This window comes from Croceibacterium salegens, assembly GCF_009827435.1.
Classification (GTDB): domain Bacteria; phylum Pseudomonadota; class Alphaproteobacteria; order Sphingomonadales; family Sphingomonadaceae; genus Croceibacterium_B; species Croceibacterium_B salegens.
In genome coordinates, this window is the sequence record NZ_WTYM01000021.1 from 55539 (window position 1) to 166465 (window position 110927).

Here is a 110927-nt window from a genome sequence, read left to right on the forward strand (position 1 = left end):
AGGCAACGGTGCCTTATCGTCGGGCATCCCCTGCGCACGAAAATTTCCCCATGATTGCCGCACTGCAGGAGAATCTTGCGATTCCGCCCTTTTCGGCGCGCGAGCGATTGTCTAGTCCGGACAAGTCGAGCCTTGGCACGATTCTTGAAGAATGGTTGCCGGGACATTGTCGGATCGTCCGGCCCGCCTAACGGGTGGCGCCGGCTTTGCTCGCAGGGATCATGTGAAAAAGATCGAAGCCATCATCAAACCCTTCAAGCTCGACGAGGTGAAGGAGGCGCTGCACGAAGTGGGCGTGTCCGGCATAACCGTGACCGAGGCCAAGGGTTTCGGCCGGCAAAAGGGCCACACCGAACTCTATCGCGGCGCTGAATATGTCGTCGATTTCCTCCCCAAGGTGAAGCTCGAGGTCATCGTCTCCGACGGCCAGGCCGAGCGTGTGGTGGAAGCCATCGCCGGAGCCGCCCAGACCGGGCGCATCGGCGACGGCAAGATCTTCGTCAGCACCATCGATACAGCATTGCGGATCCGTACCGGAGAGAAGGACGACGCCGCGATTTAGCAAAACCCCGGGGAGCGGGTTCTCGCTGCCCGACAACACAAACGAAAAAAGATCTTCAAGGAAGGACAACCATGGCCAGTGCAAAGGACATCGTGAAGCGGATCAAGGACGAGGAAATCGAATGGGTCGATCTTCGCTTCACCGATCCGAAGGGCAAGTGGCAGCACCTCTCGATGTGCGCCGGCGTCATTGACGAAGACTCGCTCGAAGAAGGCCTGATGTTCGACGGTTCGTCGATCGAAGGCTGGAAGGCGATCAACGAGTCCGACATGATCCTCAAGCCGGACCTCGACGCGGTCTACATCGATCCGTTCTCGGCCACGCCGATGATGATCGTGTTCTGCGACATCGTCGAACCCTCGACCGGCGAAGGCTATGCGCGCGACCCGCGCACGACCGCCAAGCGCGCCGAGGCGTTCGTCAAGTCGGCCGGTTTCGGCGACACCGTCTACGTCGGCCCGGAAGCCGAGTTCTTCATGTTCGACGACGTGCGCTTCGAAGACGGATACGCCGGCTCGGGCTACCAGATCGACGACATCGAGTTGCCGACCAACACCGGCGCCGAGCTCGAAGGCGGCAACCTGGCGCACCGTCCGCGCGCCAAGGGCGGCTACTTCCCCGTCGCCCCGGTCGACAGCTGCATGGACATCCGCGGCGAGATGGTCTCGACCATGCTCGAAATGGGCCTGCCGTGCGACAAGCACCACCACGAGGTGGCCGCTGCGCAGCACGAGCTCGGCCTGACCTTCGGCACGCTGACCACCACCGCCGACCGCATGCAGATCTACAAGTACGTGGTGATGATGGTTGCCCAGGCCTACGGCAAGACCGCGACCTTCATGCCCAAGCCGATCATGAAGGACAACGGCTCGGGCATGCACACGCACATCTCGATCTGGGACGGCGGCAAGCCGCTGTTTGCCGGCAACGGCTATGCCGGCCTGTCGGACACCTGCCTGTACTTCATCGGCGGCGTCATCAAGCACGCCAAGGCGCTGAACGCCTTCACCAACCCGACCACCAACAGCTACAAGCGGCTGGTACCGGGCTACGAAGCGCCGGTGCTGCTGGCCTATTCGGCCCGCAACCGTTCGGCCTCGTGCCGCATTCCTTACGGCACGGGCGAGAAGGCAAAGCGCGTGGAATTCCGGTTCCCCGACGCGATGGCCAACCCCTACCTGTGCTACGCCTCGCTGCTCATGGCCGGCCTCGACGGGATCAAGAACAAGATCCACCCGGGCGAAGCCATGGACAAGAACCTCTACGACCTGCCGCCGGCCGAACTGGCCGAAGTGCCGACCGTCTGCGGTTCGTTGCGCGAAGCGCTCGACAGCCTGGCTGCCGATCACGACTTCCTGCTCGAAGGCGACGTCTTCACCAAGGACCAGATCGAAGCCTACATGGAACTGAAGTGGCCGGAAGTGCTGCGCTGGGAAACCTCGCCGAGCCCGGTCGAATTCGACATGTACTACTCGGCCTGAACCACTCGCGATCAGAGCCAACGAAAAGGGGCGTCCGGGAAACCGGGCGCCCTTTTTTCATCCCGGAGGTTTCGAATCCGCCCGCCCGGTCCCGCACCTCGCAGCCGAAGCGGACCGCCAGCCGAAATAGCGAAACCTTAACCCCTTGGAACCACTCATCGCATTGGTGGGAACTGTCATGCCCCGAATGCCGTTGCGGGCTTGCGAGGAGAGTTCAGGATGAAACATATCATCTCCGCCATGGCGGCGGTCGCGTTGCTGGCAGCCGGTGCAAACGCACAGCCCGGTAACGACAAGAACAACAGGGGCAAGCCCGAGCAAGGTCCGTCCCAAGGCTCATCGATGAAGGGCGGCGACAAACAGAAGGGTCCGTCGCGCGAGGGCGGACCGGCTGCGCAAGCCATGCGGTCCGACAAGGGTCCGCCTCACAAGGCCGCCGTGAATGCCGAGCAAGGGCCGCCGATGAAGGCCTCGCATCCGGAGGCCAAGCCGGTGAAGGTGGTCAAGGGTCCACCGGAAAAGCCCGGAAAGGAATTGAACGACCACAAGCAGGACAACTCTGGCGTCCGGGTGCTCGCCGACGGAAGGCATGTCTACGACCACCCCGAAGCGCTGCACAACTGGACCACCTACGACCGGCACGGACTGATCGCCGGGTGCCCGCCAGGCCTCGCCAAGAAGCACAACGGCTGCACTCCGCCGGGCCTCGCCAAGGCGAAGGAGCCGCGATACCGCTACACGACATTTCGGCCCGACTGGTGGGGCCTCGGCGGCCTGGCGCTGGGCGGCGGGCGATATCTCTATTCCGACGGCTACCTGTTGCGCCTCGACGGCGACCGCATCGGCGGATACATCCCGCTGCTTGGCGGAGCGCTGGCGATCGGCAATCCCTGGCCGAGCTATTACACCCCGCGTCCGGCGCCCGACTATTATGTCAGCTATTACGACCTCGGTCCGGCGAACGGCTATCGCTACGCCGACGATGTGTTCTACCGGGTCGATCCGACCACCGCCGCGATCACCTCGATCGCCGCGCTACTGACCGGTGACGACATCCAGGTCGGCCAGCCGATGCCGCGCGGTTACGACGTCTACAACGTTCCCTATCCCTATCGCTCGCAATACGTCGACGGGCCGAGCGCGCGCTATCGCTACAGCGATGGCTACGTCTACCAGATCGATCCCGAAACGCAGCTCGTCGCCGCAGCGATCGAACTGCTGGTCAGCTAAGGAATGAGCGCAATGGCCAAACGCCCGCTTGCCGCCCTCGCGGCGCTTTCGCTGCTTGCCCTTGGCGCCTGCGACTCATCCGACGCCAGCCCTTCCGGCGATGCCGCACCGACCAAGGACACGCTAGCCGAAGCGATTTCCGACGATTCCAGCCTCAGCACGATTTCGGGTGCGCTCAGCCAGACGGGGCTCGCCCAAGTGTTCGACGGCGTCGGCTCCTATACCCTGCTCGCGCCCAACAACGACGCCTTCGATGGCCTCGGCGATATCGGTGACGACTTGCGCGACCCGGCGCAGAAGGCGGCCATGGCGGCGATCCTGCGCGACCATGTCCTGCCCGGCTACATGACGCCGGCGGACATCGCGAGTGCGGTCGAGGCCAAGGGCGGTTCGGTCGACGTCGAGACCATGGGCAACCACAAGCTTACCTTCAGCAAGTCGGGAAAGACCATCAAGGTGACCGGCGAAGACGGCTCGAGCGCGCTGTTCACGGGCGATGCGGTCAGGGCCAGCAACGGCGTCGCCATCCCGCTCGACGGAGTGCTCAAGAAGTTCGACGGCGAGAGCTAGTAGTCCTTCGAAACCTCGACCGAGGCGCTCTCGCGTCCGAGCGAGGAGACTGTTCCAAGCAGGGCCAGCCAGCTTGTAATCCGGAACTCCACCTCGGTCGCGGTGTAGCCGCGCCCGTCGGTGATGATCTCGGCATAGAACTTGCGCCCGAAACGCTTCCCCAATGCCAGCGCCGTGCCGCGGTCGAGCGAGGGATCGGCCGGAACGATGCGCAGGCGGTCGAGACCGACTGCCTGGCGCAGCTTGTTGATCGGATCGATCCCGCTGCCACCTCGCAGGCTGGCCAGCGCCGCGCCGAGCTGCAGCGCATCGGTCGCGCTCAGGTTGCTGATCGAACCGCCGAACAGCAGGCGCGCGAGGATTTCTTCTTCGGGCAGCGAGGGCGAGGAACTGAAGGTGACTTCCGGCTGGGTCGCCCGGCCGCCGACGTTGACCGCCACGCTGGTCCCGTTGGCCTCGGTTTCGGCGACGAGGTCGATGCGCGGATCGGGCGGCACGTTTTCGTCGAAGTCGATGATGCCGCGGGTGATGTCGAAACGCGTTCCGGCGAAGGTGTAGAAGCCCTGCCGCGGAACGATCGTCGCGGTACCGCCAATGCGCGGGTCGGACGTCGTGCCGCGCAGGCGGATATTGGCGCGCCATTCGCTGTCGAGGCCCATTCCATCGACCTTTACCTGGTTCGGTGCCGACGCGTCGATCAGGAAGCGCCACGGCGCGCCCGGCGCGCGAGGGGGGGCGACATCGGCCGGCATGTTTATTTTGCGCGTCCTGATGTTCGGCAGTTCCTCGCTGGCCGCGGCGGCGCCAAGCCGCCAGCGCGCCTTGTTGACCTTGAGGCGGCCCGCAATCGTCCCGCCGACCCCGGTCGAAACGATGCGGATGGGGCCGGTGACCGTGGCGCCCATTGTCGGCAGGTCGAGGACCCGCGCGTTGCTCGCCGCCAGCCGCAAGTCGATCGACGGCCCCTGTCCCGGTCCGATGTTGGAGAGGTCGATGACGCCGCTGCCGGTGACTGTCCCACCGTTGGGGTCGTTCCCCGAGAGGCTGGTCAGTTGCAGCCGCGAGCCGGCGAAGCGTCCACGCGCCTTGACCTGCTTGAGGTCGGTGCCGGTCAGCGCGCTTTGCGCGCGCAGCGTGTCGCCGGCGATCGTGCCCGAGACGTCGGGATTGCGCAGTGTGCCGCGGGCATCCGCCGAAACGCGGATCGGGCCGTGGAGGTCGAGGAAGTCGAGCGCGGCGAGCCGCCACAGCGCATCGGCCGGACCGTCGTAGCGAAGCTGGGCCTGCAGGTTGCCGTCTTCGAGCCGGTCGAACAGCGGAGCGCCGGGGGCGCCCATGCTGATGCGGCCCTGCAGCCGGCCCTTGACCCCGCCATCGTCCTGCAGGACCGCGCGAGCCTGCAGCAGCGTCGGCGAAAGCCGGGCGACCAGCGCGAGGTCGATCGGGCGCGAGGTCAGGACGAGGCCCGAGCGGGTCAGGCCCCTGGCCATGACTCGCGCCTCGCCGGTCGGGTCGCCATTCGCACCGCCGGCCAGATCGACGATGCCCGAGATCGTGCCGCCAAGGCCGACATCGCCGCCGACGACGTCGATCAGCGACAGCGGCATCTTGTCGAGGCTGAACTTTCCGCTCGCCGGCCGGCCGCCGCCGAACCGGCCTTCGGCGATCGCCCGACCTTCTCCGAAGTCGAGCTGGGTCGGGCGCAGTTCCCAGCCGCCGTCGGGCAGCTTGGCAAGGATCGCCCGCCGCGGCATGGCAATCTTGCGCGACCCGTAACTGCCCTTTGCCGCCAACGCGACCTGGTCCGCGTTGGCGCTGCCCGTCAGCTGCAGGTCGAAGCCGCTGCCGCGCCGGCCGCTCAGCGCAGCGTCGAACTTGCCGACCCCGTCGACGACGTCGGCCTTGCCCGAGAAACGGCCGACGAACAGCTGGCCATAGCTGATCCCCTGCGCGCGCGCCTCGCCCGAGATCGTGGTCTTGCCCCCGCCCACGGTGCCCGTGGCGGTCAGGTTTGCCCGGCGAACGGTCAACGGAGTTGCCCCTCCGAAGCTGGCATCGTTCGCCACGAGCCTGACGTCGAAACCCTGCCCGCCCCCGCGCGGTGCAAGGTCGACCGTTCCATCGACTCCACCGTGTTCGAGGGTCAGCGAGCCGGTGGCCGCGCCATTGGCGATGGCGAGCTGTCCGGTCACGTCGGTGTCCGAAACGTGGAACCTGTCGACCGCGATGGTCACCGGCGCGCCCGCAGGCATGGCAATCCGCAAGGCGCCGTCGAACGGCCCGAGCAGCGACTGGCCGTTCGTGTCGATGTCGAAGCCGTCATCGTTCGGCGCAAGCGCCACGTGGACGTCCTTCAACCCGGCTGAAGGCAGCGGGCTGGCGAAGACGAGCGTGGCGCGGGGACCGTCGCCGGCAATTGCTGCCTGGAAGGTGAACTCGCCATAATCGGCCTGGCGTCCAGTGCCCGCCAGCGTGGTCCTTCCGCCCTCCACCCTGCCGTCGAGCGCCAGCGTCAGCTTGCTCGCCTGGAGGCGTGTCTTGGAGAATGCGATCGGCCGTCCCGCACCCAGCGTCACCCCGCCGCCGAAGCGGATGTTGTCGCCCGCGACGTTGGCGATCGTCGCGTTGCTGACTTTCGCCAGCCGCCCGGTGAAATTGGCCGTCAGCGTCCACGGCACGCCGGTGCCGGTCTTGAACAGGATCTTGGCGCCCGCATCCATCGTGCCGACGTTGTCGAGCGGCAGCCCGCGGATCTCGACCGGCCCGGCCAGTGCATAGACGCCGCGTGCGGTATCCCCGCGCAGGGTCAGTCTGACGTCGAGACCGGGGAAGACGAGGCGCAGGTTGTCCGAACCGAGGTCGCTGCCCTTGAGCGCAATATCGCCGCGCAGAGTTCCGCCGACGAGCCGCGGATCGATCACGCTGTTGCCGCTGGTGACGCGCGCCACCTTGGCGTCGAGGGGCAGGTCCAGCTTGCCGTCGGCGAAGCGCATCGTGCCGCGTTGCTCAAGACCGCTAAGTCTGGTGCCGGAAAAGTCGGCCGTCGCGACCGTCAGTTCGTGCGGCACCGTCAGCGTGCGGAACGGTCCGTCGAGCTGCGCCGACAGCCGCGCGCCTTCCAGCCGGGTGCCCTTGCCGAGCAAGGCCGGATCCCGCGCCGTCGCGGTCAGTTCCACACGGTCGAAGGCATTGTCGGCGAGGTCCACCGCGCCCTTGGCGCCGAAATCGATCCCGCCGCCGCGCACCACGGCCGCACCTGTCGCGACGCTGTCCTTGAGCGTTCCGACCACCGCCACGCGCGGGGCCGTGCCGAGCGCCCGCGCCCGCAGGCCCGAGACGTAACCGTCAGGACGGACGACACCCGCCACGGTATAACGGCCGCCGCGGTTCTCGACCTTGAGGTCGGCGAGCTGCACCTTGCCCTGCCGGCCGGTGAACTTGCCGTTCCACTGGGTCCAGGTACCGTCGCCCGCCAGCTTGAGGCGCAGGGTATCGGTGGCCCCGACGAGCGAGGCGAGCAGGCCGCCGGCCGGGGCGCGATAGTCGAGATCGAGGTCGAAGCGGTCGCCGTCCGGTTCGGCGTCGACCAGCAGCGCCAGCACATCGCCGCCGCCCAATTCGCCGTCGGCATCGAGCAGTACCTTGCCCTTGCGCACGTCCGCCTTGGCGCGGAAATCGATCGCCCGCTCCTCGCCCAGCAGGCCCTTGGCGACGTGCAGGTCGTCGACCAGCAGGCGGTCCACGCGAATGTCGAAATCCGGCAGGATCGGCGCGTTCGGATCACCGGGCTTGAGATCGGGCCGGGCGTAGAGCGTCCCCTCGTGGAGTGCGAGGTTGCGCACATCGAGCCCGGTGAAAGGGAACTTGTACGGCCGCCAGTTGAGCTCGATTTCGGGCACCGAAAGGAACAGCGTGCCGTCGGCATCGCGGAACTTCACGTCGTAGAAGGTCGCGTTCCACAGCACCGATCCGCCGACGCGCCCGACGGTAACGCTCAGCCCGCTGGCGGGCGCGTACTTGGCGATCCGGTCGACGATGAATTGCCGCCCGGGCGGTGTGTGCAGGAATACGACGACCGCAGCGAAGAGCAGGACAAGGACAAGCAGGACGCGCGCTGCCCAGCGCCCGGCGCGCCGCGCGGCCAGCCAAGCACCGCTGCCGGTTTCGGGGGCGTCGTCGTCAGCCATCAGAAGGCCTGGCCCAGTCCGACATAAACGCCAAAATTCGCATCGTTCGGCCCCGGATTGAGCGGGACGCCGAAATCGACCCGGATCGGGCCGAAGCCCGTATTGTATCGGATGCCGATACCCGCGCCGATCTTGATATTGGCGAAGTCCGGTGTCGCGCCCGATGCCACAGTGCCAGCATCGACGAACGGGACTATGCCGAGCGCGCCGCCGAGCATGCCGGTCTTGATCCGCGCTTCTAGCGAGAATTCGGCCAGCGAGCGTCCGCCGACCGGATCGCCGACCGAGCTTTGCGGTCCGATCTTCTGGTAGCCGTAGCCGCGAACGGACCCGCCGCCACCGCCATAGAGCCGCCGCGACGGGGCGATCTCATCGACCGTCGCACCGGGAATGCTGGCAATTCGCGCGCGGCCGGCGACGACGATCTTGTCGCTCATCGGCAGGTAGTACGAAGCGTCGAACTGGCTGCGCACATAGAAGGCATCGACGCCGTTGGTCCGCGCCACTTCGGGCGAGATTCGCGCGGAGAGACGGAAGCCCCTGGTCGGATCAAGCAGGTTGTCGCTGGTGTCCCACTGGATGTAGCCGGGCAACGCGGCGATCAGGTAGGTCTGCCATACCCCGCGCTTGCCGACCTTCTTCGCGGTCCGTTCCCGCGTGGCGACAAGCTCGAGCCCGCCCGACCAGCTTATCTCCTTCTGGAACAGCAGCGTGCTCAGCCGTTCGAAGGTACCGACCAGCGAGGCCGTCTCCGCATCGTAGGCGGCGTAGTCGACCGTGGTGGCATAGGCGTCGATCGTCAGGACCTGGTCGCGGCCGAGGAAGTTGTTGCGCCGGAAGGTCACCCCGGCGAGCTGTTCCTGCGTGCCGGCGATGCCGCGGACCTTGAGCGCCCCCTCGGGCGGGAACAGGTTGCGATGCTCCCAGCTACCCGCGAGCTTGAAACCTTCACCCGTGCCGTAGCCGATCGAGCCTTTCACCGTGCGCAGCTTGGCCTCGGTCATCTCGACCTGCATGTCGACCACGCCCGGTTCGTCGCCGACCGGCGGGGAGATCTCGACCGGCTTGAGCGTCGTGGTGCTGACGAGCCCGGTCGCCTGGATCGCCCGGCGCAGGTCGAGTTCGTCGCTGCGCTTGTAGAGGTCGCCGGGCTCGAAGCGGGCGATTTCGGCGAGGTGCCTCCCCGAGAGGAACTTGGGCAGGTTGCTGGTAACCGTGCCGAAAACGTACTTACCGTTCGGCGTGACCTTCAGCGTCAGGTCGCCTTCCTGCCGGTCGTGATCGACTAGCAGCTCGAGATCGTCGATGGCCGCGAAGGGATAGCCGGCCTCGCCAAGCGCAGAGTCGAGCGCGGCCTGGCCGGTCGCGATTTCAAAGGAATTGAGCGGGTCGCCGCCGTGCATACCGAAGGCATCGAGCATCTCGCCATAGTCGGCGCCGGTCATAGCGAGGTCGCCGAAGTCGAGCGCCCCCAGCGCATAGCGTGTGCCGGGGAGTACGAGGAAACGCACCGAGGGTTGTGCGGGATTGGCCGCGCCCTCGGCGCCTTCGGCGGCCTCACCGCCGATGGAGCGGATGACCTGCGCATCGTAGTAGCCGTAGAGCCGCAGCAGCCGTTCCAGCAGCGCCTCGTCCTCGCGCGATTGCGCCGCCAGCTGCGCGGCATTGTCGCCGGCATTGTCCGCCTCGATGGTCGAAAGCTCCTGGAAGCGCCGCGACAGGTCGTCGCGCTCGGGGAGCAGCGAGCTATCGGTCGGGAAGACGATTGTCAGCGCACGCGACACATTCACGGTGTCGCCTTCGTTCCTCGATGCGGGGGCCGCGTCCTCTTCGGCGAAAGTGATGTCCTGCTCGGGCGCCAGCGCCTCGACCGCCGGAAGTTCGAGGTCGTCGGGCCACGGAACGTCGAGCTGCGACATTTCGTCCAGCGCGGTATCGATCGCCATGTCGTCTTCGACCGGAACTGCGTCAGGCGCACCCTGTTTGGCCCAGTCCTCGGGATTGTCGACGGCGCTGTCGGGAATCAGGTCCTCTAGTTCGGGGGCGGTCGTACTATCCTGCGCGGCGGCCGGCTGGGCAATCAGCGCAGCGCTCGCGGCGAGCGCCGCCAGCAGCCGCCGAAGAAAAGCGCCGTCAGGCGATCTTGTACTGGTGGTGGCCGCCGGGAGCGCCGTCTTTCGATCCGCCTTCGACCGAGGGAACGGCGCTGCGGGGCCGCACGGCGGCGGCAATGAGCGCGGCCTGCTCCTCTTCGGAGAAACGCTGCCAGCCACCGGGTCCGAGTTTTTCGAGCGGACGATAACGCACCTTGTATTGCATACGCTGGGAACCCTCGACCCAGTAGCCGAGGTAAACATAGGGCAAACCTTCCCGCCCTGCTCGCCTAATGTGATCGAGGATGATGTAGTTCCCAAGCCCCGTGCGGAATTCATGATCGGGATCGTAGAAGCTGTAAATCATTGAGAGGCCGTCACCTTGCCGATCGGTCAGGCAGGCGCCGACGAGGCGCCCTGGCTTTCCGCCGACCGAAGGTTCGCGGTATTCGATGACGCAGCTCGAAACCGAGGTGTGCTCGACCATGTCGGCATAGTCGACCTCGTCCATGGCCGCCATGCCGCCGCCGGGATGGCGCGCGCCGAGGTACTTCTGCAGCAGCTCGAACTGTTCGGCGGTCGCCCAGGGGCGGCACTCGGTCGCGACCATGTCCTTGTTGCGCTTGGTGTTGCGCTTCTGGGTGCCCGAGGGTGCGAATTCGCCGGCCACGACCCGCACCGAAATGCACGCCCGGCAGTCGGCACAGCTCGGGCGGTAGGCGACGGTCTGGCTGCGGCGGAAACCGATACGGCCGAGCGCGTCGTTCAGTTCCTCGGCATGCGGACCCTTCAACTCGGTGAACACCTTGCGCTCGGTCTTGCCCGGCAGATACGGGCAAGGCGCAGGGCTCGTCACGAAGAAGCGGGGGAAACGTACCGGGGCCGTCACGGTGCTAGGCGGTCCTCTCCAAGCCAAAACAGGTCCAGTTGCGCGAAACCCACGTATGCGCGCAGGACTCGCTGCTTAGAAGAGTATTAACCGCAATTTTCCCCTGTTGTAGGGTTAATTTTCACAACTGCGGCAAGAACGGGCCAATCCGACCCATAATTGGTCAATTCAGCTCGACTTGGCTAACCGCGTAACCCTTGGCGCGCAGCGCGGCGACCAGCTTTTCGAGCTGCTGGCGGTCGCGCGCCTCGCATTCGATGTCGGTCACCAGGCCCTTGGCCGGCAGGTCGGTGAAGATCCGCTGGTGGTAGATCTCAAGGATGTTGACGCTGTGCGCGTCGAACTCGTGCATCACCTTGTAGAGCGCGCCGGGGCGATCCTGCAGGGTGATCCTGAGGCGCGCGAGGCGGCCGTCGCGAGCAAGGTCGCGCAACAGGACGTTGGCCAGCAGCCGGGTGTCGATGTTGCCGCCGCACAGCACCAGCCCGACCTTCTTGCCGGCGAAGCGCTCGCGATGCGCCAGCACCGCGGCCAGCCCTGCGGCGCCCGCACCTTCAACGACCGTCTTTTCGATCTGCAGCAGCAGCGAGACGGCCTTTTCCAGCTCAGGTTCGCTGACCAGCACGATATCGTCGACCAACGCCTCGATGATCTGCGCGGTGAACTCGCCCGGTTCCTTGACCGCAATGCCCTCAGCCAGGGTGTCGCCGCCACAGGGCAGGGTGGCATGCTTGATCCTGTCGTACATCGACGGATAGAGCGCGGCCTGCACGCCGAGGACTTCGATCGCCGGGTTCTTCGCCCGGGCGACCGTCGCCATGCCGGAGATCAGCCCGCCGCCGCCGATCGGCACGACGAGGGTGTCGAGCTCGGGCGCATCGGCGAGCATTTCGAGCGCCACAGTGCCCTGCCCCGCCGCGACGTTGGGATCGTCGAACGGATGCACGAAGGTCAGCCCGAGCTGCTTTTCCATGCTGCGGGCATAGGCATAGGCCTCGTCGAAGGTTTCGCCTTCGAGCAGGACCTTTCCGCCCACTGCCTCGGTCTGCATGACCTTCACCACCGGGGTGGTCTTGGGCATGACGATGGTGACCGGAACGCCGAGGCGCGTGCCGTGATAGCTCAGGCCCTGCGAGTGGTTGCCGGCGCTTGCGGCGATGACGCCGCGCTTGCGCTGCTCCTCGTCCATCAGCAGCAAGGCGTTGAGCGCGCCCCGCTCCTTGTAGGCCGCGGTGAACTGCAGGTTCTCGAACTTGAGCCAAATCTGTGCGCCGGATATCGCCGACAACGTCTTGCTGTACAGCGTCGGGGTGCGCACGACGGCATCGGCGATCCGCCCCGCGGCGACTTCGACATCGGCCAGTGTCAGCGCGGCCAGCGCGGCATTCGGGGCGTGATCTGCTTCGCTCATCGGAGGCGGGCCGTAATGCAAAACGCCCGGCAAGGGAAACCCGAAACCCACAACGATTGCTTTGCTCCGGACAAGGCGGCAGGGATGCACACATGACTACAGCCAAGCGCATCGCATTCCTCGGTCTCGGCGTGATGGGCGCGCCGATGGCCGGTCACCTCGCCCGCCGCGGCCACCGCGTCACCGCCTACAATCGCTCTGCCGACCGCGCCGCGACGTGGCTGGAGAAGTATTCGGCCGAGGGCCTCGATGTCGCTACCGCGCCGAGCCCGGCCGAGGCGGCTGCCGGACAGGACCTCGTGATCACCTGCGTCGGCAACGACAACGATCTTGCCGAAGTGGTGCTGGGTGACGGCGGCGCGCTGGTCGCCATGGTGCCGGGAGCACTTTTCATCGACCACACGACCGTTTCACCGGCCATCGCCCGAAACATTGCCAATCAAGCGGCCGAACGGAGAATTGAAGCGCTTGATTCGCCGGTTTCCGGCGGCCAGGCGGGGGCCGAGAACGGCAAGCTCGCGATCATGTGCGGCGGATCGGTTCGGGCGATGGACAGCGCCCGCCCGGTCATGGAAGCCTATGGCGCGAGGATCGTCCATATCGGCGAGGCCGGCGCCGGGCAGGCGTGTAAGGCGGTGAACCAGATCTGCATTGCCGGCGTGCTCGCGGGCCTGTCGGAAGGCGTTCGCTTCGCCCAAGGCGCCGGGCTCGACATGGAGCGGGTGCTGGAAGCGATTTCCGGCGGCGCGGCGCAGTCGTGGCAAATGGAGAACCGCTGGAAGACCATGGCCGCCGGCGAGTTCGACTTCGGCTTCGCGATAGACTGGATGCGCAAGGACCTGGCGATCGCGCTCGGCGAAGCGAAGGACCGCGGAATGTCGCTGCCGGTGACCGCGCTGGTCGACCAGTTATATGCCCGGGTGCAGGCTGCGGGAGGCGCGCGGCAGGACACCAGCGCCCTGATCCGCCACCTGCCGGAGGCCTGCGCATGATCCGCCGCACGCTGCTGGCGCTCGCCCTGCTGGCTCCCGCCCCCGCCCTCGCCGACACGCTGCTCGACAATGTCGACGGGATCTCCGTCGATCGCGAGGGCCGGGTCACGCGCTTCAGGGGGCTGGTGTTCGACGACAACGGCCGCATTACCCGCGTGCTCAAGTCCGGCGAGAAGGCGCCAAAGGTCGATTACCGCGAAGACGGCCGCGGCCGCGTCGTCATTCCCGGGCTGATCGATGCCCATGCCCACGTCATGAGCCTCGGCATTTCGCTGCTTACGCTCGACCTGTCGAACACCCGCACGCTGGCCGAAGCGCAGGCGAAGATCGCCGCTTACGCCGCCGAACATCCCGACCGGCCATGGATCATCGGACGCGGCTGGAACCAGGAAACCTGGGGATTGGGCCGCTTCCCGACGGCCGCCGAACTCGATGCCGCAGTGGCAGACAGGCCGGTCTGGCTCGAACGGGTCGACGGCCATGCCGGCTGGGCCAACTCGGCCGCCCTGAGAGAAGCGAACATTACGGCGAAGACAGCGGACCCGAGCGGCGGTCGGATCGAACGCCTGCCGGGCGGCAAGACCCCTGCCGGCGTTCTCGTCGACGGGGCGACGACCCTCATAGACTCGCTGATTCCGCCGCCGCGCCCGGAAGACCGCGACCTCGCGCTGGTCAAGGCGCAGGAACTGCTGGTCGGCAACGGGGTCACCGCGGTCGCCGACATGGGCACTAGCGCCGAGGACTGGATGACCTTCCGCCGGGCCGGCGACGAGGGGCGGCTGCGGATCCGCATCATGTCCTATGCCAGCGACGTGCCGACGATGCAGTTGATCGGCGGGCCGGGACCAACCGTATGGCTCTACGACGACCGGCTGCGGATGAACGGCATCAAGCTCTACCTCGACGGGGCGCTCGGCTCGCGCGGGGCATGGCTCAAGGCACCCTATGCGGACGATCCCGGCAACACCGGCCTGCAACTGCTCAACGGCACGCAGCTGCGCAACCTGATGAGCCGCGCGGCGATCGACAACTTCCAGGTCGCCGTGCACGCGATCGGCAATGCCGCCAATTCCGAAGTGCTCGATGCGATCGACGAACTGAGCGATACCTACGGTGGCGACCGGCGCTGGCGCATCGAGCATGCCCAGGTCGTCGATCCCGCCGACTTCGCCCGCATCGCCATACACGGCACGATCGCCTCGATGCAGCCGGTTCACCAGACCAGCGATCGGCTGATGGCCGAGGCCCGTCTCGGTCCGGACCGGCTGGCCGGAGCCTATGCCTGGCGGACGATGCAGGACAATGGCGTGTCGCTAGCCTTCGGTTCCGACGCCCCGGTCGAGGCGCCCGTGCCGCTCGAAGGCATTGCGGTGGCGATCAGCCGGACCGACGCCGACGGGGAGCCGTTCGGGGGATGGCGTCCGCAAGAAGCGGTAACGCGCGAGACGGCGCTGGCCGCCTACACCGCCGAGGCCGCCTACGCCGGCTTCGCCGATGGACGTTTCGGCCGGCTCGAAGTCGGCGAACGGGCCGATTTCCTGGTCCTCGACCGCGACCCGCTGCTGTCGAATCCGGATGAAATCCGGGCGACGAGGATCCTGCAGACATGGATCGGTGGAATGCGTGTATTCGGGGGCGATGCACCCGCCCGTGAAGACGAAGGGCGCAAGATCACGCGTTAAATTCGAACAGGTAGATATACTTATGAGGCGCTTCGCATATGCAGCGCAAAAATCTAAACCATTATCGATATTTGGCATGCGCCTGATATCGTGTTATCAGGCCCGGAGCAGGCTGCGCTGGGGTAGCTTGCTGCGATGTGTTTGAAAGGATGTTTATGTCTCTTATGCGAACCGCGGGCACTGCGATCGCAATCTCGGGCCTGTTGCTCGGATCGACCGTAGCCCAGGCGGCTGCACCGGCTCGCCAGTCCTCGGAAATTTCTGACAGCGAAGCCTTTGCTGGCACCGGTTTCGGCTGGGTTATCGCGGCCCTGATTGCAATCGGGATCATCCTCGTGATCGCCGGCGACGATTCGACGGACGCGCCGACCAGCCCGTAGGTTTTTCGGTTAGTTGACAGTGCGCGGCGGGCTTATTCCGCCGCTTCATCCGTTTCAGTGGCGGCGGCATCTTCGGATGCGGCCGCTTCTGCCCGTTCGCGTGCAGCCCTCTTCTCGTTGAAGCGCATCAGCAACAACGAACCTTCGAACAGGATCAGCAGGGGCGTCGCCAGCAGGAACTGCGAGACAACGTCAGGCGGCGTAATCACCGCTGCGACGATGAACACCCCGACGATCACATAGCGCCGCGCGCCCACCAGTTGTTGGCGCGTCACCAGCCCGGCCCGGTTGAGCAGCAACAGCAGCACCGGCAACAAGAAGCTGATGCCGAAGGCGAGGATGAAGCGCATCGCCAGGTCAAGGTATTCGCCCATCGCCGGCAGCGCTTCCTGCTGCAGTCCGGCGGTCGTGCCTTCGAAACCGAGGAACCACTTGAAGGCGGTCGGCATGACGACAAAGTAGGCGAGGCTCGCCCCCATCCCGAACAGGATCGGCGTGGCGACGAGAAACGGTAAGAAGGCCTTCTTCTCCCGCGCGTAGAGCCCCGGGGCGACAAACTGCCACAACTGATTGGCGATCACCGGAAAGCTTACGAAGAAGGCCGCGAACATCGCTACCTTTATGTTCACGAAGAACGCTTCGTAGAGCTTGGTGTAGATCAGCTTGCCCTCCCCTTCCGGAAAGGCTGCGGCGAGCGGCCTGACCAGCAGGGCGAAAATGTCGTCGGCGAAATAGAGACAGGCGAAGAAGGCGACGCCGAACGCCGCGACCGCCCGTACCAGCCGCGAGCGCAGCTCGATCAGGTGGTCGAGCAGCGGGGCCTGCGTCTCGTCGATATCGTGGATCTTGAACGCCATGTCCGCGGGTCAGTCCTGCTTGTCGGGCGGCGGTGCGGTGCGGGATTCAGCGCTGGAGCCCGCCGCCGGATCCGGTTGCGGCCGAGACGGCAGGGCGCCTGTCGGTTCCATTTCCGGCGGCGCGTCAGCCGGGTGCTCGGCCATGATCTTGGCGTTCTGCTCGGCCCATTTCTTTTCCATCTCTTCCATCTCAGCTTCGCGGATCATGGTTTCGAGACCGGCACGGAAATGGTTCGAGACACGCCGGATCTTGCCGATCCAGCGCCCCGCGGTGCGCATGGCCAGAGGCATGTCCTTCGGGCCGATGACCAGCACCGCGATTATGACGATGACCAGCAGTTCCTGCGCGTCGATACCGAACATGTGGGGGCGCTCCCGCCCGGAGTCAGTTGGCGGTCTTGTCCGACGTCGGCTGCTTTTCGGGGGCCTTGACGTCCTCGGCCGGTCCCTCAATCCGCTGCGCCGGCTTGGCCGGCTCCTCGTCGGTCATACCTTTCTTGAAGCTTTTGATGCCCTTGCCGAAGTCCCCCATCGTTTCAGAAATCCGCCCGCGCCCGAACAGGACGAGCACGACGAGCAGGATAATTACGATCTGGAATGGTCCGACGTTCACTGGAAAGTACTCCAAAAGCTTTGACCGCGGAGTCTAGGCGCTTTCCTCGTGGTTTTCCAGCACGGCATCGTCGCCGTCTTCCGTCTCTTCGAATGGTTCGTCGGCGGCCTCGGAATCGTCGTCGTCCAGCGAGGTCATGGCCTCGTAGGCATCGTCGACCGGGTCGAGCAGCCCGGCAGCCTTGAGCTCGTCGAGCCCGGGCAGGTCCTTGCGGCTTTCGAGCCCGAAGTGGCTGAGGAACTCGGGCGTGGTGGCGTAGATGACCGGGCGCCCCGGCACCTCGCGCCGCCCGGCGACGCGGACCCAGCCCGCCTCCATCAGCACGTCGAGCGTCCCGCTGCTGGTCTGCACTCCGCGGATCGCCTCGATCTCGGCGCGGCTGACGGGCTCGTGATAAGCGACGATCGCCAGCACCTCGGTCGCGGCGCGCGACAAGCGGCGGACCTGTTCCTTCTCGCGCCGCAGCAGGTGCGCCATGTCGGGCGCGGTCTGGAATTGCCATCGCTTGCCGCGCTCGACCAGCCGGATGCCGCGCTCGCTGTAATGTTGGGCCAGTTCGACCAGTGCCTCGCGCACGTCGGCGCCGCCGAGATGGGCCGAAAGCTGTTCGGCGGTCATCGGCTCTTCAGCCGCGAACAGCGTCGCCTCGACGCCGCGGACGAGTTCGTCGGGTTTCATGAAGCGAGCCTTCGAAGGTGTAGCGGTCCGAACGACTCCTGCTGCCGGATTTCGGCGCGCCCGAGCCGGGCCAGTTCGAGCGCCGCGACGAAGCTGGAGGCCAGCGCAGAGCGCCTCAGGCGCGGGTCCGAATGCTGCGGCAGGAACGAGCGCAGTTCCATCCAGTCGAGCGTTACGCCGAGCATGGCCGAGACCCGGTCGAGCGCGGAATCGAGCGTCATCACCGGCCGCTCGCGAACCATGTGCACCACCGGTTCGTTGCGCGCCTTCATCTGCCCGTAGGTCGAGACGAGCTGGTACCAGTCGCACTGCCAGGCGTTGACGCGGTCGACGCGCAGGCCCTCCGGCGCTCCGCGCAGGAACACGTCGCGCCCGACCCGGTCGCGCGCCATCAGCCGCGCCGCGGCCTCGCGCATCGCGCCGAGCCGTTGCAGGCGCAGTTGCAGGCGCAGCGCCAGTTCCTCGGGGCTTGGGTCTTCCTGCTCCTCCTTGGGCAGCAGCAGCGCCGACTTCAGGTAAGCGAGCCAGGCCGCCATCACGAGATAGTCGGCGGCGATCTCGAGCTTCAGCGCCTCGGCCCGCTCGATATAGGCGATGTACTGGTCGACCAGCGCGAGGATCGAGATCTCCCGCAGGTCTACTTTCTGACGTCGCGCAAGGTCGAGAAGCAGATCGAGCGGTCCTTCCCACCCGTCCAGCTCCAGATAAAGCGCTTCATCGACACTTGGAGCGGCACCAGGGCCCTCCCATTCGTCGTTCACGGAGTCGACTTCGACGCCGAGCATCAGGCCGTCCTCGGTCATGCCGGCACCCCTGCCGCCTCGAGCAAGGCGTCGCGCTTCGCCAGCAATTCGGCCTGGTCGCCCGCCGTTGCACTGTCGCCCGAAGCCTCGAGCGCGCGCTCGAACCGGAGCGTGGTTTCCTCGCTCATCGCCGGCAGTCGCTCGGTGATTCCGATCATGTCGTCCATCTTGCCCCAGCAGTTGAGCGCGACGTCGCACCCGGCAGCAATGGCCCGCTCGGCGCGCTCGGGTACCGAACCGCTCAGCGCCTGCATGTCGAGGTCGTCGGTCAGCAGCAGACCGGTGAAACCGATCCGCTTGCGGATGATCTCGCCGATGACGAATTCGGACAGCGTCGCCGGGTTCTCGGCATCCCATACCGTGTAAAGGACGTGCGCGGACATCCCGATCGGAGCGTCCGAAAGGCTGCGGAACGGCTCGATATCGGTATCCAGTTCTGCCTCGCTCGCCTCGACCCGCGGCAGTTCCTTGTGGCTGTCGCACATCGCCCGCCCATGGCCCGGCATGTGCTTGATGCAGCCGGTCACCCCCGCACGCGCCAGCCCGGCAAGGACCGCGCGGCCGAGCGCGGCGACCTGCAGCGGCTCGCTGCCCAGCGCACGGTCGCCGATGACATCGTGTGCGCCTGGCTGGCGCACGTCGAGCAGCGGCGTATAGTCGACTGTCACGCCGACTTCGGCGAGGTCGATAGCCAGCGCCTCGGCATTTGCCCGCGCCGCTTCGATCGCGCTGGCCGGCGCGACGTTCCACAGCTTCGCGAAGGTCTCGCCCGGCGGGAATCCCTGCCACACAGGCGGCTTCATCCGCGCGACACGGCCGCCTTCCTGGTCAATCGAGATGAAGCACCGATCGCGCCCGTGGATCGAGCGCAGGTCGTCGGTCAGCGCGCGCATCTGTTCGCGGCTCTCGCAGTTCCGGGCGAACAGGATGTAGCCCGCCGGATCGGCCTCCCTGAAGAAGGCGCGCTCGTCGGCGGTCAGCTCGGTGCCGGAAAAGCCGAAGATCGCAGGCGTCATAAGAGGATGAAGGTCGCAGGATTTACGGATGCGGGCAAGCACATGTGCGTTAGGGAGTGTGGACAGTAACCAAGGCAGCCACAGACGTTGCACGGCCCGGCGCACCGACTTATCGCACCGCCATGGGCATCACCGGCCAAACTCGTCTGACCGTCACGACCGGAAACATCGTCACCTTCGAAGTCGACGCGATCGTCAACGCCGCCAATTCGTCACTCCTTGGTGGCGGCGGGGTCGACGGCGCTATCCATCGTGCCGCTGGCCCCGACCTGGTGCACGAATGCCGCCTGCTCGGCGGATGCAAGACCGGACAAGCCAAGCTGACCAAAGGCTACCGGTTGCCGGCGCGCCATATCATTCACACCGTCGGGCCTGTCTGGCGGGGCGGCGAGAACGGCGAACCCGGGCAGCTGGCGAGCTGTTATCGCGCCTCGCTCGAGGTCGCTCGGGCGCACAACCTGCGCACCATCGCCTTTCCGGCCATTTCGACCGGGATTTACGGATACCCCCTCGCGATGGCTGCGGACGTCGCGGCGATGACGGTCATGCACGCGGTCGGACAGTATCCCGAAGCCTTCGACGAAATCACTTTCGTCTGCTTCAAGGACGACGCGAGCGATATTGTCCGCGGAGCGGTTTCGCGCGTCTATCTCGCCAGGGGATAGCCCATCTCAGCCAATGGCAGGTCGCGCAACTCTGCGAGCCGGGCGTTGCTCGGTGCGTAGTAGGCGGCGATTTCGTCGGCCACGCCTTGCGGCAGACGGAAGGGGCCGCCCGGCATCGCCTTGAGCAAGAACCGCACGATGTTGCGCAGCGCGTGGCCCCCGGGCGGGTCCATGTACCAGTCCTTGTTGGCCACCGACTGGCGGGTGAAGCGGTTAGCGAAGCGCAGGCCCTCCATGCCCGACTCGCTGTGCGAGACGTTGGCCCCGCGCTTGTCGAGCACGCCGGGCGGAAACCGGACGCCGAGATCGGCCTCGATCCGCTCGAACAGCGCCTGCGGCTCGCGCAACTGCTCGTAGGGATAGACGAACACGTTCTCGCGCCCGAAGGTCGCGTCGTAGAGGGCGATGAGGCGGTCGTATTCGAAGTGCTCCCACTCGAAGGCCGGGGCCTTGAACGGCGCCTTCAGCGCGCCGTGGACACGCTCGTAGGTGTGCAGGTACTTGTCGAGGCTGTAGGTCCCTCCGCCGGCGACATACTGGCTGTAGCTCGCCCGGATGGCGTCGGGCTGGCTGCGGATGAAGATGACGATCCGCGCATCGGGCAGCGCCGCATGGATGCGCCGCACCGCCTCGGGCGCCATCAACCCGTGGAGCCCGCCGTTGTGGATGTAGCCGGAGAGGTTTTCCTCGCTCAGCACGACCGGCTTGTCGCGGGTGTCGAGGGCCAGCACACGGCGCGCCTCGGCGGGATCGAAGTGCATGCCCGGCGGATCGAGCAGGGCCGCTTGCGTGACCTTGCGCGGGATCCAGTCGTGGCTGTCCAGCGAAGGCCAGATGGCCTTCTGGAACCATGTCGTCGCCGTCTTGTGGTAGCCGATGTGGACGATCGGCCGCTGCCCGCTGGTCATGCCCCTGTCCTAGCCGCGCCCGCGCCCACGGGCCAGCCGATCAGTTCTTGACCTGGCAATCCGCGCCGGAGGCCTTGAGGCTGCTGCAAAGCTGCTGCGCCGCACCAAGGTCGCCCGCAACCGCCTGCAGGCGGAAGATCGGGCTGCCGTCGACCGTCCCTTCGAGGACACGGTGACTCACGCCCGAAAGCGCCGAATGTTGCCCGGAAAGCGACTGCCAGCCCTGCTCGGCGCGCTCGCGGCTCGAATAGGCGCCGACCTGCACGCCGACACCGCCGTTCGCTGGCTGGTCGCGATCGATGCTCGGTTCGGGCACCACAGTGCTGCCTTCGCCGACGCGCGATTCGACCTGCTGGCCCTCGGCGACCGCGAAACTTGCATCGCCGGTTCCAGCGGCGGTAGCGCCGCCCGGATCGTCGGGCCGTTCCTTGTAGGGTTCTTCAGGTGCAGTGATCGTGCTGCCATCGGCAACCAGCGCCGGATCTGCCTGTCGGTTCAGCATCCACCAGCCAACGCTGATGATCGCCCCCAGCAGCGCAAGCGCAGCCACGACAAAAATGACCATCCGCCGCGTGTCGACTTCGCCCTCTTCGTACTGGTCGTCGGCTTCCAGCCAGGGCAGCCGATCATCTTCGTCGGCGAACGCCAGCTCTTCGACTTCGACCGCATCATCCAGGTCGTCCTGGTCGCCCACCCCGGTCATAACCTACAGCTCCTCGACTGCCTCAACCCCCAATACAGCAAGGCCGTTACGAATTACCTGCCCGATTTGCGCACCGAGGAAAAGCCTCGCCCCGGTGAGTTGCGGGTCCTGTGCCAGGATGATGCGCTTTGCCGGGTCGTCGTTCCCCATGTTCCAGAAGGCGTGGAACGCGGCCGCGAGGTCGTAGAGGTAGAAGGCGATGCGGTGCGGCTCGCGCGCCAGTGCCGCGGCCTCGACTGTGCGTGGGAACTGCGCCGCCAGCTTGACCAGCGCCAGTTCGTCATCGCCCAGCCGGTCGAGATGCTCGTCCGAAGGCGCCAGACCCTCCGCCGCAGCCTTCCGCAGCGTCGAGCGGATCCGCGCATGGGCATACTGGACGTAGAAGACGGGATTGTCCTTCGACGCTTCGACCACCTTGGCAAAGTCGAAGTCCATCTGCGCCTCGGGCTTGCGGGTCAGCATGGTGAAACGGACGACGTCCTTGCCGACCTCACCGACCATGTCGGCGATGGTCACGAAGTTGCCCGAACGCTTCGACATCTTGGCCGGCTCGCCGCCGCGCAGCAATTGAACCATTTGCACGAGCTTTACGTCGAACGGAATCGGCTTGCCTTCGCCCTCGGAAAGCGCGGCGACGGCCGCCTTGATGCGCTTGACGGTGCCGGCATGGTCGGCGCCCCAGACGTCGATCAGCTCGTCGGCCGTCGCGGCCTTCTGCATGTGATAGGCAAGGTCGGCGCCGAAATAGGTCCAGCTGCCATCCAATTTACGGATCGGTCGATCCTGGTCGTCGCCAAACCTGGTCGAACGGAACAGCGGCAGTTCGACCGGCTCCCAATCCTCGGGCGCCTTGCCCTTGGGCGCCTCGAGCATGCCGTCGAACACGAGGTCGTGTTCGCGTAGCCAGGCTTCCGCCGCCTCGGGCTTCTTTTCCGCCTGCAACTCGGCCTCGGACGAGAACACGTCATGCCGGATACCGAGCAGCGCGAGGTCGGAGCGGATCATGTCGAGCATGGCCGCGACCGCGCGCTCGCGGAACAAGTCGAGCCATTCGCTTTCGGGTGCGGAGGCGTACTTGTCGCCGAATTCGCTCGCCAGCGCCTGGCCGATCGGGACGAGGTAGTCGCCCGGATAGAAGCCCGGCGGTATCTCGCCGATGTCTTCGCCGAGCGCCTCGCGATAGCGCAAGTGGACCGAGCGGCCGAGCGTCTGGACCTGCGCCCCGGCGTCGTTGACGTAGTACTCGCGGGTCACGTCGTAGCCGGCGAATTCAAGCAGGCTGGCCAGTGCATCGCCGACCACCGCGCCGCGGCAGTGGCCCATGTGCATCGGCCCGGTCGGGTTGGCCGAGACGTATTCGACGTTGACCCGCCGACCCGCGCCGACGGTCGACCGCCCGAAGTCGTCGCCGAGCGCTGCAATCGCTTCGATCTCACCGCGCCAGGCATCTCCACCGAGCCGCAAGTTGATGAAGCCGGGCCCGGCAATTTCCGCGCTGGCGATGGCCGGATCGCGCGAAAGCTGGCCGACGATCGCTTCGGCAAGCGCGCGCGGATTCGTGCCGGCGGGCTTGGCCAGCACCATGGCCGCGTTGGTCGCGAGGTCGCCGTGAGAGGGATCGCGCGGCGGCTCGACGCTGACATCGGCGCGCGCCAGCCCGGCGGGCAGCGCGTCCTCGGCCTCCAGCGCAGTAAGCACCGCATCGATCTTGGCCGCAAAGGCGGCGTAAAGGGTTTGTGTATCGGACATTGTGCGCGCGCCGTTAGCCTGTTTGGCGCGCGCGGGAAAGGACTTGGACCCGGCCTAGCGCGTGACGTTGTAGCCGAGCTGGTCCTGCGTCAGCTGGAAACCGACCAGCAATTCGAAGCTGGCGCGCGAGACCGCGGCGCGGACCGCCGGATCGGCCAGCGGATCGACGGCAGCGTCGGCCTGTCCGGCCTTGCGCTTACGGGTGATCCGCTCGCGGATGTCGTCAGGAAGGGTCGCTTCGGCCTTGTCGATGAAAGCGCCGCCCGATCCGGTAGCGGAGGCGCGGGCCTGGCCGTCGGGGAATTCGAGCGTCACGGTGCCGATACGCTTGGAAACCACCGCATTGCCGCCGCGAATGACGCTGGCGAAGTACGGCAGTTGGACGGTGCGCGCGCCGCTGGTGTTACGGCGCTGGGCGAAGACGATGAAACTCGCCTGGGCGTAAATCCGCTCGCCCGACTCGTCACAGGTCGAGCGAACGTCGGTCATCGAGGCGGTCACGTCGATGGCGTCCGAGGTCACCGATCCGGCCGGCGAGAACAGCGTGACATCGCCGGTGTAATCCGGAATGCCGACCGCCGGGCAGGCGGTGCGCAGCGCGGTGATACCGACACCTTCATCGACGACGAGATCGCCTTGCGTCTTGCACCCGGCAAGGGTCGCGAGGGCCAGTCCGGCAAAGGCGGCGGTACGGATCTTCATGCACTGTCCTCGTCAGAATTTCGTAGGCGCCCTAGCCCTTTCGCCGCGGCGGCACAACGGCTAGAGGCCGCAAGATGAACGCCCCATTTCAAGAAGCCAATCCCTCAGCGCCCAAGTTGCCGCTTACCGTGCTGATCGCTGCGCCGCGCGGCTTTTGCGCTGGTGTCGACCGAGCGATCGAAATCGTCGAACGCGCGCTCTCGCGCTACGGCAGCCCGGTCTATGTCCGCCATGAAATCGTCCACAACAAGTTCGTGGTCGACGGGCTCAAGGCCAAGGGCGCGGTGTTCGTGGAGGAATTGGACGAAGTGCCCGACGGCGTGCCGGTGGTCTTCAGCGCGCACGGAGTACCGAAATCGGTTCCGGCCGAAGCGGAGGATCGCGGCCTCGAATACCTCGATGCGACCTGCCCGCTGGTCAGCAAGGTCCACCGCCAGGCCGAACGCCAGATCGAAGCCGGGCGGCACATCGTGTTCATAGGTCACAAAGGCCATCCCGAAGTGATCGGGACCTTTGGCCAGGTGCCCGAGGGCTCGATGACGCTCGTCGAGACGGTGGAAGACGTCGCTGCGCTCGACATCGCGCTTGAAACCCCGCTCGCCTTCCTGACCCAGACGACGCTGTCGGTGGACGACACGGCCAAGGTCGTCGAAGCGCTCTCCATCAAGTTCCCCAACATCGTCGGCCCGAAGGCGGAAGACATCTGCTACGCGACGTCGAACCGGCAGGCGGCGGTCAAGCAGATCGCCCCGGGCAGCGACCTCGTGCTGGTGATCGGCGCTCCCAATTCCTCAAATTCGCTCCGCCTCGTCGAGGTTGCCGAGCGTTGCGGCACCACGGCCCGGCTGATCCAGCGGGCTTCGGACATCGAGCCGGCCTGGCTCGAAGGGGTGGGGACGATCGGCGTTACCGCCGGGGCTTCGGCACCCGAAATGCTCGTCCGCGAAGTCGTCGACAAGCTCGACGAATGGCGCGAGGTGGAAGAGCACACGCTGGTCACGGCCGAAGAAAAGATGGTCTTCAAGCTGCCGCGCCAACTCGCCTGATGGCGGTCTACACGCATCTGTCGGCCGAGACCCTCGCCGCGCTGATTGCCGAATACGACGTAGGTGAGCTGCAGTCGGCCAAGGGCATTGCCGAGGGCGTCTCCAACTCCAACTGGCTGGTCGAAACTACCCGCGACCGGTTCATCCTGACGATGTACGAAGAGCGGGTCGATACGCGCCACCTGCCGTTCTACCTCGGTCTCCTCGACCACCTTGCCGCCAAGGGAGCGCCGGTGCCGCGCACGATCCACGATCGTGACGGAAACCTGTTTCGCACAGTCGAAGGCAAGGCCGTTGCGCTTATCGAGTTCCTGCCGGGCGTTTCGGTCGGCGCGCCGACGGTGGCACAGGCGGCCAGCGTCGGCCGGTCGCTCGCTGAGATTCACCTCGCCGTGGCCGATTTCCCGCAGCGGAGCGAACAGACCATGGGCCTCGCAAAGTGGGACCAACTGATCCACCAATGCGGCGAAGAGGCCCTCGCGGAAATCGACCCTTCGCTGGCCGACACCGTGTTCTCCGAGCTGTCGTGGCTTGCCGGAAACTGGCCGGGCGGACTGCCGCACGGAGTGGTCCATTGCGACCTGTTTCCCGATAACGTGCTGATGCTCGGCGACAAGGTCACCGGCCTGATCGACTTCTACTTCGCGGCGACGGATTTCTTCGCCTACGACCTCGCGGTGACGCACGCCGCCTGGTGCTTTGCCGACCATGGCCGGACCTTCCGCCCGCGCATCTCCTCCGCACTGCTCGAGGGCTACGAGGCGGTACGCCCGCTCGATCGCCACGAACGTGCAGAGCTGCCGGTCCTGTCGCGTGGCGCCTGCATGCGGTTTATCTCGAGCCGCGCCTACGACTGGCTCAATACACCCGTCGGCGCGTTGGTGACCCGCAAGGACCCGATGGATTTCGTGCGGCGGCTGGAGTTCTACCGGTCCGAGGCCACCAGGGTATTCAACAGCGATGCCGATTGAGGCACTGAGTCGGCGATGAAGTCAGTCGAAATTTTCACCGACGGGGCGTGCAAGGGCAACCCCGGCCCCGGAGGCTGGGGCGCGATCCTGCGGCGAGGCGCGCACGAGAAAGAACTGTCAGGCGGCGAAGCGGCGACCACCAACAACCGCATGGAGATGACCGCGGTGATCCGCGCGCTCGAAGCGCTGAAGGAGCCGTGCGATGTCAACCTGCATTCGGACAGCCGTTATGTCATCGACGGCATGACCCAGTGGATCGCCGGCTGGCAGCGCCGGGGCTGGATCAGCGCCAGCAAGAAGCCGGTGCTCAACGCCGACCTGTGGCAGGAAATGCTCGACGCCGCGGCGCCGCACCGGATCAGGTGGATCTGGGTGAAAGGCCACGCTGGCCACCCGGAGAACGAGCGGGCGGATCGCCTGGCCAGCGCTGCGGCGGAAGCTGTGGCGGGCTAACGCTCAGCTGACGGAATTGTCTTCGACCGCTGCATCGGGCCCGTTCGACTTGATCGAATCTATGGCGTTCTGCGCGTTCGCCTTGGTCGTGTAACCCTCGGTCGAGAAGATGACTTCCGAGTTGTACTTGAAGCGGACGCGAAATTCCCCGGCGTTGTCCGTGTAGATCTCGAACATGTGGGCCATGCGGATTCTCCTTCGATGCCTCGCTCGCACCTAGCCTATTGGCAGGGCGAAGATTGGCTAAGCGAACCGGCCAGGCCGATAGAGCGCTGCGTCGAGTCGTTCGGTCATGCCATCGGCCGGCAGTCCAAGCAGGAGCTGGGCTCCGAGTCGCGCGGCTGCGGGCGCTGTCTGGATTCCGAATCCGCCCTGGCCGGCGAACCAGAAGAACCCGGACACCTGCGGGTCGTAACCGTAAACCGGCAGCCGATCTGGCGCGAAGCTGCGCAAGCCTGCCCACTTGTGCTCGAGCGCCTCAACGCGCCAGTCGACCACGTCCTCGAAGCGGTCGATCGCCTCGGCGACGTCGAGTTCTTCGGGCGCGGCGTCGCACGGCTCGCTCGGCGTCTCGTCATGCGGGCTGAGCCAGAGCCGGCCGTTCTCGGGCTTGAAGTAGAAGCGGCCGCGGATGTCGAGCACGAGCGGCAAGTCGTCCGGCGGCGGCGGGGCCGTGCGGAGTTGAAGCACAGTGCGGCGTAGCGGCTGGATGCCGAGTGGGCGGGCACCGGCCATACGGGCGACCGGATCCGCCCACGCGCCGGCGGCATCGACCAGTACCCCGGCGCGCACCTCGCTGCCATCGGCCAGCGCGAGATGCCAGAGCTCGTTCGACCGCTCGGCTCTCTCAAGCCGGGCGGAACATTGCACCACGGCGTCGCGCGCGCGCGCGCGCGACAGGTAATGCTGGTGCAGCGCCGCAACGTCGATGTCGGCGCAGGCCTGTTCGCGGATGGCATGGTCCCAGCCGGGGCGGATGCCGGGCACGCATTGCTCGAGAAGGGTGCGATTGAAGCGCTCGATCGTAACGCCTGAACCGTCGAAACTGTCCATGAACGCATCGATTTCCGCACCATCTTCATTTCGTCCGACATAGAGCGCGCCGCGGTCGCGCAGCAGGCCGAGCTCGCGCAGGTAAGGGCCGGAAGTGAGCGTCAGGGGAACGACATCGGGGCCGCCGTAGCATTCCTCCCAGAACGCGGCCGAGCGTCCCGTGGCGTGGTAGCCCGGCTGGGCTTCGGATTCGAGAATCGCGACGCTGGCATGGGGCGCTAGTTCGGCGGCGATGCTGGCGCCGGCCATCCCGGCCCCGACAACCACGATGTCGAAGTGCCGCGTCATGTCGGCGAAACGGTGTCGAGGAATGCGTCGATAGCTGCAACGGCGCGGTCGCGCACGGGGTCGGCTTCCCGCAGCAACTCGTGATAGGCCTCGGGTCCGAACGATACCAGCTTGCCGTGGGGCAGGCGGGCGGCGATCCGGCGAATGGCGGGATAGCTGACGAGACGGTCATGTTCGGCTGCGATGAGCAGGGTCGGGGTCCGGACCGCCTCGATCACGCCCGGCCGCTGCAGGTAGAGGATCGAGCGCAGCGCGGCGCGCACCCAGCCCCAGCTTCCCGGACCCATGACCAGCTCTGGCCGGGCGGCTCGCCACCACGACTCATCGGCATACCGCTCCGTGTCATGAGTCAGCAGCAGGGCACGTCCGGTCGGCAATTCGCCGGGCTTCTCGCTCCACTTCCAGCCCGGTCGCCGCGGATCGCCGAGCCTGCACATGAGGTCGGCGAGGGCCAGCTTCAGGCGGGTCGGGAGAAAGTTGGGCAGGAAGCCGACCATAGGCGCGGACAGCACCAGTGCATCCGGCGCGACAGCGCCTTCGGCAACAGCGCGCAGCACAAGGTGGCCGCCCATCGAATGCCCGGCGAGGACGTGCGGACCGGCGTTCTCCCGGCTCCATTCCCGCCACAGGGCGGCGAGGTCGGTGGTCCATGTGGCGAAATCGTCGATATGCCCGGTGACCGGATCGGAGCCGAGCCGGCCCGATCCCGCCTGCCCGCGCCAGTCCGCGGCGGTGACCGCCCAGCCCTGCCGGTTCCAGTGGTCGAGCGTCTCGAGATACTTCTCGTAGGCATCGCCGCGGCCGGGCATGAACAGGATGCTGCCGCGCGCCTTGGCCGGGGCCGGCCAGTCGATACGGCGAAGTACGTAGCCGTCGGGCGTTTGCCATTTGCTCTCGCGGGCGGCTGGCGGAATTGCGCGGCGATCGAAATCCACGCTCTCCGCCTTGTTTCGTTGGCTAATGCCAGCCTCCTGCCCGTGGTTACTTTTTGGTAAGCCCTGATCGCTAGCACTGATGCTCGGGAATACATGGGGGCATCGGTGTTGGACGATCCGTTCAAATATGGACTGCTGGCAGGCTTGGCAATCGCACTGCTGATTGCCGCCTTCACCGACCTGCGCTCGCGCCAGATCGGCAACTGGCTCAATGCCGGCATCGCCCTGGCCGCTCCGCTGTTCTGGTGGGCGAGCGATCTTTCGCTGTGGCCCGATGTCGCACTCCAGGTCGGGGTTGCGCTGGCCGCCTTCGTCGTTCTTGCCGGACTCTTCGCCATGGGTGCGATGGGCGGCGGCGACGTCAAGCTTCTCGCCGCGCTGGCGCTTTGGATCGAGCCGACCTGGTTCCTGAAGCTGCTGGTGGTGATGGCGCTGCTCGGCGGGGTGCTGACCGTGTTCTTCGCGGCATGGCACATGATCCGCGGCAGCAAGGAACGTCTCGCTATTCCATACGGCGTGGCGATCGCATGTGCCGGCCTGTGGGTCATTTCGGCCCAATACTGGCCCGCGAATTCAACCGTGACCGGAGGTCTCGGGTGAACCTGATTTTAACCACTTACGACGTATTCGACGTCAATCTTAACACGATTTCCATCAAGGGGGCTTGACGCACCATGGACAGGAAGAAGCTGGTTCTGCTGCTCGGGGCGCTGATCATTGCGATCGGCACCGCCATGGCAGCCCGGAGCATGTTCGCTGGCGCGTCCGCGCCGCAAGCCGAGGCCGCGCCGGCCGAGCCGCAGGGGCCGAAGGTCCTTGTCTCGAAGCGCGCGCTGCCGGTCGGCACCATCATCACCGCCGACGCCATCGGCTACCAGCTGTGGCCGCAGGAACTGGTGCAGGACGCCTACTTCATCGACGGCGAAGCCGACATGAGCAAGCTGCTCGGCACCGTGGTGCGCCACCCGATCACGGCCGGTGAGCCGGTGACCCAGGGCTCGCTGGTGAGCCCGGGCGACCGTGGCTTCCTCGCTGCGGCGCTTGGCCCGGGCATGCGTGCCGTGACCGTTCCGGTGTCCGAAAAGACCGGCGTCGGCGGCTTCATCTTCCCGGGCGACCATGTCGACCTGATGCTGACGCAGACGATCAACGGTGTCGAAGGTCAGAGCCTCAACGCGGCGGAGACAATTCTCCACAACCTGCGTGTGCTCGCCACCGACCAGTCGACCGAGACCACCACCACCGAAGACGGCAAGACCATCGTCAAGGCCTTCCGCACGGTGACCCTCGAAGCCACGCCGAAGATCGCCGAGAAGATCGCGGTTGCCCAGACGATCGGTACGCTGAGCATGTCGCTCCGCTCAATCGCCGACAACCAGAGCGAACTCGACCTGGCGATTGCCAACGGCGACGTCGACGTGCCGGACGGCGTGTCGAAGGATGAGGAAGATCGCCTGCTGCGCACCGCGGTTGCTTCCAAGCAGGACGGCACCACCACCTTCGTGACCGGCGGCGACGTCTCGCGCTTCCAGCGCAAGTCGATGCCTGCCGTGACCGTGCCGCAGGTCGCTGCTCCGGGTTCGCCCCAGCCGGCCGGCGCGCCGGCCAGGCCGAACGGCCCGGTCGTCCGCGTGACGCGCGGTTCCGCTGCAACCACCGTCGAGTCCGTCGACAAGGGTGCGGGCCAGCTTAAGGATCGCCAGACGGCGGCCATGGGCTCAGCAGCCGGTACCGTCGGCGTCGGCGTGACGACGCTCAGGTGATCCGATGAGCAACGCAACCAATCTCAAGAGCAACGCTACCTGCGTGTTCCAATCGAGGGGCAAAACAATGAAGAGTCGCCTTCTCAAGTCTGCGCTGATCGCCGCGAGTGCGCTGGCGCCGCTGTCCGGCATCCCCGTCGTACCGGCCGAAGCACAGTCGATCGCCGCGCCGGCCCAGTCGATCGTCATCTCGATCGGCCGCGGCCAGCTGGTGACGGTGCCTGGCACCATGGCGGACGTCTTCGTCGCCAACGACGCGGTCGCCGACGTGCAGGTCAAGTCGCAGCGCCAGCTCTATGTCTTCGGCAAGTCCGGCGGCGAAACCACGGTCTATGCCAGCAACAGCGCCGGCGACATCGTCTGGTCGGCCAACGTCCGCGTCGGCTCGAACCTCGACAGCATCGACCAGATGCTGACGCTGGCGATGCCCGAAGCAAAGATCAGCGTCGCGACGATGGGCACCAACACCGTGCTGCTGACCGGCACGGTCGCCGCTCCTGAAGATGCAGCCGAGGCCGAACGCCTCGTCTCCGCCTTCGTCGGCGACACGACCAACGTCATCTCGCGCCTGAAGACGGCGACGCCGCTGCAGGTCAACCTGCGCGTCCGCTTCGCCGAAGTGAGCCGCTCGCTGGTTCGCTCGCTCGGCGTCAACCTGGCGACGGTAGATGCGACCAGCGGGTTCAAGTTTGGCGTCGGCCAGGGCCGCGGCAACTGGCTGCCGCAATGGACGCCGGGAGGCCCGCTGGGCGTCGGCGTCACCGAGGGACCCGACGGCGGCACGGTCGTCAACAACATCAGTCCGGGTACGACGTTTGGCGGCTTCGGACGCCTGCTCGGCCTCGACCTCGCCTCGGCGCTCGACCTTGCCGAGCGTGACGGCCTGGTGACCACACTGTCGCAGCCGAACCTGACCGCGCTGTCCGGCGAAACCGCCGAGTTCCTTGCCGGCGGCGAATTCCCGATACCGCTCAGCCAGGGCCTCGGCACGACGACCGTCGAGTACAAGAAATACGGTGTCAGCCTCGCCTACACCCCGACGGTGCTCAGCAACGGACGTATCTCGATCCGCGTGCGTCCGGAAGTGTCCGAGCTCTCGAGCCAGGGCGCGGTGACGCTCAACGGCTTCCAGATCCCGGCGCTGACCATCCGCCGCGCGGAAACGACCGTGGAACTCGGCTCCGGCCAGAGCTTCATGATCGCTGGGCTGCTGAACAACAACGCCCAGAACACGATCGACAAGGCGCCGGGCGTCGGCGACCTGCCGATCCTGGGCAACCTGTTCAGGTCGACCCAGTTCCAGAAGGGCCAGACCGAGCTGGTCATCGTTGTCACCCCGTACCTGGTGAACCCGGTCGACGACAGCGAGATCCACCTGCCGACCGACGGCTTCCGCGCGCCGGATGCCGGTCAGCAGTTCCTGCTCAACAAGGAAAACAACGGCGTGACCGGCGGCCAGCGTCCAATGCCGCGGGCCGCGGGCGAGCCCGCTCCGCCGCCGGCCGTCAGCGTCGACGACCAGGTGACGGCTCCGCGTCAGGCCGACGACGCCGATCGCCGCAACGAAGTGAAAGACGAAAAGCGTGCCGAGGCGGCCTCGCCCGGCTTCAGCTTCCAGTGAGAAAGGTGAAGACGATGTCTATCGCAACGAACAAGGCGCTGACGACCGCGCTCGCTCTCTCGCTGGGACTGGCGACCGGCGCCTGCGCCACCAACGGCGCGCCGAAGAACTACTCGCTCGACAGCGTCAACCAGCCGGTCATCGAACGCGCCAACTATGCGCTCGACCTGACTGCCAATTCGACCGGCCTGCCGGTGACCGAGCAGGGCCGCCTGATCGACTGGTTCGACTCGCTGGGCCTCGGCTACGGCGATCGGGTGTCGATCGACGACCCGATGTCGAGCGTCGCGGTTCATGATGCCGTCGCCAAGCTCGCCGGCCGCTACGGCCTACTGGTCAGCGCCGGGGCCCCGGTCACCGAGGGCTATGTCGATCCGGGCAAAGTCCGCGTGGTCGTCACGCGCAGCCACGCTGCCGTGCCGAACTGCCCCAACTGGGACGACAAGCTCGCCGATTATGGCGACAACGCCACGCACTCCGGCTTCGGCTGTGCCGTCAACGGCAACATCGCCGCGATGATCGCCGATCCCGAGCACCTGCTGCACGGGGCGTCTGGCACTGGCGAAACTGTCGTGATGAGCTCGAGCAAGGCCATCAAGACCTATCGTGAAGCCAAGCCGACCGGTGCGGACGGCCTGCCCGCAGTGTCCTCGCAGGAAGGGGGTAAGTAAGATGAATGCGCCTTGGAAACCCGGTGTTGCTGGCAACCGCGACCCCTTCGCCGCCTTCATCTGCGACGAATCCGCGCTGGACGTCCTGCGTCCGGTCGTGATCGAACTGGGCTGGGCGCCTGAAAAGTGCGCCAAGGGCGGCCTGCGCAATGCGGTGCAATCCCTGTCGATTGCCGCGAGCCCGGCGATCCTGATGGTCGACCTGTCGGAAAGCGGTGACCCGCTCAACGACATCAACGCCCTGGCCGAGGTCTGCGAACCCGGCACGGTGGTGATCGCGGTCGGCCAGGTCAACGATGTGCGCCTCTATCGCGACCTGCTCGCCAGCGGCATTCACGACTACCTGCTCAAACCGCTTTCGTCGGGGCAGGTGCGCGATTCGCTGAACCAGGCCCAGGCGGTGTTCGCCGCGCCGCGCGGCGGCGAGGGCGAGACCCACAAGCCGCACGTATCGACGGCCATCGTCGGCACGCGTGGCGGCGTCGGCGCCTCGACCCTCGCGACCTCGCTCGCCTGGCTGTTCAGCACCGATCACAAGCGCCCGACCGCGCTGCTCGACCTCGACGTCCACTTTGGCACCGGGGCGCTCAGCCTCGATCTCGAGCCGGGCCGCGGCCTGACCGACGCGATCGAGAGCCCGAGCCGCATCGACGGCCTGTTCATCGAACGCGCCATGATCCGAGCCAACGACAACCTCGCGATCCTGTCCGCCGAAGCGCCGATCAACTCGCCGCTGATGACCGACGGCAGTGCTTTCTTGCAGCTTGAGGAGGAGTTTCGCCAGGCTTTCGAGAGCACGGTCGTCGATCTCCCGCGCAACATGCTGATCAACTATCCACAGCTGCTGCAGGAAGTGAACGTCGTGACGCTGGTCACCGAGATGACCCTGGCTTCGGCCCGCGACACGATCCGCATCCTGTCGTGGCTCAAGACCAATGCTCCTTCGGTGGCGCCGATCGTCGTCGCCAACAAGGTGCAGGCCGGTGCTGCCGAGATCAGCAAGGCGGATTTCGAAGCCTCGATCGAACGCAAGATCGACTTCGTGATCCCCTACGACCAGAAGGCCGCGGTCAACGCCGCCAAGCTCGGCCAGACCTTCGTCGATGCCAACCGCTCGACCAAGGCCGGCTCGGTGATCCGCGACATCGGCAAGGCGATCCTCGGCAAGGGCGAGGAAAGCGCTGATAACGAAGAAGCGGCCAGCGGCAATTCGTCGCTGCTCGGCAAGTTCGATATCAAGTCGCTGCTGAGCAAGAAGCCCAAGGCAATGTCGCAGGTCGAACCGGCCGAATAAGGCCGGTTCACCACCCTGGGGCAAGCGAAAGGCGATAGCGAGTTATGAGCATCTTCCAGATTGTACTGGTGGCCGCCGGGATCATGGGACTGCTGATCATCGGCAGCATCGCGTTCACCGGCAAGTCGCCGGCCAAGGAGGCGCAGCGGCGTCTCCAGAGCGTACGCTATCGCCATTCGGAAAGCACCAACGCCAAGGTCGAATCGCAGCTCAAGAAGGCGATCGCCGCGCGCAAGCCGAAGATGCACCGGGTCGCCGGTTCGGGCTCGCGCTCGGAGGCCCTCGCCATGAGGCTCGAGCGGACCGGGCGCGGCTGGACGCTGACCCACTACATGTATGCCTCGGCCGGGCTCGCCGTGGTCGTGACGCTGGTCCTGTTCTTCAAGACCGGCGCGCCGCTGCTCGCGCTCGGCGTCGGCATCCTTGCCGGTGCCGGCTTGCCGCACATGGTCGTCAACTCGATGATCAAGCGCCGGCTCAACGCCTTCAACACCAAGTTCCCCGACGGCATCGAACTGCTCGTCCGCGGCCTGCGCTCGGGCCTTCCGGTGACCGAGACTCTCAACGTCGTCGCGCAGGAAATCCCGGGTCCGGTGGGCCAGGAATTCAAGGGCGTGGTCGAACGGATCAAGATCGGCCGGACGATGGAAGAGTCGCTGCAGGAAACCGCCGACCGCCTCGGGACGCCGGAGTTCCAGTTCTTCGTCATCACGCTGGCGATCCAGCGCGAGACCGGCGGTAACCTGGCCGAAACGCTGTCCAACCTCGCCGACGTGCTGCGCAAGCGCGCGCAGATGAAGCTCAAGATCCGCGCGATGAGCTCGGAATCGAAGGCTTCCGCCTACATCGTCGGCGCGCTGCCGTTCATCGTGTTCACACTGATCTACTGGATCAACCCGAGCTACATCGGCGGGTTCTTCACCGAAGATCGCCTGATCGTCGCCGGCCTCGGCGGCCTGGTGTGGATGAGCATCGGCGGCTTCATCATGGCCAAGATGGTCAGCTTCGAAATCTGAGCAGGGAGCTTACGACAACATGATTACTCCCGCTCAAGGCCCGACCCTCCTCGGCGTCGACGTCGTCCTCGTCGGCACGATCCTCGCCGGAATTGCGGCGGCGGCGATGATGTTCGCCGTCTACGCCGCGGTCACCGTCAAGGACCCGATGGCGAAGCGCGTGAAGTCGCTCAATGCGCGGCGCGAAGAGCTCAAGTCGGGCATCATCACGGCGAAGGCGAAGAAGCGCCAGAGCCTGGTCAAGCGCACCGAGACGACCGACAAGGTCAAGGACACCCTGCAGAACATGAAGGTCCTGCAGGACAGCCAGGTCAAGATCATCCAGCAGAAGATGGCCCAGGCCGGCTTCCGCAACAAGGAATTCGCGGTCGTCGTCATCTTCCTGCGCATGATCCTTCCGATCGTGCTGGGCTTCATCGGCGTCGTCGTGCTGTACTGGACCGACACCTTCCCCGACTGGGGCAGCTTCAAGCGCTTCGGCGCCTTCGCTGCGCTCGTCGTGGCGGGCTACAAGGGGCCCGAACTGTACCTCAAGAACAAGGCCGGCAAGCGCACCAACGAAGTGCGCAAGGGCCTGCCGGACGCACTCGACCTCCTGGTCATCTGCGCCGAGGCCGGTCTCACCGTCGACGCCGCGTTCAACCGCGTCGCCAAGGAACTGGGTCGCGCCTATCCGGAACTGGGTGACGAGTTCGCGCTGACCGCGATCGAGCTCTCGTTCCTCACCGAACGGCGCCAGGCGTTCGAGAACCTCGCCTACCGTGTCGACCTCGATGCGGTGCGCGGCGTGGTCACTACCATGATCCAGACCGAGCGCTACGGTACTCCGCTCGCTTCGGCGCTGCGCGTGCTTTCGGCCGAATTCCGTAACGAGCGCATGATGCGCGCCGAGGAAAAGGCCGCGCGCCTGCCGGCGATCATGACCGTGCCGCTGATCCTGTTCATCCTGCCGGTGCTGTTCATCGTCATTCTCGGCCCGGCGGCCTGCTCGATCAGCGACGCCTTCTCGGGTGGCGGCCCGGGCAAGAACTGACCTCCCGGTTCCTGCGGGCACCGCCACAAGAAAAGCCCCGCCGGCGCAAACCGGCGGGGCCTTTTTCATTCCGGAGGTGGGGCTGAGCTAGTCGGGCGCGCCGAGACCGTAATCGGCGCCGTCGAACGATTCGCTGTCGAGCTCCTCGGCTTCGGCAAGGACCCGGACGAGGAGCGAGCGGAAGGTGTCCACCTCATCCTCGCTGAACCGGGCGAACAGGTGGCGCTCCATGTCAAGCGCCAGCGGCATGATCTGGCTGTGCATCTCGACCCCTTCGGGGGTGAGTTTGAGCAGGTGCGAGCGGCCGTCGCTGGCATTGGGTTCGCGCACTACCAGCTGGCGTTCTTCGAGCACCTTGCAAGCGCGATTCACCGCCACCTTGTCCATCAAGGTCAACCGGGTCAGGTCGCGCTGGGTCAGGCCGCCGGCATCGCCGAGCACGGCCATCACGCGCCATTCCGGGATGCTGAGTCCGAAGCGGCTGCGGTATTCCTGCGAAATGCGGCCGCTGACCGCGTTCGAGGTGACCGAGAGGCGATAGGGCAGGAAATCGCTGAGGCGAGTAGATTGTTTCATAGAAAACCAGTTTCTCGCAAATTCCTCGGAATTTGCAAGCTTAGGAGAAGTTTACCCGCTGAAACTTGCGGATTATTGCGCCAGCATCCGCGCCATTATTGCATCGAGGCGGACTAGCCGCGCCGCCAGCCAGTGATCCCGCGGAGTGACGATGGCACTGTCGAGCGCGGTTTCGATCGCCACCGGTACGCGTTCCGGTGGCAGTGCGGTCGCTAGCGCTATGAGGGTCTGGCGCGCCAGCGCGGCGTTCTGCTTCATCACCGCGAGGATTTCGTCGACCTCGACCCCGGCTTCCTCGTCGCGCCAGGCGTCGTAGTCGGTGACCATGCCGAGAATGGCGTAGGGAAGCTCCGCCTCGCGGGCGAGCCGCGCTTCGGGCATCGCGGTCATGCCGATCACGTCGCCGCCCCAATCGCGAAACATCCGGCTTTCGGCGCGGGTCGAGAACTGCGGGCCTTCGATGGCGACATAAGTCCCGCCGCGATGGACCGGCGCTCCGGCCGCCTCGGCGGCGCGCGCGGCAAGATCGGACAGCCGGGCGCAAACCGGGTCGGCAAGGCTGACGTGCGCCACCAGCCCCTCGCCGAAAAAGCTGCGCTCGCGCCCCACCGTGCGGTCGATGAACTGGTCGCAGGCGACGAAAGTGCCTGGCGCCAACTCCTCGCGCAGCGAGCCGATGGCGCTGATCGCCAGCACGTCGGTCACCCCGCAGCGCTTCAGCGCGTCGATGTTGGCGCGGTAGTTGACCTCGCCCGGGGACAGCCTGTGCCCCTCGCCATGGCGAGCGATGAAGCTGAACTTGACGTCGCCGATCCGGCCTGTCGTCACCGGCGAGCTCGGCGTGCCGAAAGCGCTGCCCACCGAAATGACCTGCGAATCCTCGAGCGCGCCCGGCTCGTAAAGCCCGGACCCCCCGATGATGCCGATGTGCCAACCGGGCATGCGGCTAATCCCCATTTCGTTTCGTCATTGCGAGCGAAGCGAAGCAAGCCAGAGCGCAGCACGAAACCGCTCTGGATTGCTTCGTCGCTTCGCCCCTCGCAATGACGAGGACTGGAGAATGGTATTTGCCGCCGCTCACTTTGGCGCCATGCGGATACCGCCGTCGAGCCGGACGCTCTCGCCGTTGAAGTAGCCGGTTTCGAGCATGAACATCACCAGCCCGGCGTATTCTTCCGGGTGGCCGAGCCGCTTGGGAAACGGCACCGCGGCGGCCAGCGACTGTTGCGCCTTCTCGGGCAGACCGGCGAGCAACGGGGTGGCGAAAATGCCCGGCTGGATCGAGTTGATGCGGATGCCTTCCTGCATGAAGTCGCGCGCGATCGGCAGGGTCATGCCCTTCACCGCGGCCTTGCTGGCGGCATAGGCGACCTGCCCGATCTGGCCGTCGTCCGCGGCGACCGAGGAGGTGCAGACCATCGCCCCGCGCTCGCCGTCCTCGAGCCCGTCGAGCGTCATCATCCCCGCAGCCGACTTGGCGACGCACTGGAAGGTGCCGACGAGGTTGACCTTGATGGTCTTGAGGAAAAGATCGACCCTCAGGTGCGAAATTTCGCCGCTGTCGCGGTCGCGGCGCACGGTCTTGCCGATCGTGCCGATCCCGGCGCAGCACACCAACACCCGCTCCTGGCCATGCGCGGCGCGGGCCTTGGCGAAGCCGGCATCGACCGACGCTTCGTCCGACACGTCGACCTGACAAAAGGTCCCGCCGATTTCGCCCGCTACCATTTCCCCGCGCTCGGCGTTGAGGTCGAAGATTGCCACCCTGGCACCCTTGGCCGCCAGCGCCCGCGCGCTCGCTTCGCCGAGGCCCGATGCTCCTCCGGTAACGACGGCGGCAATGGTGTTGTCGATCTTCATGGGATGCGTCTCCTGTACCTTGCGCCGCCGCTTAGCGGCAAGCGGCAAGACCCGCCAGAGGGAGGCCGCAAAGTTGGCGGACACGACAGGCTCGATCGAGAGGAAGGCCCTCGCCAAACAGAAGCAGGCCGGCCTTTGGGGGGGGAGGCCGGCCTGCAACCGCCGAAGTTGTCGGCGATGCCGGAGCTGCGTCTTCGGCACCTCATGTCGGAGTTCGCGTCGCGCTTGGTGGTTTCCCGACGCGAGCGCCGTTCGGACGGGGGAGGCTTGCCGATTCCAGCGGTTCAAGGATGCACCTCGCGGTGATGGGAACAAGCTGTCCATTTGGGCAAACCAAGTCGGACTGGACAGAAAGCTCGTCCTTTACCGAAAGTCGTTAACCTGCCCGAAAGGACAGGTAGCGCGGCCATATGGCCCACGGTAGTCAAATCATGCGACCCGAAGGGCAAATACGGCGACCCTTTTTGCCCGTTACTAAGTGGCCTCCGCCTCGGCGGAGGCCCTTTTTTTGGCGGGTTTCCGCCAGATTGCTCAACCCTCCTCGCGCCCCTCTCCGTCACGGTCGCGCGGGTAGCGGTGGGCGAGGTCGAACGGCGGCAGCCATGACTCTCGGCGGTCGGTCCAGATTTCGTAGGTCGGAACGAAGCCGTCGGGCGCATCGAGCGTGCCGAGGTGGACTTCGACCTCGTCGCCGCTGATCGCGAAGACCGACGAGCCGCATTGAGGGCAGAAATGCCGCCCGTTCCAGTCGCGCGTCTCTCCGCAGATGGTCACTGCGCCCTCGGGAAAGATCGCCCCGGCATAGAACAGTGCGCCATGGTGCTTGCGGCAGTCCATGCAGTGGCACAGGCCGACGCGGTAGGGCTCGCCCACCGCCTCGATTCGCACGGCGCCGCACTGGCAGCCGCCGGTCGCCTTTTCCATCGCTTGCCTCCCGTCAGGCGACTTCGATCTTCAGTTCGCCGTCGCCCTCGTCGATCTTCAACGTGCTGCCGTCAGGCACCTCGCCGGCGAGGATCTTCTCTGCAAGCGGATCCTGCAGGTAGCGCTGCACGGCACGCTTCAGCGGCCGGGCACCATAGACCGGGTCGTACCCCACGCGGGCGAGCCATTTGCGCGCGCCCCCGGTCAGGTCGAGTTCGATCTTGCGGTCCCTGAGCAGCTTCTGCACCCGGGCGATCTGGATATCGACGATCGGACCCATGTTGTCCGCGCTGAGGCGGTGGAACAGGATGATCTCGTCGAGCCGGTTGAGGAACTCGGGCCGGAAGTGCCCGCGCACGACCTCCATCACCTGCAGCTCGACGCTCTCGACGTCCTGCCCCTCATCCAGGCTGGCCAGGTGCTGGCTGCCGAGGTTGCTGGTGAGGATGATCAGCGTGTTCGAGAAATCGACCACACGGCCTTGTCCGTCGGTCAGGCGCCCGTCGTCGAGCACCTGGAGCAGGACGTTGAAGACGTCGGGGTGGGCCTTTTCGACCTCGTCGAACAGCACGACCTGGTAGGGCCGGCGCCGCACCGCCTCGGTCAGCACGCCGCCTTCCTCGTAGCCGACGTAGCCCGGGGGCGCGCCGATCAGCCGGGCGACCGCGTGCTTCTCCATGAACTCGCTCATGTCGATGCGGACCATCGCGGAATCGTCGTCGAACAGGAACCCGGCGAGCGCCTTGGTCAGTTCGGTCTTGCCCACGCCGGTCGGACCGAGAAACAGGAACGAGCCGAGCGGCCGGTTCGGATCCTGCAGGCCCGCGCGGGCGCGGCGCACGGCCTTGGAGACGGCGGTGACCGCCTGCTCCTGCCCGATCACGCGCTTGCCGATCATCTGCTCCATCTGCAGCAGCTTCTCGCGCTCGCCTTCCATCATCTTGTCGACCGGAATGCCGGTCCACTTGCTGACCACGCCGGCGATGTCGTCCTCGGTCACTTCCTCGCGCAGGAGGGCGTTTTCCGAAGCGCCTTCGGCGGCAGCGAGCTGCTTTTCGAGTTCGGGAATCCTGCCGTACTGCAGCTCACCCGCCTTCGCGAGATCGCCTGTTCGCTGCGCCTGTTCCAGCTCGATTCGCGCTGCATCAAGCGCTTCTTTCACCTTCGCTTCGCCCGCGATCTTGTCGCGTTCGTTCTGCCAGCGGGTGGTCAGTTCGCCCGATTGCTGCTCGAGGTTGGCGAGCTCCTCGCGCAGCGCGGCAAGGCGATCCTTGCTCGCCTGATCCTTCTCCTTGCCGAGCGCCTGCTCCTCGATCTTGAGCTGGATGATGCGCCGGTCGAGGCCCTCGATTTCCTCGGGCTTGGACTCGACTTCCATGCGGATGCGGCTCGCCGCCTCGTCCATCAGGTCGATGGCCTTGTCAGGCAGGAAGCGGTCGGTGATGTAGCGATTGGAGAGCTGCGCGGCGGCGACAATCGCACCGTCGGTGATGCGCACGCCGTGGTGCAGCTCGTACTTTTCCTTGAGCCCGCGCAGGATACTGATCGTATCCTCCACGGTCGGCTCGGCAACGAACACCGGCTGGAAGCGGCGCTGCAGTGCGGCGTCCTTCTCGACGTACTTTTGGTACTCGTCGAGCGTGGTCGCGCCGATGCAGTGCAGCTCGCCGCGGGCCAGCGCGGGCTTGAGCAGGTTGCCGGCGTCCATCGAACCTTCGCTGGCGCCCGCCCCGATCAGGGTGTGCATCTCGTCGATGAACAGGATGATGTGGCCCTCGGCGCCCTTGACCTCGTCGAGCACGGCCTTGAGCCGCTCCTCGAACTCGCCGCGGTACTTCGCCCCGGCGATCAGCGCGCCCATGTCGAGCGCCATCAGCGCGCGGTCCTTGAGGGAGTCGGGCACGTCGCCGTTGGCGATGCGCAGCGCGAGGCCTTCGGCGATCGCGGTCTTGCCGGTGCCGGGCTCGCCGATCACGACCGGGTTGTTCTTGGTCCTGCGGGCGAGGATCTGGATAACGCGGCGGATTTCCTCGTCGCGGCCGATGACCGGGTCGAGCTTGCCGTCGCGCGCCGCCTGGGTGAGATCGCGGGCGTACTTCTTCATCGCGTCGTAGGCGTTCTCGGCGCTGGCGCTGTCGGCGGTGCGGCCGCCGCGCAGGTCGTTGATCGCGGTGTTGAGCGCCTCTGGCGTGGCGCCGGCGTTCTTGAGCGCCTGGCCCGCCGGGTTGGTCTTGACCATGGCCAGCGCGATCAGCAGCCGCTCGACGGTGACGTAGCTGTCGCCGGCCTTCTCGGCGATCTTCTCGGCCTGGTCGAGCAGGCGGACAGTGTCGTTGTCGAGGCCGGGTGTGGCCTGCGCGCCCGAGCCCGAGACCGCGGCGATCTTGGCCAGTGCGGCGTCGACGTCGGCGACAGCCTTCGCTGGGTCGCCCCCGGCGCGCTTGATCAGGCCCGCAGCCATGCCTTCCTTGTCCTCGAGCAACGCCTTGAGCAGATGCTCGGGGGTGATCCGCTGGTGGTTCATGCGGATCGCAACCGTCTGTGCCGACTGCAGGAAGCCCTTGGCCCGGTCGGTGAACTTTTCGAGATTCATGTAATGCCCCTCAATTCCTTTCCCGGCACAGATAGTGTGACATTTATGCAACTCAAGAGGTCGCGCGTCACCCGGTGTGTTAGCGGCATATAGGGGTCGATTTCACCCCTGACAGTGTTTCAGGTCAAATTTGCTCCGCCAATCCTGCATTTGGGCCATCGCGCCGTGCCACCCTCGTCCGGAACGGTATGCCGTTGGTCGAAAGGCTCACACCCCGCGCGCGCGCGTGCTAGGCATTCGGACAGCCGAATTCATTCGCTTACGGGACACTCGATGCGCCGCTTCTTCCAATCCGCAGCCCTCCTCCCCTTCGCCCTTGCGACCGCTGCCTATGCACAACCCGAGACAGCCGAACCCGCACCGCTGGCCGAGCTCGTCGAACAGGTCGACATCCCCTACCAGACCTTCACCCTCCCCAACGGCCTCACCGTGCTGGTCAACACCGACCGCAAGAGCCCGGTCGTCGGGGTCACGACTTACTACCGGGTCGGCTCGAAGAACGAGCCCAAGGGCAAGACCGGCTTCGCCCACCTCTACGAACACCTGTTCTTCGGCGGCAGCGAAAACGTCGAGAACTTCGACGTCCCGCTCGAAGGCGCCGGATCGACCAGTACGAACGGTTCGACTTGGTACGACCGCACCAACTACGTAGAGACCGTACCGACCGGCGCGCTCGACCTGGCGCTGTTCATGGAAAGCGATCGCATGGGCCACCTGCTCGGCGCGGTCACGCAGGACAAGCTCGATAAGCAGCGCGGCGTGGTGCAGAACGAGAAACGGCTCGGCGACAACCAGCCGTATGGTCTCGCCGAATACCTGACCGGCGACGCGCTGTTCCCGGTCGGCCATCCCTATCGCCACTCGACGATCGGTTCGATGGCCGACCTCGATGCCGCGACGCTGACCGACGTGCGCAAGTGGTTCACCGACAACTACGGGCCCAACAACGCTATCCTCGCGCTGTCGGGCGACATCGACGTCGCGACCGCCCGGCCGCTGGTCGAGAAGTGGTTCGGCGACATCCCGGCGGGCCCGAAGGTCGTGATGCCGGTTTCGCCGGTCGTGACGCTCGACGCGCCCAAGCGCGAAGTCATCGCCGATCAGGTCCCGGTGACGCGCATCTACAAGGTGTGGAGCGGGCCCGGCCTCAACGATCCCGCCTCCCCGGCACTCGCCGCTGGCATGAGCGTGCTCGGCGGGCTGTCGAGCTCGCGGCTCGACAACATCCTCGTGCGCGACGAGCAGCTGGCGGTCGAAGTCACCGCCTATGCCCTGCAATTCGAGGATGCGAGCTTCCTGCAGGCGCAGGTCGACGTGAAACCGGGTGTCGATCCGGCGGTGGCCGAAAAGCGTCTCGACGAAGTTATCGCCCAGCTGGTGAAAGACGGCCCAAGCGCCGACGAGCTGCTGCGCGCGGCGACCCGCTCGGTCTCCTCGCAGATCGGCGCGCTCGAAATGGTCGGCGGCATGTCGGGCAAGGGCGCGACGCTGGCCGAGGGGCTGCTCTATTCGGGCAATCCGGCGCAGTACAAGGCCGACCTCGAAGCGACTGCCCGGCTGACCCCGACCGGCGTGCAATCGGCGCTGCAGCAGTGGCTCGGCCGCCCGAGTTACACGCTGGTGGTCGAACCGGGCGAGCGCACGCTCGACGGCGCCACGCTCGGCGGATGGTCCGATGACGGCAACGAAGTCGCGCCGCCGCCCGATGCCAAGACCCCGGCCCCGGCAATTGCCGTGGGCGCACCGCGCAAGATGCCGCCGGTTGCCCCGGTCGCCGAACTGACCTTCCCCAAGGTCCAGCACGCGATGCTTTCGAACGGCATTCCGGTCACGCTCGCCACGCGCACGGCGATCCCCAAGGTCAGCGTCTCGCTCGACTTCGACGCCGGTTACGCCGCCGACGGCAGCGCCAGGGCCGGCACCCAGTCGCTGATGATGGACCTGCTCGAAGAGGGCACCACCAGCCGCAGCGCGGTCGACATCGCCGAGGAGCAGGAGCGGCTCGGTGCTTCGATCAACACCGGCACCTCGCTCGACAAGAGCAGCGTCACGATGACCGCGTTGACCGCCAACCTCGCTCCTTCGCTGGCGCTGATGGCCGACATCGCGCGCCACCCGAAGTTCGCCGACGAGGACGTCGCGCGCGTTCGCGACCAGCGCCTCGCCGAGATCCAGCAACAGCAGGCGGCGCCGACCAGCCTCGCCCAGCGCGCGCTGCGCCCGCTCGTCTACGGCACCGCGCACCCCTATGGCTCGGTCGGTTCGGCCGGCAAGTCGAGCGTGATCGAGGCCCTGACGCCCGGCATACTTTCCCAGGCGCACAACACATGGCTGCGCCCCGATCTCGCGCGCATCACCGTGGTCGGCAACATCACCATGGACATGCTCGTTCCGCTGCTCGAGCAGGCGTTCGGCACCTGGCAGGTGCCGTCAGCACCGGCCCCGGCCAAGAACCTCGACATTGCCGTCCCGGCCGCAAAGCAGCGCATGGTGGTGATCGACCGGCCCAACTCGCCGCAGTCGATGATCATGATGGCCCACGTACTGCCGATCACCGGCACGACGCCCGACATGGAATCGCTCGACCTCGCCAACCAGGTGATCGGCGACGGCTTCCTCTCGCGCCTCAACCTCGACCTGCGCGAGGAAAAGGGCTGGACCTACTACGCCTATTCCTCGTTGACCGAGAACGAGGGCCCCTCGATGGTCACCGCCTACAGCCCGGTGCAGACCGACAAGACGGGTGACGCCATCAAGGCCATGATCGCCAACATGAAGGCTTTCCCGGGGGAGAAGGGCGTCAACGAGGTCGAACTGCAGCGCGTGACCGACGGCAACATTCGCGGCCTGCCGAACTCGTTCCAGACCAACTCGCAGGTCCTTGGCGCGATCACCGGCAACCAGAACCTCGGCCGGCCCGACGACTACTATTCGCGGCTACCGGCGATCTACGGCGCGATCGACGCGCAGGCGATCGACGCGGCCGCGGCGAAGTACCTGCAGCCCGACAACATGATCATCGTCGTGGTCGGCGACCGCAAGCAGATCGACAGCCAGCTCGCCGGCCTCGGCATCCCGATCGAGTACCACGACGCCAGCGAGTTCTGAGCCAACCTGACATGGCGCACCCGGCGCCCGGCGCGAAACGCCGGTCGACCGGGGGCTATTCGGCGGCGCCTTGCTCCGCCTTCAAGTTGACCACTACGTCGCGATTGTAGCCCAGGACGCCCGGGACCGGAGGCATGCGACCGACCAGGACGCCGAAGAAGTTGTTGATCTTGCCGGCCGCATGCAGGTCCGCCGGCGCGCCGCCGAACGAAGTCAGTGACGCCGGCAATGTGTAATCCACCGGCTTGGACTGCCAGTCAGCAAGGCTCGGGTTAGCTTTCCTGTCGGCATCCGACAGTTCCTCCCAGGCCATCGCGGGGAAATCGCCAAGGTTGGTGACCTGGCCCGCCGCGACCTCGAACTTGACTGTACCCATGCAATAACAAGTGCCGGCAGCTGTCCCGTTCGGTGCGTAGAATACCGGGCCGTAGATCGTGTAAGTGCCCGGCTCGACCTCCTGCAGATAACTGAAATCGCTTTCGGATTTTGAGAAGACGAATTGCGGCCCGAGAACGACGACCATGCGCCTCTCGATGTTGCCGATGCTGAAGTTTTCCTCGGTCGGCTCGACCGGCTTCTCGGGCAGCTTCTTCTTGTTGGACCTCTGGGCGAAATCGTAATCACGCTTCCAGTTGGCGAGCTTCGAGGGATACCTCTTCTTCGCCTTGGCCAATTCCTCGCGCCAGTCGGCTTCGTAGGCTTCGACTTGCTCTTGATCCGGCGTCTTGATCAGCATCAGCATCGAACGGTTCGGACCGTGGACATAGATGTAGCCCTTGGCCGGATCTAGTTTCTGCTTCCCGCCGACAAGGTTCTTTTCCTCGACCGGCTTGCTGACGACTTGCGCCGCGGCATGTGCCGGGGTGCACAGCAGCGCAACGGCGGCAGCGAGTGCGGTGGTCCTTGCGATCATGGTTCCAGCACCTCCTGGTTCGGGGCGCTCGCCGAGGCGACGCGAGCCTGCATCAGCAGGTCGCGCTTGCGCTCTTCCGGGTCCGCCCTGTCGTTGCCCTCTTCGAAATTGAAGGACTGCCACAGGTCCTTCTCGAGGCCGTATCGATCGTATTCCTTGAAGTGCATGCAGGTGCGCATGTTGGTGCGCCGCTGCTTGCGTCGCTCGGCCGAACCGAAGATCGCGTCCATCATCGCCCCGGCAATCGCACCACCGATCACGCCCGCGGCCATCCCGTACTGCGCAGAGGCAGCGGCGATCGAACTGTCGCTGGCGCCGAGATAGATGTTCGCGCCGCTCGACAGGGCATCGCATTCGGTGATGTCGGCATAGGCCTCGTCGAACGAGCTGTTGGCGCGGTGGAAGAAGAAGTACTTGTCGTAGTCGGCGGCGATCTCGGGCGTTGCCTGGAAATCCAGGGCTGGCATCTGGACCGCGGCGATTTCTTCTTCGGTGAAATGCCGCATCGGCGGCTCGTTCTTGATGGCCTGTGCATTTGCCGCGCTGCCGATCGACAGCGCAAGCATGGCCAGGCATGCTCGACGCAAGTACAATTTCCCTCTCCCCCCGGAGTAATCCCGCGCGAGATATGCCAGCATCGGAAAAACCGGCAAGATGGAAAATAAGGGGGCCGGCTCTTCCCGCCCGACCCTATCCCAACTTCCCGCGCATCGCTTGGTAGGCCGCGGCGGCCACCGTGTTGGCGAGGTTGAGCGAGCGGATGACGCCGGTGCGCATCGGCAAGTGGAACTGGCGCCCGGGATAGCGCTGCCAGATCGCCTCAGGGATACCGGTCGTCTCCTTGCCGAAGACGAGGATCGCGTCGTCCGGGTAGTCCGGCTCGTAGAACGAAGTGGAGGCGTGCTCCTCGAAGAGGAACAGCTGGTCGGCGCGTGGCTGGCGCTCCTCGGCGAAGGCGTCCCAGCTCTTGAACTCGGCCAGCCGGACGTGCGGCCAGTAGTCGAGGCCAGAGCGCTTCACCCGCGCATCGGTGATGTGGAAGCCAATCGGGTGGATCAGCACGAGCTCGGCATCGAGCGCCACGCAGGTACGCCCCACCGCGCCGGTGTTGCCGGGGATTTCGGGCTCGACGAGGACAATGGTGAGCGGCATCCGCCGCTCAGCCCAGCTTCGCCTTCAGCACCTCGTTGACGACCTGCGGGTTGCCCTTGCCCTGCATGGCCTTCATCGTCTGGCCGACGAAGAAGCCGAACAGCTGCTGCTTGCCGCCCTTGTAGTCGGCGACCTTGTCGGCGTTGTCGGCAAGGACCTTGTCGACTGCCGCCTCGATCGCACCGCTGTCGCTTTCCTGCTTCAGCCCCTCGCGCTCGACGATCGTCCCGGCGCTGTCGCCGGTCTCTATCATGGTTTCGAGCACCTGCTTGGCGATGGAGCCGGAGATGGTGCCCTTGCCGACCAACGCCAGCAGTTCGGCGGCCTGCTCGTGGCTGACCGGCGAATCCGCCAGTTCGTGCCCGGCCTTGTTGAGCGCGCCGAAGAATTCGGAGATCAGCCAGTTGCTCGCCTGCTTGGCGACTTCGCCCTCGCTCTTGCCCTGCGCAGCAGCGGTCTCCGACAGCAGCGCCTCGAACCAGCGCGCGGTCTCGACCTCGGCGGTGAGCACGTGGGCGTTGTATTCGGGCACGCCGAGTTCGGCAATGTAGCGATTGCGCTTGGCGTCGGGCAGCTCGGGCAGGCTCGCCCTGCACTCCTCGACGAAGGCATCGTCGAGGACGAGCGGCAGCAGGTCCGGATCGGGGAAGTAGCGGTAATCGTGCGCGTCTTCCTTCGAGCGCATCGAGCGGGTTTCGTTCCGGTCGGGATCGTAGAGCCGAGTTTCCTGCACTACGGTGCCACCGTCCTCGATCAGGTCGACCTGGCGGAGCGCCTCGGCCTCGACCACGGCCATGACGAAGCGGACGGAGTTGACATTCTTCGTCTCGGTCCGCGTTCCGAATTCATCGCCCGGCTTGCGGACGCTGACGTTGACGTCAGCCCGCATCGAACCCTGGTCCATGTTGCCGTCGCACGAACCGACGTAGCGCACGATCTGGCGCAGCTTGGCGAGATAGGCCCCGGCCTCGGCCGGCGAGCGCATGTCGGGGCGGCTGACGATCTCCATCAGCGCCACGCCCGAACGGTTCAGGTCGACGAACGACATCGTCGGGTGCTGGTCGTGCATCAGCTTGCCCGCGTCCTGCTCGACGTGGATGCGCTCGATGCCGATGACCTTGTCCTCGGCGATGCCGGCCTTCTCGTCGGCCTCGATCAGCAGCGAGCCCTCGCCCACCAGAGGGTGGTAGAGCTGGCTGATCTGGTAGCCCTGGGGCAGGTCGGCGTAGAAGTAGTTCTTGCGGTCGAACCGGCTCCACTTGTTGATCTGCGCCTCGATGGCGAGACCTGTGCGAACCGCCTGGCGGATGCACTCGCGGTTGGGCACGGGCAGCATGCCGGGCATGGCGGCATCGACGAGGCTGACCTGCGCGTTCGGCTCCGCCCCGAAGGCGGTCGCCGCGCCGGAGAACAGCTTGGCGTTGGAGGTGACCTGCGCGTGGACCTCGAGGCCGATCACGACCTCCCATTCGCCCGTGGCGCCCTGGATGCGGTAAGTGCTTGTTGCGGTGCTGCTCATGGTAATTCCGGCGGTTCGTGCCGAGCGCTTATCGGCTTGGCGAGTGGCAATCAATCGCTACGCGCCGCGAAAGTGTCTCGATCCGTGCGATTGCGTTTCGCGCCGGCGCCTTGCTGGGCTAGCGTCGGGCGGGTTGCTCGCAAGATAGGTGTCCGGGGCGAAATCGAGAATGGCGAAAAGCGCGACCGACATCGCCAGGGCGGTCTACAAGGCGCGTCCGCTGCAGCTTGCGCTGCGCCAGGCCTATCGCCTGTCGGGCCGCGACCGCCGCATGATCGCCCGCTACCTGCGCGAAAACCCGGTGCGGCGGCTGCAGATCGGCGCGGGGAGGAACCGCCGCGCGGGATGGCTCAACACCAACTGGTGCCCGATACGCGTCGGCGAGGGCGACTACCTGTTCATGGACGCGACGCAGCGCTTCCCGCTACCCGATGCGAGCTTCGACTACATCTTCTCCGAGCACATGATCGAGCATGTCGACTATCCCGGCGGGCGCGCGATGCTGCGCGAATGCTTCCGCGTGCTGAAGCCGGGCGGAAGGATCCGCATCTCGACCCCCGACATCGCCTTCCTCGTCGGTCTGCTCGGTCCGGACCTCAGCGAGCTGCAGCGCGAATACATCCGGCAGGGCATCTACTGCCTGCCCGAAGGCGTGCCAGCGACGCCGGTGACGATGGTCAACAACTTCGTGCGCAACTGGGGCCACAGCTTCATTTACGACCCTGCAACGCTGCGCGGCCTGCTCGAAGAGGCCGGGTTCACCGAGATCGTGCCCTGCGAGGTGAACCGGAGCAGCGATCCCGAACTGGCCGGGATCGACAACTCGATGCGGATGGACGAGGGCTTCCTCGAACTCGAGACAATGATCTTCGAGGCGGTCAGGCCGGGCTGAACTGCGCGTCGGGCTTCCGGCCGACAGGGGTGATGCCCAGGGTGCGGCAACTAGTCGTCCTTCGTTTCACTTCCTCTTGCCGGACGCCGACCGGTCAGTCGGGGAAGCGCTACTTCCCGCTCGTCCTGTCGATCCGACTTTCGGTCATTTCGCTTCCGGTCGCCCTTGCTCAGCTTCAGCCAGATATCGCCGGCGAGTTCGACAAGTGCAGCAATTCCTTCCGCGACGTCGGCTGCGAGGCTCACCACCACTTCCCAGGCTGGGCGACAAACCCGGCGCGCTGTTCGATCGCCAGCCCGGCGTCGAGAACGCCCTGTTCGTCGAAGGCCTTGCCGATGATCTGCAGGCCGAGTGGCAACCCGTCCTTGTTGAGACCGCCCGGCACGCTCATCGCCGGCAGCCCGGCGAGGCTGGCGGGGACCGAGAAGACGTCGTTGAGGTACATCGCCAGCGGGTCGTCGATCTTCTCGCCGAGCGCGAAGCTGGCGGTCGGCGTGGTCGGGGCGAGGATCACGTCGCAGGTCTCGAACGCCGCCGCGAAGTCGCGCTGGATCAGCGTGCGGACCTTCATCGCCTGCGTGTAGTAGGCGTCGTAGAACCCGGCGCTGAGCACGTAAGTGCCGATCAGGATGCGGCGCTTGACCTCGTCACCGAACCCGGCGGCGCGGGTCGCGGCGTACATGTCCTGCAGGTTCGCGCCCTGTGGCAGGTCGCGCAACCCGTACCGCACGCCGTCGTAGCGGGCGAGGTTGCTCGAAGCCTCGGCAGGCGCGACGATGTAGTAGGCCGGCAGCGCATACTTGGTGTGCGGCAGGCTGATGTCGACCACTTCGGCCCCGGCGTCCTTGAGCCAGGCGATGCCCTGGTCCCACAGGCCGAGGATCTCGGCGTCGGTGCCGTCCATCCGGTATTCCTTCGGGATGCCGACGCGCTTGCCCTTGAGGTCCGCGTTCAGCGACCCGGCCCAGTCGGGCACCGGCATGTCGAGGCTGGTCGAATCCTTGGGGTCGAACCCGGCCATGGCGCCGAGCATGATCGCGCAGTCGGTGACGTCGCGCGCCATCGGCCCGGCCTGGTCGAGGCTCGAGGCGAAGGCGACGATGCCCCAGCGGGAGCAGCGCCCGTAGGTCGGCTTGATGCCGGAAATGCCGGTGAAGGCGGCAGGCTGGCGGATCGAGCCGCCGGTGTCGGTGCCGGTCGCCGCCGGGCAGAGCCGCGCCGCGACCGCCGCCGAGCTGCCGCCCGAGGAACCGCCCGGGGCGAGCGCGGCGTTTCCGCCATCGTTGCGCCGCCACGGGCTGATCACGTTGCCGTAGTACGAAGTCTCGTTCGACGAGCCCATCGCGAACTGGTCGAGGTTGAGCTTGCCGAGCATGCCCGCGCCCGCGTCCCACAGCTTCTGGCTGACGGTGCTCTCGTACTCGGGAATGAAGTGGTCGAGGATGTGGCTCGCCGCGGTGGTCTGCACGCCGCGCGTGGCGAACAGGTCCTTCATGCCGATCGGCACACCGGCCATCGCGCCGAGCGGCTTGCCCGCCGCGCGGTCGGCATCGACCTTGTCGGCCGCTTCGAGCGCCTTTTCGGGCGTCGCGACGATGAAGGCGTTGAGCGCGTCCTGCGCCGCTGCGACGTTGGCGTTGAACGCCTCGGCAACTTCGCGCGCGGTGAAGTCGCCACCGGCGACGCCCTCGCGGATCGCCTTGACGCCGAGCTGGGTGAGGTCGGTCATTACTCGATCACCTTCGGCACACCGAAGAAGCCGTGTTCGGCCGCCGGCGCATTGGCGAGGACCTTGTCGCGGATGCCGCCGCCGGTCAGCGGGTCGGCATCGATCACGTCGTCGCGCAGGCGCAGCGCCTGCGGGATCACCGCGGTCATCGGTTCGACGCCGCTGGTATCGACCTCGCCGAGCTGTTCGACCCAGGCGAGGATATTGTTGAACTCGGGCACCATGCGGTCGAGGGCAGCCTCGTCCACCTTGATGCGCGCCAGGCTGGCGATTTTCGCCACGGTTTCACGGTCTACCGACATGCGGGCGCGTTAGCCGCGCGGGGCGCGGGCTTCAAGCGCGCTTAATTGTCGCCGATGGCAGGTCCGACAACTTTGCCGTCGATGCGGATGACGCGGCCCTCGCCGACCTCGACCACCGAGTCCGGACCGAGCGTAGGCAGCTCGATGGCTCCGAGTTCCTCGGGCTCCAGCCCCGTACCCGGCTTGAGGTTCATCAGTGTGTACCCGCTGCCGCGCACGAGCGCGAGGCGCCGCCCGCCGCCGCTCGCCTCGCCAAGGTCGAGCACGACGCAGCGATCCTCGCAATCGTAGGGATGGGTGACGAGGTAATCGAGCACGCCTTCGCGAATCTCGGCATCGTCAGGCTGGACGCGCAGGTTGAAATCGGCCCGCGTCTTGTTCTTGCCCACGAACCCCGAATAGGCGCGTTCCTTCTGCGCCAATGCCGCCGCAGCGAGCTCCGCAACCTTGGCGTCCTTGTTCTTCGCCAGCCGCGCCAGCGCCTCGCGCCCGGCATCGCCGAAGTCCCAGCGCAGCGCGGTGTAGTCGAAGTCCTCCGGGCTCACATGCCCCCTGGCCAGCCGCTGCAACTGGTTGCCCGCGGCGATACGGCCGAAGTCGAGGATCGGCAGCGCGAGGATGAAGGCGAAGACGCAAATAACCGCGGCAAGGTGCAGGTTGGCCCGGCGCAACCGCTCGCCCCAGCCGCCCTTCCAGCCGCGCAGCAGCGCGACCAGCCAGGCAAGGCCGTAGGCGCAGGCGACGGCAATGGCGATCAGGCCCCAGATGCGCTCGGGACTGAGCCCGTGCTGCGAAATACGCGTGCCGAGCGAGATCGCGGCGAACACGGTCAGCGGCAGGATCGCAGCGGCAAGGGCGATGCTCGCCCAGCGCAGCACCGGGTTGCCGCTCATCTCTGTATCCGAGTCGCGCAGGATAGCGTTGGCCAGCACCCACGATCCGGCCGCGCAAGCGAGGAGTATCGGCGTCGCGCTCTGCGTCGCCTGCCACAGCACTTCCGGCCCCGAGACGATCATCGCCACGAGGAACAGCACGAGGCCGAGCGCCAAAGGCACGGCGAGGACCGAAAGCACGGTCATCACGACCGCTTGCAGTGTGCCGAGGATCTTCAGCTGCCCGCGCAGGATGCCGAGCGCCGCTCCAAAGGCCACGCCACTGAAGGTCCAGGCGAACCAGCCATCGTCCATAAGGTCGAACAGGAAGCGAATCTTGAGCAGTTCGAACAAGGCGGCAAGGACCAGCAGGACCAGCCACGATGCCCCGACGAAGACCATGCTGCCCCCTGCGCTCAGCGCATCGCTCCACACGTTATAGTGGACTGCCTGATAGGGCGTGGCGAAGCGCGTCCGGTGGAAGCCCGACTGGAACAGCGGCAGCGCGAGGCCGGTGGAGATTACCCCGGCGATGAAGCCGTATTGCGGCACCGCGTAATGGTCGCCTGCCGACACTGCGCGCCACGCGAGACCCGCCATGACGAGGCCGACGACGAGCGCGAAGACCAGCGGCTGCTTCCAATTGTCGCGCTCGATGGTGAAGGCTGCGGCGATCGCGCCGAAGAACACGAAGGCGGTCGCCGCCATGCGCCATGGCACGTCGTTGCCCTTGTCGGCGAACGTCCACACCAGCAGCCCGGCCGCGCCGAGCAGTGCGGCGAGTATCCACGGCCGCAGCGGCCAGTCGATGTGATTGCCCTCGGTTCCGTCCATCACGCTTGCTCCCCTCCTACAGGACAAGCGCCATCATGCCGCCAAACGCGGCCCAAGGCATGAGCGAATTGTGAGCAATCGCTGGAAAGTCAGTTTCCGGCGGGGGGAGCTTCGCCTTCGCCCTGCTGCTGCTGGCCGGCCATCAGCTGCTGGATCATCTGCACGCGGCGCTGGGCATCGGCTTCGGGCATGAAGTCGATCAGTTCCATCTCGAAGATCAGGTCGCTGTTCGGCGGGATCGGCGATCCGGGGGGCGGGCTGGCGCCATAGGCCTTGTCGGCCGGGATGCGCACTTCGTACTTGCCGCCCTTCTGCATCTTCATCAGCGCTTCCTTGAAGCCCGGGATGACCCCGTCGAGCGTCATCGGCGTGCCTTCGGGCAGGATGCCCTGCACTGGAAGCTGCATGTCCTGCGACTTGTCGAACACCGTCCCGTCAACGAGCTTGCCGGTGTACTTGACGAACACCACGTCGCCCACGACCGGGTTGGGACCCTCGCCCGCGGTGATCTCGCTTACTTCGACGCCCTTGGGCATGGCCCAGTAGGCAAGGCCCGCGGCCAGCGCCACGACCAGCAGGAGGCCGAGCCACAGCTTGAGCACCGAGCCCTTGGCAATCGGCTGGATCGGAACGCGGGTAACTTCGGCCATCAACGGTATCCTGAATGCAAAAGGGGCGCGGAGATCGAACCCCCGCGCCCCTTTGGCTTATCGGTTTACTGCCTGCAAGAGCAGGTTAGCGCGAACCGTCGCGCTCCATCCGCTTGCGCTCGAGCTTGCGGGCGCGGCGCACGGCGGCGGCCTTCTCGCGAGCGCGCTTTTCGCTCGGCTTCTCGTAGTGACGGCGCAGCTTCATCTCGCGATACACCCCCTCGCGCTGCAGCTTCTTCTTGAGCGCGCGGAGAGCCTGTTCGACGTTGTTGTCGCGGACGATGATCTGCATAAACCTAAGCCACCTTTCGAAATCGAAATCGGGAGAGCCCGCGGTAGACCGGCGCGGGGTGCACCAAACGTAATACCAATGAAAATTGGGCCGAATCCGTTCCGGACCGACACGAACGAGGGGCCCGATAAGGGAATCGGGGGCGAAAGGCAAGGTTTTCCGGGCTGCGCGCCCTTTCCACCCTCGCCGCTCCCGTCTAAGGCCGCGCGGATGAACGCGCCATCTACCCTCGCCGCATCCGGTTACGTCGCCCTCGGCGGCGGGATCGGCGCCGTCCTGCGCTACCAGCTCGGGCGTGGCATGACTCACTGGCTCGGAGTGCAGGCGGTGACCTCGTTCCCGTGGGCGACGCTGGCGGCGAACGTCATCGGCAGCATGGCCATGGGCCTGCTCGCCGGGTTCCTCGCGCGCCACGGGCATGGGGGCGAGCATTGGCGCCTGTTCATCGGCGTCGGCGTTCTCGGCGGTTTCACCACCTTCTCCAGCTTCAGCCTCGAAATGATGCTGCTGATCGAGCGCGGACAGGCGGCGCAGGGTGTCCTCTATGCCGCCGTCTCGGTGCTCGCGGGCCTCAGCGCGCTCTACATCGGCCTCATAACCATGCGGGTCGCCGGATGACTTCCCCTGACAAGACCAAGGACGAGCGGGAAGTCCGCCAGTTCACGGTCGATGCGGACGACGACGGGATCCGACTCGACCGCTGGTTCAAGCGACACCTGCCGCAGGTCGGCTTCGCCATGGTCGGCAAGTGGGCGCGGACCGGGCAGATCCGCGTCGACGGCAAGCGGGTGAAGCCCGACGACCGGCTCGCCGCCGGTCAGGTGCTGCGCGTGCCGCCGGGCGGCGAGGCCGCGGCGGCCCGCCCGCGCAAGGTCATGCCGCTGACCGAAGAGCAGATCGCGCAGGCCGAGGCGATGGTGATCCGCGAGACCGATTCCGCGCTGGTGCTCAACAAGCCGCCGGGCCTCGCCACGCAGGGCGGGACCAAGACGCACAATCACGTCGACGGGCTGCTCGATGCCTATGCGGCCGAGGACGAACCGCGCCCGCGCCTCGTCCACCGGCTCGACAAGGACACCAGCGGCGTCCTCCTCATCGCCCGCACTCCGGGCAGCGCGGCTTTCTTTTCGAAACGCTTTTCCGGGCGCAGCGCCAAGAAGATCTACTGGGCGCTGGTCGTCGGCGTGCCCGAGATATCCGAAGGGACCATCGAGGCCCCTCTGGCCAAGCAGCCGGGCACCGGCGGCGAGAAGATGCATGTCGACATCGAAGGCGGGCAGCCGGCCAAGACCAAGTACCGCGTCGTCGACCGGGTCGGCACCAAGGCGGCGTGGCTCGAACTCGAGCCGCTCACCGGGCGCACCCACCAGCTGCGCGTCCACTGCGCCGCGATGGGCCATCCGATCGTCGGCGACGGCAAGTACGGCGGGCAGGACGCCTACCTGACCGGCTCGATCAGCCGCAAGATGCACCTCCATGCGCGCCGCCTGATCATCGACGTGCCGGCGGGCGACAAGCAGGTCTCCGGCAAGCTCGACGTCACCGCCGACCTGCCCGAGCACTTTGCCGCAAGCATGGAGCAGCTCGGGCTCAACCCCGGCATGAGCGACGCCGCCCCGGTGCGCGACGACCCGCCCCCGCGGACCAAGGGCGAGAAGAAGCAGGCCGCCCGCGCCCACGCCAAGCAATACCGCAAGGCCCGCCGCGGCGAACGCAGCTCGCGCCGTAACGCCGGGGGCAAGCCGAAGAAGCCGACGAAGAAGCGCTGATGCATCCCAACCCCGTATTCCGCAGCGACGACCGGGCGTTGCTCGAATCGCTGATCGACGAAATCGGCTTCGGCATGATCTTCGCGCAGACCCCGGACGGGCCGCGCGTGGCGCACGTCCCGATCGTCTCGACCGGCGACGGGGCGATCCGGTTTCATCTCTCGAACGGCAACGCGCTGGCGAAGCACATTGCCAGCGGCCCTGCGCTGGCCGTCATCAACGGGCCCGACGCCTACGTCAGCCCCCGCTGGTACCCGGCCAAGGGCGCAGTCCCGACCTGGAACTACGTCACGCTCGAACTCGAAGGCCCGGTCCGCAGGATGGAGAGCGAGGGGCTGGAGGCGCTGCTCGAAGCCATTGCCGAGCGCGAGGAGGGCCGCATCGCCGAGGGCGAAGCCTACACCTCTGCCGATGTCCCGCCCGAGCACTGGAGCAAGCTCATCCGCGCGATCACCGGTTTCGAACTGGAGGTCCGCGCCTGGCGTCCGACCTTCAAACTCAGCCAGAACAAGTCGGTGGAGGAGCGCAGCGCCGTCGCCGATGCGCTCGAGGCGCAGGGGTCACTGGCGCTCGCCTCGCTGATGCGGGGGCTCGCCAAGTGAGCGTGCGCCTCGCCGTGTTCGACTGCGACGGCACGCTGTCCGACGGACAGGGCGCCGTGTGCGGGGCGATGGCGCAGGCTTTCGGCGCCTGTGGCCTCGTCGCGCCGCCGAGCCACGAGATCCGCCGTATCGTCGGGCTGAGCCTGCCGGTCGCGGTGCGCCGGCTGACGCCCGATTCCGAGGCAGAGCAGGTCGACCGGCTGGTCGCGGCCTACAAGGAAGCGTTCTTTCTCGCCCGGACCGAGGGACGGGTGGCGGAACCGCTGTTCGACGGTGTTCCGGGCCTGCTTCAAACGCTTCATTCGCAAGGCTGGCAACTCGGCGTGGCCACCGGAAAGAGCGACCGGGGCCTCACCGGCCTGCTCGCGCTGCATGGGCTTGAGAACCTCTTCGCCACCCTGCAGACCGCCGACCGCCACCCCTCCAAACCGCACCCTTCGATGCTCGAAGCCGCCATGGCCGAGGCCGATGCCTTGCCCGCCGCCACGGTGATGATTGGGGACACCACCTTCGACATCGAGATGGCCCGCGCCGCCGGCGTGCGCGCGCTCGGCGTCGCCTGGGGCTACCACGCGCCCACCGAACTCATCGCCGCCGGAGCCGAGGACGTGGCCCGCGACGCCGCGCACCTTGAGGAGATGCTCCATGGCTAGCCGACCGCCGGACGATGTCGCCCGCAAACGCTGGCTGGCCATCCAGGCCGTGCGCCTTGGCGGCGGCGTCATGGTTGTCTTCGCGCTGGCAGCGCTGCGGGGAGTGGTGCCCTTCCCCGAGATCGCCGCCTACGTGATGCTCGTCGTCGGCCTCCTCGACGTGTTCCTCGTGCCGACGCTGCTGGCCCGCAAGTGGCGCAGCCCGCGGCCATGAAGCGCTTCTGGAAGGATGCTGCGGTCGAGCAGGTGGAAGGCGACTGGCGCGTCACGCTCGATGGGCGGCCGATCAAGACGCAGGGCGGCGGCGCGCAACTCGTCCCCTCTCGCGCGCTGGCCGAGGCGCTTGCGGCGGAGTGGGCCGCGCAGGGCGAGGAGATCGACCCTCGGGGCTTCGTGCTGCGCGACCTGACCGACTACGCCATCGACCGCATCGCCCCCGCGCCGGGCGAGACCGCGGACAAGCTGCTGCCCTACGCCGAGACCGACACGCTGTGCTACCGCGCCGATCCCGATGAGCCGCTCTACAAGCGCCAGGTCGAGCTTTGGGAGCCGCTGGTGACGGCGTTCGAGGCACGCCACGGCCTTCGGATGGAGCGGGTCAGCGGCGTGGTCCATCGCCCGCAACCGCCCGAAACGCTCGCCCGGCTTCGCAAAATCCTCGCCGGGCTGGATCCCTTCGCCCTGGCCGCGCTGGAGACGCTGACCACCATCGCCGCCTCGCTGACCGTCGGCCTCGCCGCGTTGGAGGACGGAGCCGACATCGACGCCCTGTTCACCGCCGCCAACTGCGAGGAAGACTGGCAGGCCGAGCTATGGGGCTGGGACTTCAACGCCGAGGAGCGCCGCAAGCTGCGGCTCGAAGCCTTTCAGCGTGCCGCGGAATTCGCCCGGCTGGCGCACGAGGCCTGACCGGGCGGATCGCTCGGCCACCGTGTGCTTGCATGAGCGAGCGAACCTTGCCGTCCCCCGTCAACCGGTTAAGGTCGGGACCGGGGGATATTCGATGAATTCTCGAAGACTACTCTTGCTGGTCTTGTCGGCCTGCATGGTCTCGTCCTTGGCGGGCGCGGCCCGGGCGCAGAACGATCCGGCTGCCACGCTCTCCGCCACCACCGCATCTGAGACGGCCTGGCAGACCTCGCTGTTCGAACCGCCACCAGATGCCCTGCCCCCCTCGCATAGCGTGGACGGAAAGCTGCACATCGCCGCCGAACCGGCCGACAGGCTCGAGGTGCTCCTCGACAAGTTCGGGTTCGTTTCGATGGTGCCGCAGACCCGCGAGCTGCCGGGGGCGAACGTCACCCTCGTCTCGAGCGGCTTCGAGGTCATTCCTGTCGAGCGGGGCCCCATCGTCGCAGGGCATCCGGCGTGGGACTGGATCTTCGAACCGGGGCGGGCCTGGGACCTTCCCAGCCATCCCGGCACGACGTTTGTCGCGCTGCCGTTCTCGCTGATGGAGTACGACGCCAACTGCCTGCATAACGGGCTGGCGCTGTTCGCAGTCGGCGACAGTGGCGAAACGACGCAACTGGCCTACCAGGTCGGTTCGGAGACCTGCCCCTACTTCCAGTTCGACATGTGGGGGCTGACCGGGGCGAAATTCGAACCCGGCCCAGTTGCGGCAAAGTCGCAGGTACTGGCGGCATACGAACGCGAGGTCGCCGCGCGCCTGCCGGTTCGTCCGATCTCGGACCTCGGTGCCATCGCCACCCGCTTCGCATCGCCCGACGATGTGAAGCCGGAGGCGCTGACGACATTCGGCTTCGTCCACGACGGCGTGCTCTACGCCGGAGCCTGCCCGACCCGGCATGGGCCCTATCCCTACTGTGACGTGCTCGACCTGCCGTCGTTTTCCTGGGCCAAGTCGATCGCCGGCGGGATCGGGCTGATGCGGCTCGAAGCGCTTTATCCCGGGGCGAAGGACGCCTTGCTCGTCGATTACGTTCCCGAGTGCGCAAACGCAGGGTGGGAAGGCGTCACCTTCGAAAACCTGCTCGACATGGCGACCGGGCATTACAATTCCGCCGAACCCGATATCGACGAGGACGCGCAGCCGACCACCGACTTCCTGATTGCGAAAACCCACGCGGCCCATGTCGACCTCGCCTGCCGCAACTATCCGCGGCAGGAAGCGCCGGGCATCCGGACCGTCTACCACACCAGCGACACCTACCTGCTGGGCACGGCCATGAACGCCTTCCTCAAGGCGCACCGCGGTGCTGATGCCGACTCCTACCGGGACCTCGTGGTGCCGCTGCTAGAAGAGTTGGGCGCAAGTCCGGTGATGATGGAGACGCGCCGTTCGATCGACGCGGTCCGCCAGCCCTTCACGGGCTGGGGCCTCGTCCTGCACCGCAACGATGCCGCCCTTCTCGCCGGGTTCCTGCAGCGTGGGGGAACGATCGACGGGAAGCCGATGCTCGACAAGACTATGCTGGCCGAAGCGATGCAGCAGGTCCCGGCGAACGCGGGATTGCCGATCTACAACGCCAACTGGCGCTACCAGCACTCGCTGTGGGTCCGCAACGTGGGTAGCCAACTCGGCTGCGCGCACGACGTCTGGGTACCGTTCCTCTCAGGCGTCGGGGGCCTGAGCAACCTCATCCTGCCAAGCGGCGACGTCTATTTCCGCATCGGCGACGGATACGATTACAACTGGCTGGCGTCGGCCCTTGCGGCAAACGAGATCGCTTCGCTCTGCAATTAGGCCGGCCCGCCGCACTGCCCAGCACGGCGTTCGTTTTCGCGGGCGAACATCGCCCTGATGGTGTCGCCGTCGGAGGGTTCGCGGGCCAGCGTCTCGGGGTTCCACTGGCTGCGCTCCGTGGCGAAGAAGTCGCCGTCGTAAATGTGGATGCCGCCGGTAAAGCGCTGGAGCGGGTTGGACACCGAATGGATCGCGTCGACCGGCAGCGCGACCACGTCGCCTTCGAACAGGCAGGCGGCGCTGTGGGCCCTGAGGCCCTCGGGCTCGTCGCGCCAGAGGATGTTGTCCTCGCGGCCCGTGTAGATGCCGATCAGCGCGGCCATCTCGTGGTTGTGCGGCAGCAGGTTCATCTGCGGCGTCCAGTGCGCCGCGAAGATCGTCAGCGCGGGCGAGTGCAGCAGCACGTCGAACCCCGCGGAGGTCGGCTCACCCAGCCCATCGAGCACCGCGCGGTGATCGCTGACTGCTGCGGCGAGCACCTCCTGCACCGCCGCCATGCCGCCATCGCCATGGGCCGCCTGGCAGTCCTCAACGAACCGCTCGCGCTTGAATTTCCTCGCCTGGGGCACTGAGGCTCTCCCTTTTTCCGCGACCGCCAAGGCTGCCATGGCCGCACTGCCGGCGATGACGCTACGCCGCGTATATGCCACATTGGTCCGCATCGGCTCCACCGATACCCGGCGAATGCGGCGATTTTGGAACCCGGTACTAGCCGACCCAGTTGGCGACGTCGGCGGCGACCTTGTTCGCCGCTTCGTTGAGAGCCGCCCCGACCGGTTCGGCCTTGGGCGATACGCCGTCCACGACCGCTTCGAATCGGCGCGTCTGCACGCGGCCGTCCTTGGTCACCAACACCGCGTCGAAGCGCACCACCGCTGCGCTGCGCGAGGCGTCGTAGTCCATCGCGTCGAGTGTGCCCGAGAGCCTCGAGGAGGCGCTGAACTGGAGGTCGGTGCCGCTGACCAGCAGGTGGTTGCCCCGCGCGCGCAGGGTGTCGGCGAGCACCCGTTCGAACAGCTGCGAAGGCTTTTCGACCCACTGCGCGTCCTGGAGGTAGGCAAGCGAGGATCCTCCGGTGACCACCGGCACGCGAAGGACGTCGAGCTTCTGCGGCGCGGCAATGTCGAGCACCGCCAGCGCCGTGGCCGCGGTGCCGCTGGATTCGCTGCCCGCCGCGGTCTGCTGGGTAGCGGTCAGGTTGAGCAGCGAGGGCGGCGGCTTGGAGCCGGTGCTGATGCACCCGCTCAGCGACAGTGCGATGAGCGGCAGGAGGGCCATCCCGGCCCGGCGGGAAAGGGTCATCGCGTCTCGCCTCATGGTTTGTAGTCCGGCAACTTCTGGCCGCCGAGCACGCTGCCCGCGCCGTTCGCCTGGATCGATTCGGTCATTTGCCGCAGCGCCGCGGTGGTTTTGCGCAGGTCGCGCAGGGCCGCCTCGGCGGCGGGCAGGGTGCTCGAAGAGACTTGCCGCGCGGCGGGCTGCACGTCGGCCATCGTCGCGTTGAGCGCGTCGGCCGCCTGGCGCGCGGAGACCAGCGTGCGGCGCAACTCCTGCATGGTCGAGGCGCCGTCGCGGTTGAGCAACTGGTTGGTGCTGGCCAGCGTCTGGTCGAATTGCGCCAGCGTGGAGGTCGCCTGCGCCAGCGCGGCGTCGAGGTCGGTCAGCACCTGGTTGATCTTCGGGCTGGCGTCGGCGAGCTGCGCGGTCATGCGGTCGGTATTGGCGAGGATACCCTTGATCGAGCGCTGGTTCTCGGCGTCGAGCAGGTCGGTCAGCCGCTCGGTCAGCGTCGAAAGGTTGTCGAGCAGCTGCGGCGCACCGGCAAGGATCGCCCCGAGGCCGCCGGCCTTGGGCTGGATTTCGGGCACCCCGTCCCGCCCCATGCGGGTAATCGGCGGCTGCCCGGCGCGTGCGCCGTCGAGCTGGATCGTCGAAACCCCGGTAAAGCTGCCCAGCACGGTGGCGGTGGTGCCCTGCAGGATCGGCACGTCATCCTTCACGCTGATGCGCACCTGCACGAACTGCGGGTCCTTCTCCCACAGGTTCATGTCGTCGACCTTGCCCACCGGCACGCCGGCGAAGGTCACCGTGCTGCCTTCGGCGAGGCCTTCGACCGCCTGCGGGAAGAAGATGTCGTATTTCTTGCGGTCGCTGGTGCCCCAGCCCGCGATCCAGACGATGAACACGGCCAGCGCCGCGAGCAGCGCCAGGGTGACGATCCCGACCCAGACATGATTTGCGCGCGTTTCCATCTGCCGACCCTAATCCCCTGTATTATCCTGCTTGTCCATGCTCCTGGCGCGCTCCCCGCTCTCCTGCGCGGCGCGGCCGCGCGGACCGTTGAAGTATTCCTGGATCCACGGGTGATCGCTTTCGAGCAGCTCGGGAATCGTTCCCACGGCGATGACCTTGTGGTCGGCGAGCACCGCTACGCGGTCGCAGATCGCGTAGAGCGTGTCGAGGTCGTGAGTGATGAGGAACACCGTCAGGCCCAGCGTATCGGCCAGCTCGCGGGTCAGCTCGTCGAAGCGCGCGGCGCCGATCGGGTCGAGCCCGGCGGTCGGCTCGTCGAGGAACAACAGCTCGGGATCGAGCGCCAGCGCGCGAGCGAGCCCGGCGCGCTTCTTCATCCCGCCCGACAGCTCGGAGGGAAATTTCGCCGTCGCATCCTCGGGCAGGCCCGAGAGCACGACCTTGTAGCGCGCTATCTCGTGCATCAGTTCGGGATCGAGCTCGGGGTAGAACTGCTTGAGCGGAACTTCGACGTTTTCGCCCACGGTCAACGTCGAGAACAGCGCCCCGCCCTGGAACAGCACGCCCCAGCGGTTGCGCACGCCCACCGCCTCGTCGGGGTCGCCGTGGGTGATCTCGATGCCGAAAACCTCGATGTCGCCCTCGTCAGGAATCTGCAGGCCGATGATCGAGCGCATCAGCACCGACTTGCCGGTGCCCGAACCCCCGACAACGCCGAGGATTTCGCCGCGCCGCACCTTGAGGTCGAGATTGTCGTGCACGACCTGCTCGCCGAAAGTGTTGCGCAGGCCGGTGATGACCACCGGGAATTCGCCGTCGAATTCGGGCACGATGTCATCGCGCGCTTCGGCGATGACGTGGGCTTCGATTTCGTCCTCGCTCATGCCCAGCCGACCTCGGTGAAAAACACCGCGAAGAACGCGTCGAGCACGATGACCATGAAGATCGCCTGCACCACCGAGCGGGTGGTCCTGAGGCCGACTTCCTCGGAATTGCCCGAGACCTGCATGCCCTGGTAACAGCCGGTGACCGCCACGATCAGGCCGAACACCGGCGCCTTGATGGTTCCGACCCAGACGTCGTAAAGCGGCACCACTTCCTTGATCCGCTCGAGAAAGGTGAGGAACGGGATGCCGAGCGTGAGGTCGGCGACGAAGGCGCCGCCGATGATCCCGAGCACGCTCGAATAGAAGCCGAGCAGCGGCATCATCACCACCAGCGCCAGCACCCGCGGCACCACCAGCGCCTCCATCGGCGATACGCCGATCGTGCGCATGGCGTCGATTTCCTCGGTCAGCTTCATCGTGCCGATCTGCGCCGCGAAGGCCGAGCCCGAACGGCCGGCGATCATGATCGAGGTCATCAGCACACCGAGTTCGCGCAGGGTCAGGCGGCCGGTCAGGTTGATGGTGTAGATCTCCGCCCCGAACTGCCGCAGCTGCGCCGCGCCCTGCTGGGCGACGACAATGCCGATGAGGAAACTCATCAGCCCGATGATCGGCAGCGCGGTGACGCCGGTCAGCTCGAGCTGGCGGACGAAGGCCTTCATGCGGAACTGCGACGGGTGGCGAATGAGGTAGCCGATCGAAGTAAACAGCGCGCCGACGAAGCCGAGCATGTGCCGCCCGCCGATGGCCATTTCGATCACCAGCTTGCCGACGTGCTCGGGCACGCGGAATCTCAGCAGAGGGCGCCGGGGCTCGATGTCGGCGCTGCTCTCGGCTCCCTCGACCGCCTCGATCAGGCGCCTCGCCTTCTCGCTCGCCCCGGTAATCTCGGCTCCGCTGGCGCGGGAAAAGCGCAACACGGTCCACGCGCCGACGGTGTCGATATGGTCGACCTGCGAGAGGTCGATCTGGTCGACGCTGCCTTCGTGAACACGCAGCTTCTCGTCGAGCACGGCGATGCTGGCAATGAGCAGCGGGCCATGGAGCAGCAGCCTTGTGCCGCCATCGCCCTCCTCGATGGTGTAGTCCGCCCACTCGCGCATATCGTGCTGCTATGCGGGCAAAAGCGGCAGGCGGCAAGCGGATGGCGGCGGCAATCGGGGGGCTACGCGCGCCTTGCACACCCTTTCCGCCGCTGGCAAAGGCGCACCCGCATATGACGACAGAGCTCGACAAGACTTTCGACCCCGCCGCGATCGAGGCGAAGTGGTATTCCCATTGGGAAGAGACCGGCCAGTTCCGGCCCGAGCGGCCGGACGCCGAGCCCTTCACGCTGGTCAACCCGCCGCCCAACGTCACGGGCAGCCTGCACATCGGCCACGCGCTCGACAACACGCTGCAGGACGTGGTCGTGCGCTACGAGCGGCTGCGCGGCAAGGACGCGCTGTGGGTGGTCGGTACCGACCACGCCGGCATTGCCACGCAGATGGTAGTCGAGCGCGAACTGGAGAAATCGCAGGACAAGCGCACCAACTACTCGCGCGAGGACTTCGTCGCCAAGGTCTGGGAATGGAAGGCCGAGAGCGGCGGCACGATCACCCGCCAGCTGCGCCGCCTCGGCTGCTCGATGGACTGGAGCCGCGAGCAGTTCACGATGGACCCGCACTTCACCCGCGCGGTGGTGAAGGTCTTCGTCGACCTCTACAACCAGGGCCTGATCTACCGCGACAAGCGGCTGGTGAACTGGGACGTCAAGCTGCGCACCGCGATCTCCGACCTCGAGGTCGAAACACACGAGGTCAAGGGCAGCTTCTGGCACTTCCGCTATCCGCTGGCCGACGGCGTCACCACCGCGGACGGCAAGGATTATCTCCACGTCGCCACCACCCGGCCCGAGACGATGCTGGCCGACATGGCGGTCGCCGTGCACCCGGCCGACGAGCGCTATGCCAGCGTCATCGGCAAGGAGATCGTCCTGCCGCTGACCGGCCGTCGCATCGCCGTCATCGCCGACGAGCACGCCGATCCCGAACTGGGCAGCGGTGTGGTGAAGATCACCCCGGGGCACGACTTCAACGACTTCGAGGTCGGCAAGCGCGCCGGCTTCGCGGCGGGCGAGATGCTCAACATGCTCGATGCCGACGGCAATGTCTGCCAGACCTCCGACGGCTTGGTGCCGGCGGAATTCCTCGGCCTGCACCGCTTCCGCCGGGATGGCGTGGACGGTGCACGCGAGCTGGTGGTGCAGCGGCTCAAGGAAGCCGGCTTTCTCATCCCGCACGTCGACAAGGACGGCGAGGAGCACGACGCCGAGCCGCGCGTGATCGCCACCCCCTTCGGCGACCGCGGCGGCGTGGTGATCGAACCCTGGCTGACCGACCAGTGGTACGTCGACGCCGAAACGCTCGCCAAGGGTCCGATCGAGGCGGTGAAGACCGGCAAGATCGAGATCGTCCCCAAGAGCTGGGAAAAGACCTTCTTCAACTGGATGGAGAACATCCAGCCGTGGTGCGTCAGCCGCCAGCTGTGGTGGGGGCACCGGATTCCCGCTTGGTACGACGAGGAAGGCAACGTCTACGTCGCCGAGAGCGAGGAAGAGGCCTACGCGCAGGCCTGCGGCCATACGCTGACGCGCGACGAGGACGTCCTCGACACCTGGTTCTCCTCCGCGCTGTGGCCCTTCGCCACGCTCGGCTGGCCGGAGCAGAGCGAGCTGCTCGAACGCCATTACCCCAACGACCTGCTGATCTCCGGCTTCGACATCCTGTTCTTCTGGGATGCGCGGATGATGATGATGGGGATGCACAACACCGGGCAGATCCCCTGGCCGCGACTCTACCTGCATGGCCTCGTGCGCGCGCCCGACGGGCAGAAGATGTCCAAGTCGAAAGGCAACGTGGTCGATCCGCTCGGCCTGATCGACAAATACGGCGCCGACGCGCTGCGCTTCTTCATGGCGGCGATGGAAAGCCAGGGCCGCGACATCAAGATGGACGAGAAGCGGGTCGAGGGATACCGCAACTTCGCGACAAAGCTCTGGAATGCCACGCGTTTCTGCCAGGCCAACGGCATCGGCGCCTCGCAGTCGGTCGCCGCGCCCGAGGCGACGCTGGCGGTCAACAAGTGGATCGTCGGCGAGGTCGTGGAAACCCTCGCCGAACTCGACAAGGCGATGACCGACCTGCGCTTCGACGCCGCCGCCAACGCCGTCTACCACTTCGCGTGGGATACCTTCTGCGACTGGTATCTCGAACTCATCAAGGGCGCGATCGACGCGGAGACCAAGGCCGTCGCCGGGTGGGCGCTCGACCAGATCCTCGTCATGCTGCACCCGTTCATGCCCTTCATCACCGAAGAGCTGTGGCACGCACAGGGTGAGCGGCCCTACGACCTGATCGTGGCGAAGTGGCCGGAGCCCGAAGCGGCGGTCGACGCCGTGGCCAAGGCCGAGATCGACTGGCTGGTCGACCTCACCCGCTCTATCCGCACCGCGAAGAACGAACTCGGCATCGCGCCCGGCGCGAGGCTCGCGGCATGGCTGTCCGAGCCGACCGCACTGGCCCGCGCGGTGATGGCCGGCAACGCCGCCGCGCTCGAACGCCTCGCCCGCTTCTCCGCGATCAACATCGGCACGGCGCCGGAAGGTGCGGCAATGCAAGTCGGCGCGGGCAGCGACACCTTCGTCATTCCGCTCGGTGGGATTATCGACATCGAGGCCGAGAAGGCCCGTCTCGCCAAGGCGCTCGAGGCCTCGCGGAAGGAAGCGAAGTCGCTCGAAGGTCGGCTGTCCAACGCCAACTTCGTCGAGCGGGCCAAGCCCGAGGCGGTCGAGAAGGCGCGCGCCGACCACGCCCACCACACCGCCGAGGCGCAGCGGCTCGAAGCGGCACTGACGCGGCTGGGATAATTCCTCCCCCGGCGGGGGAGGAAAAAACTTTCCTACAGGGTGATGTTTCTGACAAGCGGGGCCGATGACCGCGCTTTCGCCCCTGTCCAGCACCCCGCAAGGTGACACTTCTTGCCGCAAGGTGACGGTTTCGGAGTTTTGCCCCAGGACACTGTCAGATGTGTCAACTGCGTGTGAGCTTTTCGCGGTGCGGCGATGGGCCTGATCCTTGCCACCGACGATACCGGTGAGGCGGAAATCTTTGCCTCGCTGCAGGGCGAAGGCCCCTCGCAGGGCAAGCCTTGCGCCTTCATCCGGCTGAGCCGCTGCAACCTCGCCTGCGTGTGGTGCGACACGCCCTACACCTGGCATTTCGAGGGCGACAACCGGCCGCACCGGGGCGGCGAGACGTATGACCGCAAGGCCAACCAGGTCTCGCTGACGCCCGAAGAGGCCGCCGCGCGGATCGCCGCGCTCGGCCAGCCGCGCCTCGTCGTGACGGGGGGTGAGCCATTGTTGCAGGCCCCGGCGCTGGCGAAGCTGCTGGCGCTGCTCCCCGACGTGCGCGTCGAAATCGAGACCAACGGCACCGTCGCCCCGACGCCCGCGCTCGACGCGCTCGTCGCGCAGTACAACGTCAGCCCCAAGCTCGCCCATTCCGGCAACCCGGCCGACCTCGCCCTGCCGCCCGAGCGCCTCACAGCATGGGCCGCCGAGCCGCGCGCGGCTCTCAAGTTCGTCGTCGCCGCACCAGAAGATGTCGAAGAAGTACTGGCGCTCGCCGATCGCTTTGCCATCCAGCGCGAGCGGGTCTGGCTGATGGCGGAAGGCACCGATGCGGCCACGCTCGACGGGCGTGAGCGCTGGCTCGGGCCGCTGTGTATCGAACACGGCTTCGCGATGAGCGACCGCCAGCACATCCGCCTGTTCGGCGACACGCGTGGGACCTGAATCAGCGGTGCGCGATCACCGCGAAGTAGCCGAGCACGCCGCGGTAACCGTCGAGGTATTCGGCGCGGTGACGCCGCGCCGCCTCGCGCAACTGCGCGGCATCGTCGGGCGCGCTCGAGGCAATGCGTTCGGCATGGCTTTCCGCGCCCGCGCACCAGGCGGTTTCGTAGTCCTCCCATTCCTGCTGGCTGCTGAGCGCGATCGATTCGACCCGCAGCCCGGCAGTCTCGATCGCCGCGAAAACCTGCGAGAGGTAGGGGATATCGCTCTCGGTCGCGCCGAGTGCGGCCAGCGCCGCGGGCGAGGGCCTCTCCTGCCAGAACCCGTCGGAGAACAGCAGCGCGCCGCCCGGCGCGAGCCGTTCCGCCAGCAGCCCGAGCGCGGACTGCGCCCCGCCGAGCGCGTGGCACGCGCCGTTGCACAGGATCGCGTCCCACCGCTCCTCGGCGGCAAGGAACTCCGCCGCCGGGGCCTCGACCAGCCGGACCGCAGGGCCGAGCCGCCCCTCCGCACGGGCCAAGGCCGGGGCCGAGAGGTCGACCCCGCACAGCGTCAGCTCCCGCCCGGACAGGCGCGCCAGCCATTCGCCCTCGCCGCACCCGACATCGAGCACCCGCGCGCCCCCCGGCAGGCCCAGCGCATCGATCAGGGCGGCAACCGTCGCATCGGACAGCGGACAGGCGATGGGATGCCCGGCGTGGGCGATGAGCGAGATTTCCTGGCGGGTCAGCGTCATGGCCCGCAACTAGTCGGGCATGGCGCCCAAGTCGAACCCTTGCTGCAATTGACTTTGTCTAACAGGTTGCACATCCAAGCCCACGGGCACGCGCTGGACGAAAGCAAAGCGAAACAGGGGATTCTATGAGCGAACAGCCTGGCGCAGGGCCGGCCAAGGGACCGGGCATGCCGATGCGCGGTGACCTTACACAGGGGCCGGTGTTGCCCACTTTGCTGATGTTCGCGGTGCCCACACTGCTGTCGAACATTCTGCAGTCGCTGAACGGCACGATCAATTCGATCTGGGTCGGGCGGCTGATCGGCGAGGCTGCGCTGGCCGCCACGGCCAACGCCAACATCATCATGTTCCTCGTCTCCAGTCTCGCCTTCGGGTTCGGCATGGCCGGCACGGTCAAGATCGGCCAACGCTTCGGCGCGCGAAATATCGCCGGCGCACGGCGCACGTTCGGCAGCGCGGTGGGATTCTCCGCCGGGCTGATGGTGGCGATTGCCGCGATCGGCTGGATCACCGCCCCGGCATTGCTCGACCTGCTGGAAACGCCGGGCGAAGCCTATGGCCTCGCGCTTACCTACCTGCGTCTGCTGTTCATCTCGATGCCCTTCATGATGGTTTCGATCATCCTGACGATGGGCCTGCGCGGTACCGGCGATGCCCGCACGCCGCTGATCTTCATGCTCGTGACGGTCGCCATCGACGCAGTGCTCAACCCGATGCTGATCACTGGCTTCGGCCCGTTCCCCGAACTCGGCATCGCCGGATCGGCGGGATCGACAATCGTTGCGAGCATGATCTCGTTCGTCGGCATGGTGATCTACACGTACGCCAAGGACCTGCCGCTGCGCCTGCGCGGGTCCGAACTCGCCTACTTGCGGCCGCACCGCGACGAACTCGGCTTCATCATCGCCAAGGGCCTGCCGATGGGCGCGCAGATGCTGGTCATGAGCGCGGCGGGCATCATCATCGTCGGACTGGTCAATCGCGAAGGCCTGCTGACCACCGCCGCCTATGGCGCGGCGATGCAGCTGTTCACCTACATCCAGATGCCCGCGATGGCGATCGGCGGAGCGGTTTCGGCCATGGCGGCGCAGTTCATCGGCGCCAGGAAATGGCAGGGGCTGGAAGGAATCAATCGCGCCGGCGTGATGGTCAACCTGCTGATGACCGGGGTGCTGACCGCGGTCCTGCTGGTGTTCGACCGCCCGGCGCTGGTGCTGTTCCTCGGCCCGGACAGCCCGGCGGTCGATACCGCGCGGCACATCCAGTTGCTGGCGAGCTGGAACTTCGTGCTGTTCGCTCCGGCGATGGTCTATTCGGCGACGATGCGTGCCGGCGGCGCGGTGTGGGTGCCGCTGGTGGTGCTGGCCATCTCGCTCTACCCGGTGCGGCTCGGCTTCTATTTCCTCGCCTACGATTCACTGGGCGGTGACGCGATCTGGTGGTCGTTCCCGGTCGGCGCCCTTGCCGGCCTGGTGCTGAGCTGGGCGGCCTACCGCTTCCTGCCGTGGCGCGACAAGGCGATTGCCGAGAGCGAGGCCGAAGCGCTCGAACAGGCCCACGCCGACGGCCAGCCGGCAGGCCGGATGATGCCCGAACTCTAGGCGCGCGGGGACGCGGGTACGGGAACTCCGTTGCCGGTCGCCATGCGCTTGACCAGCGCTGCATTGAGACCAGCCGGTTCGTGACTGCCGGCCAAGCAGGGCCGCGCGCCGTCAGGCAGGTGGTAACCGAGGTGTTCGAGGGAGTTCGTCTGCAACGGCTGCATGAAGCGCAGGCCGGCATGGCCACGGTGGCGCCAGACGATCTCGGCGTCGATCACTTGCAGGCCTCTTATCCTAAGGCGCATCATCGATCCTTCGGGCAGTCCGCCCTCGGGACAGGCCATCATGCAGCCCGAAGTAGAGATGTTGTGCAACCGCGCCGACCACGCCTGTCCGGACATCCGGCAATCGGCTTCAAGGTCGGTCGGAAAGCGGTAAGCCCGCCTCTGTTCTATTGTCGACACGTCAGCTCCCCCTGATGGCTGGATTAGGGGGAAAAACCCAAGCAGTGGTAAACCGCGCAGTGGTGCGAAATTAACCTTCCCCGGCCTCGCCGAAGTCCTCCTGTGGCACTGGCGTCCCGGCTTCCCCTGCCTGCCCGGTGCAGCCGTCCAGCAGGGCCTTCAGGTCCTGTCCCCACTTGCGCAGCGCCTGCGCGTTGGGGGCGAGGATCTGCAAGTCGTGCTTGGCGTCACCGTTGAATCTCTGCGCCACTGTGGGCGGCTCGGCGGGGATCTGCGCCTGATCGACGCAGACCGCAGGTTCCGGCGGAGGCAATGCCGGGAGCGCCACTTGAGCGGGCTCCTTCGGCGCGGTCGTGCACCCGGCCAACAGCAACCCTAGGATCGCCGCACTGCGAATCACAGTCCCTCCGCGTTTCGGATGGACCTGGGTGTCACGCAATTCGTTTCGCGGATCAACCGCTGGCGCAGGTCTTCCGCTTCGGCTTCGAGTTCCTCGGCCCGCTGCGCCTGCTCGACGATACGCTTGTCGAGATCGTCCTTGCGGACGTCGGTCGCCAGTTCGCGATTCGCGGCGCGGAATTCGACCGTGTTCAGCTGTAGCTTGGTCAGCGCGTGGGCCTGCTTTTCGTGCAGCAACTCGTCGCTGAGGTCGGAGCGCTCGCGGGCCTGGACCCGAACCTGCCACGACAGCACGGCGACAACCGCGAGCAACACGATGATCAGGCCTTCTCGCCAGCCCATCCGACGCAGCAGTGGGGCAATTTTACCACTGGGATTCATGGCAAGGTCCTCGTCAGCCAGCACGCGCAATTACCAGCGCAGCGGCGGTCGTGGCAACGGCAACTGCCGCAGCCACGCAACCGGAGGACTTACTTGCCTTGCGAACGCCAGCGCTGCACGGTGCGATAGACCGCTTCTTCCTCGCCGCCGGAACCGCGCCACAACTCGGTGAAGCTGGGGTCTTCGGACGCCGGGCGCTTGACCTCTTCGAGGTTGTCGAAGGCAACGCGGATCGGGATCGCCACACCTTCACCGCAGATGATGCACTCGCGGTTACGCAGCGCCGGGATGGAATCGAGGAAGCCGCGCGCGCCTTCGGGCATGGCGGCCTTCACGAAGGCCTGGTCGCGGTCGTTGTTGAGACGCATCGAGATGATGGTGCCGCACTGCGACAGCACGCCTTCGGCCAGGTCGGACGGGCGCTGCGTGATCAGGCCCAGCGAAATGCCATATTTACGGCCTTCCTTGGCGATACGGCTGAGGATGCGCCCGACGCTGGAGCCGTCGGCGTTCTTCTCGCTGGGCACGTAGCGGTGGGCTTCTTCGCAGACCAGCAGGATCGGCCGGGTCTTTTCCTCGCGGCCCCAGATGGCAAAGTCGAAGACCATGCGGCTGAGCACCGCGACCACCGTGCTGGTGATGTCCGATGGCACGCCCGACACGTCGATGATCGAGATCGGCTTGCCGCCGCCGGGCATGCGGAAGATCTTGCCGATGAATTCGGCCATGGTGTCGCCGACCAGCATCCCCGAGAACATGAACTGGTAGCGCGGATCGGCCTTGAGCTCGTCGACTTTGGACTTGATGCGCATGAACGGGGCGCTCGAAGTCGCCTTGTCGAGCTTGCCCATCTCGTCGGTGATGATCGTCGTCAGGTCGCTGAGCAGGTAGGGGATCGGCGAATCGACGGTGATCTTGCCGATCTGTTCGGCCATCCGGTTCTTGCCGCGCGCCTTGAGCAAACACTTGGCCAGAATGTCGGTGTCTTCCTGCCGGTCGTTGCCGGTCGAGGTAAGAAACACTTCGCAATGCTCCTCGAAGTTCATCAGCCAATACGGCATCTGCAGGTTGCTAACGTCGAAGATCGTGCCCGTCGTCTTGAACGCGGCGGAATATTCGCCGTGCGGGTCGATCATGACGATGTGGCCGTTGGGCGCGGATTCGCAGATCCGGTGCAGAATCAGCGCGGCGCTGGTCGACTTGCCGGTACCGGTCGAGCCGAGCAGCGCGAAGTGCTTGCCGAGCATGGCGTCGACGTAGATGCCGGCGCGGATGTCGGAAGTCGGATATACGGTGCCGACCTGAATCGCGTTGCGGCCGTCGGACGCGTAGATCTGCTTGAGGTCGGCGGTCGTCGCCGGATAGACCAGCGCCCCGGGGATCGGGTAGCGGGTGACACCGCGGCGGAAGCCGTGGATGCGGCCGGTGAGCTTTTCCTCGTCGCCCTCGCCCATGAAGTCGATGTTGGCGAGAATGCCTTCCGCGCGGCGGTCCTGCTTTTGGTTGCGAACGCTGGCGAGCAGCCAGCCGTCGTTGGTCTTGATCTTGATCTGGCTGCCGACCTGTCCGGCGAGCGAAATCGACGGGTCGCTGTCGCTCGAACACTCGGTGAGGCGCTGCAGGTCGAGGGCGATCATCGATCCCGAACCGGCAATCTCGAGCACAACTCCAATCGGCTTGCCGGCATTGTCCGCCGAGGCAACTCGCTTCGCGTCGGCTGCCGGCGCAGGTGCCGGGCGCGGCGCGGCCTGCGCTGTGCCCTGCGGCGCGGCTTGACCGTTTCCGCCCTCGAATTGGTGGCTCGTCATCTCGTTCATGTGTGTTGCCCGTCTCTGGTTTTTCCGCCTGCGGGCATAGCCATAGGCGGTTAAGATCAGGTCAACCGCCGAGCGGGGGTAGTCCTAGACCAGCGACGAGAGGCGTCCGGCGAGCCAGCCCATGAAGACCGAAAGGGCGACCGCAAGTATGCCGTAGGCGAAGCCCCAGTTGTCGGCGAAACCGGCCACGGCGCGCTCGAAGCCGACCTTTTTCACCTCGACGTCGGAAATCGCCGAAGCGACCACCCGACCGCGGTTGATGGCGAAGGTTTCGGCGGTGTAGCGCCCGGTCTGGACGTTGGAGGGCAGCGCGATGCGCGCCTGGTAGAGCACCTGCTCGCTGATCGCGACGCCCTTGGGGTCCTCTTCGTAGAGGCCCTGGCGCCTGCGCAGGTCGACCAGCCCGGCGGTGAAGCGCTGCTGTTCCGCCGGGTCGATGGAGCCCGAGGGGGAAAGCTGCAGGTAGTCGAGCCCGAGCTCGTAGATCGCCGCGGTGCGGGCATCGACGATCTCGTCGATCGGGTGCGAACTGGCGACGGCGAAGAAGGAGGGGGCGGAGCGGAAATCGGTGCTGTCGGCGTTGACCCAGATGCCGAGGATCTGCTGCTTCTCGCGCAGGACGATCGGCTGGGTCGGCCCCTTGAGGACTACCACGATGTCGTAGTCGCGCCCGGCGCGGCGGCCGTCGGGCTCGAGGATGGCGCCGTAGAGCAGCAGCTCGGTGCCGGTGAAGCCCTGCCGCACCTCGATGTCGTGCTGGCTGACCTCGGGCACGAGGATCGGGTCGCGCTGGGCGGTGAGCGCGAAGAAGGCAATGAGCGCCAGCGCGGCGCGCTTCACAGCGGCACCACCGAATAGACTTCGTCGGGCTTGTAGAGCAGGCCGAGGACCATCCGCGCCGCAATGACGAGGACGATCGCGGCGAGGACCAGGCGCAGAATCTCCGGCTTAAGGGTGAAGGCGATGCGGGTGCCGATCTGCGCCCCGGTGACCGATCCGATCAACAGCGTCCCGGCCAGCACGATATCGACCGCGTGGGTGGTCAAGGAATGCACCATGGTCGTCGCCATGGTCACGAACAGGGTGTTGAACAGGCTCGTGCCCACGACCACCCCGGCGCTCATGCCGAGGATGTAGAGCATGGCGGGAACGAGGATGAAGCCGCCGCCGACGCCCATCAGCATGGTCAGCACCCCCACGCCCATGCCGATCAGCAGCGGGGCGAGCGGCGAGATATACAAACCAGAGCGGTAGAACCGCCAGCGCAGCGGCAGGCTGGCGACGAGCGGGTGGTGCCGCCGCTTGGCCGCGCGGCGCGTGGTGCCGGTCTTCTTCACCCGCAGCGCCTGGATCGATTCCTTCGCCATCAGCCAGCCGATCGTGCCGAGCAGGACGACGTAGAGCAGGTTGATGACGGTATCGATCTGCCCGATCGCGGTCAGCAGGTTGAACAGCCCGGCGCCGATCAGCGAGCCGATCACGCCGCCCACGACCATCACCGCGCCCATCTGGTAGTCGACGCCGCCGCGCTTGTGATGCGCCAGAACGCCCGAAACGCTCGCCCCGGTGACCTGCGTGGCGGCGGAGGCTGCGGCGACGGTCGGCGGCACGCCGTAGAAGATCAGCAGCGGCGTCGTAAGGAACCCGCCGCCGACACCGAAAATGCCCGACAGCAGCCCGGTCAGCACGCCCAGCAGGACGATCACCAGCCCGTTCACGGCGAGGTTCGCGATGGGGAGGTAGACGTCCATGTCCCAGCCCTATCGCAGTGCGGCAAAGCTTGGAAGCGGAGCCCTCAGAAACCGGCAGAAAAGGTCAGCGCCGGACCGCTCGACGGGGCGGCGTCGCCGGCCACGCGGATGCGGTAGTCGACCGCGAGCCGCGAACGCACATCGCCGACCTTGAGGCTCACCGCGGCGCTCGGCCCGAGATCGAGCCGCGCCGCGCCTTCCTGCGCCCCGCCCCATGCGCCGACCCCGGCGCGCAGGTCCTCGCCCTCCGTCCCGAGCCGCGCCACGCGGCCATCGACCCTCGCCTGCCCGTCGACGAAGACGGTGGCGAAGTCGCCGCCGACCCACCCGGCCTGGGCGTAGCCCTCGGCGCGCAAGCCGTGCGGCAGGTCCTGCGCGGGCAGTTCGGTCACCGCGAAGGCCGCCGGACGAACCTCGCGCCCCGCGGCGGTATCGGTCACCCGCGCCTCGGCAGCGAAGCGCAGCGGCACGGCGGCAATCGGGCGGGCCGAGACCCCGGCGGCAAACTCGACCTGCCGCGGGCCTTCGACGGTGCGCGTGACGCGGGCATAGGCCTCGGGCCGCATTCCGGCCGCCGCGAGGCGATAGCGCAAGACCGCCCCGGCCTGGCTGCGGCCATAGCTCGCGGCCCCCGGCGCGACCGCGGTTCCCGAACCGTCGCGCCACAGCAGCCAGCCGTCGGCCGACCAGCGCGATGTCGCTACCCGCGCCGGAACCGACCCGAGCAGGGGCCGGTCGGCGCTAGGCGCAGCAGCGAGCGCGGCCCCGCTCGAAGCGTAGAACACGTTGGCCGAGGTCGGCAGCGTCAGCCGCGCGAACGCCGCCGCAAGCAGCACGTTGTGGCCCGACGCGGTGCGCACCCGGACCGGCGCAAAGTCCGCGTTCGAAGACCCGCGGCCCGGCGCAGGCTCTGCACCCGCAAACCCCAGCAGCGTTGGTGGGGCAAGGCCGGGTCCTGCCACTGCGGTCGTCGCGGCCATGGCCACGACACCCTCGCCGATCACTCCCGCCGCGGTTTCGGCGAACAGGCGCTGCGGCACGTTCACAACCACGGGAAACGGCGATTCCCACAGCATGACCCGGCCGATGGGCCACGAGCCGAGGATCGCGGCGAAGACCAGCAGCGGCTGGCCGCGCGTCGCCGGGCCGCTCAAGCCGCCTTCCCCGGGACGAGCAGCGAGTCAGGGTGGGCATGGTGGAAGGTCTTGTCCCAGCGCAGCTCGGCGCCGAGCAGCGTCTTCACATAGGCGAACAGCGCGCGCCGCCCGGCGAGGATGGCGATCACGTTGGCGTGCGGCAGCCGCAGCAGCGCCACCACCCCCTCGCGCGCACCGTATTCGCGGGCTGTGAAGGCGAAGCGCATTACCGAACGCCAGGCGAAGCTGGCGAGGCTGGCCCAGAGCAGGACCAGCAGCGTCGCGTCGGGCTGCCACGGTATCCCGAACCCGAGCTTGCCCGCCAGCCATGTGGCCTAGGAGAGCAGCAACACGACGTAGGCGCAGAACAGCACCAGCGCGGTGAGCGGCCCGCGCCGGTTGCGCAGCCGCATCCACGTCTCGACCGCGCCGCCCGACCAGCCGAGCCGGTCCCAGCTCTGCAGGGCGATGCCGTGAATCCAGCGCACCTTCTGCCGCACCGACAGCTCCAGCCGCGCCGGGAAGCAGGCCCGCGTCGCCACCAGCCGCCCGTCCTCGCCGCGCGCGCGCAGGAACAGCGAACGCCCGCCCGCCGCCTCGATACGCAGGCCGAGCTCGTAATCCTAGGTCAGCGATTCGACCGAGAACGGCGTCCCGCCCGGCATCGAGCGGGCGATGCGGCCGAGCACGTCGCGCGAAAAGGCGCAGCCGACGCCCGCCGCGGGCAGCGATGCGCCGAGCGCCTGCCGCACCACCAGCGCCTTGCCGTGCGATTCGGCGAATTCCTCGCAGTAATGGCTGCCGACGAAGCGCGAGGCCTGCTGCGGTTCGGGCAACACGGGGATCTGCACGAAGTCGGCGACATTCATCGCCGCGTCGAGCAGCGGCAGCGCCGCCGGATCGACCACGTCCTCGGCATCCTGCAGCACGACGAGGCGGAAGCGGAAGCCGCCCCGCTTTTCGTCGGTCTCGATCGCCTCATAGAGCCGGTTGAGGCAGTCTGCCTTGGTGGTCGGCCCGTCACGGTCGTGCGGCATTATGTAGCAAACGCACCAATGCGTAGGTTTTTGCCTGCGCTTGTTGTGGCGAGTGTCATCGTTTGTGGGACAATCCCCTCAATCGCCGAAGGTCGAGACAGTTATTTGCTCGATCACAAGATCGTCGGCCGACAGGTCATAGGGGGCGCCCTTCTCGAAAGTCGCATCGGTTCGCCAATGCTCGCCGAGTTGAGCGACATAATAGGCCTTGTCCGTCCTGAGCCAGCGGTCCTCGGTCACAGAACTTTTGTAGAAGGCCGAAACCACAAACAGGGGAACGGCATATTCTCGCCCCGGTGGTTTTCGCCACTTTATGGAATCTATAGCCTGGAGGCTCCAATAGGGCATGTGGAGGCTGTCGTAAGGCAGCACCAAGCTTCGAGTGGGATTCTCCCTCGGCCGAAACTCGTCCCAAATCCCATGATGGATGTTGGGCTGCGTTCCATCGGACCACGTCAATTTGAAATAGAGCTGGAAATCCGTCGCGGGAAGCTGGCCGAAGTTCTTGCAATAGACATCAAGCTCCACGCGGATGGCCTTATCTACCAACTTGAGAAGCCGCGGCTTAACGTCGATGCCAATCCATGGGCGCTGGGATTGCTCCGTGATCTCATTTTGCCGCAACATCGCCTTGGTAGCGTCGCCCGTGTCCACCAAGGCTTCGCGAGTGGCAATCAGGGTGCCACGAACATACCAAAGGGCCCAAAGGGTCAGGCCCGCAGTGATCGCGCTTATTACGAACATGGCAAAGGCCCAGAGCGACATATCCCGCTGGGCATTCAAATCCTGTTGGGCGCGATAAGCATCGCGGGCGGCGCGGCTTTGTTCAACAAAGCATTCCGCGAGCAGAGTGCCGCTTCTACCGGGGCAGATAGCCCGCTGGTCCCTCTCGGCTTCTTGCTGATATGCGGCGGCGCTTTGGCTGTTACGCTCGCCATAGCGGCCCCATGAAAAGGCCAGCACGCCTATCACAAAGCAAGAAAGTATGATCGCGGCAAGAACGCCTAGGCCTTGGTCTAGAGGCGTATCTCGTTCGCTCCGATTGCCGTAAGACATTGTATCAGAAAGACCGCCGTGAATTTGCCCCGGCTGATCTTGTTCCTGATATTAGGCTCAGAGTCCATGACGCCTATGCCCGTAAGCTTCCCGACCAAATCGGCATAGGTCACGTTTCGCCGCTTTAGCTCGGCTTTCAGGAGGCCCTTAACCCGGCTCTCCCACTCTTTGTCCTGCACTACCATTGCAACGCTCCGTGATGTGAAATGTCATCATACGCGATGCTTTTATCCTTGACAAGAGTGCGTAATATCATCATAACAAGTGCATAAGCACTGGAAACGATGACATGGCGCAACACTTTCTCCTCTCCGCAAAGGCTCGCACCGTCTCCCTCAAGACGGTTTTCCGTATGGGTGAGGACGAAGCTTACGGTCTGTTCTGCGAAATGCGCTGGCCGGATACCGATGGCGAGCCTGTTTGCCCGCGTTGCGGCTGCGTTGAAGCCTATGGCATCTCCACCCGCCGCAAGTTCAAGTGCGTTGCCTGCCACCACCAGTTCAGCGTCACCAGCGGCACGATCTTTGCCTCGCGCAAGCTGTCTTTCACTGATCTGCTCGCCGCCATTGCGATCTTCGTGAATGGCGCGAAGGGCATCGCCGCGCTGCAACTGTCGCGCGATCTGGACGTGCAATACAAGACTGCCTTCGTACTCACGCACAAGCTGCGCGAAGCGATGGCGCGCGAGGATATGGCGCAGCAGCTTGAGGGCGAAGTCGAATTGGATGGCGCGTATTTCGGCGGCTATGTGAAGCCCGCCAACAACAAGGACAATCGCCGCGACCGTCGCCTTCGCATCAACCAGTCAGGCAAGCGCCAAGTCGTTGTCGTGGGCCGTGAGCGTAACGGCGAAAGCATCACTGTCGTTGCCCGCAACGAAGCGAAGGGCGGGCAGATCATCGCCGCTCGCATCCACCATATGTCCACGGTCCACGCGGACGAGGCTTCGCACTGGGATGTTCTCCATGCCCGTTTCGACACGCACCGCATCAACCACCAGCTTTCGTACTCGGACGGCTATGCCTGCACCAATCAGGCGGAAAGCTTCTTCTCGCGGCTGCGCCGGATGGAAGTCGGAACGCACCACCATATCGCGGGACCGTATCTCGCCAGCTATGCGGCGGAAGCTTCATGGCGCGAGGATAACCGCCGGATGGATAACGGCTCGCAGGCAATGACGCTCACCGCCGCCGCGATGGAAGCGCCTGTCAGCCGGTCATGGAAGGGTTATTGGCAGCGGGCAGCAGCTTAGGCGTCAATGAGGTGTTCCTCGAATGCCTCTATGATATCCGCCTCTTCGAGATGGCCCGCCGCAAACTCCAAAATTAGTGGCCCCAGATCTCTATCGGGTATGCTGATGTCGTACCCATTGTTGATAAGCAGGGCGCGTGCGGCGACGAGCGCCGTGCGCTTGTTGCCATCGATGAACGGATGATTCTGCACGATTCCGGACAATATCGAGACGGCCAGTACGACGATGTTTTCTTCTTCGCCGTAATTCCACAAATTGTACGGACGCGCACAAGCGCTCTCAAGCTCATTGGGCTTGAGCACCCCGTGTTCATCTCCGGTATCAGCAACAATATCGACGTTTACGTCGACTAAGCTCCCCACCGTAAGCCAGTTTGGTTCACTCAGCGAGCAGCGCCATCGTTTTAGGGAAGCGCTTCATGGTGTCGCGATAAACATCCTTGATGTCCACCCGTTCAGCACGCGGCTTCGCGATTGGAGCGCGTCGCTCGTGCGTCTTTTCGACGTACTTCAGCATTGTCTGTGCTCCCTTCATATTGGCGATATATGTGGTTTTCTACGTTGTGGTCAACGCATTCAGTCATGCGATGTTTCTGCTGCTGTGATGTTTCCACGTTCGCGGTGAAGATATCGCTAACTGATTAGTGGTGTAGCGATGGTGTACGCGCACTTAATGTGGGGTACACTCACTCCCGTTCCGCCAACCTCCCTCAAGCTGTGCGTCGGGCCGCGTAATCTTCCACGCCAGCAACGCGCCCTTCCCAGCCTTCCGGTTCGCCACGACGCCCTTGCGCTGCAATCGCTTCAAGGCATGGCCGACGCGCTTGCGGGTTAACACGCGCAACTCACGGTCGCTGTCATTCATGCGCCGCTGCACCATGACCTTCACCGCCAGTTCGTCGGTTGTCTGCCAGCGCTGCGTTCCTCGCAGCATTTCCAAGAGCGAGCGCTGAAACTCGCCGCGAAAGGCAGCGTTCGGCGGTGGCAGTGCTTTGACGGGCAAGTCCTGAAAATCAATCTCAGGGTCAAACAGGCGGATGGCGCAATCGAGATGGTCCAGATCGGCAACGAGCCGTGCCGCTTCCTCGTGGATGGCCTGTATACGCCCGGCTATCTCCGCGCGCTTCTTGATTAGGCCGTTGAGAACCGGGCTTGTCATCGTGCGCGATACATAGGGCATAACGCACGGTGGCATCTATCCCCGTGTTGGTGCGTTTGCTACATAATGCCGCGGTCGTGGATCACCAGCCGCACCCGCCGGTCGCCGCGCGCGCCGTCCATCACCGCCAGCACCGTGCGACGGTCGTTGCGATAGCAGCCGACGTAGATGCGCAGGCCGTCCTGCGGCCAGGCGGCGAGCGCGTGGCGGATCGTCGCCGCGATGATGCCGTCCTCGCGCCACGCCGGGATCAGCATCGCCGCCCTTCCGGCGAGCGCGCGCCCCTCGTGCTCGTCACGTTCGATCGGCACGGTTCGCACCCGTCCGGTCAGGCGCAACCAGGCCCAGGCCAGGTCCACCGCCAGTTCGTCGATTGCCCCAATTACGAAAAATGCCGCTGCAAAAAACAGCAACTCGCGCTCGGCAAGCACGAGCCAATGCAGCGGAGTCCAAGACTCCAACATAAGGTGCGACCCCCAATGTGCCCCTAGGGGAAGCTACCTAATTTGCCGGGAAAGGCAAACTCTTCCGTAACTTCGCAACTTTCGTGACAGCCAGTATCCGGTTTTGCTTGAACCCGCAGCCTGCATGCGAAAGGCTGGCGCATCATGACCGAGACCAGCATCCTGGCCCAGGCCACCCGCCCGTTCCGCGCCCTGTTCGAAAGCGATGCCAAGGAAGGCTTGCTGCTGATCGTGGTGGCCGTCGCCGCAATGATCGCCGCCAACACGGCGCTGGCCGGGCCCTATCACGACCTGTTCCACAGCACGTTCACGTGGGGGCCGATCCCCAAGCTGAACACGCTGCACCTGTGGATCAACGATGCGGTGATGGCGGTGTTCTTCTTCGTCGTCGGGCTGGAGGTGAAGCGCGAGCTGATGGCGGGCGACCTGTCGGACCCGCAGACGCTGCGCCTGCCGGTCATGGCCGCCTTCGCGGGAATGGCGCTTCCTGCCTTGATCTACATCCTCGTGGTCGGCGAGGACCCGGTGCTCGACCGCGGCTGGGCCATTCCGGCGGCGACCGACATCGCCTTCGCCATGGGGGTCATCGGCCTGCTCGGCAAGCGCGTGCCGCAATCGGCGCGGCTGTTCCTGCTGACGGTGGCCATCGTCGACGACATCGGTGCGGTGCTGATCATCGCCTTCTTCTTCACCGCCAAGATCAAGCTGCTCTGGCTGTTCGCCTCGATCGCCGCCTTCGCGGGGCTGGTTCTGCTCAACTGGCTGCACGTGGGCAAGCGCCGGGCCTACATTGCGCTGGCAATCGTGCTGTGGTTCTGCGTGCTTCATTCGGGCGTCCACGCCACCATCGCCGGGGTGCTCGCCGCCTTCACCATCCCGATGAAGAAGGACGACGGGGAGCCGCTGCTGCTTAACCTCGAACACGCCCTCGTCGGTTGGAACGCCTACCTAGTGGTGCCGCTGTTCGGGTTCGCCAACGCCGGGGTCGACCTTCGCGGTCTCGGGATCGGCGCGCTGTTCGCCCCGCTGCCGCTGGCCATCGCCGCGGGGCTGGTGATCGGCAAGCAGGCCGGGGTCTTCGGCGCGGTCGTGCTGGCGGAAAACCTCGGCATCGCGCGGCGACCAGAGGGGACCACGTGGATGCAGGTCTGGGGCCTGTCGGCGCTGTGCGGAATCGGCTTCACCATGAGCCTGTTCATCGGCACGATGGCCTTCACCGGATACGACGCGCTCTACGAGCAGGCGAAGCTCGGCGTGCTGACCGGCACCTTCACCTCGCTGGTGCTTGGCTATGTGATCCTGTTGCTGGCGCCGCAAGGAAAGACCGAAGCGGACTAAACCAAGGCGGCGTGGCCGATAACTTCCTGCTGCAGGATGTAGACCGCGGCCCCGGCAAGGTAGCCGACCAGCGCGAGCAGGCTGAAGCGCTTGAGGTACCAGATGAAGTCGATCCGCTCGAGGCCCATGGCGGCCACGCCCGCCGCCGAACCGATAATCAGGATCGAGCCGCCCGTCCCGGCGCAGTAGGCGAGGAATTCCCACAGGAAGCTGTCGGTCGGGTGGACGTCCATCGAGTACATTCCCATCGCGCCGGCGACCATCGGCACGTTGTCGACCACGGCGCTGACGAAGCCGATGGCGATGACGATCAGGTCAAGCCGCCCGAACACCTGGTCGAGCCAGTCGGCCAGCCAATGGAGCACGCCTGAATGTTCGAGCGTGGCGACGGCGAGCAGGATGCCGATGAAGAAGGTGATCGCGCTCATGTCGATCCGCGCCAGCGCGTGGGCGATGGTGACGTGCTTGCGCTCGCCATAGGGCTTTTCCATGTGCACGCGGTCGGCCAGCGCCCAGAGGATGCCGAGGCCGAACAACATGCCGAGAAACGGCGGCAGGTGGGTCACCGTCTTGAACACCGGGACCGAGACCAGCGCGAGCAGGCCGGCGGTGAAGATCAGGTTGCGTTCGAACGGCGGGATCTCGCGCGTGCCTTCTTCCGCTGGCGACTTTTCGGGGGCGAGGATGGGCTTGCCGCGCAGGCCGTAGGCGACGATCGCGAGGGGGACCGCCATGTTGACCAGCGAAGGCAGGATCAGCTTGCCGATTATCGCGGTGGTCGTCACCTGCCCGCCGATCCACAGCATCGTCGTCGTCACGTCGCCCATCGGCGACCAGGCGCCGCCGGCGTTGGCGGCGATCACAATCATGCCGGCAAAGAGCAGGCGATCGGAGCGATCGGCGAGCAGGCGCTTGCACAGCGAGATCATCACGATCGTCGTCGTCAGGTTGTCGAGGATCGCGCTGAGGAAGAAGGTCACCACGCAGATAAACATCATCAGCGTGGCCAGCGTGCTGGCGCGCAACCGGCTGGTGATGACCGCAAAACCGTCGTGCGCGTCGATCACTTCGACGATGGTCATGGCCCCGAGCAGGAAGAAGGCGATCTGCGCGGTTTCGACAAGCGAGGTGTTGAGCTCCTCGTCGACGATCTCGGGCAAGCCGGTCGCCATGGCGTAGATCGTCCACAGCAGCCCGGCGCCGATCAGCGCCGCGGCGGACTTGTTGACCTTGAGCGGTTCTTCCAGCGCGATGGCGGTGTAGGCGAGGACGAAGACGGTAACGAGCAGGGCAGTCATGCCCACCCCTGTGGCAAATTCGCGGAGCCGATGCGAGGGAAACCGGGCGCTGGGCCCGGATAAGACCTTATCGGATCACCAGCTTCCGGTGTTTTCCATGCTCGCCCAGGGTTCCTGAGGTTCGAGGTGGCCGTCCTGCAGCAGTTCGACCGAGATGCCGTCGGGCGAGCGGACGAAGGCCATGTGGCCGTCGCGCGGGGGCCGGTTGATGGTCACCCCGGCGTCGGCCAGCCGCTGGCAGGTCTCGTAGATGTTCTCCACGCGGTAGGCGAGGTGGCCGAAGTTGCGGCCGCCGCCGTATTCCTCGGGCGCGCTGCCGTCCTCGGGCGGCCAGTTGTAGGTCAGCTCGACCTCGGCGACGTCCTTCTGCCCGGGCGCGGCCATGAAGATCAGCGTGAAGCGGCCCTTCACGCTCTCCATCCGCCGGACCTCCTCGAGGCCGAGGAGCTTGAAGAAGCTCACGGTGGCGTCGGGGTCGGCGACGCGGATCATGGAATGGAGGTATTTCACCATGGCGAGGGTCCTTCGTTCAAAATCGGTTCATCGACAAAATTGCACAACTCGTCGCACAGTTCGTCCGATTGCCGGATGTACTTCATCAGGGAGACTAGCGATGCCCACCCCCTCAGATCAAGCGCCAGAAACCTCCACCAACCGCCTCGGCTTCCTGCGAAACGGCGCGACCCAGCGCTGGCTCGGCACCGCCGCGATCCTCTCCGTCGGCATGATCGCCGGCGGCTACCTGCTCGGCGACGGCCTGCTCCGCGCCAAGGAGGCGGACCGCTCGGTCACCGTCCGCGGCCTGGCCGAGCGCGACGTCACCGCCGACCTCGCGACCTGGACGCTGAGCTATTCCTCGACCAGCACCGACCTCGGCCAGGCGCAGGCCAAGTTGCAGGCCGACACGCGGGCCATCGCTGCGTTCTTCAACGGACTGGGCTTTCCCGCCGACGCCGTGCAGCCCACCGGCGCCAACGTCTCGAGCTATACCGGCGACAACGGCGTGACGCGCTACACCGTGCGCCAGCGCATGACCCTGCGCAGCAACGACATCGATCGCGCGCAGAAGGCCGTGGCGAAGCAATTCGACCTGATCGACCGCGGAGTCCTCCTCGAGGAAGGTTCGGCGATTTCGTATACCTTCACCAAGCTCAACGACATCAAGCCGGAGATGGTGGCAGAGGCTACCAAGGATGCGCGCGCGTCGGCCGAACAGTTCGCCCAGGACAGCGGCGCCTCAGTCGGTTCGATCAAGGATGCGACGCAGGGCTATTTCACGATTGAATCGCGCGACGGGGAAAGCGGCGGCTGGGGCGCCGCGGACACGCCTTACAAGAAGGTCCGGGTGGTCACCACGGTCGACTTCTCGCTCGGTTAGGCCGACGAAAAAGGACCCGCCCCGCGTGAGCGGGACGGGTCCAATCGTTCGCCGGTAATGCGATCAGAATTCGACCGAAAGCGTACCCACGATGGCGTCGTCGGTGAAGCCGTTGATCGAAGGACCTTCGACGCCGACATACGACACACCGACCGACAGCGCACCGAGCACGGTCGCGCTGGCACCGATCGACCAGTCGAGACCGGAGTCGTCGAGCGTGCCCGCCAGGAACGGCGGCGCGAGAACGCCGTCGGTGTAGCCGAGGTGCGCCGAGAGGCTGATCGGGGTTTCGGGAATCGCCACACCGAAGTCGGTGTAGATGTAGAGGTTGTCGTCGCTGCCCAGCGAATCCTGGCTCCAGGCGTAGGCGACACCGACGGTCGCATCGACCGGGCCGAGCGTCGTGCTGAGCGAGGCATAGGGCTCGAAGTAGTCGAGATCGAGACCGCCGACACCACCCGGATAGTAGTAATACAGCAGGCCGACATCGATCGCGAGACCTTCGGTCACATCGCCGCTCCAGCCACCGTAGATGTCGATTTCGGTCGAGCCATAAAGACCACCCTCGATCGAGGAGCCCCAGGTGCCGATGTAGAAGCCGCTATCGTGAGCGACATCGATACCGCCCTGGATGGCAGCATCGCCGCCCGAGAGCGACACACCGCGGAAACGGTAATCGGTGACGACCGCAGCGTTGCCCGAAACCGAGAAGCCGCTGGTGTCTTCTTCCTGCGCCATGGCAGGGGTGGCAACAAGTGCCGCGCCGGCGAGCGCGGTAGCGGCGAAAAGGCCGCGGATGGACGTAAGCATTGGCAATTTCCTCAATTGCTGATGTGAAACTATGCTTCGTCCCTACCTGCGAATTCGCACGGCCTGCCTCGTTTGGATGGACATGGCTTCATGCGAATGCAGCAATAAACTGCACAGCGGTGCTGCATCGCACAAGAGAAAGTTGCGCGCGTCGCTATTGGTTATAGCAATGTGTGTCCAATCGGCATCACATTAACGCCACGGCAAGTTGCTCGGGCACATGCGGTAGCCAAAAGAGTTCCACTGTTGCACTGCAATGCGAAAGACCTACATCCCCGACGCCAAGCCGATATGTTGAAAGCAATTCGCCATCTTTTCGCCCGCGATGAAGAACGACCCGCGGCAGGTGTGCCCGCGGGTCAGCGGGTCTATGCCGTAGGAGACCTGCACGGGCGGCTCGACCTGTTCGATGCGCTGATCGATGCGATCGAAGCAGACGATGCCGCAGCAGGGCCGGCGGATACGACTGTCGTCCTTCTCGGCGACCTCGTCGATCGCGGGCCCGACAGTGCCGGGGTCGTCGCAAGGGCGCGCGACTGGCAGCGTCAGCGCAAGGTCCGCATCCTGACCGGCAATCACGAGGAAATGTTCCTCAAGAGCTTCAGCGACCGCGACATGCTGCGGCACTTCCTGCGCTATGGCGGACGCGAGACGGTGCTCAGCTACGGCATCGATCGCCACGTCTACAACGCCGCCGAGATCGAGGACGTGCAGTCGATGATGAACGCCTGCGTGCCGCAGGAAGACCGCGATTTCATCGATGGCTTTGAGGACATGATCGCGATCGGCGACTATCTGTTCGTCCATGCCGGGATCCTTCCCGAGACACCCTTCGAGGAACAGGAACGCAAGTACCTGCGCTGGATTCGCGAACCGTTCCTGTCGCACGCCGCGCCGCACGGTGCGGTCGTAGTCCACGGCCACACGATCTTCGATGAGCCCGACGACCGTGGCAACCGCATCGGCATTGATACCGGCGCCTATTGCAACGGTCGCCTGACCGCGCTCGTCCTTGAAGGCAAGGATCGTCGCTATCTCGAAGCGATCGAACTCGACGGGGCGATTACCGCCACGCCGCGCGACCTCGCCGCCTGATCCGTCGGGAAAAGTGCCAGGGGACCTGTAAGCCGGGTTCTGTCCCACGGGCGGTATCTCGAAAGACCCACGCCGCAGGGGCAGCCATTCATCTCGGCCGCATGTTGCCATGCGGCTCCAGCAACCAACCCGGGCCTCTCGGGACGAAACACCCCTGCTTTTGACAGCACGAGACCCCTATTCGGTCTTGCTCCAGGTGGGGTTTGCCTTGCGACGTCCGTTACCGGCCGCCCGGTGCGCTGTTACCGCACCCTTTCACCCTTGCCTGTGCCCTTCAGGGGCCATCGGCGGTATACTCTCTGTGGCACTTTCCCTCGGCTCGCGTCCGAAGATACTCACCGGGCGGGCGTTACCCGCCACCTTCGTTTCGCGGAGCCCGGACTTTCCTCGGCGTAGCAAGCTACGACGCGGCTGCCCGGTCCCCTGGCACGCGGCTACCTAGTGCGTCCCTGGTCGCGATCCAAGAGCAATTGGAACAGGATCGCGCGAATCTGTCCGTCGACCTGCCCATCGATCTTGTGCGGTCTCCAGCGCCGCTGGAACGCTTCGACCGCCTTGTGCCCATCGGAAATGTCATATCCGAAGCGCTCGAGCGCGAGATAGAAGGCGCCGTCATTGTCGAACGGATCGCCCAGTTCGAGCTTCTCCGGACGCGGCAGGGCAAGCCGGTATTCCGCCAGCCGCTCCCATGGAAAGAGCTCGCCCGGATCGAGCTTGCGCGTCGGGGCAATGTCGGAATGGCCGACGACATTGGCGCGCGGGATGTCGTGGTACTTCACGATTCGGTGAAGCAGTGGGACCAGCGCCTCGATCTGCGCCTCGGGAAACGGGCGATAGCCGTTGGTATGGCCGGGGTTCTGCAATTCGATCCCGATCGAACGGCTGTTCACGTTGGAATGCCCGCGCCAGTAGCTCACGCCTGCGTGCCAGGCGCGCTTGTCCTCTGCCACCAGCCGGACGACCTCCCCCACTTCGGTGATCAGGTAGTGTGCACTGACTTCGGCCTCGGGATCGCACATGCGCTCGATCGCCGCTTCGGGCGTGAGCATGTCGGTATAATGCAGCACGACCATCGAGACCGGCTCGTCGCCGCGCTCGTTCCAGTTGGGCGAGGGAACTTCGCGGTGGACCAGTTCTTCAGCCATGTCCGCTCGCCCTCCTTTCCGGCCACGTTAGACGTCGGGCAGGATCGCCCCCATGACCAGCGCCTCGTCGCTGAGGGCATACTGGACACCGCCGCCGCAACGATCGGCGATGAGACGGATCATGTGTGCCGGCGCGGTGCGTCCCGACAAGGCCTCAGGCGGAAGCGAGCCGTCGAGCGCCATACCGATCGACTTGTCGAAGGCGATCTTGTCGCCTGCCGCCCTGACGGCGATCTCGGTCGCCCCGTCGCGCTTCTCGGCGCCGACGTCGAGCTGACCGCCGCGCGGCAGCGAATCGATGCCGATGGCGGCGAGATTCAGCAGGACCTTAACCGCGGGCTTGGGCAGTTCCGGATCGCCGACCGCCCATTGCAGCGCGATGCGCCCGTTGTCGCCGACGAGGCCCTGGACCAGGTCGCGCGGTTCCTGGGTAGGAACGGCATCGCCGAACCCGCCCGCAGCACCGTAGGCGAGGCGGAAGAACTTCAGCTTGTCGGCGCTGATCCTGGCGCTCTGTTCGAGCAGCTCCATGCAGCGCTGGCGCATTTCCGGGTCGCGTTCGTCGCGCAGCAATTCGATCCCGTTGCTGAGGGCACCGACCGGACTGAGCATGTCGTGGCAGAGGCGGGAACAGAGAAGCGAAGCGAGGTCGACCGTTTCTGGCATTCGATACCCCTAGCGATTGTGTACTCCGGTTGGAAGCTCGTCGAAGCCTCCGTCCCCCGCACGCCAGAATCGGACTGTCCCGTTGGCGACGATTGCCCAGACTTTTCCGTCGTTTTCCGCACCGGCGATATCGGCTGGCGAGGGTTCCGCTCCCCCGGTGGGATGCGAATGGTAGTAACCGATTACTTCCGGACCACCCGACCGTGCTGCGCGGTGGGCGTCGATCAGGGCCTGCGGGTCGATCTCGAAATGGGTGGCCGGATCGGGGTGGACGTTTTGCGCCAGAACGACTGCCTCGATGTGCCCTCTGTGACCCAGCAACAGTCCGCACGCTTCGTTCGGGGCCGCTGCCTTCGCCTCGGCCAGCAATCGCTCGAACGCGCCCCTTGTCACCTCGATGTTCGCCACCCATTTCCACTAGCATGGGGGACGGGGAAATCATCACCGGAACGCTGCCGGGCGGGTCGAGGCTCGACAAGGCATTGGCCGATGTTGCCGGCCTGTCGCGCGCGCGCATCCAGGCGCTGATCGCGGAAGGAGCCGTCTCGGTGGGCGGCGTTCCGGCCTCGCAGGCCTCGGCAAAATGCGATGAAGGCACGCCGTTCACCATCGCCCTGCCCGCGCTGGCCGAATCGGACGCGCTGCCGCAGGACATCCCGCTGACCGTGGTTTTCGAGGACGACTACCTGATCGTCGTCGACAAGCCCTCCGGCATGGTCGTGCACCCGGCGACGGGCAATCGCGACGGCACTTTGGTAAATGCGCTGCTGCATCACTGCGCCGGGAACCTTTCGGGCATCTCGGGCGTTGCACGTCCAGGGATCGTGCATCGCATAGACAAGGATACCTCCGGACTGCTGGTAGCCGCCAAGACGGATGCCGCGCATGAAGGGCTGGCGAAGCAGTTCGCCGACCATTCGATCGAGCGCGTCTATCTGGCCATGTGCAACGGCCATCCGTCACCTCCGCAGGGCACGATTCGCGGCAGGATCGGACGTTCCGATGCCAACCGCAAGAAAATGGCCCTGCTTCCCGACAATTCCAGTCGCGGGAAGCATGCCGTCACCCACTACAAGGTGCTGGAAAGACTGGAGAACTGTGCACTCGTCGAATGTCGGCTGGAAACCGGCCGCACCCACCAGGTGCGGGTTCACCTTGCGTCAATCGGCCATGCGCTACTGGGAGACCCTGTCTATGGCAGGCCACCTCCATCGCTCCGGCCGATTCTCAAGGCCCTCGACTTCCATCGTCAGGCGCTTCACGCCGCGATTCTCGGCTTCGTTCACCCGATTACCGGGCAGAAGCTTGAGTTTTCGAGTGAATTGCCCGCCGATATGAAGGAACTTATCGACGAAACCGGTCATTGAAATCGATGAACTGCACCCTGTCCTGCAGGGAAATCTGTTATATACATTGCAATGTGGCTGCACCGCCCGGGTGCCCAAAAAGGGGCCTGAGCACCGCGGTCGACGAAAGAAAGGTTTGGGTAAGACATGAGCAACGCTAAGACACCGAGCGTTCCGGCGCTGGGCGGGGAGCAGAGCCTCAACCGCTATCTCGCCGAAATCAAGAAATTCCCCGTGCTTACGGCAGAGCAGGAATACATGCTCGCCAAGCGCTATGAGGAGCACGAGGATCCCGACGCTGCCGCGCAGCTCGTGACCTCGCACCTCCGCCTCGTGGCCAAGATCGCCATGGGCTATCGCGGCTATGGCCTGCCGGTCGCCGACCTCATTTCCGAGGGCAACGTCGGCCTGATGCAGGGCGTCAAGAAGTTCGAGCCGGATCGCGGCTTCCGCCTGGCGACATACGCCATGTGGTGGATCAAGGCCTCCATCCAGGAATACATCCTGCGCACCTGGAGCCTCGTGAAGATGGGCACCACAGCGGCGCAGAAGAAGCTGTTCTTCAACCTGCGGCGGATGAAGAAGAACCTCGAGGCCTACGAGGATACCGACCTGCACCCCGACGACGTGGCCAAGATCGCCACCGACCTCGGCGTTGCCGAGCAGGAAGTCGTCAACATGAACCGCCGGATGATGATGGGCGGCGACGGCTCGCTCAACACGCCGATGCGCAATGGCGAGGAAGGCTCGGGCGAGTGGCAGGACTGGCTGACCGATGAAGGCCCGCTGCAGGACGAGATGGTCGCCGACGCCGAAGAGGCCGAGGTGCGCCACGAGATGCTGGTCGAGGCGATGGACAGCCTCAACGACCGTGAGAAGCACATCCTGACCGAGCGGCGCCTGACCGACGACCCGCAGACGCTCGAGGAGCTGTCGCAGCAGTACGACGTCAGCCGCGAACGCATCCGGCAGATCGAGGTGCGCGCCTTCGAGAAGCTGCAGAAGGCGATGCAGCGTATCGCCACCGAGAAGCTGCTGCCGGCGCCGATGCCGAGCGCCTGACGGCGTCCGCGTAACGAACGACAAGCCGGGCAAGCGAGTAATTGCTTGCCCGGCTTTTCTTTGCCGCTAACTCTCTAGGCCGTCGCGACCCGCCGACCGGAGAGATAGCTTGACCGCACACGCCGAAGCCGGGCCCGCCCTCGACGAAGCACACGTCAGCCGGGGCGAAGTCCGCAGGCCGTGGATCTTCGCACCGCTGTTCGCGCCGTTCGGAATCTCCAGCGGCTATGTCACCGTCACGCTTGGCTTCCAGCTTCGCGAAGGACAGATCCCGGTGGCGGTCATCGCCACGATCATTGCACTTTCGGTCTGGCCCCAGACGGTGAAGATGCTGTGGGCACCGATTGTCGACACGATCGGGAACCCGAAAGTCTGGTACGGAATAGGCACCGCTACCGTCGGCCTCTCGATCCTGCTGATGAGCATCCTGCCCAAGACCGAGGCCGAGATTCCGCTCTTCATCGCGCTGATCGTCGGCTCTTCGGTCACTTCGACCTTCGTGTCGATGGCCACCGAGATCTTCATGGCCAACCAGGTGCCGCCCGAATTGCGCGGCAAGGCCAGCGGCTGGTCGCAGGCCGGCAACCTCGGCGGGGGTGGAATTGGCGGCGGGATCGGTCTGCTGCTCGCGGAAAACCTTGCGGAACCCTGGATCTCGGGTGTCGTGCTTGCCGCGGTCTGTTTCGCCTGCTGGGGAGCGACGCTGCTCCTGCCGAAGCTCGAACTGGTGAAGCAGGAAGGGCTCCATTACCTCGCCCACCTCAAGGAAGTGGGGGTCAACGTCTGGCACGTCGCCCGCTCACGGCTCGGCTACCTCGCACTGATCATAATGCTGCTGCCGATCGGTTCGGGCGGCGTTCCCTGGGCGGCGATCGCCAACGAATGGCAGGCCGGCGGCACCATGGTTGCTTTCGTCAACGGTATCGCGGGCGGCGTCGCTGCGATCTTCGGCGCATTAATCGCCGGCTACATTTGCGACCGGATGGAACTCAAGAAGGCCTATTCGATGTTCGGGCTGCTGGTCGGGCTGGTCGCCGTGACGCTGATCGTCCTGCCGCGCACACCGATGGTATTCGTCGTCGGCGTCCTCGCCTATCAGGCGATGGTCGGCATGGCCTACACCGGCTACGCCGCGATCGTGCTCGAGGCGATCGGCAAGAAGAGCGCGGCGACCAACTGGAACCTGATGGCGGCGCTGTCCAACATCCCGATCGCCGTCATGTCCACGGTCGACGGGCATGTGCACGATTCCTACGGCACAAATGCCATGCTGCTGGGCGAACTGGCCTTCCCGGCGATTGCCATCGTGCTGTTCTGGATGTTCGTCATCGCGACCCGCCCGCGGGCCGCGCAAGGCTGAGTTGCAGCATTCGGGGACCGGCGATAGTTCGGCAGCCATGACCCGTGTCCTGCGTATCCTGGTCAAGACCGTGCTCGGGTTCATCGCCCTGAGCGTTCTTCTCGTGCTGCTGTTCCGCTTCGTGCCGGTGCCCATCACCGCGACCATGATCATCGACGGCAACGGCATCACCAAGGACTGGACATCGCTCAGCCGCATCGACCGCAACATGGTCTCGGCCGTCATTGCGGGCGAGGACGGCAAGTTCTGCAGCCACAACGGCTTCGACCGCGAGGCGATCGAGAAGGCGATCGAGAGAAACGCCCGCGGCGGCCGCATCCGTGGCGGGTCGACGATCAGCCAGCAGACCGCCAAGAACGTCTTCCTGTGGCAAGGCGGCGGCTATTTCCGCAAAGGGCTTGAGGCCTGGTTCACCTTCCTGATTGAGAACCTGTGGGGCAAGCGGCGGATCATGGAGGTTTACCTCAACGTCGCCGAAACTGGCATCGGCACTTATGGTGTCGAGGCCGGGGCGCAGCGCTACTTCAAGCACTCAGCCGCGCACCTTTCACCGAGCGAGGCGGCGCGCATGGCCGCCGCCTTGCCTCTACCCAAGAAGCGTGCCGTGGTCAGTCCGGGAGGCTTCACCCGGCGCTACGGCAACACGATCCGGGCGCGCATCGGCGTGGTGCGTCGGGACGGGCTCGATTCGTGCATCTACGATTAGAGGTGAAGGCCGGACCGGCGGCGGTGCTGTCGGCAGCCCGTCACCGGCCCTGATCTGCCCTCAACTACCGGCGACGATGTCGACGGTGACCCTGCGGTCGGGCGCATAGCATCTGTCAAGCGCCGCCGGATCGGTCATTCCGGCACAGGCCTCCTTGGTGTTGGCGTCCGGATCGGGGAACTGGTCGCCCGCGCCGATTACCTCGAACAGGCCCGGCTGCCAGGGATTGCCGAGTTCGCCGGCACGCTGCCGCATGTACTCGGACACCGAGAGAGCGCGGTTGCGCGACAGTTCGAGGTTATGCGCCGCATCGCCCCGCACGTCCGCATGGCCCACGATCCGCACGCTGCTGACGTCCTTGCCGAGCGCGGGCTGGATGATCTGGCTCTCGATCTCCGCCTTGCCCTTGTCAGTCAAGACGGCGCTGTCGGTTTCGAACGACGCATCGGAGACGAGGTTTTCGGAGATCAGCGCGGGTGCTCCGGCCGGTGCCGCTACGGACGCGGCCGGTTCAGTCGCGCCGCGGCCAAGTCCGAGAGCCGACAGCAGTGCCATCAGGGCGGCGCCCAGCAGCCCGATCCAGAAAGGCAGCAGCGAAGGCCGTGCCGTGGCCGTCGCCGTCGCGCCCGTCAGCGAGGCCAATGCGCGCGCATCGACGATCTTGCCGTCGACATTGCGATGTTCCGCGAAGGTCGTGCCTGTGCGCGGTTCAAGGACCGCAGCTGGAAGCCCGAAGGCCGCCGCGAGCAGTCCTGCATCGCCCCACATCAGGCGCTTGGCGTGTTCGATCCAGCCCTGCACGGCACCCTCGGAGACTTCCTCACCAGCCGCCTTCAGCTTGCCCGACAAGACCCCGGCATCGGCATCGGAAAGCGTCGCCAGCGAAGCGATTCCGAGCCCGTGCAGCCGTTCAGAGGTCGCAGGACCGATTCCGTCCACTGCTCGGAGCGTGAAACGGCCCGCACGAAGCGCTTCTTTGACCTTCAGGAACTCGTCGATCCAGCCATTGGCGAGGAGATTTGCCTGGAACGGCCACGTGTCGGGCCGGGCGATGTCAAAGTCATGACCAGCATCGCGCAGCATTTCGCCGATGTCGACCGGGGTCATGGCGGCGACCTGAGCGAAGCGGAAGACGCCGCTCTTGTGAAACAGGCCCGCAATCTTCGGTCCGACACCCTCGATGGCCTCCAGCTGGTCGGCCAGCGATTCGTAGTCCTCCCTCACGGTGACCCGCTTGCCCTCGAAAGACGCTGCGTCGAGCCCTCTTGCCGTCTCCGTGTCGGTTCTGGCCCCCAAGAGCCAGGAAATCAGGCCACCGATGGCCAGGCCCACGAAGAGCCAGAACAGTATTGTCCAAATGCTGGCGTCGAACATCAGTCTTCTCCCGCTACAAAATGAGCAATTCTTGCGACGAGGAAGGTGTGTCAGGGAATCTCGGCTTTTCTGCTCGTAGCGCCTCGACAAACGAGGTCGTGCGATCGACAAAAAGGGTTCGCTGCAACACGCTTTCGGCGGGAAAACTAGTTCAATTGGCAGTGCCCCGGTATCCATAGTTTAACCCTATGGAATGACGCAATTTCCCCATTCTTGACCGCCGGTGAGGACCGATCGCCCCCGCTCTCGAGCTTTGCGAGGAGCAGGCCAGGCAGGTTCCGGTTGTCATTGCGCCCTGCGTCAAGCTACGCCTGTCCCCTGGTTCCGCGAGGATCCAACAGTCGGCAGGGGAACGGCAATTGGCCCTCGGGCACGCGCATAACCACGAGCACGGTCACGGGCATGGCCACAGCCATGCGCCTGCGAATTTCGACCGTGCCTTCGCCATCGGGGTGTTGCTCAATTCGATATTCGTGCTGGTCGAGGCCGGATTCGGAATGTGGTCGGGTTCGATGGCGCTGGTCGCCGACGCCGGGCACAACCTCTCCGACGTGATGAGCCTGCTCATCGCCTGGGGGGCAAGCTACATGGCGCAACGCCCGGCCAGTCCGCGCTTCACCTATGGCTACAAGGCCAGCTCGATCCTTGCGGCGCTGGCCAATGCCGGGTTGTTGCTCGTGGCGCTCGGCGCCATCCTCGTCGAGACGGTCGACCGCTTTATGAACACCGCCCCGGTCGAGGGCTGGACCATGATCGTCGTCGCCGGGATCGGTATCGTCATCAACACCGCGACCGCGCTTCTGTTTGCGCGCGGACGCAAGGACGACATCAACATCCGCGGCGCCTTCCTGCACATGGCCGCCGACGCGTTGGTCAGCCTCGGCGTGGTCATCGCCGGAGTGCTGATCCTCACCACAGGCGCCCTGTGGATCGACCCCGCGACCAGCTTCGTCATCGTCGTGGTCATCGGCTACGGTACCTGGGGCCTGCTGCGCGACAGCGTGAAGATGGGCCTTCTGGCGGTTCCCGACGGGATCGACGAGAGCGAGGTGCGCGCCTTCCTCGAAGCCCTGCCCGGCGTCACCGCGGTCCATGATCTGCACATCTGGCCGATGAGCACGACCGAAACTGCGCTCACAGCGCATCTGGTCATTCCCGGGGGCTATCCAGGCGACGGTATGCTACGCGAGGCGGCACACGAGCTCGAACACCACCACGGCATCGGCCACGTCACCTTGCAGGTTGAAACCGGCGCCAACGACTGCGGGCTCGGCCACGCGGCGCACCACTAGGGAGAAACAGCATGGCCGACGATACTGTGCGCGAAGGCGGGTGCGGCTGTGGCGCGGTGCGTTATCGGGTCACCGGCGAGCCGATCTTCGTGAACAACTGCCACTGCCACCTGTGCCAGCACCAGACCGGATCGACGAGCGTGGTCAACGCCTTCTTCGAGATCGAGCGGCTCGAACTTCTCGAGGGCGAACTGGGTGAATTCCACGCCACCACGGGCAGCGGCGGAAAGCAGACGCTGTGCCGTTGCACGGAATGCGGCTCGGCGATCTGGAGCTACTACCCGCGGCTTGGCCGGCTGGGTGCGGGGCTGCGCGTCGGCACGATGGACGACAACGGCGCGTTCACGCCGGACGCGGTGATCTTCACCGAGAGCAAGATGCCTTGGGTGGCGCTGCCCGAGGGTATCCCGGCGTTCGAGACAACCTACAATGCATTCGAACTCCTGCCGCCCGAGCGGGTGGCGCGGCTACAAACTATGCTGGAGCGGCGAAAGGCCGGCGAAGGCGGTTAGGCCGCCGCCTCCTTCTTGCCCTTGCCCTCGTTCGAAACGACGCGCACCGGTTCCTTGCGTCCGTCCACGACGTCCTTGTCGACAACGACTTCGGTCACACCTTCCATCGAAGGCAGGTCGAACATTGTGTCGAGCAGGATGCTTTCGACGATCGAACGCAGGCCACGCGCGCCGGTCTTGCGCTTGATTGCCTTCTCAGCAATCGCGACAAGAGCGTCGTCGGTGAAGGTCAGGTCAACGTCTTCGAGCTCGAACAGCTTGTGGTACTGCTTGACGAGCGCGTTCTTCGGCTCCTTGAGGATCTCGACCAGTGCATCGACATCGAGGTCGTGCAGCGTGGCGATCACCGGCAAGCGGCCGACGAATTCGGGGATCAGGCCGAACTTGAGCAGGTCTTCCGGCTCGCACTTCTCGAGCAGCTCGCCGATGCGGCGCTGGTCGGGATCGGCGACATTGGCGCCGAAACCGATCGAGCGCTTCTGCAGGCGATCGGCAATGACCTTCTCCAGCCCCGCGAACGCACCGCCGCAGATGAACAGGATGTTGGTCGTGTCGACCTGGAGGAATTCCTGCTGCGGATGCTTGCGGCCACCCTGCGGCGGGACGGAGGCGGTGGTGCCTTCCATCAGCTTGAGCAGCGCCTGCTGCACGCCTTCGCCCGAAACGTCGCGGGTGATCGAGGGGTTTTCGGCCTTGCGGGTGATCTTGTCGATCTCGTCGATGTAGACGATCCCGTGCTGCGCCTTGTCGACGTTGTAGTCGCTGGCCTGCAGCAGCTTGAGGATGATATTTTCAACATCCTCGCCCACGTAACCGGCTTCGGTCAGCGTGGTGGCGTCGGCCATCGTGAACGGCACGTCGAATGTGCGCGCCAGCGTCTGGGCGAGCAGCGTCTTGCCCGAACCGGTCGGTCCGACGAGCAGGATGTTGGACTTGGCCAGCTCAACCTCACCCGACTTGCCCGAGTGCTTGAGCCGCTTGTAGTGGTTGTGCACCGCCACCGAGAGCACGCGCTTCGCGCGATCCTGGCCGATGACGTAATCGTTCAGCGTACCGCAGATATCGCGCGGAGTCGGGACGCCACCGTCCTTCTTGCCGATGCCGCCACCCTTGGCCTCTTCGCGGATGATGTCGTTGCACAGCTCGACGCATTCATCGCAGATGAACACTGTCGGCCCGGCGATGAGCTTCCTCACCTCGTGCTGGCTCTTGCCGCAGAAGCTGCAGTAGAGCGTGCTCTTGCTGTCGGATCCGCTCAGTTTAGTCATTCCGTATTCCCGTTCCCGCACCAATCGTCATGCAGGTTGCGTCAGGGGTAATGTAGCCCCCAGACCTTTCAAATCAATTGGCCCTATCGTTAATCCCCACGGCTTGCGCCAGCCTGAAGGAGCAGGGTTGCCAAAATGCTACAGTTTTTCGGCAGTCCGTGACAAGCCTTCGTTTGCCCGATCAATCGGGCGCGCCGCCGCCCGATCCGCTGGTGTCCCCGACTTCGTCGGTCGCCGGACGGGACTCGAACACCTTGTCGACGATTCCGAACTTCATCGCTTCCTCGGCTTCGAGGAATGTGTCGCGGTCGAGCGCCTTCTCGATGTCGGTGAGCGACTTGCCGGTATACTTGACGTAGAGCTCGTTCATACGCTGGCGGATGCGCAGGATTTCCTTGGCCTGGATCTCGATGTCGCTGGCCATGCCACGCGCGCCGCCGCTCGGCTGGTGGACCATGATGCGGCTGTTCGGGAGCGCGATGCGCATGCCCGGCTCGCCTGCGGCCAGAAGGAAGCTGCCCATCGACGCGGCCTGGCCGACCACGACGGTCGAAACGCGCGGCTTGATGTACTGCATGGTGTCGTGAATTGCCATGCCGGCAGTGACCACGCCGCCCGGCGAGTTGATGTACATCGAGATGTCGCGGCTGTTCTCGCTCTCGAGATAGAGCAGCTGGGCGACGATCAGGGAGGCCATGTTATCCTCGACCTCGCCGGTCACGAAGACGATGCGCTCGCGCAGCAGGCGGCTGAAGATGTCGAAGCTGCGCTCGCCGCGGCTGGTGCTTTCGACGACGACGGGCACCAGGGCGCCGGTGACAGGGTCCTGCGTAAACTTGCCTTGCGCGTTGCTGGTGCCGAACAGGTCGATCATAAATCCTCTCGAGTGGTGATGCGTGGCCTATGTCGCGCCTTGCCGCGCGATGTTCAAGGGGCTTGCCCAAACGCTGCCCAACGGGACGTGCGCACCGCTCATCGTCGGCTATAGGCGTTCGTCGGCCCCACACTGTCGTTTGTCGGACCCATCGCCCGACATCGGGAGCGAATCGCCGCCCGTCGAACGAACGCTGCGACCCGCGCGCCCGACTCGTAACCAGTCGTAATGAAAACAATTGTCATCGGATGCCTGTCGACTTGTGCCGCCCTAGCTCTTTGCGCGGCCCCCGCCCCCGCGTTCGCGCAGGACGAGGAGGAAGCCAGCGCCGCGGCATCCGATGAGACTGCGCCGCCCGCCGATGGCGAGACCTACACTCCCGATTTCTTTGCCCGCTTTGCCCCGCGCAACGCGCTCGACATGCTCAATCAGGTTCCCGGCTTCACCATCAACCAGTCGGACCAGGGCCGCGGGCTCGGCCAGGCCAACCAGAACGTGCTGCTCAACAGCGAGCGGCTGGCGAGCAAGTCGGATAGCGTCCTCGACCAGCTCTCGCGCATTCCCGCCGATCGCGTCGTGCGGATCGAAATCGTCGACGGTGCGAAGTTCGGCATTCCCGGCCTGTCGGGCCAGGTCGCCAACGTCGTCACCAAGGGCGGCAGCATCAGCGGCCGGTTCGAGTACCGTGCCGTCTTCCGCCCGAGGTACGCCAAACCGAGCTACGGCGGCGGCGAAGTCTCAGTCAGCGGGTCGGGCGACAATCTCGAATGGAGCGCGGCCTACTCGCACGGAACCGGACGCGGCGGCGCGGGCGGCGGGCGCGGCACCCTGATCTACGACGGAATGGGCAACCTCACCGAAACGCGCGAGAAGCTGCTCTACTTCAAGGGCGAGTTCCCCCAGCTCAACGCCCGCATCAAGTGGACCCCGCCTGGCGACACGATCGTCAACCTCAGCGCTACTTACGGACGCTCCTACACCCGCTTCGTCGACAACGAATATCGCCATCCGATCGGCGACGTCGACTATCACCGCGACTTCAAGAATATCGACAAGGGCTACAGCTACGACATCAGCGGCGACGTCGAATTCGGTCTGGGGCCTGGGAGGCTCAAGCTGATCGGAATCGAACGCTTCGACCAGAGCGACGGCCCGGCGACTTCGTACTACATCTTCGACAACGGCAGCACGACGCTCGGCAGCCGGTTCTGGACCGACAGCAAGTCCGGTGAACGGATTGGCCGCGCCGAATTTCGCTGGGACATGCTCGGCGGCAACTGGGAGCTCGACGGCGAGGCGGCGTTCAACCGGCTCGACCGGATCGCGACCTTCGGCCCGCTCCTGCCCAACGGTGAGTTCGACAACCAGCCGCTGCCCGCCGGTGGCGGCAACGTAACCGAAGACCGGTACGAATCGATTCTGACACACAACCGCACGCTGGCCGATGGCCTGACGCTGCAGGTTGGCGCGGGCGCCGAATACTCGAAACTCTCGCAAACCGGCCCGAACGGGCTGACCCGCGAATTCTGGCGCCCAAAGGGCTCGCTGACGCTCGCCTGGACCCCGGAAAAGGGCCTCGACATCTCGCTCAAGGCGGCGCGGACCGTCGGCCAGCTGTCGTTCGGCACCTTCCTCGCCACGGTCGACCTGCAGAACAACAACAGCAACGCCGGCAACGTGAAGCTGGTACCGCAACAGGCCTGGGAAGGCGAGCTGCAGGTCAAGAAGAACCTGGGCAAGTGGGGCTCGGCTACGCTGCGCGGCTACGGCCAGCTGATCGAGGACTACATCGACATCATCCCGGTGCCCGGCGGCGAATCTCCGGGCAATATCGACGGTACGGCCAAGCTCCTGGGCATTTCCCTCAACGCCACGATCAACCTCGATCCGCTCGGCTGGAACGGCGCCAAGATCACCACCTCCACCGCCTACGAGCACACCTCGCTGCCCGACCCGCTGACCGGCCAGCACCGCCCGTTCAGCGGCCAGACCTACCTCAACCACAATTCGACGCTGCGTTGGGACGTGCCCAAGAGCAACTGGGCGTTCGGTGCGGGCTTCCAGTCGCAGCTCAACGAGGATTACGTGCGGCTCTACGAGACCGGGGTGAACTACGAAGGCCCGGTCTACACGTACGGTTTCATCGAGAACAAGGACGTGTTCGGCCTGACAGTGAACCTCAATGTGTTCAACATCACCTCGGGTGAATCGATCAACAAGCGCTACGTCTACGGCGGGCTGCGCGACCGGTCGCCGCTGATCTTCATCGAGGACGTAAAGAACAATGTTTCGAAGATCTTCCGCATCCAGGTGAAGGGCAACTTCTAACCCCTTCCACCCGGCCCTCTGGAATGGCAGGGTGCGATTCCATGAAGATCGCACCCTCGGCAGTCCTTGCCGTACTCGCCCTGTCCGCACCCGCATACGCCGACGCCGGAGCCGACGCCCGGAGCTATCTCGAGCGGATCGCCACGCTCGATGACGCGGGGCCGGAGCTGAACGCGGTCATCGTATCGCTCGATCCTGACACCGCGGCTGCCGAGGCGCAGGCGGCGGAAAAGGCTGGCCTGCTGCTCGGAGGGCGCACGGTGCTGGTCAAGGACAACGTCGAGACGAAGGAATGGCCGACCACCGCCGGCAGCCTCGCGCTGGCCGCCAACATGACCGGGCGCGATGCGCCGCTGATCGCTCGGCTGCGCGAGGCGGGCGGCGTGGTGCTGGGCAAGACCAACCTCTCCGAGTGGGCCAACATTCGCTCGTCGAACTCGACCAGCGGGTGGAGCGCAGTCGGCGGGCTCACGCGCAATCCCTATGCGATCGATCGCAACACCTGCGGATCGTCCTCGGGCAGCGGCGCGGCGGTTGCCGCCGGGTTCGCCTGGGCGGCAATCGGTACCGAGACCGACGGGTCGATCACCTGCCCGTCGAGCATCAACGGCCTGGTCGGCTTCAAGCCCACCGTGGGCCTCGTCAGCCAGACGTTCATTGTGCCGATCAGCTCCAGCCAGGACACCGCCGGGCCCATGGCAAACAGTGTTCATGACGCTGCGCTGCTGCTGAGTGCAATTGCCGGGCCCGACTACGGCATTCTTGGCCCGGGTGACCTTCACTACGATTTCACCGCCGGGCTCGCCACAGCCTCGCTGTCGGGAAAACGCGTCGGTGTCCTGCGCAAGGCAGTCGGCAATGATCGCAAGGTGACGGCGCTGTTCGAAGCCGCGCTCGCCGACATGAAGGCTGCCGGGGCCGAGATCGTCGAGCTCGACTACGATGCGCCGTCCGAAATGGGATCGGCCGAATTGACCGTGCTGCTGTACGAACTGCGCCGCGACCTCGGCGCTTATCTGGCGGGCTCACCGGCCGCCATCCCGGTCCGCACGCTCGCTGACGCCATCGCCTTCGACGCTGCACACCTGGAAGAGGAAATGCGCTGGTTCGGCCAGGAACTGTTCGTGCAGGCCGAGACGACGACCGATGAAGAGGCCTACAAGAAAGCCCGCGCCGACAGCCTGCGGCTGGCCGGTCCGGAAGGCATCGACAAGCTGCTCGCTGACAGCAAGGTCGACGTTCTCGTTGCTCCCACTGTCGGCCCGGCGTGGACTTCCGACCTCGTCAACGGCGATCACTACAACGGCTCGATCGGCGCCGGCAGCCTCGCGGCGATTGCCGGCTATCCCCACCTGACGGTGCCGATGGGGGCGGTCGAGGGCCTGCCGGTGGGCATCAGCTTCATGGGAGCGAAGTGGAGCGATGCCGCGATGCTCGGCTTCGGCGCGGCCTATGAACGGGCCCGTACCGCCACGCTGGCGACACCGTCGTTCGAGCGTTGGCAGCCGCCTGCGACAGATTGATACCGGGCTTTGCTTGGCACCAGTTGCCTAGCCAGCTAAGGATCGCCCGACCCAATACGGGCAAAGTCAACAACAGGCGGGCATGAGGAATATCCCCGGAGCACCCGGCAAGACGTGGGCGGCCAGCGCATCTGCGCTGTTCGCACTAGGTGCTGTGCCTGCCTTCGCTCAGGCTTCCGACCAGCCTGACTCGGTCGCCCAGATTTCGGCCACCGGGGAGGCTCTGGCGCAATCCAGCGCAGAACAGGACTCAGACGATTCTGCTCCAACCACCGGCCATGACGAACTTGGTGCCGCCGCCGCGGCCGATGCCGCGATAGGTACGCGGCAGGTCTACACTCCGGCCGACTTCGCGGCCTTTCAGCCGCGCTCCGCGCTCGACATGGTGCAGCAGTTGCCGGGCTTCTCGATCGACGGCGCCGGCAACAACAATCGCAACAACAACAATCGCGGCCTTGGCCAGGCGAACGGCAACGTCCTGCTGAACGGCCTGCGGATCGTGACCAAGGCGGGCTCGATCACCGATGAGCTTGCCCGTATCCCAGCCAGCACCGTGATCCGGATCGAGGTCGTCGAAGGTTCGACGCTCAACATTCCCGGACTGTCGGGCCGCGTAGCCAACGTGATTGCACGCTCGACCGACGGGCTCCAGGGCCAGTTCGAATGGCGTCCGCAACTCGCCGCCGAATATGCCGACACACGCTGGCTCGAAGGCATCGCCTCCCTCTCCGGGACTTACGGAAATCTAGGGTTCACGGTCGCAGTCGAGGGGCGTCCGGTGCGCAACGGCAACGCCGGCCCCAACATCGTCACCTACGGCAACGGCTTCGTCGAAGACAGGTTCAGCCTTTTCAAGGCGGCCGGCGATGACAAGCGGTTGTCCGGTTCGCTGCGTTACCAGACAGTCGGCGGCACGCTGATTAACGCAAATGCGTCGTACCTGCACCGGAGGTTCCACAGCTTCGAGGACGAGATGGTCGTCGGCCCCGTCGGCACCCCGCCGCTGACCGACATGTTCCGCCAGCGCAACAAGGGCCATGACTTCGAGATCGGCGGCGACATCGATTTCGAGCTCGGGCCCGGTCGCCTCAAGCTGATCACTCTCGACAGCTTGCAGTCGCTCAATTTCCGTACCCGGTCGGTGCTCGATCCCGCCACGGGCGCGCCACCGATCGGCGTGATGTTCGCCCAGTCCAGCGAGAAGGGCGAACGCATCGGGCGCGGGGAATATTCGTGGTCGATGTGGAGCTCGGACTGGCAGTGGTCATTCGAGGGGGCCTTCAACAAGCTCGACCTGGTCGGAGACCTTTCGATCCTCGATGCCGCCGGCGCTTTCAACCCGATCCCGTTCCCGGCCGGTACGGGCGGTGTTCGCGAAGACAGGTACGAATCGATGTTGTCCTTCAGCCACCAGCTGGCCGAGGGGCTGACCATGCAGCTCATCGCCGGAAGCGAATACTCGTGGATCCGGCAGACCGGCAGCAACGCCAACTCGCGCAAGTTCCTGCGGCCCAAGGGGTCGCTGACGCTGGGCTGGACTCCGGGGCCGAGCTGGACGGTGTCGGCCCGGATCGACCGCCGGGTCGGCCAACTCAACTTCAACGACTTCCTCGCGGCGGTGAACCTCAACGACAACAACCAGAACGCCGGCAACAACGACCTGCGTCCCGACCAGAGCTGGGGCGGAGAGCTCGAGGTGACCAAAGACCTCGGCGCCTGGGGCAGCGCGACCTTGCGCACCTTCATGCGCCGGTTCGAGGACTACGTGACCATCGTCCCAACGCCATCGGGAGGCGAAGCGCGCGGTAATATCGACTGGGCGCGAGTCATGGGTGTCGAACTCACCAGCACCCTCAAGCTCGATCCGGTCGGATTTGACGGTGCGAAGTTCGATATCTCGGCCTCTTTCCGCGACTCGCGCTTCCCCGATCCGGTCGGGACCGGCTACCTTCCGGTGCAGTTCGCCCAGCCCCACAACGTCGACGTGAACTTCCGGTACGACGTACCGCAGAGCGACTGGGCCCTGGGCGCCGGATTTCGCGACACCGGAAACAACCCCTACTACCGGGTCGCCGAGTACGGATACGACTATGCCATCGCCAGGAACCTGCAGGTCCTCGTCGAGCACAAGGACGTCTTCGGGCTGACGGTTCAGGCGCGCGTGAGCAACCTGCTGAATAGCCCAGTCGTGCTGGACCGCTGGGTCTACCTCGGCCCGCGCGACGTCGCCCCGCTCGCCTTCCACGAAAACCGTCAGCGCTACGTAGGGCACGTGGTAAACTTCACCGTCAAGGGCAGCTTCTAGGACCTGCCATTGCGGGCGCACGAAAAAGAGAGGGCGGCCCCATCGTGTGACGGGGCCGCCCTTCTTTTCGTGACGAACGCGTTGCCGCGATCAGGTTACTTCTTGGCCGGAGCCTTCTTCGCCGCGGGAGCCTTCTTGGCGGCAGGCTTCTTATCGGCAGCAGGCTTGGCCTCGGCCTTGGCGGCGGGCTTCTTGGCCGGAGCCTTCTTCGCGGCAGGCTTGTCTTCAGCCGATTCCGCCTTCGGTGCAGCCTTCTTGGCCGGGGCCTTCTTGGCGGCAGGCTTCTTCGCCGAGGCCTTGCCCGGGGTGATCTCGTCGGTCGACTCTTCGGCCTCGATGGCGGCCTCGAGCTCTTCGCGGGTCACTTCGCGCTCGCTGACCTCGGCCTTGTCGAACAGGAAGTCGACGACCTTGTCTTCGTAGAGCGGCGCGCGCAGTTGGGCCTGCGCCATCGGCTCGTTGCGAACGTATTCGACGAACCGCTCACGGTCCTCGGGGCGATACTGCTGGGCCGCCTGCTGGACCAGCATGTTCATCTCCTGGCTGGAGACTTCGACGCCATTGGCCTGACCAATCTCGGACAGCAGGAGGCCGAGCCGCACGCGGCGCTCGGCGATTCGCTTGTAGTCGTCCTTCTCGGCCTCGATTTCCTTCTGCGCGGCAGCCGGATCCTCTTCCTTCGCGGCTTCGGCCTGGAGCTGCTCCCAGATCTGCTCGAACTCGGCCTCGACCATCGCCGGCGGAACCGCGAAGTCATGGTCGGCGGCGAGCCTGTCGAGCAGCTGACGCTTCATCTGCGTGCGGGTGAGCCCGGCGGTTTCCTGCTCGAGCTGGCCCTTTAGCAGGCCCTTGAGCTGGTCGAGGCTCTCGAGGCCGAGCGACTTGGCGAAGTCCTCGTCGACCTTGGTCTCGGCCGGAACCTTCAATTCCTTCACGGTTATGTCGAATTCGGCCGCCTTGCCGGCGAGATGCTCGGCCGGATAGTCCTCGGGGAAGGTCACGGTGATGGTTTTTTCATCGCCCGCCTTCACGCCGGTCAGCTGCTCTTCGAAGCCCGGGATGAACTGACCCGAGCCGATCACGAGCGGGGCGCCTTCGGCCTTGCCGCCTTCGAACTCGGTGCCGTCGACGCGGCCGACGAAATCGATGATCAGCTGGTCGCCATCGGCGGCCTTCTTGGTCTTCGGCGCGTCCTTGTAGCTCTTCTGGTTGCCGGCCAGCCGGCCGAGCGCCTCGTCAACCTGGTCATCGGCCACGGGGACGACCAGCTTCTCGAGCTTGAGGCCGTCGACGGTCGGGACCTCGATCTCGGGCAGCACTTCGAGCTCGACGGTGAGCTCGGCGTCCTTGCCCTGCTCGTAACCGTCGCCGAGGTCGACCTTGGGTTGCAGCGCCGGGCGCAGCTTCTTCGAACGCATCAGTTCGTCGATCGATTCGCGCACCGCGGTGTTGAACGCGTCCGAGTGGAGCGCTTCGCCGTGCATCTTCTTGATCAGGTTGGCGGGCACCTTGCCGGGCCGGAAGCCGGGCATGCGCACCTGCGGGGCGACTTTCTTCACCTCGGCATCGATCCGCGCCTCGATATCCTTGGCGGGGATGGTCACGCTGTACGCGCGCTTGAGGCCTTCGTTGGTGGTCTCGACGATCTGCATTCTTAGCCTTCCAAAACTTCCATTGCTCCCGGGCGCCAGGACTGGTGCGGGCGAAGGGACTCGAACCCCCACATCTTTCGATACTGGAACCTAAATCCAGCGCGTCTACCAGTTCCGCCACGCCCGCGGCCCGACGTACCCGTACAGGCGGTAGCCTGCGGACAGACGAGCGCCCATAGGGCCTGCCCTTCCCTCTTGCAATGGTCTGGATCGCTGCAAGGAGGCCGCTGGCTAGGAGCGAAGCGCAGACGCGTAGCCAACGCTACGCGCAAGCGAGCGACGACGTCCAGCGGCCTCCTTGCAGCGACTCCCATGGGGAGCGGCCGAAATTTCGGTCTGAGCAGCGTCGCTCGTCGTGTCACGATGGAAATCCATCGCTCCCTCCTCGCTTCTCGCCCAAACCGAAATTTCGTTCCGTCCAGACCGTTGCAAGAGGGAAGGGCAGGCCCTCGCTCGCACGGGGCGAAAAGGGCAAGCGGCACGGCAGGTCGAACGCTGCGCAAGGAACGTCGCGGTCCGCAGGCTCGTTTCCAAAGCGAGTTCCAGCGAGGTATCCCGTCATGCAAACCGACAGCAATCCGAAACTCGTCCATGCCGGCGACAACGACAATCCGGGGGCGACTCCTCCCGAAGTCCAGCCGGGCGAAGGCGGCGATCAGGACATTCCCGGCCGCCATGCTCCCGAGCAACAGCCCGGCCAGGGTGCCACCGACCAGCCGGGCGAAAGCCCCGCCGAAGTGCGGCCGCAACCGGCCGTGCCCAAGGAAACCCCGCCGCCTGACTGATTGCATTTTGCCGCGCGGCGGCTAGGGGCGTGCGGATGAGCGACGATACTGCATCCGACATTCCGCCCGACCACCTCTCGGTCCACCCCGACAGCGACTTCTTCGACGCGGAGAAGCTGCAGCGCGGCATCGGCATCCGCTTCAAAGGCGCGGTGCGCACCAATGTCGACGAGTACTGTATTTCGGAAGGCTGGGTGAAGGTCCAGGCCGGCAAGACGGTCGACCGCAAGGGTCGTCCGCTCCTGCTCAAGCTGACCGGACCTGTCGAGGCCTGGTACGAGGATCTCGGCGACGGCGCTCCCGTCGCAAAGAAGGACTAGGGTCTAGCCCCCAAGCTGTTCGAGCAGGTCGACCGGCTGCGCCGTGGCCTTCGACTTCGACTGAGTGCGCTTCGAAGCGGCCTGCTTCTTTCCGGTCTCGGCGAAGTCTTCGAACGCGGCGAGGAATTCGCGCGGCGGCGCGACCGACTTTCGCGCAGGTGTTGCTGCCGCAACCTGCGCCGGGGCGATCGCGCCCGAGGTGTCCCTGCCGGGATAGATGAAACCCTCGACCGGCCAGGCCGTGGTGCCGAGATCGCCGAGAGGCGCGTACCAGACCCGCACCTGGCTCCAGTCGTTGTTCGGCGACACGTCGACCGCGCGCACGTCGTCCTCGACCTGCCCGCGGCGCCCGTCGATCGGCGACCAGTTGGAATGGCGCAGCAGCACGGTTCGCGAATCGATCACCTTGCTGACCGCGGCGACGTGGCCGAGGCGCATGTTGCCGTAAGGCTCGAACGCCATGACCGCGCCCGCCTTCGGGGTGTGGCCGCGCTGGTAGCGCCCGGCGGCCTGGTCCCACCAGGTATGGGCGTCGCCGTAAATCTGGATGCCGCTGACCTCGCGCGCATAGGGCACGCATTCGAGGTAGGCGGGAAGTTCGTCGGCGGGCTGCGCCGGACCGGCCAGCGCAGGCTCGGCGAACAGGCCGAGCGCGGCGAGAATTGCAATGTGCGAAACGACCTTCATGCGACCCGGGTAAGCTAACTTTAGTAAGTTTCATCTGACGCTGAATGGTTAACCAGCCGTTATCCATTTGCGGCTGTTAACCCCAATCACTTGCCAACCCCGGCGCGAACCGCCACTTGCGCGGCCTATGCCCGCATGCGCGCTCCCTCAGGTGGTCATCATCGGCCGCCCCAATGTCGGCAAGTCGACGCTGTTCAACCGGCTCGTCGGCAAGAAGGTCGCGCTGGTCGACGACCAGCCGGGGGTGACGCGCGACCGCCGTTTCGGCGACGCCGACCTGCTCGGCATGAAGTTCCAGCTCGTCGACACCGCCGGCTGGGAAGACGAGGATCCGGCGAGCCTGCCGGGCCGGATGCGCGCGCAGACCGAGGTCTCGCTGAAGGGCGCCGACGTGGCGCTGTTCGTGATCGATTCGCGCGCCGACCTGACCCCGCTCGACCGCGAGATCGCGCGCTGGCTGCGCGGGCAGGACGTGCCGGTGGTGCTGGCCGCCAACAAGGCGGAAGGCAGCTCGGGCGATGCCGGGATCATGGAAGCCTATGCCCTCGGCTTCGGCGAACCGGTGGCGCTCAGCGCCGAACATGGCGAAGGCCTCGCCGACCTGTTCACGGCGCTGCGCCCGCTGGTCGAGAAGGACGAGGACGAGTGGGCCGAACCCGAACCCGAGGATGAGGAGGAGCCGGGCGCCACCGCCCCGCTCAGCCTCGCCATCGTCGGTCGCCCCAATGCCGGCAAGTCGACCCTGATCAACCGCCTGCTCGGCGAGGACCGGCTGCTGACCGGGCCCGAGGCCGGTATCACCCGCGATTCCATCGCCGTCGACTGGCAGTGGACCGATCCCAAGTCGGGCGAGGTGCGCGATATCAAGCTCGTCGACACCGCCGGGATGCGCAAGAAGGCCAAGGTACAGGACAAGCTCGAGCGCCTCTCGGTCGCCGATGCGCGCAACGCGATCGACTATGCCGAAGTCGTCGTCCTGCTGCTCGACGCCACCCGCGGGCTCGAGGTGCAGGACCTCAAGATCGCCAACCTCGTACTCGAGGAAGGTCGCGCGCTGATCGTGGCGATCAACAAGTGGGACGTGGCCGAGGACGCCAGCGGCCTGTTTAACGGCGTGCGCGGCGCGCTCGACGAAGGGCTGGCGCAGCTCAAGGGCGTGCCGCTGGTCGCGGTCAGCGCGATGACCGGCAAGGGCCTCGACCAGATGCTCTCCGCCGCCTTCGAGGTGCGCGAGGCGTGGAGCCGCCGCGTGCCGACCGCCGCGCTCAACCGCTGGTTCGACCACGCGCTCGAAACCAACCCGCCGCCCGCTCCCGGCGGCCGCCGGATCAAGCTTCGCTACATCACCCAGACCAACACCCGTCCGCCGCGCTTCGTGATCTTCGGCACACGGCTCGACGACCTGCCTTCGAGCTACGAGCGCTACCTGCTCAACTCGATCCGCGCCGACCTCGGCTTCGGCGCGGTCCCGGTGCGGCTGACGCTGAAGAGTCCGAAGAACCCGTTCGACAAGGGGTGATGCCCGGCGCGGGAGTTGGGCACCTATGACCCGGTCGCTACTGCCGCGAAATTTACACCCGGTTGACACATCTGACAGTGCCCTGGGGCAAAACTCCGCCGACCAAAGTTACGCAAAGTTCGGCCCGAGCGCACCGCGTGGCTCACGACGATGCGAGCGGCGGGATGCGCTGTGACATAGGTATTGGGGGTCCTGTCAGTCTAATCGGTGCTGTCAGTCCAATCGCTACAAGTGTCCAATTGACGCAGGTTTGCAGGAAACACGAGGCTTCAGCTCACGAGCGACTGCCACTCGGCCAATGCGGCCGAGCGGCGAAGCTTGTAGGTCTGACGATCGACGAGGTGGCGTTCCGAATTGAAGTGATTGTGGAAGGAGGAATGGACGGAGGCGAATTTCTGCAGTGACTTCATCTGCCGAAATCGCAGCAATGCCCGCTCTCGTCGTCGGAAAGGCAAGTGTGAATTCTCGGCCCGATTGTTGAGCCAGCGGCCCATCTCGCGGCGGTCGATATTGTCCAGTTCCCGCATGGCAGCCGGATAGGAGCGCAGCCCGTCGGTGACGATTGCCTCGGGCTTGCCGTGCCGCTTCAGCGTCTTCTTCATGAACGCCAGAGCCGCGGATTTATCGCGTTTTCGAGTAACATAGCTCTCCAGCACCTCGCCCTCGTGGTCCACCGCCCGCCAGAGGTAGACCATCTCTCCGTTCAGCTTCACGTACATCTCGTCGAGGTGCCAGCGCCACTGACGAAAGCCGCGCATCCGGTTCACCCGCTGCCGCCGGATATCGGCAGCAAACAGCGGGCCGAACCGGTTCCACCACAGCCGCACCGTCTCGTGGCAGATGTCGATCCCGC

Annotated in this window: 111 protein-coding genes, 1 tRNA gene and 1 other RNA gene; 46 read left to right on the forward strand and 67 right to left on the reverse strand. The window is 65.8% G+C overall.

Going from position 1 to position 110927, the window contains the following annotated elements; genetic code table 11:
• Positions 1–223 precede the first annotated feature (223 nt).
• The 4 genes from GRI89_RS00640 to GRI89_RS00655 all read left to right on the forward strand — a co-directional run bounded on the left by GRI89_RS00640 (position 224) and on the right by GRI89_RS00655 (position 3843).
• Positions 224–562: a P-II family nitrogen regulator gene (locus GRI89_RS00640; protein WP_328598010.1), complete on the forward strand. Its 339-nt coding sequence runs from the start codon at positions 224–226 to the stop codon at positions 560–562.
• 71 nt (positions 563–633) lie between these two features.
• Positions 634–2043 carry a type I glutamate--ammonia ligase gene (gene glnA, locus GRI89_RS00645; protein WP_159791337.1) on the forward strand — a complete coding sequence of 470 codons (1410 nt, stop codon included), beginning with the start codon at positions 634–636 and terminating at the stop codon, positions 2041–2043.
• Positions 2044–2262: 219 nt separating this feature from the next.
• Positions 2263–3273 (forward strand): hypothetical protein, encoded by a 1011-nt coding sequence (locus tag GRI89_RS00650; protein ID WP_159791338.1) that lies wholly within the window; start codon positions 2263–2265, stop codon positions 3271–3273.
• A 12-nt stretch (positions 3274–3285) separates the two neighbouring features.
• Complete coding sequence (locus GRI89_RS00655; RefSeq protein WP_159791339.1) at positions 3286–3843, forward strand: fasciclin domain-containing protein; 558 nt, start codon at positions 3286–3288, stop codon at positions 3841–3843.
• Here the strand turns inward: GRI89_RS00655 and GRI89_RS00660 are convergent.
• The 4 genes from GRI89_RS00660 to GRI89_RS00675 form a co-directional block, all read right to left on the reverse strand.
• Entirely contained in the window at positions 3840–8030 is a 4191-nt protein-coding gene (locus GRI89_RS00660) for a translocation/assembly module TamB domain-containing protein (RefSeq protein ID WP_159791340.1), read from the reverse strand. The genes GRI89_RS00655 and GRI89_RS00660 overlap by 4 nt on opposite strands.
• Positions 8030–10261, reverse strand: coding sequence for an autotransporter assembly complex protein TamA (locus GRI89_RS00665; RefSeq protein ID WP_235912607.1), 2232 nt, complete (start codon positions 10259–10261; stop codon positions 8030–8032). The genes GRI89_RS00660 and GRI89_RS00665 overlap by 1 nt, the downstream gene beginning before the upstream one ends.
• Positions 10164–11012: an arginyltransferase gene (locus GRI89_RS00670; RefSeq protein ID WP_328598011.1), complete on the reverse strand. Its 849-nt coding sequence runs from the start codon at positions 11010–11012 to the stop codon at positions 10164–10166. Before GRI89_RS00670 ends, GRI89_RS00665 begins: the two co-directional genes overlap by 98 nt.
• A 163-nt stretch (positions 11013–11175) precedes the next feature.
• Positions 11176–12423 carry a threonine ammonia-lyase gene (locus GRI89_RS00675; protein ID WP_159791342.1) on the reverse strand — a complete coding sequence of 416 codons (1248 nt, stop codon included), beginning with the start codon at positions 12421–12423 and terminating at the stop codon, positions 11176–11178.
• A gap of 92 nt (positions 12424–12515) precedes the next feature.
• On the opposite strand from GRI89_RS00675, the gene GRI89_RS00680 reads away from it, so the two are divergent.
• The 3 genes from GRI89_RS00680 to GRI89_RS00690 all read left to right on the forward strand — a co-directional run bounded on the left by GRI89_RS00680 (position 12516) and on the right by GRI89_RS00690 (position 15477).
• Complete coding sequence (locus GRI89_RS00680; protein WP_159791343.1) at positions 12516–13415, forward strand: NAD(P)-dependent oxidoreductase; 900 nt, start codon at positions 12516–12518, stop codon at positions 13413–13415.
• Positions 13412–15097, forward strand: a complete 1686-nt coding sequence (locus tag GRI89_RS00685) for an amidohydrolase (protein ID WP_159791344.1) — start codon at positions 13412–13414, stop codon at positions 15095–15097. The genes GRI89_RS00680 and GRI89_RS00685 overlap by 4 nt, the downstream gene beginning before the upstream one ends.
• A gap of 164 nt (positions 15098–15261) precedes the next feature.
• Positions 15262–15477 (forward strand): hypothetical protein, encoded by a 216-nt coding sequence (locus GRI89_RS00690; protein ID WP_159791345.1) that lies wholly within the window; start codon positions 15262–15264, stop codon positions 15475–15477.
• 32 nt (positions 15478–15509) lie between these two features.
• Here the strand turns inward: GRI89_RS00690 and tatC are convergent, their stop codons facing one another.
• From tatC to nagZ, 6 genes are read right to left on the reverse strand one after another with little or no spacing between them, the layout of a single operon-like run.
• Positions 15510–16334: a twin-arginine translocase subunit TatC gene (gene tatC, locus GRI89_RS00695; RefSeq protein WP_159791346.1), complete on the reverse strand. Its 825-nt coding sequence runs from the start codon at positions 16332–16334 to the stop codon at positions 15510–15512.
• 9 nt (positions 16335–16343) lie between these two features.
• A complete protein-coding gene (gene tatB / locus GRI89_RS00700) occupies positions 16344–16697 on the reverse strand; it encodes a Sec-independent protein translocase protein TatB (RefSeq protein ID WP_159791347.1) in 354 nt (117 codons plus the stop codon).
• 22 nt (positions 16698–16719) lie between these two features.
• Positions 16720–16947, reverse strand: coding sequence for a twin-arginine translocase TatA/TatE family subunit (gene tatA / locus GRI89_RS00705; protein WP_328598012.1), 228 nt, complete (start codon positions 16945–16947; stop codon positions 16720–16722).
• A gap of 33 nt (positions 16948–16980) precedes the next feature.
• The gene (scpB, locus tag GRI89_RS00710) at positions 16981–17625 is read right to left on the reverse strand and encodes an SMC-Scp complex subunit ScpB (protein ID WP_159791349.1); all 645 of its coding nucleotides are present in this window, start codon (positions 17623–17625) and stop codon (positions 16981–16983) included.
• The gene (locus GRI89_RS00715) at positions 17622–18428 is read right to left on the reverse strand and encodes a segregation and condensation protein A (protein ID WP_159791350.1); all 807 of its coding nucleotides are present in this window, start codon (positions 18426–18428) and stop codon (positions 17622–17624) included. Before GRI89_RS00715 ends, scpB begins: the two co-directional genes overlap by 4 nt.
• On the reverse strand, positions 18425–19444 hold the full coding sequence (gene nagZ, locus GRI89_RS00720) for a beta-N-acetylhexosaminidase (RefSeq protein ID WP_159791351.1): 1020 nt from the start codon (positions 19442–19444) through the stop codon (positions 18425–18427). The genes GRI89_RS00715 and nagZ overlap by 4 nt, the downstream gene beginning before the upstream one ends.
• Before the next feature lie 56 nt (positions 19445–19500).
• On the opposite strand from nagZ, the gene GRI89_RS00725 reads away from it, so the two are divergent.
• Positions 19501–20109 (forward strand): O-acetyl-ADP-ribose deacetylase, encoded by a 609-nt coding sequence (locus GRI89_RS00725; RefSeq protein ID WP_456236767.1) that lies wholly within the window; start codon positions 19501–19503, stop codon positions 20107–20109.
• On the opposite strand, the gene GRI89_RS00730 is transcribed toward GRI89_RS00725, so the two are convergent.
• Genes GRI89_RS00730 through GRI89_RS00745 form a run of 4 tightly spaced genes read right to left on the reverse strand, consistent with a single transcriptional unit; the run spans position 20091 to position 24171 of the window.
• On the reverse strand, positions 20091–21017 hold the full coding sequence (locus GRI89_RS00730) for a sulfotransferase family protein (RefSeq protein ID WP_159791352.1): 927 nt from the start codon (positions 21015–21017) through the stop codon (positions 20091–20093). The genes GRI89_RS00725 and GRI89_RS00730 overlap by 19 nt on opposite strands.
• Before the next feature lie 40 nt (positions 21018–21057).
• On the reverse strand, positions 21058–21720 hold the full coding sequence (locus tag GRI89_RS00735) for an SPOR domain-containing protein (RefSeq protein ID WP_159791353.1): 663 nt from the start codon (positions 21718–21720) through the stop codon (positions 21058–21060).
• A 3-nt stretch (positions 21721–21723) separates the two neighbouring features.
• Entirely contained in the window at positions 21724–23469 is a 1746-nt protein-coding gene (gene argS, locus GRI89_RS00740) for an arginine--tRNA ligase (protein WP_159791354.1), read from the reverse strand.
• Positions 23470–23523: 54 nt separating this feature from the next.
• A complete protein-coding gene (locus GRI89_RS00745) occupies positions 23524–24171 on the reverse strand; it encodes a hypothetical protein (RefSeq protein WP_159791355.1) in 648 nt (215 codons plus the stop codon).
• Between the two features lie 74 nt (positions 24172–24245).
• Here GRI89_RS00745 and ispH point away from each other — a divergent pair, with 74 nt between their 5' ends.
• From ispH to rnhA, 3 genes are read left to right on the forward strand one after another with little or no spacing between them, the layout of a single operon-like run.
• Positions 24246–25217, forward strand: coding sequence for a 4-hydroxy-3-methylbut-2-enyl diphosphate reductase (gene ispH, locus GRI89_RS00750; protein WP_159791356.1), 972 nt, complete (start codon positions 24246–24248; stop codon positions 25215–25217).
• Entirely contained in the window at positions 25217–26188 is a 972-nt protein-coding gene (thrB, locus tag GRI89_RS00755) for a homoserine kinase (RefSeq protein ID WP_159791357.1), read from the forward strand. The genes ispH and thrB overlap by 1 nt, the downstream gene beginning before the upstream one ends.
• A 15-nt stretch (positions 26189–26203) precedes the next feature.
• Complete coding sequence (rnhA, locus tag GRI89_RS00760; RefSeq protein ID WP_159791358.1) at positions 26204–26641, forward strand: ribonuclease HI; 438 nt, start codon at positions 26204–26206, stop codon at positions 26639–26641.
• 3 nt (positions 26642–26644) lie between these two features.
• Here the strand turns inward: rnhA and GRI89_RS00765 are convergent, their stop codons facing one another.
• From GRI89_RS00765 to GRI89_RS00775, 3 genes are read right to left on the reverse strand one after another with little or no spacing between them, the layout of a single operon-like run.
• Positions 26645–26827, reverse strand: a complete 183-nt coding sequence (locus GRI89_RS00765; RefSeq protein WP_159791359.1) for a YegP family protein — start codon at positions 26825–26827, stop codon at positions 26645–26647.
• Positions 26828–26884: 57 nt separating this feature from the next.
• On the reverse strand, positions 26885–27982 hold the full coding sequence (locus tag GRI89_RS00770) for an NAD(P)/FAD-dependent oxidoreductase (RefSeq protein ID WP_159791360.1): 1098 nt from the start codon (positions 27980–27982) through the stop codon (positions 26885–26887).
• Positions 27979–28917 (reverse strand): alpha/beta hydrolase, encoded by a 939-nt coding sequence (locus tag GRI89_RS00775; RefSeq protein WP_328598013.1) that lies wholly within the window; start codon positions 28915–28917, stop codon positions 27979–27981. Before GRI89_RS00775 ends, GRI89_RS00770 begins: the two co-directional genes overlap by 4 nt.
• Before the next feature lie 93 nt (positions 28918–29010).
• Here GRI89_RS00775 and GRI89_RS00780 point away from each other — a divergent pair, with 93 nt between their 5' ends.
• From GRI89_RS00780 to GRI89_RS00810, 7 genes are all read left to right on the forward strand, one after another.
• Positions 29011–29517, forward strand: a complete 507-nt coding sequence (locus GRI89_RS00780; protein ID WP_159791446.1) for an A24 family peptidase — start codon at positions 29011–29013, stop codon at positions 29515–29517.
• Between the two features lie 74 nt (positions 29518–29591).
• Complete coding sequence (gene cpaB / locus GRI89_RS00785; RefSeq protein ID WP_159791361.1) at positions 29592–30680, forward strand: Flp pilus assembly protein CpaB; 1089 nt, start codon at positions 29592–29594, stop codon at positions 30678–30680.
• Positions 30681–30747: 67 nt separating this feature from the next.
• Positions 30748–32301 carry a type II and III secretion system protein family protein gene (locus GRI89_RS00790; protein WP_159791362.1) on the forward strand — a complete coding sequence of 518 codons (1554 nt, stop codon included), beginning with the start codon at positions 30748–30750 and terminating at the stop codon, positions 32299–32301.
• A gap of 14 nt (positions 32302–32315) precedes the next feature.
• Positions 32316–32972: a CpaD family pilus assembly protein gene (locus GRI89_RS00795; protein WP_159791363.1), complete on the forward strand. Its 657-nt coding sequence runs from the start codon at positions 32316–32318 to the stop codon at positions 32970–32972.
• A 1-nt stretch (position 32973) separates the two neighbouring features.
• Entirely contained in the window at positions 32974–34266 is a 1293-nt protein-coding gene (locus tag GRI89_RS00800) for an AAA family ATPase (RefSeq protein WP_159791364.1), read from the forward strand.
• A gap of 44 nt (positions 34267–34310) precedes the next feature.
• Positions 34311–35282: a type II secretion system F family protein gene (locus GRI89_RS00805; protein ID WP_159791365.1), complete on the forward strand. Its 972-nt coding sequence runs from the start codon at positions 34311–34313 to the stop codon at positions 35280–35282.
• 19 nt (positions 35283–35301) lie between these two features.
• The gene (locus GRI89_RS00810; protein ID WP_159791366.1) at positions 35302–36315 is read left to right on the forward strand and encodes a type II secretion system F family protein; all 1014 of its coding nucleotides are present in this window, start codon (positions 35302–35304) and stop codon (positions 36313–36315) included.
• Between the two features lie 87 nt (positions 36316–36402).
• Here GRI89_RS00810 and GRI89_RS00815 read toward each other — a convergent pair whose 3' ends face one another.
• The 5 genes from GRI89_RS00815 to clpB all read right to left on the reverse strand — a co-directional run bounded on the left by GRI89_RS00815 (position 36403) and on the right by clpB (position 42268).
• Positions 36403–36891 carry a MarR family winged helix-turn-helix transcriptional regulator gene (locus GRI89_RS00815; RefSeq protein ID WP_159791367.1) on the reverse strand — a complete coding sequence of 163 codons (489 nt, stop codon included), beginning with the start codon at positions 36889–36891 and terminating at the stop codon, positions 36403–36405.
• Positions 36892–36963: 72 nt separating this feature from the next.
• A complete protein-coding gene (mtnP, locus tag GRI89_RS00820) occupies positions 36964–37833 on the reverse strand; it encodes an S-methyl-5'-thioadenosine phosphorylase (protein ID WP_159791368.1) in 870 nt (289 codons plus the stop codon).
• A 135-nt stretch (positions 37834–37968) separates the two neighbouring features.
• The gene (locus tag GRI89_RS00825; RefSeq protein ID WP_159791369.1) at positions 37969–38751 is read right to left on the reverse strand and encodes an SDR family oxidoreductase; all 783 of its coding nucleotides are present in this window, start codon (positions 38749–38751) and stop codon (positions 37969–37971) included.
• A 531-nt stretch (positions 38752–39282) separates the two neighbouring features.
• On the reverse strand, positions 39283–39675 hold the full coding sequence (locus GRI89_RS00830; RefSeq protein WP_159791370.1) for a GFA family protein: 393 nt from the start codon (positions 39673–39675) through the stop codon (positions 39283–39285).
• 13 nt (positions 39676–39688) lie between these two features.
• Entirely contained in the window at positions 39689–42268 is a 2580-nt protein-coding gene (gene clpB, locus GRI89_RS00835) for an ATP-dependent chaperone ClpB (RefSeq protein ID WP_159791371.1), read from the reverse strand.
• A 273-nt stretch (positions 42269–42541) separates the two neighbouring features.
• On the opposite strand from clpB, the gene GRI89_RS00840 reads away from it, so the two are divergent.
• A complete protein-coding gene (locus GRI89_RS00840; protein ID WP_159791372.1) occupies positions 42542–45376 on the forward strand; it encodes a M16 family metallopeptidase in 2835 nt (944 codons plus the stop codon).
• Positions 45377–45431: 55 nt separating this feature from the next.
• Here the strand turns inward: GRI89_RS00840 and GRI89_RS00845 are convergent, their stop codons facing one another.
• The 4 genes from GRI89_RS00845 to gatB all read right to left on the reverse strand — a co-directional run bounded on the left by GRI89_RS00845 (position 45432) and on the right by gatB (position 48960).
• Complete coding sequence (locus tag GRI89_RS00845; protein ID WP_159791373.1) at positions 45432–46289, reverse strand: hypothetical protein; 858 nt, start codon at positions 46287–46289, stop codon at positions 45432–45434.
• Positions 46286–46876 carry a hypothetical protein gene (locus GRI89_RS00850; protein ID WP_159791374.1) on the reverse strand — a complete coding sequence of 197 codons (591 nt, stop codon included), beginning with the start codon at positions 46874–46876 and terminating at the stop codon, positions 46286–46288. The genes GRI89_RS00845 and GRI89_RS00850 overlap by 4 nt, the downstream gene beginning before the upstream one ends.
• Before the next feature lie 103 nt (positions 46877–46979).
• Positions 46980–47441, reverse strand: a complete 462-nt coding sequence (locus GRI89_RS00855; RefSeq protein ID WP_159791375.1) for a tRNA (cytidine(34)-2'-O)-methyltransferase — start codon at positions 47439–47441, stop codon at positions 46980–46982.
• Positions 47442–47448: 7 nt separating this feature from the next.
• Complete coding sequence (gene gatB / locus GRI89_RS00860; RefSeq protein WP_159791376.1) at positions 47449–48960, reverse strand: Asp-tRNA(Asn)/Glu-tRNA(Gln) amidotransferase subunit GatB; 1512 nt, start codon at positions 48958–48960, stop codon at positions 47449–47451.
• Positions 48961–49129: 169 nt separating this feature from the next.
• Between gatB and GRI89_RS00865 the strand changes: the two genes are divergently transcribed.
• Positions 49130–49852 (forward strand): class I SAM-dependent methyltransferase, encoded by a 723-nt coding sequence (locus GRI89_RS00865; protein ID WP_159791377.1) that lies wholly within the window; start codon positions 49130–49132, stop codon positions 49850–49852.
• Positions 49853–50093: 241 nt separating this feature from the next.
• Here the strand turns inward: GRI89_RS00865 and gatA are convergent, their stop codons facing one another.
• The 5 genes from gatA to rpsU form a co-directional block, all read right to left on the reverse strand.
• Entirely contained in the window at positions 50094–51581 is a 1488-nt protein-coding gene (gene gatA / locus GRI89_RS00870) for an Asp-tRNA(Asn)/Glu-tRNA(Gln) amidotransferase subunit GatA (protein WP_159791378.1), read from the reverse strand.
• A complete protein-coding gene (gene gatC, locus GRI89_RS00875; protein ID WP_159791379.1) occupies positions 51581–51883 on the reverse strand; it encodes an Asp-tRNA(Asn)/Glu-tRNA(Gln) amidotransferase subunit GatC in 303 nt (100 codons plus the stop codon). Before gatC ends, gatA begins: the two co-directional genes overlap by 1 nt.
• A 41-nt stretch (positions 51884–51924) precedes the next feature.
• On the reverse strand, positions 51925–53589 hold the full coding sequence (locus GRI89_RS00880; RefSeq protein ID WP_159791380.1) for a DUF4153 domain-containing protein: 1665 nt from the start codon (positions 53587–53589) through the stop codon (positions 51925–51927).
• A gap of 89 nt (positions 53590–53678) precedes the next feature.
• The gene (locus GRI89_RS00885; protein WP_159791381.1) at positions 53679–54239 is read right to left on the reverse strand and encodes an FKBP-type peptidyl-prolyl cis-trans isomerase; all 561 of its coding nucleotides are present in this window, start codon (positions 54237–54239) and stop codon (positions 53679–53681) included.
• Between the two features lie 85 nt (positions 54240–54324).
• Positions 54325–54531 carry a 30S ribosomal protein S21 gene (rpsU, locus tag GRI89_RS00890; RefSeq protein ID WP_159791382.1) on the reverse strand — a complete coding sequence of 69 codons (207 nt, stop codon included), beginning with the start codon at positions 54529–54531 and terminating at the stop codon, positions 54325–54327.
• Positions 54532–54741: 210 nt separating this feature from the next.
• On the opposite strand from rpsU, the gene crcB reads away from it, so the two are divergent.
• The 7 genes from crcB (at position 54742) to GRI89_RS00925 (ending at position 60262) form a co-directional block, all read left to right on the forward strand.
• Positions 54742–55149: a fluoride efflux transporter CrcB gene (crcB, locus tag GRI89_RS00895; protein ID WP_159791383.1), complete on the forward strand. Its 408-nt coding sequence runs from the start codon at positions 54742–54744 to the stop codon at positions 55147–55149.
• Positions 55146–56300 carry an RluA family pseudouridine synthase gene (locus tag GRI89_RS00900; protein ID WP_159791384.1) on the forward strand — a complete coding sequence of 385 codons (1155 nt, stop codon included), beginning with the start codon at positions 55146–55148 and terminating at the stop codon, positions 56298–56300. The genes crcB and GRI89_RS00900 overlap by 4 nt, the downstream gene beginning before the upstream one ends.
• Entirely contained in the window at positions 56300–56902 is a 603-nt protein-coding gene (locus tag GRI89_RS00905; protein ID WP_235912609.1) for an FMN-binding negative transcriptional regulator, read from the forward strand. Before GRI89_RS00900 ends, GRI89_RS00905 begins: the two co-directional genes overlap by 1 nt.
• Complete coding sequence (locus tag GRI89_RS00910) at positions 56899–57555, forward strand: HAD-IA family hydrolase (protein WP_328598014.1); 657 nt, start codon at positions 56899–56901, stop codon at positions 57553–57555. The genes GRI89_RS00905 and GRI89_RS00910 overlap by 4 nt, the downstream gene beginning before the upstream one ends.
• Entirely contained in the window at positions 57548–57769 is a 222-nt protein-coding gene (locus GRI89_RS00915; RefSeq protein WP_159791385.1) for a hypothetical protein, read from the forward strand. The genes GRI89_RS00910 and GRI89_RS00915 overlap by 8 nt, the downstream gene beginning before the upstream one ends.
• Entirely contained in the window at positions 57766–58464 is a 699-nt protein-coding gene (locus GRI89_RS00920; protein WP_159791448.1) for an ATP12 family chaperone protein, read from the forward strand. Before GRI89_RS00915 ends, GRI89_RS00920 begins: the two co-directional genes overlap by 4 nt.
• A gap of 136 nt (positions 58465–58600) precedes the next feature.
• Positions 58601–60262 (forward strand): serine hydrolase domain-containing protein, encoded by a 1662-nt coding sequence (locus tag GRI89_RS00925; RefSeq protein ID WP_159791386.1) that lies wholly within the window; start codon positions 58601–58603, stop codon positions 60260–60262.
• Here the strand turns inward: GRI89_RS00925 and GRI89_RS00930 are convergent.
• From GRI89_RS00930 to GRI89_RS00950, 5 genes are all read right to left on the reverse strand, one after another.
• Positions 60259–60831, reverse strand: coding sequence for a hypothetical protein (locus GRI89_RS00930; RefSeq protein ID WP_201290839.1), 573 nt, complete (start codon positions 60829–60831; stop codon positions 60259–60261). The two genes, GRI89_RS00925 and GRI89_RS00930, sit on opposite strands and share 4 nt — an antisense overlap.
• Positions 60832–60970: 139 nt before the next feature.
• Positions 60971–61564: an ABC-type transport auxiliary lipoprotein family protein gene (locus tag GRI89_RS00935; RefSeq protein WP_159791387.1), complete on the reverse strand. Its 594-nt coding sequence runs from the start codon at positions 61562–61564 to the stop codon at positions 60971–60973.
• A gap of 11 nt (positions 61565–61575) precedes the next feature.
• Complete coding sequence (locus tag GRI89_RS00940) at positions 61576–62514, reverse strand: MlaD family protein (RefSeq protein ID WP_159791388.1); 939 nt, start codon at positions 62512–62514, stop codon at positions 61576–61578.
• A gap of 9 nt (positions 62515–62523) precedes the next feature.
• Entirely contained in the window at positions 62524–63399 is an 876-nt protein-coding gene (locus GRI89_RS00945) for an ABC transporter ATP-binding protein (protein ID WP_159791389.1), read from the reverse strand.
• Positions 63396–64505: an ABC transporter permease gene (locus tag GRI89_RS00950; RefSeq protein WP_159791390.1), complete on the reverse strand. Its 1110-nt coding sequence runs from the start codon at positions 64503–64505 to the stop codon at positions 63396–63398. Before GRI89_RS00950 ends, GRI89_RS00945 begins: the two co-directional genes overlap by 4 nt.
• 113 nt (positions 64506–64618) lie before the next feature.
• Here GRI89_RS00950 and GRI89_RS00955 point away from each other — a divergent pair, with 113 nt between their 5' ends.
• The gene (locus tag GRI89_RS00955) at positions 64619–67309 is read left to right on the forward strand and encodes a valine--tRNA ligase (protein WP_159791391.1); all 2691 of its coding nucleotides are present in this window, start codon (positions 64619–64621) and stop codon (positions 67307–67309) included.
• A gap of 195 nt (positions 67310–67504) precedes the next feature.
• A complete protein-coding gene (locus GRI89_RS00960) occupies positions 67505–68239 on the forward strand; it encodes a 7-carboxy-7-deazaguanine synthase QueE (protein WP_159791392.1) in 735 nt (244 codons plus the stop codon).
• A gap of 1 nt (position 68240) precedes the next feature.
• Here the strand turns inward: GRI89_RS00960 and GRI89_RS00965 are convergent, their stop codons facing one another.
• Positions 68241–68975, reverse strand: coding sequence for a class I SAM-dependent methyltransferase (locus GRI89_RS00965; RefSeq protein WP_159791393.1), 735 nt, complete (start codon positions 68973–68975; stop codon positions 68241–68243).
• 125 nt (positions 68976–69100) lie between these two features.
• On the opposite strand from GRI89_RS00965, the gene GRI89_RS00970 reads away from it, so the two are divergent.
• A complete protein-coding gene (locus GRI89_RS00970) occupies positions 69101–70576 on the forward strand; it encodes an MATE family efflux transporter (protein WP_159791394.1) in 1476 nt (491 codons plus the stop codon).
• On the opposite strand, the gene GRI89_RS00975 is transcribed toward GRI89_RS00970, so the two are convergent.
• The 12 genes from GRI89_RS00975 to GRI89_RS18335 all read right to left on the reverse strand — a co-directional run bounded on the left by GRI89_RS00975 (position 70573) and on the right by GRI89_RS18335 (position 78742).
• Positions 70573–70980: a PilZ domain-containing protein gene (locus GRI89_RS00975; protein ID WP_159791395.1), complete on the reverse strand. Its 408-nt coding sequence runs from the start codon at positions 70978–70980 to the stop codon at positions 70573–70575. The genes GRI89_RS00970 and GRI89_RS00975 overlap by 4 nt on opposite strands.
• Positions 70981–71050: 70 nt before the next feature.
• The gene (locus tag GRI89_RS00980) at positions 71051–71308 is read right to left on the reverse strand and encodes a hypothetical protein (RefSeq protein WP_159791396.1); all 258 of its coding nucleotides are present in this window, start codon (positions 71306–71308) and stop codon (positions 71051–71053) included.
• A 68-nt stretch (positions 71309–71376) separates the two neighbouring features.
• Positions 71377–71784, reverse strand: a complete 408-nt coding sequence (locus GRI89_RS00985; protein ID WP_159791397.1) for a hypothetical protein — start codon at positions 71782–71784, stop codon at positions 71377–71379.
• Between the two features lie 65 nt (positions 71785–71849).
• Complete coding sequence (locus GRI89_RS00990) at positions 71850–73577, reverse strand: ATP-binding protein (RefSeq protein ID WP_235912627.1); 1728 nt, start codon at positions 73575–73577, stop codon at positions 71850–71852.
• A gap of 84 nt (positions 73578–73661) precedes the next feature.
• Positions 73662–74417, reverse strand: a complete 756-nt coding sequence (locus GRI89_RS00995; protein ID WP_328598015.1) for a TIGR02186 family protein — start codon at positions 74415–74417, stop codon at positions 73662–73664.
• Positions 74414–75328 carry a sulfite exporter TauE/SafE family protein gene (locus GRI89_RS01000; protein WP_159791398.1) on the reverse strand — a complete coding sequence of 305 codons (915 nt, stop codon included), beginning with the start codon at positions 75326–75328 and terminating at the stop codon, positions 74414–74416. Before GRI89_RS01000 ends, GRI89_RS00995 begins: the two co-directional genes overlap by 4 nt.
• Positions 75329–75372: 44 nt before the next feature.
• On the reverse strand, positions 75373–76482 hold the full coding sequence (locus GRI89_RS01005) for a hypothetical protein (RefSeq protein WP_159791399.1): 1110 nt from the start codon (positions 76480–76482) through the stop codon (positions 75373–75375).
• Positions 76479–76691 (reverse strand): hypothetical protein, encoded by a 213-nt coding sequence (locus GRI89_RS01010; protein ID WP_159791400.1) that lies wholly within the window; start codon positions 76689–76691, stop codon positions 76479–76481. The genes GRI89_RS01005 and GRI89_RS01010 overlap by 4 nt, the downstream gene beginning before the upstream one ends.
• 108 nt (positions 76692–76799) lie before the next feature.
• The gene (locus GRI89_RS01015; RefSeq protein ID WP_159791401.1) at positions 76800–76964 is read right to left on the reverse strand and encodes a hypothetical protein; all 165 of its coding nucleotides are present in this window, start codon (positions 76962–76964) and stop codon (positions 76800–76802) included.
• A 123-nt stretch (positions 76965–77087) separates the two neighbouring features.
• The gene (locus GRI89_RS01020; protein ID WP_159791402.1) at positions 77088–77501 is read right to left on the reverse strand and encodes a glycosyltransferase; all 414 of its coding nucleotides are present in this window, start codon (positions 77499–77501) and stop codon (positions 77088–77090) included.
• A gap of 78 nt (positions 77502–77579) precedes the next feature.
• The gene (locus GRI89_RS01025; RefSeq protein ID WP_159791403.1) at positions 77580–78464 is read right to left on the reverse strand and encodes a hypothetical protein; all 885 of its coding nucleotides are present in this window, start codon (positions 78462–78464) and stop codon (positions 77580–77582) included.
• 53 nt (positions 78465–78517) lie between these two features.
• The gene (locus GRI89_RS18335) at positions 78518–78742 is read right to left on the reverse strand and encodes a DUF6471 domain-containing protein (RefSeq protein ID WP_407924956.1); all 225 of its coding nucleotides are present in this window, start codon (positions 78740–78742) and stop codon (positions 78518–78520) included.
• Positions 78743–78846: 104 nt separating this feature from the next.
• Between GRI89_RS18335 and GRI89_RS01030 the strand changes: the two genes are divergently transcribed.
• Positions 78847–79809: an IS1595 family transposase gene (locus GRI89_RS01030; protein ID WP_159791404.1), complete on the forward strand. Its 963-nt coding sequence runs from the start codon at positions 78847–78849 to the stop codon at positions 79807–79809.
• On the opposite strand, the gene GRI89_RS01035 is transcribed toward GRI89_RS01030, so the two are convergent.
• The 4 genes from GRI89_RS01035 to GRI89_RS01050 form a co-directional block, all read right to left on the reverse strand.
• The gene (locus GRI89_RS01035) at positions 79806–80171 is read right to left on the reverse strand and encodes a type II toxin-antitoxin system death-on-curing family toxin (RefSeq protein WP_159791405.1); all 366 of its coding nucleotides are present in this window, start codon (positions 80169–80171) and stop codon (positions 79806–79808) included. The two genes, GRI89_RS01030 and GRI89_RS01035, sit on opposite strands and share 4 nt — an antisense overlap.
• A gap of 16 nt (positions 80172–80187) precedes the next feature.
• Complete coding sequence (locus GRI89_RS01040) at positions 80188–80325, reverse strand: hypothetical protein (RefSeq protein ID WP_159791406.1); 138 nt, start codon at positions 80323–80325, stop codon at positions 80188–80190.
• Between the two features lie 153 nt (positions 80326–80478).
• Positions 80479–80967 carry a hypothetical protein gene (locus GRI89_RS01045; protein WP_159791407.1) on the reverse strand — a complete coding sequence of 163 codons (489 nt, stop codon included), beginning with the start codon at positions 80965–80967 and terminating at the stop codon, positions 80479–80481.
• Between the two features lie 59 nt (positions 80968–81026).
• Positions 81027–81428, reverse strand: coding sequence for a glycosyltransferase family protein (locus tag GRI89_RS01050; RefSeq protein WP_159791408.1), 402 nt, complete (start codon positions 81426–81428; stop codon positions 81027–81029).
• Positions 81429–81575: 147 nt separating this feature from the next.
• Between GRI89_RS01050 and nhaA the strand changes: the two genes are divergently transcribed.
• On the forward strand, positions 81576–82769 hold the full coding sequence (gene nhaA / locus GRI89_RS01055; protein ID WP_159791409.1) for a Na+/H+ antiporter NhaA: 1194 nt from the start codon (positions 81576–81578) through the stop codon (positions 82767–82769).
• Here the strand turns inward: nhaA and nhaD are convergent.
• Positions 82766–84067 (reverse strand): sodium:proton antiporter NhaD, encoded by a 1302-nt coding sequence (nhaD, locus tag GRI89_RS01060; RefSeq protein ID WP_159791410.1) that lies wholly within the window; start codon positions 84065–84067, stop codon positions 82766–82768. The genes nhaA and nhaD overlap by 4 nt on opposite strands.
• 75 nt (positions 84068–84142) lie before the next feature.
• Positions 84143–84580 (reverse strand): VOC family protein, encoded by a 438-nt coding sequence (locus tag GRI89_RS01065; protein WP_159791411.1) that lies wholly within the window; start codon positions 84578–84580, stop codon positions 84143–84145.
• Positions 84581–84791: 211 nt separating this feature from the next.
• On the opposite strand from GRI89_RS01065, the gene GRI89_RS01070 reads away from it, so the two are divergent.
• A complete protein-coding gene (locus GRI89_RS01070) occupies positions 84792–85445 on the forward strand; it encodes an SIMPL domain-containing protein (protein WP_235912673.1) in 654 nt (217 codons plus the stop codon).
• A 63-nt stretch (positions 85446–85508) separates the two neighbouring features.
• Here GRI89_RS01070 and GRI89_RS01075 read toward each other — a convergent pair whose 3' ends face one another.
• A complete protein-coding gene (locus tag GRI89_RS01075; RefSeq protein WP_159791413.1) occupies positions 85509–86255 on the reverse strand; it encodes a TorF family putative porin in 747 nt (248 codons plus the stop codon).
• A 291-nt stretch (positions 86256–86546) separates the two neighbouring features.
• On the opposite strand from GRI89_RS01075, the gene GRI89_RS01080 reads away from it, so the two are divergent.
• Positions 86547–87350: a metallophosphoesterase gene (locus GRI89_RS01080; RefSeq protein WP_159791414.1), complete on the forward strand. Its 804-nt coding sequence runs from the start codon at positions 86547–86549 to the stop codon at positions 87348–87350.
• A 12-nt stretch (positions 87351–87362) separates the two neighbouring features.
• On the opposite strand, the gene rnpB is transcribed toward GRI89_RS01080, so the two are convergent.
• From rnpB to GRI89_RS01100, 4 genes are all read right to left on the reverse strand, one after another.
• Positions 87363–87777: RNase P RNA component class A (gene rnpB, locus GRI89_RS01085), an RNA gene on the reverse strand.
• A 7-nt stretch (positions 87778–87784) separates the two neighbouring features.
• Positions 87785–88495 (reverse strand): N-acetylmuramoyl-L-alanine amidase, encoded by a 711-nt coding sequence (locus tag GRI89_RS01090; protein ID WP_159791415.1) that lies wholly within the window; start codon positions 88493–88495, stop codon positions 87785–87787.
• A 27-nt stretch (positions 88496–88522) separates the two neighbouring features.
• Positions 88523–89161 (reverse strand): histidine phosphotransferase family protein, encoded by a 639-nt coding sequence (locus GRI89_RS01095; RefSeq protein WP_159791416.1) that lies wholly within the window; start codon positions 89159–89161, stop codon positions 88523–88525.
• A 9-nt stretch (positions 89162–89170) separates the two neighbouring features.
• Positions 89171–89569 (reverse strand): M67 family metallopeptidase, encoded by a 399-nt coding sequence (locus GRI89_RS01100; RefSeq protein ID WP_407924957.1) that lies wholly within the window; start codon positions 89567–89569, stop codon positions 89171–89173.
• A 14-nt stretch (positions 89570–89583) separates the two neighbouring features.
• Between GRI89_RS01100 and GRI89_RS01105 the strand changes: the two genes are divergently transcribed.
• The 4 genes from GRI89_RS01105 to mtgA all read left to right on the forward strand — a co-directional run bounded on the left by GRI89_RS01105 (position 89584) and on the right by mtgA (position 93635).
• Complete coding sequence (locus GRI89_RS01105) at positions 89584–90528, forward strand: RluA family pseudouridine synthase (RefSeq protein WP_159791417.1); 945 nt, start codon at positions 89584–89586, stop codon at positions 90526–90528.
• Positions 90529–90654: 126 nt separating this feature from the next.
• On the forward strand, positions 90655–91569 hold the full coding sequence (rpoH, locus tag GRI89_RS01110) for an RNA polymerase sigma factor RpoH (RefSeq protein WP_201290840.1): 915 nt from the start codon (positions 90655–90657) through the stop codon (positions 91567–91569).
• Between the two features lie 109 nt (positions 91570–91678).
• Complete coding sequence (locus GRI89_RS01115; protein WP_159791418.1) at positions 91679–92929, forward strand: MFS transporter; 1251 nt, start codon at positions 91679–91681, stop codon at positions 92927–92929.
• Positions 92930–92966: 37 nt separating this feature from the next.
• Entirely contained in the window at positions 92967–93635 is a 669-nt protein-coding gene (gene mtgA / locus GRI89_RS01120) for a monofunctional biosynthetic peptidoglycan transglycosylase (RefSeq protein WP_159791419.1), read from the forward strand.
• Positions 93636–93695: 60 nt separating this feature from the next.
• Here mtgA and GRI89_RS01125 read toward each other — a convergent pair whose 3' ends face one another.
• Complete coding sequence (locus GRI89_RS01125; RefSeq protein ID WP_159791420.1) at positions 93696–95009, reverse strand: OmpA family protein; 1314 nt, start codon at positions 95007–95009, stop codon at positions 93696–93698.
• Between the two features lie 359 nt (positions 95010–95368).
• Between GRI89_RS01125 and GRI89_RS01130 the strand changes: the two genes are divergently transcribed.
• Positions 95369–96301, forward strand: coding sequence for a cation diffusion facilitator family transporter (locus tag GRI89_RS01130; RefSeq protein WP_159791421.1), 933 nt, complete (start codon positions 95369–95371; stop codon positions 96299–96301).
• Positions 96302–96312: 11 nt separating this feature from the next.
• The gene (locus GRI89_RS01135; protein WP_159791422.1) at positions 96313–96813 is read left to right on the forward strand and encodes a GFA family protein; all 501 of its coding nucleotides are present in this window, start codon (positions 96313–96315) and stop codon (positions 96811–96813) included.
• On the opposite strand, the gene clpX is transcribed toward GRI89_RS01135, so the two are convergent.
• Both clpX and GRI89_RS01145 read right to left on the reverse strand, forming a co-directional pair.
• Positions 96810–98081 (reverse strand): ATP-dependent Clp protease ATP-binding subunit ClpX, encoded by a 1272-nt coding sequence (clpX, locus tag GRI89_RS01140; RefSeq protein ID WP_159791423.1) that lies wholly within the window; start codon positions 98079–98081, stop codon positions 96810–96812. The genes GRI89_RS01135 and clpX overlap by 4 nt on opposite strands.
• 181 nt (positions 98082–98262) lie before the next feature.
• Positions 98263–98955, reverse strand: a complete 693-nt coding sequence (locus GRI89_RS01145) for an ATP-dependent Clp protease proteolytic subunit (protein WP_159791424.1) — start codon at positions 98953–98955, stop codon at positions 98263–98265.
• 228 nt (positions 98956–99183) lie between these two features.
• Between GRI89_RS01145 and GRI89_RS01150 the strand changes: the two genes are divergently transcribed.
• The 3 genes from GRI89_RS01150 (at position 99184) to GRI89_RS01160 (ending at position 105111) form a co-directional block, all read left to right on the forward strand.
• The gene (locus tag GRI89_RS01150; RefSeq protein WP_159791425.1) at positions 99184–101283 is read left to right on the forward strand and encodes a TonB-dependent receptor plug domain-containing protein; all 2100 of its coding nucleotides are present in this window, start codon (positions 99184–99186) and stop codon (positions 101281–101283) included.
• A gap of 41 nt (positions 101284–101324) precedes the next feature.
• Positions 101325–102806: an amidase gene (locus tag GRI89_RS01155; RefSeq protein WP_159791426.1), complete on the forward strand. Its 1482-nt coding sequence runs from the start codon at positions 101325–101327 to the stop codon at positions 102804–102806.
• An 82-nt stretch (positions 102807–102888) separates the two neighbouring features.
• A complete protein-coding gene (locus tag GRI89_RS01160) occupies positions 102889–105111 on the forward strand; it encodes a TonB-dependent receptor plug domain-containing protein (RefSeq protein WP_159791427.1) in 2223 nt (740 codons plus the stop codon).
• 95 nt (positions 105112–105206) lie between these two features.
• Here the strand turns inward: GRI89_RS01160 and tig are convergent, their stop codons facing one another.
• Together tig and GRI89_RS01170 are read right to left on the reverse strand one after the other, a co-directional pair.
• Entirely contained in the window at positions 105207–106763 is a 1557-nt protein-coding gene (gene tig / locus GRI89_RS01165) for a trigger factor (protein ID WP_159791428.1), read from the reverse strand.
• A gap of 42 nt (positions 106764–106805) precedes the next feature.
• A tRNA-Leu gene (locus tag GRI89_RS01170) sits at positions 106806–106890 on the reverse strand.
• A gap of 433 nt (positions 106891–107323) precedes the next feature.
• On the opposite strand from GRI89_RS01170, the gene GRI89_RS01175 reads away from it, so the two are divergent.
• Both GRI89_RS01175 and GRI89_RS01180 read left to right on the forward strand, forming a co-directional pair.
• Complete coding sequence (locus GRI89_RS01175; RefSeq protein ID WP_159791429.1) at positions 107324–107548, forward strand: hypothetical protein; 225 nt, start codon at positions 107324–107326, stop codon at positions 107546–107548.
• Positions 107549–107583: 35 nt separating this feature from the next.
• Complete coding sequence (locus tag GRI89_RS01180; RefSeq protein ID WP_159791430.1) at positions 107584–107868, forward strand: DUF3297 family protein; 285 nt, start codon at positions 107584–107586, stop codon at positions 107866–107868.
• A 3-nt stretch (positions 107869–107871) separates the two neighbouring features.
• On the opposite strand, the gene GRI89_RS01185 is transcribed toward GRI89_RS01180, so the two are convergent.
• Positions 107872–108555, reverse strand: a complete 684-nt coding sequence (locus GRI89_RS01185; protein ID WP_159791431.1) for a CHAP domain-containing protein — start codon at positions 108553–108555, stop codon at positions 107872–107874.
• Positions 108556–108682: 127 nt separating this feature from the next.
• Between GRI89_RS01185 and der the strand changes: the two genes are divergently transcribed.
• Positions 108683–110074: a ribosome biogenesis GTPase Der gene (der, locus tag GRI89_RS01190; RefSeq protein ID WP_159791432.1), complete on the forward strand. Its 1392-nt coding sequence runs from the start codon at positions 108683–108685 to the stop codon at positions 110072–110074.
• A gap of 269 nt (positions 110075–110343) precedes the next feature.
• On the opposite strand, the gene GRI89_RS01195 is transcribed toward der, so the two are convergent.
• On the reverse strand, positions 110344–110927 hold a 584-nt coding region (locus GRI89_RS01195; RefSeq protein WP_159791433.1), incomplete at its 5' end, for an IS6 family transposase.

Coding starts and splice junctions, on each gene's coding strand:
- GRI89_RS00990 (WP_235912627.1), bottom strand. CDS start 73,577: ATGAACGAGATGACGAGCCACCAATTCGAGGGCGGAAACGGTCAAGCC.
- GRI89_RS00960 (WP_159791392.1), top strand. CDS start 67,505: ATGGGCCTGATCCTTGCCACCGACGATACCGGTGAGGCGGAAATCTTT.
- GRI89_RS01095 (WP_159791416.1), bottom strand. CDS start 89,161: ATGCCAGAAACGGTCGACCTCGCTTCGCTTCTCTGTTCCCGCCTCTGC.
- GRI89_RS00660 (WP_159791340.1), bottom strand. CDS start 8,030: ATGGCTGACGACGACGCCCCCGAAACCGGCAGCGGTGCTTGGCTGGCC.
- GRI89_RS01010 (WP_159791400.1), bottom strand. CDS start 76,691: ATGCGCTTCGCCTTCACAGCCCGCGAATACGGTGCGCGCGAGGGGGTG.
- GRI89_RS00815 (WP_159791367.1), bottom strand. CDS start 36,891: ATGAAACAATCTACTCGCCTCAGCGATTTCCTGCCCTATCGCCTCTCG.
- GRI89_RS00680 (WP_159791343.1), top strand. CDS start 12,516: ATGACTACAGCCAAGCGCATCGCATTCCTCGGTCTCGGCGTGATGGGC.
- ispH (WP_159791356.1), top strand. CDS start 24,246: ATGAACGCCCCATTTCAAGAAGCCAATCCCTCAGCGCCCAAGTTGCCG.
- rpsU (WP_159791382.1), bottom strand. CDS start 54,531: ATGCAGATCATCGTCCGCGACAACAACGTCGAACAGGCTCTCCGCGCG.
- tig (WP_159791428.1), bottom strand. CDS start 106,763: ATGCAGATCGTCGAGACCACCAACGAAGGCCTCAAGCGCGCGTACAGC.
- glnA (WP_159791337.1), top strand. CDS start 634: ATGGCCAGTGCAAAGGACATCGTGAAGCGGATCAAGGACGAGGAAATC.
- GRI89_RS01045 (WP_159791407.1), bottom strand. CDS start 80,967: ATGACAAGCCCGGTTCTCAACGGCCTAATCAAGAAGCGCGCGGAGATA.
- GRI89_RS01150 (WP_159791425.1), top strand. CDS start 99,184: ATGAAAACAATTGTCATCGGATGCCTGTCGACTTGTGCCGCCCTAGCT.
- rpoH (WP_201290840.1), top strand. CDS start 90,655: ATGAGCAACGCTAAGACACCGAGCGTTCCGGCGCTGGGCGGGGAGCAG.
- GRI89_RS01070 (WP_235912673.1), top strand. CDS start 84,792: ATGATCGCCGGCGGCTACCTGCTCGGCGACGGCCTGCTCCGCGCCAAG.
- GRI89_RS00770 (WP_159791360.1), bottom strand. CDS start 27,982: ATGACGCGGCACTTCGACATCGTGGTTGTCGGGGCCGGGATGGCCGGC.
- argS (WP_159791354.1), bottom strand. CDS start 23,469: ATGTCCGATACACAAACCCTTTACGCCGCCTTTGCGGCCAAGATCGAT.
- GRI89_RS00800 (WP_159791364.1), top strand. CDS start 32,974: ATGAATGCGCCTTGGAAACCCGGTGTTGCTGGCAACCGCGACCCCTTC.
- GRI89_RS01090 (WP_159791415.1), bottom strand. CDS start 88,495: ATGGCTGAAGAACTGGTCCACCGCGAAGTTCCCTCGCCCAACTGGAAC.
- GRI89_RS00790 (WP_159791362.1), top strand. CDS start 30,748: ATGAAGAGTCGCCTTCTCAAGTCTGCGCTGATCGCCGCGAGTGCGCTG.
- GRI89_RS00855 (WP_159791375.1), bottom strand. CDS start 47,441: ATGCCGCTCACCATTGTCCTCGTCGAGCCCGAAATCCCCGGCAACACC.
- GRI89_RS00840 (WP_159791372.1), top strand. CDS start 42,542: ATGCGCCGCTTCTTCCAATCCGCAGCCCTCCTCCCCTTCGCCCTTGCG.
- GRI89_RS00735 (WP_159791353.1), bottom strand. CDS start 21,720: ATGACCGGGGTGGGCGACCAGGACGACCTGGATGATGCGGTCGAAGTC.
- GRI89_RS00880 (WP_159791380.1), bottom strand. CDS start 53,589: ATGGACGGAACCGAGGGCAATCACATCGACTGGCCGCTGCGGCCGTGG.
- GRI89_RS00685 (WP_159791344.1), top strand. CDS start 13,412: ATGATCCGCCGCACGCTGCTGGCGCTCGCCCTGCTGGCTCCCGCCCCC.
- GRI89_RS00905 (WP_235912609.1), top strand. CDS start 56,300: ATGCATCCCAACCCCGTATTCCGCAGCGACGACCGGGCGTTGCTCGAA.
- GRI89_RS01080 (WP_159791414.1), top strand. CDS start 86,547: ATGTTGAAAGCAATTCGCCATCTTTTCGCCCGCGATGAAGAACGACCC.
- GRI89_RS00935 (WP_159791387.1), bottom strand. CDS start 61,564: ATGACCCTTTCCCGCCGGGCCGGGATGGCCCTCCTGCCGCTCATCGCA.
- GRI89_RS00650 (WP_159791338.1), top strand. CDS start 2,263: ATGAAACATATCATCTCCGCCATGGCGGCGGTCGCGTTGCTGGCAGCC.
- GRI89_RS01125 (WP_159791420.1), bottom strand. CDS start 95,009: ATGTTCGACGCCAGCATTTGGACAATACTGTTCTGGCTCTTCGTGGGC.
- GRI89_RS00970 (WP_159791394.1), top strand. CDS start 69,101: ATGAGCGAACAGCCTGGCGCAGGGCCGGCCAAGGGACCGGGCATGCCG.
- GRI89_RS01000 (WP_159791398.1), bottom strand. CDS start 75,328: ATGGACGTCTACCTCCCCATCGCGAACCTCGCCGTGAACGGGCTGGTG.
- rnhA (WP_159791358.1), top strand. CDS start 26,204: ATGAAGTCAGTCGAAATTTTCACCGACGGGGCGTGCAAGGGCAACCCC.
- gatA (WP_159791378.1), bottom strand. CDS start 51,581: ATGACCGACCTCACCCAGCTCGGCGTCAAGGCGATCCGCGAGGGCGTC.
- mtnP (WP_159791368.1), bottom strand. CDS start 37,833: ATGCCCGGTTGGCACATCGGCATCATCGGGGGGTCCGGGCTTTACGAG.
- GRI89_RS01065 (WP_159791411.1), bottom strand. CDS start 84,580: ATGGTGAAATACCTCCATTCCATGATCCGCGTCGCCGACCCCGACGCC.
- GRI89_RS00955 (WP_159791391.1), top strand. CDS start 64,619: ATGACGACAGAGCTCGACAAGACTTTCGACCCCGCCGCGATCGAGGCG.
- GRI89_RS00745 (WP_159791355.1), bottom strand. CDS start 24,171: ATGAAGATCCGTACCGCCGCCTTTGCCGGACTGGCCCTCGCGACCCTT.
- GRI89_RS00900 (WP_159791384.1), top strand. CDS start 55,146: ATGACTTCCCCTGACAAGACCAAGGACGAGCGGGAAGTCCGCCAGTTC.
- GRI89_RS00715 (WP_159791350.1), bottom strand. CDS start 18,428: ATGACCGAGGACGGCCTGATGCTCGGCGTCGAAGTCGACTCCGTGAAC.
- GRI89_RS01105 (WP_159791417.1), top strand. CDS start 89,584: ATGGGGGACGGGGAAATCATCACCGGAACGCTGCCGGGCGGGTCGAGG.
- GRI89_RS00810 (WP_159791366.1), top strand. CDS start 35,302: ATGATTACTCCCGCTCAAGGCCCGACCCTCCTCGGCGTCGACGTCGTC.
- GRI89_RS01075 (WP_159791413.1), bottom strand. CDS start 86,255: ATGCTTACGTCCATCCGCGGCCTTTTCGCCGCTACCGCGCTCGCCGGC.
- nagZ (WP_159791351.1), bottom strand. CDS start 19,444: ATGACGCCTGCGATCTTCGGCTTTTCCGGCACCGAGCTGACCGCCGAC.
- GRI89_RS00925 (WP_159791386.1), top strand. CDS start 58,601: ATGGTCTCGTCCTTGGCGGGCGCGGCCCGGGCGCAGAACGATCCGGCT.
- GRI89_RS00915 (WP_159791385.1), top strand. CDS start 57,548: ATGGCTAGCCGACCGCCGGACGATGTCGCCCGCAAACGCTGGCTGGCC.
- GRI89_RS00795 (WP_159791363.1), top strand. CDS start 32,316: ATGTCTATCGCAACGAACAAGGCGCTGACGACCGCGCTCGCTCTCTCG.
- gatB (WP_159791376.1), bottom strand. CDS start 48,960: ATGAGCAGCACCGCAACAAGCACTTACCGCATCCAGGGCGCCACGGGC.
- GRI89_RS01030 (WP_159791404.1), top strand. CDS start 78,847: ATGGCGCAACACTTTCTCCTCTCCGCAAAGGCTCGCACCGTCTCCCTC.
- GRI89_RS00825 (WP_159791369.1), bottom strand. CDS start 38,751: ATGAAGATCGACAACACCATTGCCGCCGTCGTTACCGGAGGAGCATCG.
- GRI89_RS01020 (WP_159791402.1), bottom strand. CDS start 77,501: ATGCCGCACGACCGTGACGGGCCGACCACCAAGGCAGACTGCCTCAAC.
- GRI89_RS00765 (WP_159791359.1), bottom strand. CDS start 26,827: ATGGCCCACATGTTCGAGATCTACACGGACAACGCCGGGGAATTTCGC.
- clpX (WP_159791423.1), bottom strand. CDS start 98,081: ATGACTAAACTGAGCGGATCCGACAGCAAGAGCACGCTCTACTGCAGC.
- GRI89_RS18335 (WP_407924956.1), bottom strand. CDS start 78,742: ATGGTAGTGCAGGACAAAGAGTGGGAGAGCCGGGTTAAGGGCCTCCTG.
- GRI89_RS00945 (WP_159791389.1), bottom strand. CDS start 63,399: ATGAGCGAGGACGAAATCGAAGCCCACGTCATCGCCGAAGCGCGCGAT.
- GRI89_RS00690 (WP_159791345.1), top strand. CDS start 15,262: ATGCGAACCGCGGGCACTGCGATCGCAATCTCGGGCCTGTTGCTCGGA.
- GRI89_RS00780 (WP_159791446.1), top strand. CDS start 29,011: ATGGGGGCATCGGTGTTGGACGATCCGTTCAAATATGGACTGCTGGCA.
- GRI89_RS00730 (WP_159791352.1), bottom strand. CDS start 21,017: ATGACCAGCGGGCAGCGGCCGATCGTCCACATCGGCTACCACAAGACG.
- GRI89_RS00920 (WP_159791448.1), top strand. CDS start 57,766: ATGAAGCGCTTCTGGAAGGATGCTGCGGTCGAGCAGGTGGAAGGCGAC.
- GRI89_RS01135 (WP_159791422.1), top strand. CDS start 96,313: ATGGCCGACGATACTGTGCGCGAAGGCGGGTGCGGCTGTGGCGCGGTG.
- GRI89_RS00940 (WP_159791388.1), bottom strand. CDS start 62,514: ATGGAAACGCGCGCAAATCATGTCTGGGTCGGGATCGTCACCCTGGCG.
- GRI89_RS01185 (WP_159791431.1), bottom strand. CDS start 108,555: ATGAAGGTCGTTTCGCACATTGCAATTCTCGCCGCGCTCGGCCTGTTC.
- GRI89_RS01175 (WP_159791429.1), top strand. CDS start 107,324: ATGCAAACCGACAGCAATCCGAAACTCGTCCATGCCGGCGACAACGAC.
- gatC (WP_159791379.1), bottom strand. CDS start 51,883: ATGTCGGTAGACCGTGAAACCGTGGCGAAAATCGCCAGCCTGGCGCGC.
- clpB (WP_159791371.1), bottom strand. CDS start 42,268: ATGAATCTCGAAAAGTTCACCGACCGGGCCAAGGGCTTCCTGCAGTCG.
- der (WP_159791432.1), top strand. CDS start 108,683: ATGCCCGCATGCGCGCTCCCTCAGGTGGTCATCATCGGCCGCCCCAAT.
- crcB (WP_159791383.1), top strand. CDS start 54,742: ATGAACGCGCCATCTACCCTCGCCGCATCCGGTTACGTCGCCCTCGGC.
- thrB (WP_159791357.1), top strand. CDS start 25,217: ATGGCGGTCTACACGCATCTGTCGGCCGAGACCCTCGCCGCGCTGATT.
- scpB (WP_159791349.1), bottom strand. CDS start 17,625: ATGAAACCCGACGAACTCGTCCGCGGCGTCGAGGCGACGCTGTTCGCG.
- GRI89_RS00885 (WP_159791381.1), bottom strand. CDS start 54,239: ATGGCCGAAGTTACCCGCGTTCCGATCCAGCCGATTGCCAAGGGCTCG.
- tatC (WP_159791346.1), bottom strand. CDS start 16,334: ATGGCGTTCAAGATCCACGATATCGACGAGACGCAGGCCCCGCTGCTC.
- GRI89_RS00830 (WP_159791370.1), bottom strand. CDS start 39,675: ATGGAAAAGGCGACCGGCGGCTGCCAGTGCGGCGCCGTGCGAATCGAG.
- GRI89_RS01160 (WP_159791427.1), top strand. CDS start 102,889: ATGAGGAATATCCCCGGAGCACCCGGCAAGACGTGGGCGGCCAGCGCA.
- nhaD (WP_159791410.1), bottom strand. CDS start 84,067: ATGACTGCCCTGCTCGTTACCGTCTTCGTCCTCGCCTACACCGCCATC.
- GRI89_RS01145 (WP_159791424.1), bottom strand. CDS start 98,955: ATGATCGACCTGTTCGGCACCAGCAACGCGCAAGGCAAGTTTACGCAG.
- GRI89_RS00675 (WP_159791342.1), bottom strand. CDS start 12,423: ATGAGCGAAGCAGATCACGCCCCGAATGCCGCGCTGGCCGCGCTGACA.
- GRI89_RS01180 (WP_159791430.1), top strand. CDS start 107,584: ATGAGCGACGATACTGCATCCGACATTCCGCCCGACCACCTCTCGGTC.
- GRI89_RS00865 (WP_159791377.1), top strand. CDS start 49,130: ATGGCGAAAAGCGCGACCGACATCGCCAGGGCGGTCTACAAGGCGCGT.
- mtgA (WP_159791419.1), top strand. CDS start 92,967: ATGACCCGTGTCCTGCGTATCCTGGTCAAGACCGTGCTCGGGTTCATC.
- GRI89_RS00655 (WP_159791339.1), top strand. CDS start 3,286: ATGGCCAAACGCCCGCTTGCCGCCCTCGCGGCGCTTTCGCTGCTTGCC.
- cpaB (WP_159791361.1), top strand. CDS start 29,592: ATGGACAGGAAGAAGCTGGTTCTGCTGCTCGGGGCGCTGATCATTGCG.
- GRI89_RS01040 (WP_159791406.1), bottom strand. CDS start 80,325: ATGCTGAAGTACGTCGAAAAGACGCACGAGCGACGCGCTCCAATCGCG.
- tatB (WP_159791347.1), bottom strand. CDS start 16,697: ATGTTCGGTATCGACGCGCAGGAACTGCTGGTCATCGTCATAATCGCG.
- nhaA (WP_159791409.1), top strand. CDS start 81,576: ATGACCGAGACCAGCATCCTGGCCCAGGCCACCCGCCCGTTCCGCGCC.
- GRI89_RS00845 (WP_159791373.1), bottom strand. CDS start 46,289: ATGATCGCAAGGACCACCGCACTCGCTGCCGCCGTTGCGCTGCTGTGC.
- GRI89_RS00805 (WP_159791365.1), top strand. CDS start 34,311: ATGAGCATCTTCCAGATTGTACTGGTGGCCGCCGGGATCATGGGACTG.
- GRI89_RS00950 (WP_159791390.1), bottom strand. CDS start 64,505: ATGCGCGAGTGGGCGGACTACACCATCGAGGAGGGCGATGGCGGCACA.
- GRI89_RS01155 (WP_159791426.1), top strand. CDS start 101,325: ATGAAGATCGCACCCTCGGCAGTCCTTGCCGTACTCGCCCTGTCCGCA.
- GRI89_RS00965 (WP_159791393.1), bottom strand. CDS start 68,975: ATGACGCTGACCCGCCAGGAAATCTCGCTCATCGCCCACGCCGGGCAT.